Annotated in this window: 91 protein-coding genes, 3 pseudogenes and 1 riboswitch (1 of these 95 running past the window's edge); of the genes and pseudogenes, 49 read left to right on the plus strand and 45 right to left on the minus strand. The window is 72.8% G+C overall.

Features of this window, described 5'->3' with window-relative positions; genetic code table 11:
* The 4 genes and pseudogenes from ACIPAE_RS13545 to ACIPAE_RS13560 form a co-directional block, all read left to right on the plus strand.
* Nucleotides 1-132 (plus strand): annotated as a pseudogene (locus ACIPAE_RS13545) (ABC transporter ATP-binding protein); the annotation flags it as partial.
* Between the two features lie 719 nt (nt 133-851).
* Nucleotides 852-1,319, plus strand: a complete 468-nt coding sequence (locus ACIPAE_RS13550; RefSeq protein ID WP_366411000.1) for a MarR family transcriptional regulator — start codon at nt 852-854, stop codon at nt 1,317-1,319.
* Complete coding sequence (locus ACIPAE_RS13555) at nt 1,316-2,131, plus strand: NAD-dependent epimerase/dehydratase family protein (RefSeq protein WP_402445063.1); 816 nt, start codon at nt 1,316-1,318, stop codon at nt 2,129-2,131. Before ACIPAE_RS13550 ends, ACIPAE_RS13555 begins: the two co-directional genes overlap by 4 nt.
* Before the next feature lie 439 nt (nt 2,132-2,570).
* A complete protein-coding gene (locus ACIPAE_RS13560; protein WP_402445065.1) occupies nt 2,571-2,834 on the plus strand; it encodes a hypothetical protein in 264 nt (87 codons plus the stop codon).
* Between the two features lie 63 nt (nt 2,835-2,897).
* Here ACIPAE_RS13560 and ACIPAE_RS13565 read toward each other — a convergent pair whose 3' ends face one another.
* Nucleotides 2,898-3,257 (minus strand): VOC family protein, encoded by a 360-nt coding sequence (locus tag ACIPAE_RS13565; RefSeq protein ID WP_402445066.1) that lies wholly within the window; start codon nt 3,255-3,257, stop codon nt 2,898-2,900.
* A 162-nt stretch (nt 3,258-3,419) separates the two neighbouring features.
* Nucleotides 3,420-4,778 (minus strand): dicarboxylate/amino acid:cation symporter, encoded by a 1,359-nt coding sequence (locus ACIPAE_RS13570; protein WP_329369931.1) that lies wholly within the window; start codon nt 4,776-4,778, stop codon nt 3,420-3,422.
* A 637-nt stretch (nt 4,779-5,415) separates the two neighbouring features.
* On the opposite strand from ACIPAE_RS13570, the gene ACIPAE_RS13575 reads away from it, so the two are divergent.
* The 4 genes from ACIPAE_RS13575 to ACIPAE_RS13590 all read left to right on the plus strand — a co-directional run bounded on the left by ACIPAE_RS13575 (nt 5,416) and on the right by ACIPAE_RS13590 (nt 9,451).
* Complete coding sequence (locus tag ACIPAE_RS13575) at nt 5,416-6,339, plus strand: hypothetical protein (protein ID WP_329369933.1); 924 nt, start codon at nt 5,416-5,418, stop codon at nt 6,337-6,339.
* Nucleotides 6,336-7,163 (plus strand): collagen-like protein, encoded by an 828-nt coding sequence (locus ACIPAE_RS13580; protein ID WP_402445069.1) that lies wholly within the window; start codon nt 6,336-6,338, stop codon nt 7,161-7,163. The genes ACIPAE_RS13575 and ACIPAE_RS13580 overlap by 4 nt, the downstream gene beginning before the upstream one ends.
* 136 nt (nt 7,164-7,299) lie before the next feature.
* A complete protein-coding gene (locus ACIPAE_RS13585; protein WP_402445071.1) occupies nt 7,300-7,929 on the plus strand; it encodes an AAA family ATPase in 630 nt (209 codons plus the stop codon).
* A 124-nt stretch (nt 7,930-8,053) separates the two neighbouring features.
* Entirely contained in the window at nt 8,054-9,451 is a 1,398-nt protein-coding gene (locus ACIPAE_RS13590) for an RICIN domain-containing protein (RefSeq protein WP_402445073.1), read from the plus strand.
* 63 nt (nt 9,452-9,514) lie between these two features.
* Here the strand turns inward: ACIPAE_RS13590 and ACIPAE_RS13595 are convergent, their stop codons facing one another.
* The 16 genes from ACIPAE_RS13595 to ACIPAE_RS13670 form a co-directional block, all read right to left on the minus strand.
* Entirely contained in the window at nt 9,515-11,464 is a 1,950-nt protein-coding gene (locus tag ACIPAE_RS13595; RefSeq protein WP_402445075.1) for a hypothetical protein, read from the minus strand.
* Nucleotides 11,465-11,660: 196 nt separating this feature from the next.
* Nucleotides 11,661-12,938 (minus strand): lactonase family protein, encoded by a 1,278-nt coding sequence (locus tag ACIPAE_RS13600; protein WP_402445077.1) that lies wholly within the window; start codon nt 12,936-12,938, stop codon nt 11,661-11,663.
* A 276-nt stretch (nt 12,939-13,214) separates the two neighbouring features.
* The gene (locus ACIPAE_RS13605; protein WP_329369944.1) at nt 13,215-14,075 is read right to left on the minus strand and encodes an ABC transporter permease; all 861 of its coding nucleotides are present in this window, start codon (nt 14,073-14,075) and stop codon (nt 13,215-13,217) included.
* Between the two features lie 41 nt (nt 14,076-14,116).
* A complete protein-coding gene (locus ACIPAE_RS13610; protein ID WP_329369946.1) occupies nt 14,117-15,241 on the minus strand; it encodes an ABC transporter substrate-binding protein in 1,125 nt (374 codons plus the stop codon).
* An 11-nt stretch (nt 15,242-15,252) separates the two neighbouring features.
* Nucleotides 15,253-16,836: a carboxylesterase family protein gene (locus ACIPAE_RS13615; RefSeq protein ID WP_329369948.1), complete on the minus strand. Its 1,584-nt coding sequence runs from the start codon at nt 16,834-16,836 to the stop codon at nt 15,253-15,255.
* A gap of 143 nt (nt 16,837-16,979) precedes the next feature.
* Entirely contained in the window at nt 16,980-17,651 is a 672-nt protein-coding gene (locus tag ACIPAE_RS13620) for a GntR family transcriptional regulator (RefSeq protein WP_329369950.1), read from the minus strand.
* Between the two features lie 90 nt (nt 17,652-17,741).
* On the minus strand, nt 17,742-18,602 hold the full coding sequence (locus tag ACIPAE_RS13625) for an amidohydrolase family protein (protein WP_366411011.1): 861 nt from the start codon (nt 18,600-18,602) through the stop codon (nt 17,742-17,744).
* Nucleotides 18,603-18,716: 114 nt separating this feature from the next.
* Entirely contained in the window at nt 18,717-19,733 is a 1,017-nt protein-coding gene (locus ACIPAE_RS13630) for an ABC transporter substrate-binding protein (RefSeq protein ID WP_402445080.1), read from the minus strand.
* A 78-nt stretch (nt 19,734-19,811) separates the two neighbouring features.
* The gene (locus ACIPAE_RS13635) at nt 19,812-20,678 is read right to left on the minus strand and encodes a hypothetical protein (protein WP_366411013.1); all 867 of its coding nucleotides are present in this window, start codon (nt 20,676-20,678) and stop codon (nt 19,812-19,814) included.
* A 17-nt stretch (nt 20,679-20,695) separates the two neighbouring features.
* Nucleotides 20,696-21,868, minus strand: coding sequence for a DUF3500 domain-containing protein (locus ACIPAE_RS13640; RefSeq protein WP_329369958.1), 1,173 nt, complete (start codon nt 21,866-21,868; stop codon nt 20,696-20,698).
* The gene (locus tag ACIPAE_RS13645; protein ID WP_402445082.1) at nt 21,865-22,854 is read right to left on the minus strand and encodes a hypothetical protein; all 990 of its coding nucleotides are present in this window, start codon (nt 22,852-22,854) and stop codon (nt 21,865-21,867) included. The genes ACIPAE_RS13640 and ACIPAE_RS13645 overlap by 4 nt, the downstream gene beginning before the upstream one ends.
* On the minus strand, nt 22,854-24,506 hold the full coding sequence (locus ACIPAE_RS13650; RefSeq protein ID WP_402445084.1) for a thiamine pyrophosphate-binding protein: 1,653 nt from the start codon (nt 24,504-24,506) through the stop codon (nt 22,854-22,856). Before ACIPAE_RS13650 ends, ACIPAE_RS13645 begins: the two co-directional genes overlap by 1 nt.
* Nucleotides 24,503-25,582, minus strand: a complete 1,080-nt coding sequence (locus ACIPAE_RS13655) for an amidohydrolase family protein (protein WP_329369963.1) — start codon at nt 25,580-25,582, stop codon at nt 24,503-24,505. Before ACIPAE_RS13655 ends, ACIPAE_RS13650 begins: the two co-directional genes overlap by 4 nt.
* A gap of 210 nt (nt 25,583-25,792) precedes the next feature.
* Nucleotides 25,793-26,653, minus strand: coding sequence for an aldolase/citrate lyase family protein (locus ACIPAE_RS13660; protein WP_329369965.1), 861 nt, complete (start codon nt 26,651-26,653; stop codon nt 25,793-25,795).
* Nucleotides 26,631-27,404 carry an SRPBCC domain-containing protein gene (locus ACIPAE_RS13665; RefSeq protein ID WP_402445087.1) on the minus strand — a complete coding sequence of 258 codons (774 nt, stop codon included), beginning with the start codon at nt 27,402-27,404 and terminating at the stop codon, nt 26,631-26,633. The genes ACIPAE_RS13660 and ACIPAE_RS13665 overlap by 23 nt, the downstream gene beginning before the upstream one ends.
* Before the next feature lie 9 nt (nt 27,405-27,413).
* On the minus strand, nt 27,414-28,217 hold the full coding sequence (locus ACIPAE_RS13670; RefSeq protein ID WP_329369969.1) for an ABC transporter ATP-binding protein: 804 nt from the start codon (nt 28,215-28,217) through the stop codon (nt 27,414-27,416).
* A gap of 332 nt (nt 28,218-28,549) precedes the next feature.
* On the opposite strand from ACIPAE_RS13670, the gene ACIPAE_RS13675 reads away from it, so the two are divergent.
* The 8 genes from ACIPAE_RS13675 to ACIPAE_RS13710 all read left to right on the plus strand — a co-directional run bounded on the left by ACIPAE_RS13675 (nt 28,550) and on the right by ACIPAE_RS13710 (nt 40,170).
* Entirely contained in the window at nt 28,550-29,203 is a 654-nt protein-coding gene (locus ACIPAE_RS13675) for a GNAT family N-acetyltransferase (RefSeq protein WP_402445089.1), read from the plus strand.
* Nucleotides 29,188-29,321, plus strand: a riboswitch (cobalamin riboswitch). It overlaps the preceding gene by 16 nt.
* A gap of 98 nt (nt 29,322-29,419) precedes the next feature.
* Nucleotides 29,420-33,109 carry a prenyltransferase/squalene oxidase repeat-containing protein gene (locus ACIPAE_RS13680; protein ID WP_402445090.1) on the plus strand — a complete coding sequence of 1,230 codons (3,690 nt, stop codon included), beginning with the start codon at nt 29,420-29,422 and terminating at the stop codon, nt 33,107-33,109.
* Nucleotides 33,110-33,183: 74 nt separating this feature from the next.
* Entirely contained in the window at nt 33,184-34,239 is a 1,056-nt protein-coding gene (locus ACIPAE_RS13685) for a hypothetical protein (RefSeq protein WP_402445480.1), read from the plus strand.
* A 107-nt stretch (nt 34,240-34,346) separates the two neighbouring features.
* Nucleotides 34,347-35,591, plus strand: a complete 1,245-nt coding sequence (locus ACIPAE_RS13690) for a CbiQ family ECF transporter T component (RefSeq protein ID WP_402445482.1) — start codon at nt 34,347-34,349, stop codon at nt 35,589-35,591.
* A complete protein-coding gene (locus tag ACIPAE_RS13695) occupies nt 35,588-37,354 on the plus strand; it encodes an ABC transporter ATP-binding protein (RefSeq protein WP_402445092.1) in 1,767 nt (588 codons plus the stop codon). The genes ACIPAE_RS13690 and ACIPAE_RS13695 overlap by 4 nt, the downstream gene beginning before the upstream one ends.
* A 92-nt stretch (nt 37,355-37,446) precedes the next feature.
* Nucleotides 37,447-38,238, plus strand: a complete 792-nt coding sequence (locus tag ACIPAE_RS13700) for an ECF transporter S component (RefSeq protein ID WP_366411077.1) — start codon at nt 37,447-37,449, stop codon at nt 38,236-38,238.
* A gap of 99 nt (nt 38,239-38,337) precedes the next feature.
* Complete coding sequence (locus ACIPAE_RS13705) at nt 38,338-39,387, plus strand: HD domain-containing protein (RefSeq protein WP_402445094.1); 1,050 nt, start codon at nt 38,338-38,340, stop codon at nt 39,385-39,387.
* A 123-nt stretch (nt 39,388-39,510) separates the two neighbouring features.
* On the plus strand, nt 39,511-40,170 hold the full coding sequence (locus ACIPAE_RS13710) for an MSMEG_1061 family FMN-dependent PPOX-type flavoprotein (RefSeq protein WP_402445096.1): 660 nt from the start codon (nt 39,511-39,513) through the stop codon (nt 40,168-40,170).
* Between the two features lie 97 nt (nt 40,171-40,267).
* Here ACIPAE_RS13710 and ACIPAE_RS13715 read toward each other — a convergent pair whose 3' ends face one another.
* Nucleotides 40,268-40,693: a helix-turn-helix domain-containing protein gene (locus ACIPAE_RS13715; RefSeq protein ID WP_329369980.1), complete on the minus strand. Its 426-nt coding sequence runs from the start codon at nt 40,691-40,693 to the stop codon at nt 40,268-40,270.
* A 75-nt stretch (nt 40,694-40,768) separates the two neighbouring features.
* On the opposite strand from ACIPAE_RS13715, the gene ACIPAE_RS13720 reads away from it, so the two are divergent.
* The 5 genes from ACIPAE_RS13720 (at nt 40,769) to ACIPAE_RS13740 (ending at nt 48,476) form a co-directional block, all read left to right on the plus strand.
* Nucleotides 40,769-41,689, plus strand: coding sequence for an NADP-dependent oxidoreductase (locus tag ACIPAE_RS13720; protein ID WP_402445098.1), 921 nt, complete (start codon nt 40,769-40,771; stop codon nt 41,687-41,689).
* Nucleotides 41,690-41,958: 269 nt separating this feature from the next.
* On the plus strand, nt 41,959-42,999 hold the full coding sequence (locus ACIPAE_RS13725; protein WP_402445099.1) for a serine hydrolase domain-containing protein: 1,041 nt from the start codon (nt 41,959-41,961) through the stop codon (nt 42,997-42,999).
* Between the two features lie 496 nt (nt 43,000-43,495).
* A complete protein-coding gene (locus tag ACIPAE_RS13730) occupies nt 43,496-44,320 on the plus strand; it encodes an LLM class F420-dependent oxidoreductase (RefSeq protein WP_402445100.1) in 825 nt (274 codons plus the stop codon).
* Entirely contained in the window at nt 44,320-44,751 is a 432-nt protein-coding gene (locus ACIPAE_RS13735; protein ID WP_366411025.1) for a TIGR03668 family PPOX class F420-dependent oxidoreductase, read from the plus strand. Before ACIPAE_RS13730 ends, ACIPAE_RS13735 begins: the two co-directional genes overlap by 1 nt.
* A gap of 527 nt (nt 44,752-45,278) precedes the next feature.
* Nucleotides 45,279-48,476 (plus strand): family 78 glycoside hydrolase catalytic domain, encoded by a 3,198-nt coding sequence (locus ACIPAE_RS13740; protein ID WP_402445103.1) that lies wholly within the window; start codon nt 45,279-45,281, stop codon nt 48,474-48,476.
* A gap of 47 nt (nt 48,477-48,523) precedes the next feature.
* Here the strand turns inward: ACIPAE_RS13740 and ACIPAE_RS13745 are convergent, their stop codons facing one another.
* Complete coding sequence (locus ACIPAE_RS13745; RefSeq protein WP_329369990.1) at nt 48,524-48,697, minus strand: hypothetical protein; 174 nt, start codon at nt 48,695-48,697, stop codon at nt 48,524-48,526.
* 680 nt (nt 48,698-49,377) lie between these two features.
* On the opposite strand from ACIPAE_RS13745, the gene ACIPAE_RS13750 reads away from it, so the two are divergent.
* Together ACIPAE_RS13750 and ACIPAE_RS13755 are read left to right on the plus strand one after the other, a co-directional pair.
* Complete coding sequence (locus tag ACIPAE_RS13750; RefSeq protein WP_402445105.1) at nt 49,378-50,472, plus strand: hypothetical protein; 1,095 nt, start codon at nt 49,378-49,380, stop codon at nt 50,470-50,472.
* Nucleotides 50,469-51,080: a hypothetical protein gene (locus ACIPAE_RS13755; protein ID WP_402445106.1), complete on the plus strand. Its 612-nt coding sequence runs from the start codon at nt 50,469-50,471 to the stop codon at nt 51,078-51,080. Before ACIPAE_RS13750 ends, ACIPAE_RS13755 begins: the two co-directional genes overlap by 4 nt.
* Nucleotides 51,081-51,451: 371 nt before the next feature.
* Here ACIPAE_RS13755 and ACIPAE_RS13760 read toward each other — a convergent pair whose 3' ends face one another.
* On the minus strand, nt 51,452-53,887 hold the full coding sequence (locus ACIPAE_RS13760) for a tetratricopeptide repeat protein (RefSeq protein WP_402445108.1): 2,436 nt from the start codon (nt 53,885-53,887) through the stop codon (nt 51,452-51,454).
* A 221-nt stretch (nt 53,888-54,108) separates the two neighbouring features.
* Here ACIPAE_RS13760 and ACIPAE_RS13765 point away from each other — a divergent pair, with 221 nt between their 5' ends.
* On the plus strand, nt 54,109-57,228 hold the full coding sequence (locus ACIPAE_RS13765) for an AfsR/SARP family transcriptional regulator (RefSeq protein ID WP_402445110.1): 3,120 nt from the start codon (nt 54,109-54,111) through the stop codon (nt 57,226-57,228).
* Between the two features lie 53 nt (nt 57,229-57,281).
* Here the strand turns inward: ACIPAE_RS13765 and ACIPAE_RS13770 are convergent, their stop codons facing one another.
* The 5 genes from ACIPAE_RS13770 to ACIPAE_RS13790 all read right to left on the minus strand — a co-directional run bounded on the left by ACIPAE_RS13770 (nt 57,282) and on the right by ACIPAE_RS13790 (nt 66,239).
* On the minus strand, nt 57,282-58,787 hold the full coding sequence (locus ACIPAE_RS13770) for an ABC1 kinase family protein (protein WP_402445112.1): 1,506 nt from the start codon (nt 58,785-58,787) through the stop codon (nt 57,282-57,284).
* Nucleotides 58,788-58,991: 204 nt separating this feature from the next.
* Nucleotides 58,992-59,627, minus strand: coding sequence for a hypothetical protein (locus ACIPAE_RS13775; RefSeq protein ID WP_402445113.1), 636 nt, complete (start codon nt 59,625-59,627; stop codon nt 58,992-58,994).
* A gap of 117 nt (nt 59,628-59,744) precedes the next feature.
* The gene (gene fabG / locus ACIPAE_RS13780) at nt 59,745-60,509 is read right to left on the minus strand and encodes a 3-oxoacyl-ACP reductase FabG (RefSeq protein WP_329370004.1); all 765 of its coding nucleotides are present in this window, start codon (nt 60,507-60,509) and stop codon (nt 59,745-59,747) included.
* Nucleotides 60,499-61,932, minus strand: coding sequence for a coproporphyrinogen-III oxidase family protein (locus tag ACIPAE_RS13785; RefSeq protein WP_402445115.1), 1,434 nt, complete (start codon nt 61,930-61,932; stop codon nt 60,499-60,501). Before ACIPAE_RS13785 ends, fabG begins: the two co-directional genes overlap by 11 nt.
* A gap of 83 nt (nt 61,933-62,015) precedes the next feature.
* Nucleotides 62,016-66,239 (minus strand): type I polyketide synthase, encoded by a 4,224-nt coding sequence (locus tag ACIPAE_RS13790; RefSeq protein WP_402445117.1) that lies wholly within the window; start codon nt 66,237-66,239, stop codon nt 62,016-62,018.
* A 730-nt stretch (nt 66,240-66,969) separates the two neighbouring features.
* On the opposite strand from ACIPAE_RS13790, the gene ACIPAE_RS13795 reads away from it, so the two are divergent.
* The 4 genes and pseudogenes from ACIPAE_RS13795 (at nt 66,970) to ACIPAE_RS13810 (ending at nt 71,428) form a co-directional block, all read left to right on the plus strand.
* On the plus strand, nt 66,970-68,505 hold the full coding sequence (locus ACIPAE_RS13795; RefSeq protein WP_402445119.1) for a pyridoxal phosphate-dependent decarboxylase family protein: 1,536 nt from the start codon (nt 66,970-66,972) through the stop codon (nt 68,503-68,505).
* Nucleotides 68,502-69,164: a hypothetical protein gene (locus tag ACIPAE_RS13800; protein ID WP_402445121.1), complete on the plus strand. Its 663-nt coding sequence runs from the start codon at nt 68,502-68,504 to the stop codon at nt 69,162-69,164. Before ACIPAE_RS13795 ends, ACIPAE_RS13800 begins: the two co-directional genes overlap by 4 nt.
* A 404-nt stretch (nt 69,165-69,568) precedes the next feature.
* Nucleotides 69,569-70,840 (plus strand): annotated as a pseudogene (locus tag ACIPAE_RS13805) (glycoside hydrolase family 71/99-like protein); the annotation flags it as partial.
* A gap of 75 nt (nt 70,841-70,915) precedes the next feature.
* Nucleotides 70,916-71,428: a GNAT family N-acetyltransferase gene (locus ACIPAE_RS13810; protein WP_329370012.1), complete on the plus strand. Its 513-nt coding sequence runs from the start codon at nt 70,916-70,918 to the stop codon at nt 71,426-71,428.
* Between the two features lie 135 nt (nt 71,429-71,563).
* On the opposite strand, the gene ACIPAE_RS13815 is transcribed toward ACIPAE_RS13810, so the two are convergent.
* Entirely contained in the window at nt 71,564-72,580 is a 1,017-nt protein-coding gene (locus ACIPAE_RS13815) for a Gfo/Idh/MocA family oxidoreductase (RefSeq protein ID WP_366411037.1), read from the minus strand.
* Nucleotides 72,581-72,687: 107 nt separating this feature from the next.
* Here ACIPAE_RS13815 and ACIPAE_RS13820 point away from each other — a divergent pair, with 107 nt between their 5' ends.
* From ACIPAE_RS13820 to ACIPAE_RS13830, 3 genes are read left to right on the plus strand one after another with little or no spacing between them, the layout of a single operon-like run.
* Complete coding sequence (locus ACIPAE_RS13820) at nt 72,688-74,040, plus strand: multidrug effflux MFS transporter (protein WP_402445123.1); 1,353 nt, start codon at nt 72,688-72,690, stop codon at nt 74,038-74,040.
* 17 nt (nt 74,041-74,057) lie between these two features.
* Nucleotides 74,058-74,252, plus strand: coding sequence for a hypothetical protein (locus ACIPAE_RS13825; protein WP_328463400.1), 195 nt, complete (start codon nt 74,058-74,060; stop codon nt 74,250-74,252).
* Nucleotides 74,218-75,474, plus strand: coding sequence for a serine hydrolase domain-containing protein (locus tag ACIPAE_RS13830; RefSeq protein WP_402445126.1), 1,257 nt, complete (start codon nt 74,218-74,220; stop codon nt 75,472-75,474). The genes ACIPAE_RS13825 and ACIPAE_RS13830 overlap by 35 nt, the downstream gene beginning before the upstream one ends.
* A 60-nt stretch (nt 75,475-75,534) precedes the next feature.
* Here ACIPAE_RS13830 and ACIPAE_RS13835 read toward each other — a convergent pair whose 3' ends face one another.
* Nucleotides 75,535-76,206, minus strand: coding sequence for a TetR/AcrR family transcriptional regulator (locus ACIPAE_RS13835; protein WP_402445128.1), 672 nt, complete (start codon nt 76,204-76,206; stop codon nt 75,535-75,537).
* A gap of 91 nt (nt 76,207-76,297) precedes the next feature.
* Here ACIPAE_RS13835 and ACIPAE_RS13840 point away from each other — a divergent pair, with 91 nt between their 5' ends.
* Both ACIPAE_RS13840 and ACIPAE_RS13845 read left to right on the plus strand, forming a co-directional pair.
* Nucleotides 76,298-77,245 (plus strand): aldo/keto reductase, encoded by a 948-nt coding sequence (locus ACIPAE_RS13840; protein ID WP_402445130.1) that lies wholly within the window; start codon nt 76,298-76,300, stop codon nt 77,243-77,245.
* A 152-nt stretch (nt 77,246-77,397) separates the two neighbouring features.
* A complete protein-coding gene (locus ACIPAE_RS13845; RefSeq protein WP_329370024.1) occupies nt 77,398-78,129 on the plus strand; it encodes a CDP-alcohol phosphatidyltransferase family protein in 732 nt (243 codons plus the stop codon).
* Here ACIPAE_RS13845 and ACIPAE_RS13850 read toward each other — a convergent pair.
* Entirely contained in the window at nt 78,101-78,607 is a 507-nt protein-coding gene (locus ACIPAE_RS13850; protein ID WP_329370026.1) for an adenylyltransferase/cytidyltransferase family protein, read from the minus strand. The two genes, ACIPAE_RS13845 and ACIPAE_RS13850, sit on opposite strands and share 29 nt — an antisense overlap.
* 225 nt (nt 78,608-78,832) lie before the next feature.
* Between ACIPAE_RS13850 and ACIPAE_RS13855 the strand changes: the two are divergent.
* The 3 genes and pseudogenes from ACIPAE_RS13855 to ACIPAE_RS13865 all read left to right on the plus strand — a co-directional run.
* A pseudogene (locus tag ACIPAE_RS13855) lies at nt 78,833-80,026 on the plus strand (glycosyltransferase); the annotation flags it as partial.
* 763 nt (nt 80,027-80,789) lie between these two features.
* Entirely contained in the window at nt 80,790-82,484 is a 1,695-nt protein-coding gene (locus ACIPAE_RS13860) for a lipopolysaccharide biosynthesis protein (protein WP_402445132.1), read from the plus strand.
* A 311-nt stretch (nt 82,485-82,795) separates the two neighbouring features.
* Nucleotides 82,796-84,070: a hypothetical protein gene (locus ACIPAE_RS13865; RefSeq protein ID WP_402445484.1), complete on the plus strand. Its 1,275-nt coding sequence runs from the start codon at nt 82,796-82,798 to the stop codon at nt 84,068-84,070.
* A 16-nt stretch (nt 84,071-84,086) separates the two neighbouring features.
* Here the strand turns inward: ACIPAE_RS13865 and ACIPAE_RS13870 are convergent, their stop codons facing one another.
* Entirely contained in the window at nt 84,087-86,273 is a 2,187-nt protein-coding gene (locus ACIPAE_RS13870) for an MMPL family transporter (RefSeq protein ID WP_402445134.1), read from the minus strand.
* 127 nt (nt 86,274-86,400) lie between these two features.
* On the opposite strand from ACIPAE_RS13870, the gene ACIPAE_RS13875 reads away from it, so the two are divergent.
* On the plus strand, nt 86,401-86,991 hold the full coding sequence (locus ACIPAE_RS13875) for a TetR/AcrR family transcriptional regulator (RefSeq protein ID WP_366411045.1): 591 nt from the start codon (nt 86,401-86,403) through the stop codon (nt 86,989-86,991).
* Between the two features lie 18 nt (nt 86,992-87,009).
* Here ACIPAE_RS13875 and ACIPAE_RS13880 read toward each other — a convergent pair whose 3' ends face one another.
* The 6 genes from ACIPAE_RS13880 to ACIPAE_RS13905 all read right to left on the minus strand — a co-directional run bounded on the left by ACIPAE_RS13880 (nt 87,010) and on the right by ACIPAE_RS13905 (nt 95,690).
* Nucleotides 87,010-88,503, minus strand: coding sequence for a hypothetical protein (locus ACIPAE_RS13880; RefSeq protein WP_402445137.1), 1,494 nt, complete (start codon nt 88,501-88,503; stop codon nt 87,010-87,012).
* Between the two features lie 177 nt (nt 88,504-88,680).
* Complete coding sequence (locus tag ACIPAE_RS13885; RefSeq protein WP_402445139.1) at nt 88,681-89,163, minus strand: VOC family protein; 483 nt, start codon at nt 89,161-89,163, stop codon at nt 88,681-88,683.
* A 151-nt stretch (nt 89,164-89,314) separates the two neighbouring features.
* Nucleotides 89,315-92,593, minus strand: coding sequence for a glycosyltransferase (locus ACIPAE_RS13890; RefSeq protein WP_402445140.1), 3,279 nt, complete (start codon nt 92,591-92,593; stop codon nt 89,315-89,317).
* 94 nt (nt 92,594-92,687) lie between these two features.
* Nucleotides 92,688-93,830: an RNA polymerase sigma factor gene (locus ACIPAE_RS13895; protein WP_402445486.1), complete on the minus strand. Its 1,143-nt coding sequence runs from the start codon at nt 93,828-93,830 to the stop codon at nt 92,688-92,690.
* A gap of 8 nt (nt 93,831-93,838) precedes the next feature.
* Nucleotides 93,839-94,246, minus strand: a complete 408-nt coding sequence (locus ACIPAE_RS13900; RefSeq protein ID WP_328463373.1) for a YciI family protein — start codon at nt 94,244-94,246, stop codon at nt 93,839-93,841.
* A gap of 118 nt (nt 94,247-94,364) precedes the next feature.
* Nucleotides 94,365-95,690, minus strand: a complete 1,326-nt coding sequence (locus ACIPAE_RS13905; protein ID WP_402445143.1) for an alpha/beta hydrolase — start codon at nt 95,688-95,690, stop codon at nt 94,365-94,367.
* 243 nt (nt 95,691-95,933) lie between these two features.
* Here ACIPAE_RS13905 and ACIPAE_RS13910 point away from each other — a divergent pair, with 243 nt between their 5' ends.
* The 4 genes from ACIPAE_RS13910 to ACIPAE_RS13925 all read left to right on the plus strand — a co-directional run bounded on the left by ACIPAE_RS13910 (nt 95,934) and on the right by ACIPAE_RS13925 (nt 98,984).
* Nucleotides 95,934-97,088, plus strand: a complete 1,155-nt coding sequence (locus tag ACIPAE_RS13910) for a glycosyltransferase (protein ID WP_329370041.1) — start codon at nt 95,934-95,936, stop codon at nt 97,086-97,088.
* Nucleotides 97,089-97,213: 125 nt separating this feature from the next.
* Nucleotides 97,214-98,359, plus strand: a complete 1,146-nt coding sequence (locus tag ACIPAE_RS13915) for a DUF4185 domain-containing protein (RefSeq protein WP_402445145.1) — start codon at nt 97,214-97,216, stop codon at nt 98,357-98,359.
* A gap of 99 nt (nt 98,360-98,458) precedes the next feature.
* Entirely contained in the window at nt 98,459-98,638 is a 180-nt protein-coding gene (locus tag ACIPAE_RS13920; protein ID WP_328463365.1) for a CopG family transcriptional regulator, read from the plus strand.
* A gap of 1 nt (nt 98,639) precedes the next feature.
* Nucleotides 98,640-98,984 (plus strand): VOC family protein, encoded by a 345-nt coding sequence (locus ACIPAE_RS13925; protein WP_402445148.1) that lies wholly within the window; start codon nt 98,640-98,642, stop codon nt 98,982-98,984.
* Between the two features lie 367 nt (nt 98,985-99,351).
* Here ACIPAE_RS13925 and ACIPAE_RS13930 read toward each other — a convergent pair whose 3' ends face one another.
* Complete coding sequence (locus ACIPAE_RS13930; RefSeq protein ID WP_402445150.1) at nt 99,352-99,906, minus strand: GNAT family N-acetyltransferase; 555 nt, start codon at nt 99,904-99,906, stop codon at nt 99,352-99,354.
* Nucleotides 99,907-100,121: 215 nt separating this feature from the next.
* On the opposite strand from ACIPAE_RS13930, the gene ACIPAE_RS13935 reads away from it, so the two are divergent.
* On the plus strand, nt 100,122-100,889 hold the full coding sequence (locus ACIPAE_RS13935) for a DUF899 family protein (RefSeq protein WP_329370049.1): 768 nt from the start codon (nt 100,122-100,124) through the stop codon (nt 100,887-100,889).
* A 162-nt stretch (nt 100,890-101,051) separates the two neighbouring features.
* On the opposite strand, the gene ACIPAE_RS13940 is transcribed toward ACIPAE_RS13935, so the two are convergent.
* The 4 genes from ACIPAE_RS13940 to amcB form a co-directional block, all read right to left on the minus strand.
* Nucleotides 101,052-102,182, minus strand: coding sequence for a nucleic acid/nucleotide deaminase domain-containing protein (locus ACIPAE_RS13940; protein WP_402445152.1), 1,131 nt, complete (start codon nt 102,180-102,182; stop codon nt 101,052-101,054).
* 138 nt (nt 102,183-102,320) lie between these two features.
* A complete protein-coding gene (locus tag ACIPAE_RS13945; RefSeq protein WP_402445153.1) occupies nt 102,321-103,007 on the minus strand; it encodes a pentapeptide repeat-containing protein in 687 nt (228 codons plus the stop codon).
* Nucleotides 103,008-103,087: 80 nt separating this feature from the next.
* Nucleotides 103,088-103,279 (minus strand): multiple cyclophane-containing RiPP AmcA, encoded by a 192-nt coding sequence (gene amcA / locus ACIPAE_RS13950; protein WP_402445155.1) that lies wholly within the window; start codon nt 103,277-103,279, stop codon nt 103,088-103,090.
* Complete coding sequence (gene amcB, locus ACIPAE_RS13955; protein WP_402445157.1) at nt 103,276-104,427, minus strand: cyclophane-forming radical SAM peptide maturase AmcB; 1,152 nt, start codon at nt 104,425-104,427, stop codon at nt 103,276-103,278. The genes amcA and amcB overlap by 4 nt, the downstream gene beginning before the upstream one ends.
* A gap of 203 nt (nt 104,428-104,630) precedes the next feature.
* Here amcB and ACIPAE_RS13960 point away from each other — a divergent pair, with 203 nt between their 5' ends.
* A complete protein-coding gene (locus tag ACIPAE_RS13960) occupies nt 104,631-105,161 on the plus strand; it encodes an NUDIX domain-containing protein (RefSeq protein WP_366411053.1) in 531 nt (176 codons plus the stop codon).
* An 8-nt stretch (nt 105,162-105,169) separates the two neighbouring features.
* On the opposite strand, the gene ACIPAE_RS13965 is transcribed toward ACIPAE_RS13960, so the two are convergent.
* Entirely contained in the window at nt 105,170-106,294 is a 1,125-nt protein-coding gene (locus ACIPAE_RS13965) for a hypothetical protein (protein WP_402445159.1), read from the minus strand.
* 573 nt (nt 106,295-106,867) lie between these two features.
* Here ACIPAE_RS13965 and ACIPAE_RS13970 point away from each other — a divergent pair.
* From ACIPAE_RS13970 to ACIPAE_RS13995, 6 genes are all read left to right on the plus strand, one after another.
* Nucleotides 106,868-107,314 carry a MarR family transcriptional regulator gene (locus ACIPAE_RS13970; protein ID WP_329370060.1) on the plus strand — a complete coding sequence of 149 codons (447 nt, stop codon included), beginning with the start codon at nt 106,868-106,870 and terminating at the stop codon, nt 107,312-107,314.
* Nucleotides 107,307-108,722, plus strand: coding sequence for an MFS transporter (locus ACIPAE_RS13975; RefSeq protein ID WP_329370062.1), 1,416 nt, complete (start codon nt 107,307-107,309; stop codon nt 108,720-108,722). Before ACIPAE_RS13970 ends, ACIPAE_RS13975 begins: the two co-directional genes overlap by 8 nt.
* An 11-nt stretch (nt 108,723-108,733) precedes the next feature.
* A complete protein-coding gene (locus ACIPAE_RS13980; RefSeq protein WP_329374349.1) occupies nt 108,734-109,282 on the plus strand; it encodes a cysteine hydrolase in 549 nt (182 codons plus the stop codon).
* 25 nt (nt 109,283-109,307) lie between these two features.
* Nucleotides 109,308-109,622, plus strand: coding sequence for an alpha-L-rhamnosidase C-terminal domain-containing protein (locus tag ACIPAE_RS13985; RefSeq protein ID WP_402445161.1), 315 nt, complete (start codon nt 109,308-109,310; stop codon nt 109,620-109,622).
* Between the two features lie 157 nt (nt 109,623-109,779).
* The gene (locus ACIPAE_RS13990; protein ID WP_402445163.1) at nt 109,780-111,819 is read left to right on the plus strand and encodes a LamG-like jellyroll fold domain-containing protein; all 2,040 of its coding nucleotides are present in this window, start codon (nt 109,780-109,782) and stop codon (nt 111,817-111,819) included.
* Nucleotides 111,820-112,107: 288 nt separating this feature from the next.
* Nucleotides 112,108-112,881: a glycosyltransferase family A protein gene (locus ACIPAE_RS13995; protein ID WP_366411057.1), complete on the plus strand. Its 774-nt coding sequence runs from the start codon at nt 112,108-112,110 to the stop codon at nt 112,879-112,881.
* Between the two features lie 18 nt (nt 112,882-112,899).
* Here the strand turns inward: ACIPAE_RS13995 and ACIPAE_RS14000 are convergent, their stop codons facing one another.
* From ACIPAE_RS14000 to ACIPAE_RS14010, 3 genes are all read right to left on the minus strand, one after another.
* Nucleotides 112,900-113,781 (minus strand): NAD(P)H-binding protein, encoded by an 882-nt coding sequence (locus ACIPAE_RS14000; protein WP_329370068.1) that lies wholly within the window; start codon nt 113,779-113,781, stop codon nt 112,900-112,902.
* Between the two features lie 100 nt (nt 113,782-113,881).
* Nucleotides 113,882-114,706: a glycosyltransferase family 2 protein gene (locus tag ACIPAE_RS14005; protein ID WP_329370070.1), complete on the minus strand. Its 825-nt coding sequence runs from the start codon at nt 114,704-114,706 to the stop codon at nt 113,882-113,884.
* Nucleotides 114,703-115,343 carry the 3' portion of a hypothetical protein gene (locus tag ACIPAE_RS14010; protein ID WP_402445165.1) on the minus strand. 139 nt of this gene lie beyond the right edge of the window, so 641 of the gene's 780 nt are visible here — the last part of the coding sequence; the start codon falls outside the window, past its right edge; its stop codon occupies nt 114,703-114,705. Before ACIPAE_RS14010 ends, ACIPAE_RS14005 begins: the two co-directional genes overlap by 4 nt.

Here is a 115,343-nt window from a genome sequence, read left to right on the forward strand (position 1 = left end):
CTGGTCAGTCACAGCAACGCGTCGATCCGGGACACCTGTGAGCGGGTGATCTGGTTGGAGCACGGGGTGATGCTGATGGACGGTCCGACCGAGGATGTGCTGACCGCCTACGAGGCCAAGACCGGCAAGTAGCGCCGCAACGCCGACGGGCCCACCCTCCCCCTGTCGGGAGAGCGGGCCCGCCGCCGCGTTCCGCGAAGATCCGCCGCCGCGGCTGCTAGGAGCTGTCCGGCTGATCATGTGCCTGGCTCACGCCTGGCTCGTCGGTCCAAGCATGGGGCGGGTTCAGCGTGGTGATCTGTCGGATGTCGAGTGGGAACGGCTGCGGCCGTTCCTGCCGGTGAGCAACGGTCGCTGCGGGCGGTGGCGGGTCGCGGCCGGCGCCCGCAAGGAGCCGCCACCCGCACAGCCCACCCCAAAGGGGGCGGAGCGACAGAACGCCAGGCCGAATCTGCGTGGCTGCGCCTCGTCGACCGGCTGGTGGAGGTGGTGCGGGAGGTGAGGGGCCGGGCCGCTCGCGGGGCGGCTTCACCAGCACGGTCCACCTGAGCGCCGACGGGCGTTGCCGCCCGCTGTCCCTGGTCATCACCGCAGGCCAGCGGGGGGATGGCCCCGAGTTCAAGCCGGTCCTGCCGCGAGTACCTGCGACATCGCGGCATCCCGCACACGATCGCGGAGAAGGTGGACAGCCGGGCCGGCCGTCTGCGCGAAGGCTCACGCGGCGGGTGGCCGACCGGCCGGCTTCGACGAGGACCGCCACAAGAAGCGCAACACGTCGAACGGGCACTGCTGGCACGCCGTCCGCCTCGTTCCGCTTGACATGTTGCTAGGCCCCTAACATTATTGGTTAGGTGCCTAGCAAAAATGAGCCTGATCAGCATGAATCAGCAGGCGCGTGGGCGAAGCGGTACCACCAGGCCAGCCAAGCGGTTCTGGAATCGATCCTGCGTCCCTACGGACTCGGACCGACCCAGTGGTACGTGCTCTACCAACTGGCTCACGATGGTCCGACCAGGCAGCGCGACCTCGTACGGGCGCTCCGTATAGAGCGCGCCACGATGACCGGCGTCGTTGCCGCCCTGGTCCGTAAAGGGCTCGTGGAACAGGTACCCGACCCCGTGGACCTGCGGCAGAAGACGCTGCGCCTCACCGAAGCGGGGGGCCAACTGTGGACACGGCTGCCCGACCCCATCGCCCGCATCCGCGCCGTCGCCTTCGACGGCGTGAGCGAGGAGGAGCAGGCGCAGGTCGCCCGCACTCTGCGTGCGGCCGCCGAACGACTCGCACACCATCTGAAGGAAGAGACACCCCTTTCATGACGATCCTCGTCACCGGTGCCACCGGATTGGTCGGCACCCGCCTCCTGCCCCGCCTCGTCGACGCCGGCGTCGACTGCCGCGCCCTCGTCCGTCCCGGCAAGTCCGCCCCCGACGGCGTCGCCCCTGTTGAGGGCGACATCCTCGACCCCGGCTCGCTCGATGGCGCGCTCGACGGCGTCACCGACGTCGTGCACCTGGCCGCCCTGTTCCGCACCCAGGACACGGACGCCATCCACCGCACCAACGTCGAGGGCACGCGCAACCTCATCGCAGCCACCAAGGCACAGGCTCCGCAAGCGCGCTTCACCATGGCCAGCACCGGCCTCGTCTACGGCTCCGGCCTGAACCGGCCCGCTCGCGAGGACGACCCCGCCACCGCCGACCTCCCCTACCCGGCCAGCAAGATCCTCGCCGAGGCCGACCTCAAGGCCAGCGGCCTCAACTGGAGCATCCTGCGTTTCGGCTTCGTCTACGGAGACAAGGACGGCCACCTCGAATCCGCCCCTGGCCTGATGGCCAACTGGAAGTGGCACCCCGCCCAGTCCCTCAGCCTCATCCACCACCGTGACATCGCCACCGCCGTCAAGCTCGCCCTCACCGGCGCGATCGACGGACACACCGTCAACGTCGTGGACGAGGCCCCCACCAGCATCTACGAAATCGCTCAGATCGTCGGTGCCCCCTACGAACCCTCCGCCGAACCGCTCAACGATCCCTGGATGGGCCGCGCCGACGGCACCCTCCTGCGCACCCTCGGCTTCACCGCCACCGTCCCCACCGTCTACCAGGCACAACGCCACGGCCTGCTGTGAGGAGACCAGTGTGCGGCCGTGGGCCCTGCCCAATGCCTCCCGCGCACGGCTCCACGATCTTCCATGCCAGTGCAACGGCCGTTGCGCGAGCCATCACCGTCACAGGTGGTACCCGTTCCGGAAGAGGGCCAGCCGAGAAGTCCGCATGATCGGCCGGACAGTTCCCAGACGGCAGGCCGCGCCGGCGACGGCTACTTGCGGGCGGTGATGCGCCCGGCGAGGTCGCGGACAGCGGAGGTGTCAGGGATGCCGGGAAGGCGGGCGGCGATGTTGGTCATGCCGTCGTTGATGCGAACGGACTGGACGCCGTCCCACAGGTGAGGAATTCATCCCAGGTGGCCAGGGTGGTTTCGGTATTGCCGCGCCTGAGCTGGACCTGCCGCAGGTCGGCGAGCACGATCGCCCGCGTCCTCTTGCGATCGAGGCCAAGGCCGAGTACTTGCTCGATGTATGGCAGCCATTCGACCGGGAGCAGCCGACCGGTTTCCCATCGGTAGACCTGCTGGCGGTCGAGGAAGCCGGCTTTTCCCCAGCGGGCTTCGGAAAGGCCGGCCGCGAGCTGCGCCCGGCCGAGGTCTTGGACCTGTATCTGGATGCGACGACCGCATGCGGGGGTGCGTGGACGTCCGGCGCACTACGGGCTGCCCTGCGTGCCTATGCGGCCGCCACCGGCCTGGAGAACCTGCACGGCCTGGACCGCTGACCGGCGGCGCCCGGCACCCTCGGAGGGCACCGGCACCGGCACCGGCACCGGGCGCCGCCGTGGTCACGCGCCGTCGAGGCCGACGACCGTGCCGAACGGATCGACGACCTGCGCGATACGCCGGCCGGGCTCGACGACCAGCGGACCGCGGTGGTGGGTGCAGCCGGCTTCGAGGAGCCGCGCCCGGGTCTCCCCGACGTCGGTCACCTGCCAGTAGACGACGGGGCTGCCACCGCGCGGGTTGCGTTCGTCGTCCGCTGGGTGGAATCCCAGCTCGACGCCGGCCACCTCGACCCAGGCGTAGACGGCGCCGCTGTCGGCGATGTCGAGCTTGACCGGGGCGTCGAGGACTTCACCCCACCAGCGGGCCGACGCCTCGGGGTCTTCCGCGAAGACCATCACGGTACGTACGCCTGCGAACACCGGTCACCTCCGAGCAGGTGCCATCCTACGAGCCACGGATGCTGCCTTGGACCGGATCACCGGCCCACGGTTGTCCAGAGGTGAACCGGGCCCGGAACATCCAGCGGCTCCTGGATCGGGCCCGGCCCGTCGACGTCGACCTGCCGTCGGACGAGGCGTGACCTAGACGGCCGCGGTGAGTTCGCGGTCCAGGGGCTGGTCCTGGTCCTGGTCGTGGCGGATGTCGTCGACCGGGGACGCGGTGGCCGAGTCGAACGCCTCGCGGTCGAGGATGCCCTCCTGCGCGGCGACGATGATCGGCGCCACGATCTGGCCCGCCACGTTCGTGGCGGTGCGCATCATGTCCAGGATCGGGTCGATCGCCAGCAGCAGGCCCACGCCTTCCAGCGGCAGGCCGAGCGTGGAGAGGGTCAGCGTCAGCATGATGGTCGCGCCGGTGAGGCCGGCCGTCGCCGCGGAGCCGACCACCGAGACGAACGCGATCAGCACGTAGTCCTGCACGCCGAGGTGCACGTCGAAGATCTGCGCCACGAAGATCGACGCGATCGCCGGGTAGATCGACGCGCAGCCGTCCATCTTGGTGGTCGAGCCGAACGGCACCGCGAAGGAGGTGTACGTCTTCGGCACGCCGAGCCGCTCCGCCGACTTCTGCGTCACCGGCAGGGTGCCCACCGAGGAGCGGGACACGAACGCCAGCTGGATCGCGGGCCAGGCGCCCTTGAAGAACTGCAGCGGGTTGACCTTGGCGACCGTCGCGAGCAGCAGCGGGTAGACGCCGAACAGGACCAGCGCGCAGCCCACGTACACGTCGGCGGTGAACGTCGCGTACTTGCCGATCAGGTCCCAGCCGTAGGAGGCGATGGCGTAGCCGATCAGGCCGACGGTGCCCAGGGGCGCGAGCCGGATGACCCACCACAGGGCGGTCTGCAGCAGTTCGAGGACGACCTCGCTCAGGGTCAGGACGGGCTTGGCCCGCTCGCCGACCTTCAGCACCGCGATGCCGGCGATCACCGCCATGAACACGATCTGCAGGACGTTCAGCTCGGTGAAGGGCGTGATGACGTCGGTCGGGATGATGCCGGTGAGGAAGTCGATCCAGGAGCCCGAGTGCTGCGGCAGCTTGCCGTCCTTGGCGGTGAGGCCGGTGCCGGAGCCGGGGTTGGTGATCAGGCCGATCGCGATGCCGATGGCGACCGCGATCAGCGACATGATCATGAACCAGAGCAGCGTCCTGGCGGCCAGCCGGGCCGCGTTGTTGACCTTGCGCAGGTTGGTGATCGACACCAGGATCGCGAAGAAGACCAGCGGTCCCACCGCGAGCTTCAGCAGCTGGATGAAGAGGCTGCCGATCTTGTCGAGCGTGGTGGTGAGCCAGCTGATGTCCTGGCCGCGGGCGAGCCAGCCGAGCAGGGCCCCGAGGACGAGGCCGGTGACTATCTGGGCCCAGAACGGGACCTTGGGCAGGGAACGGCTGCGGGGTCCGGCCGGACCGGTGCTGCCGGCGGCGGTGTTCGCGGACACGAACGCACTCCTGACATGGCGTGGGGATGGGGACGGAAGGGGCCGGCCGCCACGCGCGCGGGAGCGGGTGCCCGCCGGACCGCGGGCCGGCGCGCACGGGTGCGGCCGGGGCGGGGGAGGGCGAGGGGATGCGCTGCTGCGCGGGTGTGGCGCCGGGGAGGTTCAGGTGGTGCGGCGACAGACCGCGGACATGCAGCGGCAGAGATCGACGTGCAGACGCGACACGAGCGGAGTGCTCATGCCATGTTCAGGGTGCACGGATATCTTCACGCCCGACAGTTAACACGGTGGCTTTGGGACATTCAAAGCAGTTCTTGGGGTCCGCTTGACGGTACGCGGCAACGCCCTTACGCCTCGCGGTAGTTGGGTACGAGGGCGGCCGGGTGCTGTGAGCTGGATCACGCCAGGGCGCCGGCGGCGGGCGTCGCGGGCGGAACGGGTGGCGCGGGCGTCGCGGGCGTCGCGGGCGGCGTTGCGGCGGGCGGCGACGGGCATCGGCGCGGGCCGACCGTGGCGACATCGGAGTTACCCAGGGTAATCACGGCTGCCGCCGGGTGGCGGCGAGCGCCGCAGCATAGCGCCGGCGGCCCCGCCCGCAACCTCTGCGAGGTGCGGGTTGTCGTGCTGTACTGGCCAGATGAAGCGCAAGCTCAGGCAGGCCTTCACCGCGCACGGAGGACGGGCCGCCGGTACCGCGGACGCCCCCGCCGGGGGCGCCGCCGCCGACGCGCTGGTCGAACAGATGCGCCGCAGGGTCCGGCTCATGATCGAGATCACCGCGCGGGCGGGCGAGTACCGCAGGGGCCTGGTGAAGGCGGCCGGCCGGCTCAGCCCCGAGGAGGCGGTGATCCTCGACGACCTGGAGCAGCACGGCCTCCAGGTGCCGCAACTGCGCGACGTGCTGCGCGGCGGCCACGTGCTGGTCGACGACCCGGAACTGTACGAGAAGTGGCGGGCCGGCAAGGGCAACCACGCGCGGCTGTCCAGCCACCACCGCGACATCGACAAGAAGGTCTACCCCGACTTCGGGATGCGCGGCCACGTCGTCCGGGAGAAGCTGCACGGCCGTACCGTGAACGGCACCTGGGTGCAGCTGGAGAAGACCCCGGCCGCGTTCGGCGGCAGCAAGAAGCCCAGCCTGGACGACCTGCGGCACCTGATGGACTACGTCCAGTACCGCTTCACGGGCAGCAACGTCGGCCCCTGGGGCCTGTCGCGGATGACCGAGCGGCACCCGATGTACCTCTCGCCGGTGGTGGCCGTGCCCACCACGCTCACCCCGCCGGTCGCGCGGACGCTCACGCGGACCCTGCGCAGGATCGAGCAGAGCGACGACGTCACCGCCGTGTCGAAGGAGCTGGCGGCCCACTTCCCGCCGCCGGACCGGCCGGACCTCAGCGGCGAGCTGGGCCAGGCGCTGACCGGCCGGGGCGGGCGCGGGCTGTTCGGCAACTCCGAGGTGTGGGTCACCCAGGCGCCGTCGCGGGACGCGGCCCGGGTGCTCCGCGAGACGCACGAGCCGCCCGCGCGGAGCACGTGGCGGACAGGAGGGCCCTCATGAGCGACGACCGCGACGACCTCCCGCCCACCGGCCCCCCGAACCCGGCCGGGGAACCGGACCCGGCCGGCGACCCGGGCGCCCCCGGCGACCCGAGCGCCCCGGCCTCGCCCGGACCCGGCGAGGCGTCCGTCCCGTCCGGCCTGGTGTCGGCCGTGGTGAGCCTGGTGAACACCGGGCCGGTGCTGCTCGGTGCGTACACGATCGCCGAACTGACCGCCGTGGACGCGGTCGTGGACTTCCTGGAGGCCCGGCCCTCGGACGACGAACTGGCCGAGGCCGTCCGCTCCCTGGCCGCGCGCGAACTGCTGCTGGCAGGTGACGGCGAGCGGGTCCAGGTCCGCGGGGACCTGGGCATCGCGGTGGCGTTCCAGCAGCGGGCCCGCCGGGTGCTCGACGCCCGTACGACCGGCACCGTCGTGGGGGAGCCGTGGCGCATCCTGCTGCTCCCGCAGCCCGAGCGGATCTGCCTGATGGTGCGGATCGACGCGCTCGGCGTGCACCAGATCGGGCTCTACAAGCTCGAAGAGGCGGTGCGCATCCTCGTGGACTGGCTGCCCCGCGGGCAGTCGGCCGAGCCCGATCCGGACCTCGGCGCCGACGACCTGCTCGCCGGGGCGGAGCGGGCCGCGCTGCTCACGCTCGTGGAGTACACCGCCGAGGGGTCCGCCGAGATCGCGGGCGCCAGCACCGACCTGGTGCTCGCCCGCAAGGGCGGCCGGCTGCACCTCCTGACCCGGGACCCGGCGCACGACGACAAGCTGGAGCCGAAGCCGGTGTCGGGCAAGGACGAGATCCGCGACCGCCTCGTCAGCCTGCTGACCTGAGCGGACCCCGCCACCCGAGCGGACCCCACCCGATCCGGCCCGCCCGATCCGAGCCGGCCCGGCCCGTTTCGGCCCGCCCGCCCCGTCTGCTATCCCTGAGCGGGTGCCCACACCTCCCACACCTCCCACGCCTCCCGTGCCCGCGCCGCCCCCTGCCCCCGCGCCGCCTCCCGCCGCCCTCCCGACGCTGATCGTCGTCAGCGGTCCGCCCGGAGCCGGCAAGACCACGCTCGCGCACGCGATCGCCCGCGCGGTGGGGTGCCCGGCCGTCTGCCGCGACGAGATCAAGGAAGGCATGGTGCACGCCACCCCCGGTCATGTGCCCGGCCCGGCGGACGAGTTGAACACGCGCACGCTGCCGGCGTTCTTCGGCGTGCTCGAACTGCTGCTGCGGGCCGGGGTGACGACCGTCGCGGAGGCGGCGTACCAGGACCGTCTGTGGCGGCCCGGCCTGACGCCGCTGCTGACGACGGCCGACGTCCGCGTGGTCCACTGCACGGTCCGCGCGGACGTGGCGCTGGAGCGCACCCGCCTGCGGCTCGCGGCGAATCCGGTACGGCGCGCCCACGAGAGCGGCCCGCCGCAGGACCCGGCGGCGCACGCGGTCCGGCACGACGCGTTCGACCGGGTCGCCCTGGACGTGCCCTGGATCGAGGTGGACACCACGGACGGATACGCGCCCGGGCTCGACGAGATCGTGGCCTTCGCGGGCGGCCTGCGCCGGTCGGGTTCCGGGGAGCCTTCCACCCCGCGTTCCCCCACGTGACAAGGCCGGTGGAGCCGGAGGGAGTTGCCGGGCGGACGGAAGGGCAACGTCTTCGCCCCCGCGACTGCGGATTACTGCCCATGGGGCCGCTGACGAGGGGGCCGGCTGATCCTAGGGTGGACAAGTGAGCCTTTGGACCTCTTTGGAACCCGCGTCGGCGACCGTCGATCCCGGCGGGAGCACCACCGTACGACTGCGGGTGCGCAACACCGGCGACGTGGTGGACGAGTACCGTTTCGAGCCCGTCGGGAGCATCGCCCCCTGGGTCCAGGTGGAACCGCAGGTGCTGCGGCTCTACCCGGGCACCACGGACTCGATCCTGCTGACCTTCACGCCGCCGCGCACCCCGGACGCCACGGCGGGCCCGAACCCGTACGCGATCCGGGTCGTCCCCACCGAGAGCCCCGAGGCCACCACGGTTCCCGAAGGCAACCTCACCATCACGCCGTTCACCGAGGTCCGCGCCGAGATCGTGCCGCCGACCGTGAAGGGCCGCTTCCGCGGCAGGCCCAAACTCGCGGTCGACAACATCGGCAACACCAAGCTCACCGCCTCGATCAGGGGCACCGACAACGGCGACCAGCTCGCGTACGACATCCACCCGGCCAACGTCCAGATCGAGCCGGGGCGGGCGGTGTTCGTGAAGGCGACGCTCAGGCCGCGGCAGATGATCTGGTTCGGCTCCAGCCAGCAACGCCCGTACACGCTGGACGTGTCGCGGTCCGGGGCGACGCCGCTCAGCGTCGACGGGAGGTACGTGCAGCGCGGCTTCCTGCCGCGCTGGATCGCCGCCGCCTTCTGCGCGCTGCTCGGTCTCGCGGTCGCCTTCACGATGATCTGGCTGACCCACAAGCCCGCGGTCGGCTCGCTCGCGACGGCGAAGGTCAACCCGGCCGGCTTCGCCACGCTGACCCCCTCGCCGCCGGCGCCCACCACCCCGGTCACCACGCCGCCCACCTCCCAGGCCCCGACGACCAGCCCGCCCGCGGGCGGCGGCGGGGGCGGCGGCGCCCCGGCCAAGAAGAAGCCGAAGAGTCCGGTGCCGGCCACCAGGGTGCTGCTGCGGAACACCACCACCAACAAATGCGCCGACATCCCCGGCGCCGACAACGGCCAGTCCGGCGGCCCGGTCAACGAGTTCACCTGCATCGGCGACGACACGGACAACCAGCTGTGGGACCTGGAGGTGCGGTACCCCTCGCTCGGTCCCGGCGGCACCCAGCTGTTCCAGATCCGCAACGACAAGGACCGGCTCTGCATGGACCTGCCGAACCTCGGTGCGGAGCCGATCACCACCCCCATCTCCGAGTACGCCTGCAACGGCACCACCGCCGACAACCAGCTGTGGTGGATCGACAAGCAGCCCGACGGCGCGTACTGGATTCGCAACTACGCCAGCGACAACAAGTGCCTTGACGTGTCCGGCGACAGCACCGGCGGCGACAACACCAAGCTGACCCTCTTCAACTGCACCGACACCGACGACCAGGAGTGGCAGGTCGTGCACCCGAACACGGACTGATCCGCGTCCGGCGACCGGCCCGCTCCTGGCCGCCGGTTCACCGGTTCGTTCGCCGGTCCCGGGTCAGCCGCGGCAGGCCGGGCGGTGCGCGTGGCCGCCGCCGGTGAGAACCGCCTGCGGGAGGTAGAGCGGCATCGAGTCCTCCCACTGGCTGTCGGTCAGCATCGTCTTGCCGGAGCCGTCGGCGTTCATGACCATGACCATGCCGTACGGCTGGAAGGTGTTGTCGTACAGCGCGGCCTCCTCCCGGAAGCCGTACATCCCGGTGTTGTAGAGGATGCGTCCGTCGGCGTTCCAGACCGCGTGGCCGTCGTTGGCGCCGCTGCTGGTGAGGACTTTCAGGCCGGTGCCGTCGGGCTTGACGGTGCAGACGTCGAAGTTGGTCGGCGCGGTCTTGCGGGTGAACAGGATGAGGCTGCCGTCGGGGGACCAGTCGGGCAGGTTGTCGGACCCGGTGGTGAGGACAGTGGTCGTCATGGTGGTGAGGTCCAGGACGCGCAGGCCGTTCTGCGCGCCCCACACCCGGTAGACGAGTCTGGTCCCGTCGGCCGAGTAGCTCGGGAAGCCGGAGTTGGTGGAGTTGTCGGTGAGGGCTTCCGCGCCCGTGCCGTCGCTGCGGACCCGCCAGATCGCGGCCGTCATGACGGCGCGCTCCTGGAACCAGCCGCCCAGGCCGAACGCGATCCACCCGCCGTCCGGTGACCAGGTCGGCCGGAACGCGCCGGCCAGACCCTCGGCGACCAGCGTCTGGTCCAGGCCCGAGGTGGTGGTGTCGAAGACCACCTTCTGGTCGCTGCCGTCCGGGTTCATGGTGACGACGTCGGACATGGCCGCGCCGAGCTGCTTCTGGGTGATCGCCAGCCTGCCCTGGAGCGACAGGGCCGGGAAGACGTCGCAGAAGCGGTAGTCCCAGTCCGCGTCCCAGCTGTAGAGGGCTGCGTCGAGCGGCCGGACGGTGAAGTCCTGCTTCTCGTAGACCACCGACTTGCCGTCCGGCGACCAGCACGGCGAACGCACCCCGGCGCGGGTGAGATCGGGGATCGAGCCGTTGACGTAGACCAGGCCCTCGTCCGCGCCGTTCTTGAGCAGGTAGCCGATCTCGGTGTTGGTGACGTACTGCGGCGAGACCTTCAGGTTGGCGCCGGAGGTGTGCTCGACGCGGTCGGTGCCGGTGGCGAAGTCGACCGAGACGATCTGCGACTCGGCGATCCCGATGTCCTCCGGGCGGTGGGCGTCCCAGGTGTTCTGCACGGTCATCTCGTAGTAGACGATCCGCTGCCCGTCCGGGGACCACTTGGGCGAGCCCAGGCAGTATCCCGGCTTGGTCGCGAGCTGCCGGAAGCCGGTGCCGTCGGGCTTGATGACGTAGATGCTCAGTTCCTGGGTGTGCTCCCAGCCGTTGCCGTTGTCGTGGCCCGTCCACTGCGTGTTGCGGTCGCTGGAGAACGCGATCCACTGGCCGTCGGGCGACCAGACCGGGCGGAAGTGCCCGTCGGGGCTGCTGGGGTCACCGGCCAGCGCGGCGGTTCCGCTGAGGTTGGTGAGCGCGCCGGTCTTGGTGTCCATCAGCCAGATCTGCGACAGGTGGTCCGCGGAGCGGGTGGACGAGAAGGCCAGGGTGCGCTTGTCCGGCGACAGGGTGGCGCTGTCGTACACCGCCGGACCGCCGATCACCGAGGTGACGCCGACGCCCTGGCCCGAGCCGTTGAGGCTCGCCGAGTAGATGTTCGCGTTGCCGTCCCCGGACCGCTCCGAGGTGAAGTGGATCGTCTTGCCGTCGGGCGAGTAGTTGGCGTGCCGGTCGAACGCCGCGTCGGTGGCCGACAGCAGCCGGCGCTCGTTGGAGCCGTCGGCGTTCGCGATGTACAGGGTCGACTTCGACGGCGCGATGCGGTTCATCAGCATCACGCCCTTCTTGCCGTCGGCGGCGGCGGCCACGGCGAAGGAGGGGGTGGGCAGCAGTGCGGCGCCGGCGGTGGCCGCGCCGGCCACCAGGAACGCTCGGCGCCCCATACCCGTCTTTCCAGATCCCATCTGAGTCCCAGCTCTCATCGATTGAACGATCGGATGGTGGACGTTGACCCTCGGCGGGCGAGGGCAGGTGGTGCGATCGGTGTGCATCCGTGCATCCGTGCATCCGTGCATCCGTGCGTCCGTGCGTCCGTGCGATCCGTGTGTCCGCGCGATCCGCACGCGAGGTGCGGACAGGTCAGCGGCGGAAGAACGTGACGGAGTCCGGGTTGGGCACCGCGAGGGACATGCCGGTGTCCGTGAGCTTCCCGGAGCGCCGGTCGACGCCGAACACGTTGACGGTGTTGCTCGCCTCGTTGGCGACCAGCAGCCACCGCCCGCTCGGGTGGAGGGTGAAGCCCCAGGGCGTGGTGCCCCCGCAGGGGACGCTCTGGAGGGTGCTGAGCAGGTCGGTGCGCGGGTCGACCGCGAAGACCGTCAGGGAGTTCTCGCCCCGGTTGCCGGCGTAGACGAAGCGGCCGTCGCCGCTGATCGCCAGGTCCGAGGCGCTCTTGGTGCCGGTGACGTCGGGTCCGTCCAGCGCGAGCGTCTGACGGTGCGTCAATTCGCCTTGGTGCGGGTCCCATCGGAGGGTCTGGAGGTCCGAGCTGAGCTCGCTCAGCAGGTAGACGGTGCGGCCGTCGGGGTGGAAGGCGACCCGGCGCGGGCCGGAGCCGGGCGCCGTCGGGTAGGCGTACGGGCCGGCCGGGCCGCCGGCGGACAGGGTGCGGGTCGCCCGGTCGAAGCGGTAGACGAAGACGCGGTCGGCGCCGAAGTCCGCGACCAGGGCGAACCTGCCGCTCGGATCGACCTCCGCGTGGTGCGGGTGCGGGCCTGCCTGCCGCGGGTTGGGGCCGGAGCCGGTGTCCTGTGCGAGCGAGGCGGGCGGGGCCAGCTCGCCGGTCCGGGAGATCGGCACGGCGGCGGTGAAGCCGTCCTCGAAGTTCGTGGCCAGCAGGGTGTTCGACGGCTGGTCGATGCCGATGTACGACACCCCGCCGCCGTTCAGGCCGGTGCCGCCGGTGGACAGCTCCCCGGTCTTCGCCAGGGCGCCGGTCGCCGGGTCGATCCGGAAGGTGTCGACGACCCCGCCGACCGCCATCGTGGCGACGTACAGGAGAGGCAGCGTCGGGTGCGTGACCGCCCAGTCGGCGTTCGCCTCGCCCACCGGCCCGATCGGCGTCAGGTCGCCGCGGTCGGGGTCGAACCAGGCCCCGTGGATCTGGGTGCCCTTCCAGGTGTTGATGTACACGAGTTCCCGCGCGGTGCTCCTCGGTGCCGCCGTGCGCCTGGCCGGTGCCGCGGCGGTGGCGGGCGCGGCGCCGAGCAGCGGTACGGCCGCGGCGGCGGTGGCCGCCATCGAGCCCAGGAGGAGCCGGCGGGAAGGGTGCGGGGCGCCTCCGGCGGAAGCGCCGCGGGAGCCGCTGACCGGTGCGTCCGGGGGGCGCCCGGTCGGAGTGGGTCTGGAATCAGGCATGGCGAGAGTGCTCCTTCGCATCTCGGAGGGACGAGGCGGCGATCCACGCCGCGGGGTGAGGAGGGGCGGGGAGGGGCGGGGAGGGGTGGGGGGAGCGGAAGCGGGCGGGCCGGGGCGACGGACGCGGTCCGGACGGGGGAGTGCGGGGCGTGCGGGGAGTGCGGAGCGTGCGGGGCGGCGTCCCGGGCGTCGGCCGCGGTGCGCGGGGGTGGTGCGCGTGGGCCGGAAGGCGTGGGCCGGAAAGGCGTGCTGCCGGGGTACGGAGCGGGGCGGCGCCTACGGACGCGGGCCCGACGGGCGGCGGGTGGCCAGGCCGAGCCGCTTGAGGGCGTACTTGTCGAGCTGGGTCAGGATGCCGTTGAGGATCAGCGTGATCGCCATCAGGACGATCAGCCCGGCGAACTCGGTCGCCGCGTCCAGGTTCATCGCGGAGGTGAACAGCTCGTGGCCGACGCCTTCGGAGGAGGCGATGAACTCCCCGCCGATGACCCCGAGGATGGCCAGCGGACCGCCGGTCTTGAGCGCGGCGAAGAAGGGCGCGGCCAGCGTGGGGACGGTGACGTAGCTGAGCACGTGGTGCTTGCGGCCGCCCATCACCTGGATGATCTCCACGAGTTCGCGTTCGCGCAGCCGCAGGCCCAGGTAGAGGTTGTAGAAGACCACGAAGGCCACTCCGGTGGCGGCGATGTAGATCTTCGACCAGGAACCGATCCCGAAGAACAGCACGAACAGCGGGGCCAGCGCGATCTTGGGGACGCCGTTGACCGCCGCGACCAGGGGCTCCATCACCCGCCCGGCGAGCGGGAAGGAGCCCAGCACCAGGCCCATCACGGTGCCGATCGCCACTCCGATGCCGAAGCCGACCACCACCTCGAACGAGGTCGTCTTGATGTCGGTCCACCCCTGCGCCGAGCCGAGCAGGTGGTGCAGGGCCGTCCACACGTCGGTCGGTTTGCTCACCGCGTACTCCGGGATCACCGGGCCGCTCATCACCTGCCACAGGACCAGGCAGAGCGCGATCACGGCGAGGCGCAGCACCACCACCAGGGCGGTGCCCCGCCACCGGCTGCCGTGCTTCGCGGGGGCCGCCGGGACCTTGGCCTCGGTCTTCTTCACGATGTTGTCGGTTGCCGTCATCACCGTCTGCTCCTTCCTCTCTCAGCAGGTGCCGGGTCGGGTCACTTGAGGTACTTGTTGGTCCAGTCGTCGGAGCTGACCTGGGCCTGCTTGGTCAGCGCTCCCAGCGAGTTGATGAACGCCAGGGTCTTGGTCCACTCCCCGTCCGTCATCTCGCCGCTCTTCGGCCACTCGACCTGCGGCAGGGCGGTCTTGATCACGGCCGCCGGCACGCCGGGCAGGGCCTTCTGCGCCACGGTCTGCACCGTGGCCGAGTCGAGGTGGGCGTTCATGTACGCCGTCGCCTGCTGCACCGCGGTGGCGACCTTCCCGGCGATGTCGGCGTGCTGGGAGAGGTAGCTGTTGCGGCCGACCACGAACTGGCCGTAGCCGGCCTGCGCGGAGGACCAGGCCGGCACCTTGATCGAGTCGGCCACCACGACGCCGTCGCCGGAGTCCTGGATCTCCAGCGGGGACGGCTGGGAGGTGACGAACCAGTCGATCTGGTTGCTCTTCAAGGCGGCCTTGTCGGCGGCCGGGCTGGGCAGCGACACCCACTTCACCTTGCCGGCGTCGACGCCGTACGCCTTGAGGTAGACGCTCGCCTCGCCCTTGGTGTTGGCCGAACTGGAGCCGCCGGTGGAGCCGTCCAGGGCCTTGGCGACCTGGGCGGCGGGGGTGTCGGCGGTCAGGCCGTGCGCCTTGGCGAACTTGGTGCTGACGATCAGGCCGAGCGGGTTGCCGCCGCCGTCCGCGGCGATCGCGGTCTCCGGGATCTTCTTGCCGACGGCGGACAGGAAGTCGGTGGGGCTGTCGTTGAGGAACTGCACGGAGCCCGACTCCAGCGCGGAGGCGCCGGTGGACGCGGTCAGCGTCACGTACTTGACCTTGATGCCCTGCTTGCTGAAGTAGCCGTTGGCCTCCGCGAGCTTGATCGGCACGTCGAAGATGTTGCCGGCGATGCCGATGGTGACGGTGGTGGTGCCGTCGGCGTTCTTGGAGGTGCCGCCGCCTCCGCACGCGGTCAGCGCCACGCAGCCGAGCGCTATCGCGGTCACCGCCGCGAACGTCCGGGTCCCGGGGGCGTGTGGTCTGCCGCCGCGCCCGCCGGACGTGCCGGCCGGTGTGGCCGGGGCGCCGGTGCCGGCCGCAGCGGTCGCGCCGTCGTGCTGGTCGAGGTGTGCCATGAGATCTCCTGTCACCATGCCTGTCGGGTCTGGAAGTAGCGCTTCCAGAAGTCGAGCCGGACCTGGTCGGCCACCGGGATCGGCCCGAAGCGGCCGCCGATCTCCATCACGGTCGGCGAGCCGGCCGCGTACACCGGCCAGTGCGGCAGGCCGGGGCCGTTGGGATCGCCGGTGGCGGCGAAGTTGGCCCAGTACGCGGAGACCGTCGCCGAGACGGCTCGGTCCTCGTCGGTCCAGGGGGCGGCGCCGGGGTCGAGGTTGCCGAAGACGAACTCGATCTCGGCGCCGTGCGAGGCGCGCCGGGGCGACTGCCCCTGCGCGGGGGAGGGGTGCGTCCAGAAGTACGTGTACGCGGGGCGGGTGGCGTGTTCGGTCCACTGGGTGCCCCACAGGTACGTGGAGACGCGGGAGTTGTCGCGTACCGCGGCGTTGGCGGCGCGCGCGGCCTCGTCGTCGGTGCCGGCCGGGTACAGCCGCAGGAACTCCTCGGCGAGCGGGCCGAACTTCCGCCCGGCGTGGGCGAGATACCCGTCGAGCGTGACGTGCACCGGCGGCGCGCCCGGCCGTACCGCCGCCGTCCCCCGCGCCCGGTGCTCGGCGAACGTGGACTCGGGGACCGCCCCGCCCTCGTCCAGGTTGTTCCCGGCCAGGTAGCAGACGTCGTTCTGCCGGCCCTTGGCGTAAGTGTCCTCGTAGCCGTACGGGAGCACCCACCCGTCGAGCACCGGGCGGAACAGCGGCGGCTTGGCCGGGCCGGCGGTGTCGACGCCGCGGTCGAAGGCCGGCCGCCCGTCGATCAGCTTCTGCCAGGGCAGCGCGCGCAGTTCGGCCGGCGACCGCGCGCCGTGCTCCCGGGCGAAGCGGACGCCGTCCTGCTCGGCGTCGGCCAGCACGCGGTAGGAGGTGGCCAGGTAGCCCAGTTCGGGGTCCCGGGAGTAGCGGGCGTGGCTCTGCGCGATGGCCCGGTGGAACAGCCCCTCGGCGAGCGGCGACATGGCCAGGAAGTTCACCGACCCGGCGCCCGCCGACTGGCCGGCGACCGTGACCCGGTCCGGGTCCCCGCCGAAGCCGGCGATGTTGGCACGCACCCAGCGCAGCACCGCGATGCTGTCGAGCAGCCCGTAGTTGCCGGAGGCGCCGTGCCCGGACTCCTCGCTCAGTTCGGGGGTGGCCAGGAAACCGAAGGCGCCCAGCCGGTAGTTGAAGGTCACCACGACCAGGCCGAGCCGGGCCAGGGCCTCACCGTCGAAGCGGGCGTTCGCCCCGGTGCCGCCCCGGAAGCCGCCGCCGTAGATCCAGACCAGCACCGGCCGCGGGGTGCCGGTGGCGGCCATGCCCTGCGTCCAGACGTTGAGGTGGAGGCAGTCCTCGCTCATGGGCAGTTCGACGCCGGCGGTGGCCGCGTCGTGCGGCGCCTGCGGGCACATCGGGCCGAAGCGGCCGGCCCTGCGCACGCCGGACCACGGGGCCGGCGGCTGGGGCGGTCGCCAGCGCAGGTCGCCGACCGGAGGCGCGGCGTAGGGGATACCGCGGAAGACGGTGACCGTGCGGTCTCGCCCCGATATGCCTTCTACCAGGCCCGATTCGGTTGCCACTGGATGCTGCATGGAGTCACTTCCGGTCGGTGGAGCCGACGATTCATCCGTTGCTTCGCCGGTGGGGCGCGGTGCGCGGGCCCGGCGGATGGCGGACGGCGGGCGGCGGACGAGGGGGTGCGGGGCGCACGGTGGCGGGCCCGCTATCCGAGGACCAGCGCGTGCCGGGCGCTGGCGACGTGGTGCCGCATCGCGGCGGTGGCCGCCTCGGGGTTGCGGGTGACGATGGCGAGCAGGATGGCCTGGTGTTCGTCGAACGACCCCGACCGCGGGTGGTGCGCGGAGATGTTCCGGTACTGGCGCATCACCAGCGGGTACAGCAGGGTGTCGTACGCCCGGGCCAGCGTCGTCTGGTGGGCGGCCGCCTTCACCTGCTGGTGGAATCGGCGGTTGCCCTGCGAATACGCCGCCTGGTCGTCGCGCGACTGCGCGTCGGCCATTTCCTCCAGCGTGCGGCGCAATTCGCGGATCTCGTCCTCCGTGGCCCGTTCCGCCGCCTTGCCGGCCAGCGCGGATTCGAGGGTCTCGCGCGCTTCCAGAATGTCCTTCGCCTCTTCCGGCGAGAAGCTCCTGGTGCGCACGCCGCGATTGACCTCGCTGGTGACGTAGCCCTCCTGCGTCAGCCGGACCAGGACCGAGCGCATGGTGCTGCGCGAGACGTTGAACATCCTGGTCAGGTCGGCTTCGGTGAGCCGGGTGTTCGGCTCGATGCTGCCCGACAGCAGGAGCGAGCGCAGTTCGTCGTACGCCTGGCTGTAGCGGGTGCCGGACGTCCTGGTCTCGCCGGTGGTGCCGTCGTTGTTGCTCTGGTCCATCGTGATCGCCTACGTGTCCTAGAAGGGAATGCGCAGCCCGTACCCGGTTCGGCGTTCGGCACGGCGGCGGGACGCGCCCCCGTGCCGCGGCTAGTTCCGGGCCGCGCCGAGTCCGGGGTAAAGGCGCCGTGCGGTGCCGGCGAAGATATTCTGCTGTGCCGGCTCGGGCAGTCCGGTCAGGACGTTCCGCGCGAGTGCGAGGAGTTCCGGCAGCGACTGCTCGGCGGCGGGGCAGTTCGATCCCCAGGCGATCCGTTCCGCGCCGAACGCGGCGAGTACCGGATCGAGAAAGTCGGCCGCCTCCTTTCCGGCGTCCCGCAGCCGTTCGAGGTTGCGGTGCGTGAGTTTCAGGAACAGGCCCGGGTTCGCGGCGAGTTCGGCCACCTCCTGGCCGGCCCGCGCGGGCGACGCGGCGATGTCGGGGTATCCCATGTGGTCCAGGAGCACCCGGACACCGGGGAACCGCTCCAGCACCTCGACCAGTTGCCGGGTGGCCGGCCCCAGCCGCATCTGGAGGCAGACGGTGATGCCGGCCTCCTCGGCGGTCCGCCAGAAGTCGTGGGTCTCCGGCGCCGCGAACCACTCGCCCTGCGTGGGCACGGTGCTGCCGCTGGTGAACAGCCGCACCCCGGCGAGGCCGTTGTCGCCGACCAGGTCCAGCAGCCGCGCGCCGGAGCCGGGCCGCAGCGGGTCGAAGGTGCCCACGGCGACGAACCGCTCCGGCCGGCGCCGGCGGCTGTCCAGCACGTAGGAGTTGTCGTACCCGTAGGCGGTGGTGGCCTGCACCAGGACGGCCTGGCCGATGCCCGCCTCGTCCATGCGGGCGGCCATGCCGTCCGCGGTGACCGGCCGGGACGCGGCCCATTCCGACTGCTTCCCGCCGATCGGCGCCCGCGGATAGCGCGCCAGGTCCTCGGAGATGATGTGGCAGTGTGTGTCGACGACGTCCACGGTGTTCCCTCGCTCCTTGTGCTGCGTGTCTGTCCTGCGTGAACCGCGCGTGCGGTGACGGCTGGTGGGCGGTGCGGGCGCCCGGCGGGTGCGGGCGCCCGGGTGGTCAGGCGGTCAGGCGTCCGGGTGGTCGCCCTCGGCGAACAGCCGTCGCGGGTCGGCGGGGAAGCCCGCGTCGAGCAGGCCCTGGTCGCGGGAGTAGCGGACGGCCGCGGCCAGGCTCGCCTCGTTGGCGCCGATGCCGTACGGCACCGGGTCGCCGCCGATCTGGCGCGCCTGCCGGGCGAAGCGCGGAAGTTCGGTCCACTCCGGGTCCGCGGCGACCTGCCGCCGCTTGCTGTCGGCCAGCGCCGCGTACAGCGCCGTCGGCAGGTCCGGGTCGCGGGCCACCAGTTCGGAGCGGAGCGCGACCACCGAGTGCAGCGGGTAGATCCCCGTGCGCAGGTACCAGTCGGCACCGAGCACGTCGGCGTCGGCGAAGAGCGGGTACGGGCCGTCGTCGCCGGCGTCGTCACCGTTGCCGGTGGCGGCGGTGGGGGTGGGGGTGGCTTCGGCCGCGGCCGTCCAGCCGGCCTTGGGCGCGCCGGCCCTTCCGGTGCCGGCGTTGCCGGTGAACGCGGCGTCGATCTCCCCGGCGCGCAGCAGCTCGCCCAGCGAGCGCCCGTCGGTGACCCGTTCGACGTTCGCCGGGGCCCGCCCCTCGATGTGGTCGTCGTCGTCCACCACCCAGGTGATCTTCTCCACGTCCACGCCGTACTCGTCGCGGAGCACCCCGCGCACCCACACGCCGGTGCTCACCGTGTAGGCGCGCACCCCGACCCGGCGCCCCTCCAGGTCCTTCGGGACGCGGATGCCGGAGCCGGCGGCGCACTGGATGTCGCCGTGGTGGAAGCGGCGGTTGAGGAAGACCGGCACCGCGGTGAGCGGCACCCCTTCCTGGAGCGCCATCAGGTAGGAGACCGGGGCGAGTTCGCACACGTCGAACTCCAGGTCCCTGATCATCCGCCGGTAGGCGCCGATGATCGGCCTGACCCGCACCTCCTCGATGTCGTAGCCGTCCACCGCCGCGCTGCCGTCGAGCAGTGCCTGCACGTGCGGGTATGCGCCGAGTGCGACCGTGAGCTTGCCCATGCGTGTCCTCGTCCTGTCTTGTTCGGGTGCTTGCGGATGCCGTGCCGGGTGCGGTCCCGGTGCCGGGGGCACGGCGGGTCAGCCGCCCAGCCGCGCCGGCGGTACCCCGAGGGCCGCGCACGACCGGGCCACCAGCTCGTCGAAGTCCACCGCGCGCGGCAGCACGTCCTGCTCCAGCGCGTAGGCCGCGACCTGCGCGACCGGGCCGCGCAGCGCGTCGAAGCCCACCGGGTCGGACCCGCCCTCGTCCTTGGCGGCCATCTCGCGGATCGCGTCGTACATCGCGCAGATCGCCGCGGAGTTCTCGCGGGCGGCGGCCTCGGACACGCCGATCACGTGGTTGACGGGGGTGAAGCCCTTGCGCGCCGACCACTGAGCGGCGGCGTCGAGCGCGTCCGGGACGGCGGTGCGGATGCGGTCGTCGGCCGGGAGCTCGTTGCCCATGATCCCGTAGTCGAGGCGGCCGTCGAGGAAGTCCGCCTGCAGCTTGGCCCCTTCCGGCGCGCGCCGCACCCACGACGGGTCCTGGTAGGAGTCGACGTGTCCGTCCTCGTACACCGTCCAGTCCACCGTGCGCAGGTCCACGCCGTACTGCTCGGTGAGGAAGCCGCGCAGCCACACCCCGGTGGTCTGGCTCCAGGAGCGGACGCCGACGCTGCGGCCCGCCAGGTCCCGCACCGACAGGTTGCCCATGGTGACCAGGGTCTGGTGCTGAGCGCGCACCAGCGTGGTCACCGGCAGCAGCACCACCGGCCGGTCGTAGGCGGCGGCCTGGAGCAGCGTCACCACCGCGAGCTCGCACACGTCCACGGCCGCGTCGTTCACGAAGCCGCGCGACGCCTTGTGCACCGGCCGCACGTCGAGGCGTTCCACCTCGGTGCCCGCCGTCCGGGCGGCCTCCAGCGCCGCCGCCGCGAGGTCGTCGCGGCCCACAACCAACTTCATCTGGGACTCCTCCTGCTTCATGCCTCGGGTGCCGGGTCCGCGGTCGCCGGCCGGTGGTGCCGCTCGTGGTGCCGGCGCAGCAGATCGGCGCCGTAGTCGTTGCCGTTCGGGGTGCGGACCACGGTGTGGATGTGCCGCCGCGTCGGCACGTCGTTGGCGAACATCACGCCGGCCTGGTGCTCGAACTCGACGAGGATCACCGGGCTGTGCACGCGGTAGTAGAAGGCGCTGTCCGGGCCGCCGTCGCCGATCCAGGCGAAGTACGTGTCCTGCCGGTGCGCGAGTACCTCGTCCATCCGTGCCGCGGCGTGGCCGGCGCCGGCCCGGCCGGTGTACAGGCCGAGCAACTCGGTGGCCAGCGCGTACTGGTGGCCGGTCAGCTCGGTGAACGGCATGCCCTGGTAGGCGAGTTCGTAGTTGTCCCGGAAGGCGCCCACGAACAGGTCGGGCGGCAGCTCGTCGGCGATCACCGCCCGGGCGCGCTGCCGCCCGGTCAGGCCGTCGAACAGTTCCTGCCCGACCGCCTCCTCGCGCCGGAAGACGTGCGTGCCGGCGTACTTCCCCGAGGTGGCGTGCACCGGCTCCGCGCCGAGGAACGTCGGGGTGAGCACCATCTGGTCGCCGACGAAGGCGCAGTTGACGTTGACGTGGTGCCCGTCGAGCTGCCAGCCCCACGGGCCGCTTCCGGGGTCGCCGTAGACGGTGAACCAGTACAGCCACTCGTTGAGCAGGTGCTCCTCGCCGCGCAGCTCGCCGACCGTCAGGTTCAGGTGCATCAGGTCGAGGACCTGCGCGAAGCCCGCGTCACTCAGGCTGGCGCGGACGATCTCCAGGGCCGACTGCCTGGTCCGGTCGTCGAGTTCCTCCAGGCACAGCCCGTGCCGCAGGAAGTACCGGGCGCCGTTGGCCCAGTGCCGCCACGTCACGTCGTCCATCGGCAGCCGCCCGTCGGCCAGTTCGCGCGGTGCCAGCGCGGCCAGGTACCGCGCGGCTGCGCCGAGCACACCGCTGACGTCCACGCCGGTGGTCCGGAGCGGGAACAGGCCGGGGCGTATGCCGGACGGGTCGGCGACGCCGCGGAACGGCTCGTCCGCCGCGCGCCGGCGCCACTCGACCTTCTCCAGCAGTTCTGGGGTCCATACGTCGGGGCGCCGGGTGGGGGCGTCCCCGCGGACACGCAGTTCGCTCACGGCCGGCTCACCTCCGCGTCCCGCTCGTCGGGCGTCCCGGGCGTCTCGGCAGTCCTGGCAGCCCTGGCAGTCCCGGTACTCCCGGGCGCCGGTGCGGCGCCGAGGTGCGCGGTGTGCGCGGCGATCCGCTCGACGTCGATCGGGGACCGTACGACCCGCTGTTCCAGGGCGTAGCGGGCGCCGATCCCGACGGCCGCGACCAGTTCCGGGCGCCAGCCGGCCGCGACCACCCGGCCGGCCGGAGAGCCGTCGCGCTCGCCCGCGGTGGTCGCGATCGCGGCGGCCAGCGCTTCGACCAGCGCGGCGACCGCCTGCGGCGCGGACTCCAGCACCTCGTCGCGCACCACGACCATGTGGTTCACCGGCACGGTGCCGTGCCGGTCGATCCACGCCTGCGCGGCGGCCCGGGCGTCCGGGAGGACCGGGACGAGTTCGAAGCCCTGGGTGCCGATGGCGCGCGGGCCGAGCACCGCCGAGCCCACCTCGCCGTCGCGCAGCAGGTCGGCGACCTTCGCGGCCCGGGACCGCCGGACGTTGTCCGGCTCGCGGTACCGCGCGACGTGCGGCTCCTCGGTGGTGACCCAGGTGACGTCCGAGGGCTGCACGCCGTAGTCCTCGCGCAGCACCCCGCGCACCCACAGGCCGGTGGTCTGGCTGTAGGAGCGCACCCCGACCCGGCTGCCCGCGAGCTGCCGCGGGGAGAGCGCCGGCCCGTCCGGCAGCCGGGTGAGCGACTGGTGGTGGGTGCCGCCGATCATCGCCACCGGCAGCAGCGTGATCGGCACGCCGGCCTCCCTGGCCTGGAAGTACGTCGCCAGCGCCATCTCGCAGACGTCGTACTCCAGGCCCCGCACCATCCGGGCGAAGGCCGAGTACAGCGGGGACGCCTGCGCCCAGTGGCACTCCACACCGGGCACCGGGATCGTGCCGTCCTTCAACGGCCGGGTGTGCGGGTAGTCCCCCAGCAGGACCGAGAGCGCGGTCATCACACGTCCTCGCCGTACTGGAGCCGCCGGTAGGGCACGCTCAGCACGTTCCGGGTGATCCGCACGTCGACCACGGTCGGGCGCGGGTCACGGACGAACTCCGCGAGCGCGGCGCGCAGTTCACCGGTGCTGCGGACGGTGGCGCCGGCCCCGCCGAGCGCGATCGCGACCGGGCCGAGGTCGGGGTTGGGGATCACCGCGAGCTGCGGGTCCAGGCCCTTGGCCTTCGCCTTGTGGAACTCCGCGCCCAGCCCCTCGTCGTTCATCACCACCACCAGCACCGGCAGGCCGTAACGGCAGGCGGTCTCGAACTCCGCCAGGTGCATCAGGAAGCTGGCGTCCCCCTCCACCACGAACGTCGGCCGGCCGCCGTTCGCCACGACGGCGCCGATGGTCAGCAGCGGGGCCTGGCCGATCGCGCCGAACATGCCGTAGTTCGACAGCACGTCGCGGGAGCGCTGGAAGAGCATCGTGCCGAAGTCGGTCTGGTGGCCGCTGCCGAGCACCAGCCCGATCTCGCCCGGGAGTTCGGCGTCCAGCACGCGGATGGCCTCGCGCGGGTCGAGCCGGCCCGGCTCGGCCTCGTAGCCGGACGGGGCCTTCAGCGGCTCGGTCAGCCGGCGCCGCACGTCGTCGGTGTGGAAGCCCTCCGGCTGCGCCGGGTGCTGCTCCAGGGCCCGGTTCAGCTCGGCGAGCGCGGTGCGCGCGTCGGCCCGTACGTAGCACTCCGCGGCCCGGCCGTTGCCCATCACCACGTGCGGCGCGTTGTCGATCTGCACGTAGGTGGCGTCGGGGAAGAGCAGGCCGTGTTCGGTGGTGTAGTGGTTCAGGCTGGCGCCGACCGCGATCACGCAGTCGGCCTCCTGGAGCAACTCCATCGCGGCCTTGCTGCCGTACAGCCCGGAGATCCCGACGTGGAACTCGGTGGCGTCGCACAGCCAGTTCTTCGCCTGGAGCGTGGTGGCCAGCAGCGCGCCGGTCCGCCGCTGGAGCCGCAGCACCTCCTCACCGGCGTCCGAGGAGCGCGCTCCACGGCCCGCGATGATCACCACCCGCTTGGCCGCCCGCACCAGCGCCGATGCCTGTTCGATCCTGGCCGGGTCGGGCAACAGCCGCGCGGTGTCGATGAGTTCGGTGGAGGGGATGTACGGCCCCGCCTCCTCGTACTCCTTGACCTGCACATCGACGGGGGCGCTGAGCATCACCGGCCGGGACTCGGTCCTGGCCTGGTAGAAGGCCTGCTGCACGGCCTCCTCGGCGAGGTCGGGCCGGGAGACGTGGACGAAGCCGCACTCGATGGCGGCGGCGAACCGGCGCTGGTCGAGGTACTGCACCGCTGACTCGTCGCCCACCGGGGTCTCGCCGCAGAAGGCGACCAGCGGGGTGTGCGCGCGGGCGGCCACGATCATCGAGGTGGCGAGCTGGGCGGTGCCGGGGCCGCTGGTGGTGGTGACCACCCCTGGCCGGCCGGCGGTGCGCGCCCAGCCGTCGGCCATGCCCAGGCCCGAGCCCTCGTGGCGCACCTCGTACAGGTTCACCCCGCGCTCGTGCAGGGCGTTCATCCAGTGCATGTTGGCGTCGCCCATCATGCCGAAGACATCGGTCGCGCCTTCTTTGACGAACGCCTCGGCGAGCGCCTCGTAGACCTTCACTTGCCGTTCTCCTTCGCGGTCGTGGCGTGGTCCGCCGTGGTGGCGTGGGAGGAGAGCACGCCTTCCAGCCGTCCGAACACCCGCAGCGCGTTGCCGCCGTACACCGCCCGCCGGTCGGAGTCGGCCAACGTGTCGATGGAGTCCAGGAGGTGCTTCGTGTCGTCGAACCGGTGCCCGGTCTCGGGGTCCACCCCGCGGACGGCGCCGATCATCTCCGAGGCGAAGAGGATGTTCTCCGCGGGGACGACGTCCACCAGCAGCTGCATGCCGCGCTGGTGGTACACGCAGGTGTCGAAGAAGACGTTCCGCAGCACCGCCTCCTCCAGCGGCGGCCGCCCCTGGTCCTGCATGAACCCGCGGTAGCGGCCCCAGTGGTAGGGGACGGCGCCGCCGCCGTGCGGCAGGATGAACTTCAGCGTCGGGAAGTCGGTGAACAGGTCCGACTGGCACAGCTGCATGAAGGCAGCGGTGTCGCCGTTGAGGTAGTGCGCGCAGGTGCCCTGGAGCGCGGGGTTGCGCGACATCGCGACATGGACCATCGCGGGGACGTCCAGCTCCGCCATCGTCTCGTAGAGCGGGTAGTAGACCTTGTCGGTCAGCGGCGGCGCCTGCCAGTAGCCGTCCGACGGGTCCGGGTTGAGCAGGCAGCCGACGAAGCCCAGCTCCTCGACGCAGCGCCGCAGTTCGGTGGCGCTGCGGCGGACCGACGACGCCAGCGGCTCGCCCGGGGACTGCGGGAGCTGGCACACCCCGACGAACCGGCCGGGGAAGAGCCCGCACACCCGGGCGATCAGGTCGTTGCTGACGTGCGACCAGGCCAGGCTGGTCTGCTCGTCGCCGTAGTGGTGCGCCATCTTGCCCGCGCCGGGGGAGAAGAGGGCGACGTCGACGCCGCGCTCCCGCTGGAGTCTGAGCTGTCCCTGCTCGATGGCGGTGGTGATCTCGTCGTCGCTGATGCGGAGTTCGGCGGGCGACAGCCGCGCGCCCGATTCCTCGAACGCCTGGATCTGCCGTTCACGCCACTTCCCCAGTGCGGCCGGGGCCGTGGTGAAGTGACCGTGACAGTCGATGAGCATGGAAGTCTCCGAGATTCGCGTGGTGCGTGGCGCGCGGCGGGCCGGTGGATGGTGGGCGCCGCGGGCATGGAGGGCCGGCGGTGGGAGGTTTTCGGGCGCGCGAGGGCGCGGGAGGGCGGGGAAGGGCGGGGAAGGGGCGTGAAAACGTGGGGGCGCGGGAAGGCGGGACGGCTTGGGAGGGTGGAAGGTGCCGGAAGGTACCGGGAGCCGTCAGTCGCGTCCGGTCAGCGTCCGGCCGAGTTCCAGGCCGGGGTAGGTCCGTACCGGCATGGACATCAGGAACCGGTAGCCGTCCTCCAGCACCTGCTTGACGTTGTCGGCGGTGACGTGGGGGTGGCCGACGGGGACGCCGCGGGCGGCGCAGATGTCGAGGACGCGGCGCTTGCACTCCCGCATCAGCGGGTGGTCGTACTGGCGCGGGATGCCGAGTTCCTGGCTCATGTCGCCCTCGCCGATGATGATCAGCCCGATGCCCGGCACCTGGTCGAGGATGTCCGGCAGGTTGTCGATGGCGAGCTGGTCCTCGATCATGAGGGCCACCAGGATCTCGCCGTCCGGGTCCAGCGGCCAGACGTCGGCCTTCGCGTAGTACTCCGCGTTGGAGATGCCCCAGTAGCGGGCCGCGGCGGCCGGGCTGTCGCCGCGCAGGCCGGCGGGTTCGTGGCGGGGGCGGTCGGGCAGCCGCGGGTAGCGGCAGGCGGCGACCGCGTTGTACGCCTCCTCGACCGTGGAGATGTGCGGCCACACGATGCCGTACGCGCCCAGGTCGAGCGCCTGCTTGGCCTGCCACTGCCCCTTCTCGGCGCCGTTGACCGGTATCCGGACCAGCGGGGTGAGCGCGGGGGCCACGCTGTCGGCGCCGAAGATCTGCCGCCGGTTCAGCAGGTACTGGAGGGTGTCGCGCAGCGCCGGCACGTCCCAGGGCTTGTGCTCGGTCTCGAAGACCAGGGCGTCGTAGCCGGTGGTGCCGAACTCCAGGGCGGCGGACGGGTCGGCCGCGGCGAAGGACGCGAAGACGTGCTGTCCCGCTTCGAGGGCGCCGATCACCTTATTGAGCCGGGGCGTTGCCACTGCCGACCTCCTCGGTCTGCGTCGTCTGCGGTGCGTGTGCGGTGTGCGGGAGAGAAGCGGGCGGGGCGGCTCGGTCCGGGGCCGTAGGGGTCGCGGGTGCCGGTGCCGCCGGGCTCCGCCGCCGGCCCAGGACGCGGGCGAGCCAGGCGAGGCAGCGGCGCAGCGGGCCGGTACGGGGCGGGGCGGCGGCCGGTGCGGGCACGGGGGCGGGTACGGGCGGGGCGGCGCCGGCTGCCGCCCGCTCGGCGGACGGCCCGGATGCCGCGGCGCCGACCGGCACGGACACCTGGCCGGCGGCCGGCTCGGCGCACTTCGCGACCAGCTTCGCCGAGAAGTCCTTGGTCATCCTGGAGATCACGACCCCGGCGCCCGACTCGACCAGCGACGCGAGCTTGCCGGTGAGGGTCACCTCGCCGTTCATCAGCACCCGCGCGCTGCCGGCCGCGGCGCCGTCGACCACGCGGAAGGTGGCGTCACCGCGGAAGCGGGTGGCCCCCTGCCCGTCGCCGCCGCGGGCGGTGAGCCGGCCCTCGGACTCGGGCTCGTCCAGCTCCAGCCGGATGCGGGCGGCGAACCTCACCCGGATCGCGCCGAACTTCACCACCAGGGCACCGTCGAACGACCCGTCGTCGTGGGCGGCGCCCAACTCGGCGCCACTGATGCAGGACACGACGTCCGAGGGGCTCGACACGACCTCCCAGACCCGGCCGCGCGGGCTCGGGACGTCGATCTCTTCCTTGATCGTTATCACTGCGGTTCCTTACGCGGAGGCGTCGGACAGGTCGATCTCCGACTTGAACAGGCTCCACAGGTCGTTGTAGAGCTCGGAGAACTCGTGCGACTCGACCAGCGACCCGATGGATCGGGGCCGGGGGAAGGGGACTTCGAGGGTGCGGTGCACCGTCCCGGGCCCCTTGGACATCACGATCACCTCGTCGGCGAGGTAGATCGCCTCGTTGAGGTCGTGGGTGACGAAGACGAGCGTGCCCTCCTGCTCCTCCCACAGATTGAGCAGGTCCTGCTGGAGCTTGAGCCGGGTGATGGCGTCCAGCGGGCCGAACGGCTCGTCCATCAGCACGATGGACGGGTCGTAGATCAGCGCGCGGGCGATGGCGACGCGTTTCTGCATGCCGCCGGAGAGCTCGCGCGGGTAGTGGTCCTCGAACCCGGTGAGGCCGACCACCTTGATCCAGTGCGCGATCCGCTCGTCGCGCTCCGCCTTGGGGACCCTGCGGAACTTCAGCGCCAGGCCGATGTTGGCCTTCACGCTGAGCCAGGGCAGCAGGTTGGCCTTCTGGGTCACGTACGCGGCTTCGGAGTTGACCCCGGTGACGGGTTCGCCGTTGAAGTGGACCTCGCCCCTGGTCGGGCGGAGCAGGCCGGCGGCCAGGTTGAGGATCGTGCTCTTGCCGCACCCGCTCGGTCCGATCACGGCGACGAACTTGCGCCGCGCGACCCTGAACGAGACGTCCTCGATGGCCGGTTGGTGTCCCCCGGGGAATTCCAGGGTGACGTGGTCGAAGCGGAGTGCCTCCGCGCTGTGGTCCCGCTGGTTGGTCGACAACTCTGTCTCCTTGACCGGCTCGGGTGAGGCGATCCGGCACTCGCGTGTACACGTTCGAGTGGCCTTGCCGATGGGTCTCGATGGATTTCGACGACTGCGGCTGCGGCTGCGGCTCAGCTCGTCTCCGCGTGGCGCCCGACGCGTGGGGTTCCTCGCGTCGAGCGATGGATTGTCCAACAACTTGCGAGTGACCGTAACACCGCCGAATCAAGCCCACAAGAACTCTGCACGAAAATCGCGCAGTGAGCCGATGGGCGCCGTGAGTCACATCCAAGATTGTTGGACAAGGTGGCTATCTGGCCGCTCTCGGGGGCATCGACAAGCTCCGCTGCGTGAGCGTCGAGGTCGGGGTCGAAGTCGACGTCGTACGGTCCGCGAGCCCGGAGGTGGTGGCGGCGTTCGGCCGCCTGCTGCCGCAACTGTCCTCATCCCTACGGCCGTTGGACCGCGAGACGGTCGAGCGGATCGTGGGCTGCGAGACCGGCACGGTGCTGGTCGCCCGGTCCGGCGGCGAGATCGTCGGCACCCTGACCCTGGTGCTGCTGCCGCTCGCCTCCGGCCCGCGCGGGCGGGTGGAGGACGTCGTGGTGGACGGCGCGGCGCGCGGCCAGGGGGTCGCGGCGCCGCTGACCGGGCACGCGCTGCGGCTCGCGCGGGAGGCCGGCGCGCGCAGTGTCGACCTCACCTCGCGCCCGGAACGCGCCGCCGCGAACCGGCTCTACGAGCGGCTCGGGTTCGCGGCGAGGCGTCGACGGTGCACCGGTTCGCGGTCGGGGAGCAGGAGCAGCGGGCACCGGCGGGCGAGTGCCGTCGCGGGGCAACCGCGCGCGGCGTGCTCGGCTCGCGCGGATTGCTCGGCGTGCTCGGCTCGTCCGGCGTGCTCGGCTCGCGTGGCGGTGGAGGGGGCCGGCGGCAGCGGCCGCGGGGGAGTGGTGAAGGCAACGGTCCGTCACGTTGACGGGACGCGCCGCCGCGTGGTGCCATGAAACGCATTTCCGATTCAGCAGCCAGGGGAAGCCGGTCGAAACCCGGCGCTGACCCGCAACCGTAGGCCCACCGCGAGGCGGGCGAGCCGGACCACCTGCGCTGAACAGCAAGTCACGCTCGCCGTCGAGGACTACGGCACGGACGACAGGCCGGTTCGTGTGCCGGCTTTCCCTCCGTGGCCCGCGCTCCGCGCCGGCCGGACCGGGGGGCCACCCGTGCTCGTTCTCGCCAGGCGTCGCCGTCACAGACGGCCGCGCACCGCCGTGCTGCTCACCGCGGCCGCGCTGACCTTCGGCTCGGTCGCGGCCGGCCTGGTGTCGGCCGCCGCGCCCGCGCACGCCGACCCGATCGGCGCCTGCACGCCGACCAAGGGCGCGGTCGTCGCGGTGGACTTCGCGCACTGGGGCGGCCCGGTCGTCCGCGGCTGCGACGCGAACCCGACCACCGGCATGAACCTGCTGCACGACGCCGGGTTCACCACCACCGGCACCGTGCACGACGGCCCCGGCTTCGTCTGCCGGATCGGCGACGCGGACTACGACGGCGGCACCGAGTACCCGACGACGGCCGACGAGCCGTGCGTGCTCACCCCGCCGGCCGACGCCTACTGGTCGTTCTGGATCGCGCCGGCCGGGCAGCACACCTGGACCTACAGCCCGCTGGGCGCGCTGAGCGACCACCCGGCGGACGGCGAGGTCGAGGCGTGGGTCTTCGGCCCGACCGACACCGGCGGTACCACCGGCGGCCCGTCCTTCACCCCCGACTCCGTACGGGCCCAGGACACCTCGGCCACCACCCCGCCGGCCACGCCCCCGGCCACGCCGCCGACGTCGCCGGCCGGCCCCCCGGCCGCGGCCGACGCGGACCTGGCCGGTGCGGCGAAGTGGCTGACCGGGCGGCTCACCGACGGCGACCACGTGTACGACAGCGACAGGGACACCACCGACCTCGGCGCCACCGACTCCACCGCCGTGGCACTGGCCGCGGCCGGCGGGTCCGAGGCCACCGTCCGCAGGATCGACGCGTACCTGACCGCGCACCTCGCCGACTACCTCTTCCCCGACCCGACGGTCCCGGTGCCGAGCGTGGCCGCCACCGCGAACCTGGCGCTGCTCACCGAGATCCTCGGCGCCGACCCCGCCAAGGTCGGCGGCCGCGACCTGCTGGCCGACCTCACCGACCACGTCTGCACGGCCGCGGGCAGCCAGGGCAACTGCACCGCCGCCGGCGACTTCCACGGCGTCGGCTCGCCGGACACCCAGGCGCTGGCGCTGCTCGCCCTGGAGCGCGGCGGCGTCACCCCGCCGCCCGCCGCGGTCTCCCGGCTCACCGGCATGCAGTGCGCCGACGGCGGCTTCTCCGCCTCGATGCTCGGCGCGAGCGAGCGCTGCTCCTCCGACCCGGCGATCACCGCCGACGCGGTCATCGCGCTCAAGCAACTCCCGGGTACCGCGGATGTGTTGAGCAAGGCCGGCGACTACCTGACCGGGCGGCAGGCCGCGGACGGCGGCTTCGTGCCGTACGGCGCCGCGTCCGCGGACACCGCCACCACCGCGGCCGCCGCGCAGGCACTGCGCCTGCTCGGCGACACCGACCAGGCGGTGAGGGCCCGCGACTGGGCGGTCGCCCGCCAGTCCGACGGCGGCGGATTCACCGCGGACACCTCCGGCGGCGCCCCCGACGTCCACGCCACCACCCCGGCGCTGCTCGCCGCCACCGGCACCGACCTCTCCACGCTGACGTTCGGCGCGCGGCACACCACGCCGCCCACCTCCCCGCCGGCGACCGCGCCCACCACGCCGTCGGACACCTCCCCGCCCTCGCAGTCCCCGACCGCGGTCGGCCCGGACCTGGCCAAGGGGGTCGCCTACCTGGTCAACGGCGACAACCTGGTCGACGGCCACTCCTACGAGTCCTCGCCCGGCTTCGCCGACTTCGGCATGACCATCGACGGCCTGTTCGCCCTGGCCGCGACCGGCGGCGCCGACGACACCCTGGCGTCGATCTCGGACTTCCTCCAGCACGGCAAGGACTCCGGCGGTCGCGGTATCGACGCGTGGACGCTGATCGGCACCTCCTACGCCCAGGGCGGCTCGCTCGCCAAGGAGGCGGTGGCGGCCGAGGTGCTCGGCGCCGACCCCCGCGCCTTCGGCGGCCACGACCTGATCGCCGCGCTCGACGCCACCGTCTGCGCGAAGGCCGACGCCTCGGGCGGCTGCGCGGCCAAGGACGACTACGCCTACGCGACCTCGGTGTTCTCCCAGTCCCTCGGCGTCGTCGCGCAGATCCGGGCCGGCGAGGCCGACCGGGCGGCCGGGCCGATCGCCTACCTGGAGAGCCTCCAGGACGCCGACGGCGCCTGGCCGAGCCTGATCCCGTCCGGCGGCGACCAGGACGCGGACAGCACCGCGATGGCGATGATGGCGCTGGACCTGGTGCCCGGCGACGCGGCGGCGCGGGCCGTCGCGAAGGGCGGCGCGTGGTTGGCGGCCAAGCAGCTGGCGAACGGCGGGTTCCACGGCGCGGCCGGCGACTCCGTCAACTCCGCGGCCCTCGCGATCCAGGGGCTCAGCCTGGACGGCGCAGGCGGCGGCACGTACACCGGGCAGATCGCCAAGGCCCGCGCGTTCCTGGCCGCCGAGCAGAACCCGGACGGCGGCTTCCGGGTCGCCTCCGACGCCGCCCAGACCACGTCCGACCTGCGCGCGTCCACGCAGGCGCTCGGCGGGGCGGTCGGCACCTCCTTCGGCACGCTGCTGCGGGACCTGCGCGACCAGAAGGCGGCCGTGGCCGGTGCCGGCTACCTCGTCAAGCAACTCGACGGCGGCGACCACCTGGCCAACGACTACGGCCCGGACTACGGCCTCACCGCCGACCTCTCGCTCGCGCTCGCCTCGACCGGCGGCCAGGACGAGGCGCTGACCAAGACGACGGGTTACCTCGCCGGGCATGTCGCGCAGTACGCCGACCCGGACGGCACGTCCGACTACCCCGGCCCGTACAGCGGTTCGGCGGCCAAGCTGGCGCTGGTCGCCGAGGTGATGGGGCAGGACCCGCACCACTTCGGCGGGTTCGACCTGCTCACCACGCTGACCGGCCACGTCTGCACCGCGGCCACCGACGACGGCGCGTGCACCGCGCCGGGTGACTTCTCCCAGGCGTACTCCACGGTCTCGCAGGCCCTCGGCGTGCTCGCGCTGGCCCGCGGCGGCGTCACCGTACCGCCCGCCGCGGTCGACCGGCTGCTCCAACTCCATTGCAAGGACGGCGGGTTCTCCTCCACGCTGATCGCGGCCGGCGCCGGCTGCACGTCCGACACGGACACCACCGGGTACGCCGTGCAGGCGCTCACGCTGGTGCCGGGGCACGCCGACGCGGTCGCCGCCGCGCGGGCGTACCTCGTCAAGGCGCAGCAGAGCAGCGGCGGTTACCAGGGCGCGGCCGGCGTCAGCACCAACTCCACCGCGCTGGCGGTGCAGGGCCTGCTCGCCACCGACCGGCTCCGCCCCGAACCCGCCCGCAGCGGGCAGGAGTTCCTGGTGTCGGCGCAGAACACCGACGGCGGCGTCCGGATCACCGCCGACGCGGGCGACTCCGACGTCCGCTCCAGCACGCAGGCCGTGCCGGCCCTCGCCGGCACCCCGCTGACCACGCTCACCCACGCGCTCGGCCCGATCACGGCGGTCGGCGGCGGTGACGACGGCGGTGCGTCCGGCGGCTCGTCGGGCGGCTCGTCGGGCGGTTCCGACTCCGGCTCGGGCTCCGGCGGCTCCTCCGGCGGCACGCTCGCGGCGACCGGTACGGCGGTGCTCTCGCTGGCCGCCGCTGCCGCGATCCTGCTGGCCGCCGGCGCCGCGATGACGGCCCTGCGCCGCAGGTCGGCCGACGAGGGGAGGCACCAGTGAGGAAGTTCTCCAGCCGAACGCGCCGGGCGGCGGCGCCCGGCTCGGGCCGCGGCGTACGGGAGCGGTTCGTCCGCGTGGGGGCCGCGCTCGCGGTGCTGTGCGCGGCCGCGCTGACCGGGCTCGGCCCCGGGGCTGGCAGCGCGGCGGCGAGCCCGCTGCCGATGAGCACGTGCACGACGACCTCCGGCGTGGTGCTCGCGGTGGACTTCAGCCACTGGGGCGGCCCGCTGCTGCGCTCGTGCGGCACCACGCCCACCACCGGCTACGCCCTGCTCAACCAGGGCGGTTGGCAGACCACGGGCACCCAGCACGACGGCCCGGCCTTCATCTGCCGGATCGGCTACGCCGGTTACCAGGGCGGCAAGCAGTACCCCACCAGCAAGGACGATGCGTGCGTGCTGACGCCGCCGGCCACCGCGTACTGGTCGTACTGGCACGCCGACCCGGGCCAGAACAGCTGGTCCTACAGCCAGTTGGGCTCGATGAGCTACCACCCCAAGCCCGGCAGCGTCGATCTGTGGATCTTCGGCGCGACGAACACCGCGGGCACCCAGGGGCGGCCGACGTTCTCCCCGGACAGCGTGCGGGCGCACAACACCGCGCCCGGGGGCGGGAGTTCGACCGGCGGCGGGGGTTCGACCTCCGGCGGCGGGAGTTCGACCTCCGGTGGCGGCGCGGGGAAGCCGCCCGCGACGCACTCGCCGCCCGCGTCCGGAGGGCATCCGGCGGCGGGAGGCACGAAGGGCGGGACCGGCGGCAAGGCCAGTCCCTCGCCCCATCCGTCGGGCACCGGCCCGACCCCCACGGCGAGCCCGAGCTGCCCGGCCACCGATACGCCCACGCCCACGCTCACGCGCACCGCGACGCCGACGCGCACGGCCACGCCGAGCCCGACCCGTACGCCGGCCCCCGCGGCCACCCCGAGTTGCCCGCCTTCCGCCACTCCCAGCGCGGACGCGGGAGCGGGCACCCGGTCGTCCTCCGCTCCGCCGGTGGTGGATGCCTCGCCGACGGCCGCCGTCCACCACTCCTCGGGCTCGTTCGTTCCCATCGCGGTGACGTCCGTGCTGGTGGCCGGGATCGGTGGCGCGACCGTCGTCCAGGTGCGGCGCCGCCGTCGGACGGAGTAGTCGTGACCCGCAGCGTGGTGCGTCCCGGCGCCGAGGGGCCGCCGACCGAACCGGCGCACCCGGCGAAGCCGGCTCAACCGGCTCGACCGGCCGGTTCCGGGCGGCGGTTGCCGCGCACCCTGCACCCGATCGCCTGGTGGATCTGGGGCATCGGCCTGGCCACCGCGGTCAGCCGCACCACCAACCCACTGCTGCTCGGCCTGGTGCTGGTCGTGCTCGGCTACGTCGTCACCGAGCGCCGTACCGACGCGCCCTGGGCGAAGGGCTTCAAGTACTACCTGTGGCTCGCCCTGACGGTGATCGTGATCCGGGTGGCGTTCCGCTGCGTCTTCGCCTCCGGCATCACCCCCGCCGACCACATCATGTTCTCGCTGCCGCACATCCCGACTCCCCACTGGTACGCGGGAATCCAGCTCGGCGGCCCGGTCTCGCTGGAGGCCACCCTGTCCGCGGCCGTCGACGGGCTGCGGCTGGCCTGCCTGCTGTGCTGCATCGGCGCCGCCAACACCCTCGCCAACCCCAAGCGCGCGCTGCGCGTGCTGCCCGGCGCGCTGTACGAACTCGGCGTCGCCGTCACGGTGTCGATGAGCGTCGCGCCCCAACTCGTCGAGAGCGTGCAGCGGGTGGCCCGCGCCCGCCGGCTGCGCGCGGACCGGGCCAGGGGGCTGCGCGCGCTGCGCAGCATCGTCATCCCGGTGCTGGAGGACGCGCTGGAGCGGTCGCTGTACCTGGCCGCCGCGATGGACTCGCGCGGCTACGGCCGGGCCGGCAACGCCACCCGCGCCTCCCGCCGGGCGACCGGCGCGCTGATGCTGGTGGGCATGCTCGGCCTGTGCACCGGCGTCTACGGGCTGCTCGACGGCACCACTCCGCGCGCGCTCGGCCTGCCCGCGATGCTGGCCGGCTCGCTGCTGTGCTGCGCCGGGCTCGCGCTCGGCGGTCGCCGGGTACGCCGCACCAGCTACCGGCCCGACCCGTGGCGCGCCGCGGAGTGGGTGGTGGCCGGCTTCGGCTGCGCCACCGCCGCCGTGCTGTTCCTCACCGTCGGGTACAGCGCGAGCGACCTCAACCCGTCGCTGTATCCGCTGCGTTGGCCGTCGCTGCCGCTGCTGCCCGCCGCCGCGGTGCTGCTCGCGGGGGTCGCCGCCTTCGCCGCGCCGCCGCCCGCGCGCACTCCCGGCCGGGCGACGGCCACCTCCCAGCAGGCGGGCCGGAAGGCCGGGAAGTCCGGCAGGACCGGGACATCCGGCAGGACCGGCAAGGCCGGGACATCCGCGGCGCCTGGGAACTCCGCGCCCGCGCCCACCTCCGCCCAGGACACCGACGACAACCACCGCGAGGCCCTGCTGTGATCCGTTTCGACCAGGTCAGCGTCCGCTACGACGGAACCGCCGCGCCCGTGCTGCGGGCGGTGGACCTGCGGATCGAGGAGGGCGAACTGTGCCTGGTGGTGGGCCGCACCGGCGCCGGCAAGTCCACGCTGCTCGGCACGATCAACGGCCTCGTGCCGCACTTCACCGGCGGCACCCTGGCCGGGCGGGTCACCGTCGACGGCCGCGACACCGCGCACCACCCGCCACGTGAACTCGCCGACGTCGTCGGCGTGGTCGGCCAGGACCCCTCGGCCGGTTTCGTCACCGACACCGTGGAGGAGGAACTCGCCTACGCCATGGAGCAGTTGGCGATTCCCGCGGACGTGATGCGCAAGCGGGTGGAGGAGACCCTCGACCTGCTCGGCCTGGCCGACCTGCGGCACCGCGCGCTCAGCGAACTCTCCGGCGGCCAGCAGCAGCGGGTCGCGATCGGCTCCGTGCTCACCGCCCACCCCCGCGTCCTCGTCCTGGACGAGCCCACCTCCGCGCTCGACCCGACCGCCGCCGAGGACGTGCTCGCCGCCGTCACCCGCCTCGTGCACGACCTCGGGGTGACCGTGGTGCTGGCCGAGCACCGGCTGGAACGCGTCGTGCAGTACGCCGACCGCGTCATCCACCTCACCGGCGACGGCACCGTCACCGACGGCCCGCCCGGCACCGTATTCCGCACGTCCACGGTGGCGCCCCCGGTGGTGGACCTGGGCCGCCTCGCACGGTGGGACCCGCTGCCGCTGTCCGTACGTGACGCCCGCCGCGCCGCCGCGCCGCTGCGCGAACGGCTCACACCGCTTCCGGTGCCGCCGCCGCGCCCAACGGCGCCCGAGGCGGGGGCCGTTGACCGCGCCGCCGCGGAGCCGGCCGCCGCCGAGCCCGTCGCCGCCGAGCCGGCCGTACCGGTGCTCAGCGCCAAGGGCGTCGTGGTCCGCTACGGCGAGGTGATCGCCGTCCGCGAGGTGGACCTCGACCTGCGGGCCGGACAGGTCACCGCGCTGATGGGCCGCAACGGCTCCGGCAAGTCCTCGCTGATGTGGGCGCTGCACGGCGCGGGCCCGCGCCAGGCCGGCACCGTACGGGTCGGGGGCGGGCAGGAGGCAGCCCCCGTCGGCCCCGAACAGCCCCCGCAGCGCGGCTGGTTCGGCCGGCGCCGGGCGCGTACCGCCGAACGGCGCGGCCCGATCGGCCTCGTCCCGCAGACCCCCACCGACCTGCTCTACCTGGAGACCGTCGGCGCCGAACTCGCCCAGGCCGACCGGGAGTCCGACACCGCGGGCGCGCCCGCGGCCCGGGCGATCCTCGACCGGCTCGCGCCCGGCATCGCCGACGACACCCACCCCCGCGACCTGTCCGAGGGCCAGAAACTCTCCCTGGTGCTGGCCATCCAGCTCACCACCGCGCCCACGGTCGTCCTGCTCGACGAGCCGACCCGCGGGCTCGACTACCAGGCGAAGCGGGCCCTCATCCAGATCGTCGACACGCTCTCCGCCGAGGGCCGCAGCGTCGTGATCGCCACCCACGACGTCGAGTTCGTCGCCTCCAGCGCCGACCGGGTGATCGTCATGGCCGAGGGCGAGATCGTCGCCGACGGCCCGACGGCGGAGATCATCGTCGCCTCGCCCGCGTTCGCCCCGCAGACCGCCAAGATCCTCGCGCCGCTGCCGTACCTCACCGTCCCCCAGGTCGCCGCCGCGCTCGACGGCCTCGGCGACCTGGACGACCTCGGCACGGCGAAGGCTTCCCGATGAGCGCGCCCGCCGCCCGGCCCGCGGACGACCACGCGGCCGCGGGGAACCGTACGACCGGGGAGCGCCGCACCAGCGCGGTGCGGCTGCACGCCATGGCCACCGTGACCGTGGTGCTCGCCGCGTTCATCGGGGCGGTCGCCTTCTTCTGGCCGTTCGTCGTCGCGCCCGGCCGGTTCGGCGCCTCCTACGCGCCGCCGCTGATCTTCGGGGTGCTGCTCGTCCTGGTGCTCGCCGTCGTCTTCGCGGAGATCGCCGACGGCGGCATCGACGCGAAGGCGCTGGCCATGCTCGGGGTGCTCTCCGCGGTCAACGCGGCCCTGCGCCCGCTCGGCGCCGGAACCGCGGGCGTGGAGACCGTCTTCTTCGTCCTGGTGCTGGCCGGCCGCGTCTTCGGCCCCGGCTTCGGCTTCACCCTCGGCTGCACCTCGCTGTTCGCCTCCGCCCTCCTCACCGGCGGCGTCGGCCCCTGGATGCCGTACCAGATGTTCGGCTGCGCCTTCGTCGGCATGCTCGCCGGCCTCCTCCCGCGCGCCCGCGGCAAACGGGAAGTGCTGATGCTGGCGGTCTACGGCTCCGCGTCCGGCTACCTCTTCGGCTTCCTGCTCAACCTCTCCTTCTGGCCCTTCTCGCTCGACCCCGGCAGTTCCCTCGCCTACCTGCCCGGCCTGCCCTTCACCGAGCAGTGGCACCGCTACCTCGCCTTCGACGCGGCCACCTCCCTCGGCTGGGACACCGGCCGCGCCGTCACCAACTTCGTCTGCGTCCTCGTCGCCGGCCCGGCCGTCCTCACCACGTTCCGCCGCGCGGCCCGCCGCGCCAACTTCACCCCCGCGATCCACTTCACGGACCCGCTCCCGCCGCCGGCCCCGACCCCGCCGCAGTGACGCGTCGGCGACGCGCGGACGGCGTCCGCGGGTCCGGGTATCCCCGTATCCGCCCATAGGTTCCTCCGTCCCACCGCCCGTCCGGCCTAAAGTGACCGGGTGGACAGCCGGAAGGATCAGAGCGCGTCGCAGGGCGCCGGGGCCGAGAGGGCCCGGCCCGTCCCGACCAACGTCGTGGGCCTGGCCGCGGAGTTCACCGACCCGCTCTGGCGAGTACCCGTGCGCCTGACCCCCGTGGAAGTCGACCTGCTGCGTACCGAGCCGCTCCGGCGCCTGCACTTCGTCGCACACGCGGGGGCCTCGACGATCAGCACCTTGCAGTCGTACTCCCGGCTGGAGCACACCCTCGGTGTCCTCGCGCTGGTCGCGCACTTCCGTCCGCGGGACGAACTCCTGCGGGTCGCCGCGCTGTTGCACGACATCGGCCACCTGCCGTTGAGCCACACCTTCGAAGGCGTCCGCGGCCTCGACCACCACGCCATCGGCTTGCGGTTGCTGCGGACCGACCCGATCCGTGGCGTGCTGGAGCAGTACGCGATCCGTGCCGAGGACGTCGCCGTCGCGCTCGGCGGGCAGCCCGCCTCGCCCCTCACCAACCGCTCCGGGCTGCTGAACCTCGACCATCTCGACTCCTACGTGCGCAGCGGACGCGCGGCCGGACGTCTCGATGCCGATCCCGCCGTGCTGCTGGGCCGGCTCGTCCTCAAGGACGCCGCGGTGTCGGCGGACCGCGAGAGCGCCGCGTCACTGGTCGGCCTGGTCTGCGCGGAGGCCCGGCTGCATACCTCGTGGGACAACGTGGGTCCGGTCGCGGTGGTCCGGCGGCTGGCAGGCCGGCTGCTCGACCACACCACCCTCACCCCCGACCGGCTGGCCCGGATGACCGATCCGCAGCTGTGGTCCGCGTTCGACGCCTGCGCCGCCACGCGCGCGGAGAGCGCCATGATCCGGTACGAGCCGCACCGGTTGCGGGTGACGGTCGGGCATGCCCGCGGGGATGGTTGCGGCGGGGACTTCTCGCTGCGCAAGATCTACCGTTCCGCGCCGCTGGTGGAAGGGCAGCCGATCGAGGTGTCCGCGCCCGCGCTGGCCGCCGAGTTGGACGCGCTGGGTTCGCTGGCCACCGACTTCCATGTCCGGTGGAGCTGAGTGCCCGCTCGCGGTGCCGTCCCCACGTCTCCGCGTCCCCGCGTCTGCACGACTCCACGTCTGCCACGACTCCACGTGCATCGGCCAAGTGCGGGCGCGGGGCGGCCGGTTAGGGTCGATGGCATGACGACGTCCCTTGCCGGCAGCGCCTTCGACTCACTCCGTCTCGACGCCGTGCGCGACCAGGACGCGCTACGTCGGATCTACCAGCCGCCCAGCGACGCGGCCGTGCGCAAGCAGATGAACGAACTCACCGAGCAGACACGCCGGTTGATCGGCTGCTCCTCGCTGGTCCTGGTCGCCAGCGCGGACGCCGACGGCAACTGCGACGTCTCCCCGCGCGGCGGCCCCGCCGGGTTCGTCGCCGTCCTGGACGCACGGACGGTGGCGATACCCGACGCGACCGGCAACAAGCGGCTGGACACCCTGCAGAACGTCATCGCCACCGGCCGGGCCGGGCTGCTGTTCATCATCCCGGGGCGCACCACGACGCTCAGGGTGAACGGCCGGGCCTGCGTCTCCACCCGCCCGGAACTGCTCTCCCAACTGACCGCCGTCGGCAAGCCGCCGGCCAGCGCGCTGGTGCTGGGGATCGAGGAGGTCTACCCGCACTGCCCCAAGTCGCTCATGCGCAGCGCGGCCTGGAAGCCGGAGGAGTGGCTGCCGGCCGACGCCCAGCCGGCCTCGGCCGAGGTGACGCTGGCCCAACTGCGCAGGCCGGAACTGACGATCGCCGACATCGAGCAGGCGGAGGCGGACTCGCTGAAGTACCGCTACGAGTAACGCCCGGACCCGCGCGAGCCGCCCACCTCACGGGTCGCTCTGATTCCGGTGGCCCTGACTCCGGATGCCGTGATTCCCGGGGACCCGAGCCCGCGGCTCACGGACCGGGTACGGGCGGCGCCGCTGCCACGCCCTGGTCGTAGTCCGTGCGGGCGCTCTGGACCTCCTCGATATGGCACTCGGCCCATGCCTTGATCGCGGTCATCACCGGGAGCAGGCTGCGGCCGAGCGGGGTGAGCCCGTAGTCCACCCGGACCGGCACCGACGGGGTCACCGTACGGGTGAGCAGGCCGTCGCGTTCCAGCGTCCGCAGCGTCTGGGTGAGCATCTTCTGGCTGACCCCGGCGATGATCCGGTTCAGGTCGCTGTACCGCCGCGGCCCGTCGGCCAGCGCGTTCAGCACCAGGCTCACCCACTTGTCGCTGATCCGGTCCAGCAGTTGGCGGGCCGGGCAGGTGGCGAGGTAGGCGTCGTAGGCAGCGCGCTCGTCGGCGCGGCGCTGGGCGGCGGTGCGGGTGGCCATGGCACTCCCGGGTCGGGTAGGCACTCCGAAGTGCGTACTTCCCGATGGAGAGTAACACTCCCTAGGTTCGTGGTCATGAGAGCTGTGATCGTTCGTTCCTTCGGCGGCCCGGAAGTCCTTGAGGTGGCGGAGGTGGCCGTGCCGGAACCGGGTGCCGGCCAGGTCCGGATTCGGGTCGCCGCCGCGGCAGTCAACCCGGTGGACCTCCAGACCCGTTCCGGCGCGCTCGCGGCGGGCGGCCTGCTCCCGGAGCGGGCGGTCATCGGCCTCGGCTGGGATGTCGCCGGCACCGTCGACGCGCTCGGGCCCGAGGTTGTCGGCTTCCGACCCGGCGACGCGGTGATCGGGTTGTCCGACCGGCTGGCGCTGCCGCTCAAGACGCAGGCCGAGTACGTGGTGCTGGACGCGGACGCGGTCGCCGCGGTGCCGGCGGGCACCGACCTGGTGGCTGCCGCGACCCTGCCGCTGGGCGGGCTCACCGCTGCTCAGGCGCTCGACATCGCTCGCGTCGAGCCCGGCGACACGCTGCTGGTCACCGGAGCGGCCGGGTCGGTGGGCGGCTACACGGTGCGGCTCGCCGCGCTGGCCGGCGTGCGGGTGGTCGCGGTCGCGGGCGGCGGCGACGAGGAGTTGGTGCGCGGTCTCGGCGCGGAGTTCTTCGTGCCGCGCACCGCGGATCTGCCCCCCGCGGTACGCGACTTGGTACCGGGCGGTGTGCACGCCGCGGTCGACGCGGCGTCCGTGGGCATGCCGGTGCTGGACGCGGTGCGCGGCGGGGGCTCGCTGGTCGGTGTGCTGGGCAACGCGCCGACGCCGCTGCGCGGCATCCGGGTGGGCAACGTCTGGATTCGCGCGGACGGCTCCCGCCTCGCCGAGTTGGCCGCCGCAGGGCTGCGTCCCCGGGTCGCCGACGTCCTGCCACTGGACGAAGTCGCCGAGGCGCACCGCAGGTTGGCGGCGGGCGGCCTGCGCGGTCGCCTGGTGCTGGTGCCGTGAACGGATGTCGTGGGCCGATGAGGTGAGCTGATGTCGTGGGCTGACGCGGTGAGCCGACGCGGTGGGCCGACGTGGTGAGCCGCTGCCGTGCGTCGACGTGGTGGGCTGACGTGGTGAGCCGGGACGTCCGCGGAAGCCGCCCCGTACCGGGGAGTTGCCCCGTACCCTCGGGCCCCAGTTCGTCGGGGGCCTTCCCCGGACATGTTCGCCGATGTTCGCCGCCCGCGTAGGGGCTGCGTCTCCCGCACCGGCCCGTGGATGATGCGACGATGACTCAATTTAACGCGGTCGAGGGAGCGTTGGCCGAGGTCGTGTCGCAGGGGCGTTGCCTCGGTGCCGCACTGCGCGTGCTGCATGACGGCGAGGAGGTCCTGGACCTCGCTGTCGGTGACGCCACTTCGACTCAGGCGATGGCGGCGGACACTGTCGTGCCGTGGTTCTCGGCATCGAAGCTGGCGGCGACCGTGGCCGTTGCCCGCGCCTGGGAACTGGGCCTGCTGCACCCGAACGATCGCGTCGTACAGCACCTTCCGGAGTTCGCCGGACCTGGCAAGGATGACATTCGCATCGAGCATCTCCTGACCCACACTGCGCCGTTGCGGGCCGTCGACCGTGAGACCGGCCGACGGTTCGCCGACGGCAGGCATGCCCTGCTGGAGTTGGTGCTGCGCGGTGACGCCGACCCCGATTGGACGCCTGGCACCCGAGCGGCCTACCTCGGCCACGCCGGGTATCTGCTCCTCGACGAGATCGTACGACGGGGCAGCGGGCGACCGTTCGCGGACTTCCTGCACCAACAGGTCGCTGCGCCCCTGCGGTTGACCTCTCGACTGGGGGCTCCTCCCGGCGCCGACGTCGTCGACGTGCCGTGGTTCGGCCCGGCCGAACTGGCCTCCCGCGTCGCGCGTTTCGACGTCAGCATGGGGTATCCCAGCGCCTGCGTGGCGGGCCCGTTCGGTGATGCCGCGGAGATCTGCGAGATGGTACGGCAGGTTGGTACACGGCACGGCCGACGTGTCCTCTCGCCCGAGACCTGTGCCGCCTTGGTCACCGATCAGCGACCGCCAACGCTGATCGACGAGTCCGCCGGGTGCGCCCGGCGCTGGGGACTGGGCATGGTCCTCGCCGCTGAGAACTTCGGACCTGCCTCGCCTGCGTCCTTTGGCGCGTTGGGAGGAACGGCGTGCCTGGTCTTCGCAGATCCTGAAGCCGGCCTCACCGTCTCCCTGTATTTCAACGGGAACACCGGTGCCGCCGACAGACTCAGCCGTGACCGGCGTGTCATCGACGCGCTCTACCGCGACCTCTGACAACGCGGACGCCGTAGGCCATGAGTGCCGATGCGCAGACGGCGTCCAACGGACGGCCACCCCCCTGCGCGGCGCCCTCGAACCGCTCGGCTTCCCCGACGCCGCACCTTCGCCTGCGCCCACGGCACGTACAGCGGCCACCTCGTCGACGACCCCGACGACCTCCAGCCGGCAGCGGGTCGGTACGACTCCACGCGGCCACCTGCCGGATCAGCCCGTAGGCCAACGCCACGAGCCCGCTGATCGACAGCAGCACGCCGGCGGGGTCCAGTGGCCGCCGGGTGGGGCTCCGTCAATGCCGACGGCACGCACGTGCTCGCCGATGGTCCACTCCGGCGTCGACCTGCCCGCCGGTACGGCGCCCCCGGTGCGGCCCCACCGTCGCGGCCCCCTCCGGGACGTCGGCGTCGTGATCCACGGCCTCCGGGTGATATTCCTGTACGGGGAGTGCCGGAGCGTAGCGCTCCGCGCGAAAGAGCGATGAGGAGCCAGCTGTATGAAGTTCGGGATCTCCACGTTCATCACCGACCGCAGCATCCGCCCCGCGCCCCTGGGGCGGGCCCTGGAGGAGCGGGGGTTCGACTCGCTGTTCATCGCCGAGCACAGCCACATCCCGGCGGACCGCCGCTCGGCCTACCCCGGCGGCGGCGAACTGCCCGAGATCTACTACCGCACCCTGGACCCGTTCGTGGCGCTGGCCGCGCTCGCGACCGTCACCGAGCGGCTGCTGGTGGGCACGGGCATCGCGCTCGTCGCCCAGCGCGACCCGATCCACACGGCGAAGGAGGTGGCCTCGCTCGACCTGATCTCCGGGGGCCGGGTCGTCTTCGGCATCGGGGTCGGCTGGAACCGCGAGGAGATGGCGAACCACGGCACCGACCCCGCCGTCCGGGGCCGGCTCGCCAACGAGCGGCTGCGCGCGATGATCGAGCTGTGGACGAAGGAACAAGCCGAGTTCCACGGCGAGTTCGTCGACTTCGACCCCGTCTACGCGTGGCCGAAGCCGGTCCAGCAGCCGCACCCGCCGATCTACGTCGGCGGCGGCCAGGGCGCCTTCCCCCGGGTCGTCGAACTCGGTGACGCCTGGCTCGCCAACAGCCTGCCGCCGAAGGTGCTGAAGGAGCGGATCGAGGAACTGCGCGCCCTGGCCGGCCGCGACGTCCCGGTCACGGTCTACGCGGCGCCCGTTGAGCCCGAGACGATCGAGGCGTACGCGGAACTCGGCGTCGAGCGGGTGCAGTTCTACCTGCCGTCCGACCCCGAACCGGCCGCCCTCGCGCATCTCGACCGCTGCGCCGAGTTGGCGGGCCGCTTCAGCTGATGCCCGCGCTGAGCGGAACCGAGGCACGCGAACGGTTCGCGGCGTCCCCGATCGCCCGGCTGGCGACCGTGGACGCCGCCGGCCGCCCGCACCTGGTCCCGGCGGTCTTCGCGGTGGCCGGGGACCGGCTGGCCATGGCGGTGGACCACAAGCCCAAGCGTTCGCCCCGGCTCAAACGACTCGCCAACATCCGTGCCAATGCGGCGGTTTCGCTGCTCGTCGACGGCTACCACGAGGACTGGGACCGGCTGTGGTGGGCCCGCGCGGACGGGCGGGCGCGGGTGCTGCCCCCCGCCGCGCGGTCCGCCGAAGCGGCGCGCCTGACCGCCCTGCTCGTGGCCAGGTACCCGCGCCACTACGCGGATCGGCCGCCGTCCGGCGAGGTCGTGGAGGTCGTCGTCACCACGTGGACCGGCTGGCGCGCGACCTGATCCGCCGCGCCCGCGCGGCCTGATCGTACGGTCGGTCCGGCGCGACCGGATCGTACGAGTCCGCGGCGCCCGATCGTACGGGGCCGGCGCGACCCGAACGTACGGTCCCGCGGCGCCCGATCGTACGGTCCCGCGCGGATCGGTCCCGCGTGCCCCGGCACCCGGTCGTACGGTCGGCGCGGCGCGACCCCGCGCCTGCACGCCCCCGTCCGTACGGTCCCGCGCGCCCCGATCCCCACGCGCCCGTGGCACCCCGCACCACCGGTTCCCCCCATAGGGCCGCCGACGGACCGCCCGCGCTTCCTCTGTACGCGCCGAACCGCCTGATGTAACGTCGCCGACGTACATGAGGCTTGAATCGATTCAAGCAATCGTTTCTCCTCGCCGCCCGCCCCGGAGGTGCCGCAGTGTCGCCGTCAACGCAGAAGCCGGAAACGGCTTCGGCCGCGGTCCCGACCGGGGCCCGGGGCCGTACCCGGGGGAGCCGGGCCGGGGCCGGCCGGGGCCGGGGGAGAAGCCGCGGCGCCGTGGCCGCGCTGCTCTGCGCCGTACTGGCGCTGTTCCTGCCGGCCGCGGGCGCCCACGCGGCGTCGCCACGGCTGAAGGTGACGGACCTTCAGGCGGACTACACGGCACACCCGTTGGGCATCGACGACGCCCACCCCAGCCTGAGCTGGCAGTTGGGCTCGCCGGTCAACGGCGCGCGGCAGACGGCGTACCGGATTCTCGTGGCGAGCACGCAGGACCGGCTCACGCCGGGGCGCGCCGACGTGTGGGACAGCGGGAAGGTCGGCTCGGCCGCGTCCGTGGGCGTGCCGTACGGCGGTCCCGCGCTGCGCTCCTCGCAGCGCTACTTCTGGACGGTCCAGGTGTGGGACGGCCAGGGCGCCGGGTCCGGCTGGGCGCCGTCCACCTGGTGGGAGACCGGGCTGCTGCACGCGGCCGACTGGCAGGGCGCGCAGTGGATCAGCCCGGACACCGCCGGGCAGGGCAACTGGTCGGACTTCGACCTGGACGTGGACCTCACCATTCGCAAGGGCGCGGCGAGCGTGCTCTTCCGCGCGCAGGACGCGAGCAACCTGCTGATGTGGCAGATCAACTCCGAGGTCGACCCGGGCAAGGTCATGCTGCGCCCGCACGCCGAAGTGGGCGGCTCCTTCAGCCACATCGTGCCCGACGTCGACGTCAGCCAGGTGATCACGCAGCAGAACGTGGGCGACAAGCACCACTTGAGGATCGAGGCGGACGGCCCGACGATCAGCACCTGGATCGACGGCACCCTGGTGAACACCCTCACCGACCACACCTTCACCCAGGGCACGATCGGCTTCCGCGTCGGCGACTCGACCGAGGACTCGCTCTACGGCGCGCTCGCCGTCCACGGCCTCGACGGCAACTCCCTCTTCTCCGACGACTTCGCCGCCGACCCCGACCCGTCCTTCCCGCAAGCACAGGTCGACAACGGCCAGTTGGAGCCCACCTCCGGCATCGAGTTGCTCGACACCAGCCCCGCCGCCCCCATGCTGCGCCACGACTTCACGCTCGGCGGCAAGAAGATCGCCAGTGCCCGCGCCTACGTGGACGGCCTGGGCCTGTACGAACTCCACGTCAACGGCCACAAGATCGGCGACGACGTCCTCAGCCCCGCCGACACCCCGTACGACCAGCGGGACCTGTACCAGACCTATGACGTGACCTCCCAACTGCGCTCCGGCGCCAACGCGGTCGGGATCTGGCTCGGCAACGGCTACGGGCCGCGGTTCAGCCCGTACGGCTTCCGGTGGCTGGGCCCGAAGCAGGCGACGATGCTGCTGGAGGTCACCTACACCGACGGCACCCGCCAGGCGGTCACCACCGGCTCCGGCTGGACCTGGTCGAACGGCCCGATCACCGCAGACGACATGTACGGCGGCGAGACCTACGACGCGCGCCAGGCCCAACCGGGCTGGGACAGCCCCGGGTTCGCCACCTCGGACCAGCACCCGGTGACGGCGGTCGCCGCGCCCGGCGGCAGCCTCGTCGCCGACGACGTCCCGCCGGTGCGGGTCACGCGGACGCTGCGCCCGGTGCGCGTGACGCAGCCCCAGCCCGGCGTCTACGTCTACGACCTGGGCCAGGACATCGCGGGCTGGGAGCAGTTGCGGGTGAAGGGCCCGGCCGGCGCCACCGTGCGGATGCGCACCGCCGAGGAGGTCGGCGCCGACGGCATGCTCGACACCAGGACCAACCGCAGCGCCGCCGCCACCGACCGCTACACGCTGGCCGGCACCGGCCGCACCGAGACGTACGAACCCCGCTTCACCTACCACGGGTTCCGCTATATCGAGGTCACCGGCTACCCGGGCACGCCCACCCTCGACTCGATCTCGGGACGGGTCGTGCACGCGGACGTGGCGTCCACCGCCACCTTCGACTCCTCCGACCCGACGCTCGATCGGATCTGGCAGAACAACCAGCGCACCATCCTCAACAACTCGATGAGCCTGCCCACCGACAACCCGGTCCGCGACGAACGCACGCCCCCGGGCATGGACGTGCAGGCGTACCACGACGCCTCCACCAGCGAGTTCGCGATGGACCGCTTCTACGCGAGCTACCTGCGCGACATGCCGCCGGGCACCGCGCTGCCCAACGACGCGGGCAACGCGCAGAACCCGGACATGGGTGGCGACCAGATCTCGCTGGCCTGGACGCTCTACCAGCAGTACGGCGACAAGGCCACGCTCGCCGCGATGTACCCGGCGATGAAGGCGTTCGTCGACAAGAACGCGACCGACGTCCCCGGGCACATCTGGCCGGCCGACCACGGCTTCGGCGACTGGTGCCCGCCGGTCTACGGCCCGGGCGTCAACGGCGGCCTCGGCAGCCCGGGTGTCGGCTCCTGCACCAGCGAGGTCTCACTGGTCAACACCGCGCTGTCCTACCTCCAGGCGTCCGACACCGCGCTGGCCGCCCAGGCGCTCGGCGACACCGCCGGCGCCGCGCACTTCACCGGCCTCGCCTCGGACATCAAGGACGCGTTCAACGCGGCGTTCCTCAACTCCGCACACGACGGCTACGCCGACGACCGGCAGACCACCAGCATCCTGCCGCTCGCCTTCGGCATGGTCCCCGCGGCCGACCTCACCGCCGTCGGCGACCAGCTCGTCCACACCATCACCGTCACCAACCAGGGCCACCTCGACACCGGCATCTTCGGCACCCGCTACCTGATGGACGCGCTCACCGCCATCGGCCGCACCGACCTCGCGACCAGCGTCCTGGACCAGAAGTCGTACCCCGGCTTCGGGTACGAGATCGCCCAGGGGGCCACCACCGACTGGGAGGAGTGGACCTACGACTCCAGCATGGAGTCCCACGACCACGCGATGTTCAGCGGCATCAACGCCTCCTTCACCTCCGTGCTCGGCGGGATCAGCGCGACGAGCGCGGGCTACGGCACCCTCGCGGTCGCACCCCAGGTGCCCACCGGCCTCACCCACGTCTCCGCCTCGGTGCAGACCGTCCGCGGCCCGGTCACCTCGACCTGGACCCGTACCGCCCGCTCCTACGTACTCGACGTCACGATCCCCGCGAACGCCACCGCCACGGTCACCGTCCCCCTCCTCGGCTCCCCCGCCCCCCACCTCCACTCCACCCCCGGCGCCCACCTGTCGCGCCTCACCCCCACCACGGCCCGGTACGCCGTCACCTCGGGCCACTGGCACTTCACGCTCACGCGGTGACAAGGATGGCGGGTGAGGGCGCCGTGCCCTCACCCGCCGGAGTCGAACTACGCCTGGTTCGTGCCGACGAGGTACGACATGCAGACGCTCGGTGATATCGCCTTCGCCATCGCGGGCGGGGTCGCGGCTTCCGCGGTGGTGGAGAGAAACCCCACGGAGAGCACGCCGGCGAGAATGGCGGAAACGGCCAGAAGACGCGGCGAGAAGACAGGCTTGTTCACGGACGTGGTTCTCCAAAGAGCTTCATCTGAGTTGACGCGTGGATTTCAAGGCAGCGCAATCGAGCGCAAGCCACGGTGATCGCACGCTGCTTGCAGAGGAGGCGGCTTCCGGGCGGGGCAAGCTTGGCCAGGCATGCCCATGGGGGCGCCGGTCCGTCGGCTCCAGCTGATGCGTGGGGAGCTTAGCCTAAGGATCACCTGGCGCCTAACGCCCTTGGCCCATGAGGCAGTTGGCGCAAGGGGCGCGATAGGATGCGGACCTGCTGACGGCGGCTCCGGCACCCCTCGGCCCGGACAACCACTGGCCAGCGGTTCCGGGGCCCTCGGGCGCCCCGCAGGACCGCGCGGGCCGGGTGGGGTGGGGGTCCCGCACCCGGGCGTCAAGGCCGCTGCAAGCTCCCTGCAAGGAATCCTCCGAACCCCTCGGGTAATTCCCCGACACGGCCCGATCAGGTGCGCCGAAACCGTCGGCGCGGGTGGGGTCGAGTCGCCCGGATCACGGGGTCCGGGCAGGCGGAGGGGGAGTTTCTATGCACGCCGAAATCGGCCCGGAAAGGCCGATGGATTGGGAACGCGAGCAGTGGATGACGGTTCGCGGCTGCAAGAAAGTACTGGTGATCGCGACGACGCTGACGTACGCTCAGCGGCTTTCGGACATCATCCCGATGTTCGATTCCGATATGAGGGTGCAGCTTTTCTTCACCGTGGCGCCGCACGCCTTCAGCGAGGGCGTGACGCGGTTCCTGCGCCGGCTCGGCGCCCCGGTGATCCCGTGGGAGCAGGCGGTGCGGGGCGAGTTCGACCTGGCGCTCGCGGCGGGCTGGGAGCACATCGACCAGGTCCGCGCGCCGCTCGTGCTCTTATCGCACGGCGCCGGCCAGATCAAGGTCCAGCGGGTCTGGCGCGGCCGGCCCGGCCAGGAGCGCCCGCCGGGCATGCTCAGCCGGGACAACCTCACCCGGGACGGGCGGGTGATCCCCGCCGCGGTGGCCCTGGCCCACCGCGACGACCTGGCGACGCTCGCCCGGAACTGCCCCGAGGGCGTGCCCGTGGCCACGGTGGTGGGCGACCCGGTGTACGACCGGCTCGTGGCGAGCGTGCCGCACCGGGAGGAGTACCGGGCCGCGCTCGGGCTCCGCACCGGGCAGGAACTGGTGCTGGTCTGCAGTACATGGGGCCCGGGCGCGTCCTTCTCGGCGCTGGACGAGTTACTGCCGCGCCTGCTCAGCGAGTTACCGCGCCGCCGCTACCGTGTGGCGGTGCTCACCCACCCCAACATCTGGGCGGGGCACGGCTGGCGGCAGGTGCACGCGTGGCTGGCCGACTACCGCCGCAGGGGCGTCGCGCTGGTGCCGCCGGAGGCCGACTGGCGCGCGCTGGTGGCCGCGGCGAACTGGGTCGTGGGCGACCACGGTTCGGTCACCTCCTACGCCACCGTCACACCCGCACCCATCCTGCTGGCCCGCTACCCGTACCGCCGGGTCCACCACGCCTCACCGGCCGCCGCCCTCGCCCGGATCGCCCCGGCGCTGGTGACGGCCCGCCCGCTGGAGACCCAACTGCGGTACGCGGCAGAGGAGTACCGGCGCGCGGAGTACGAGGCCGTGGCCGCCCGGCTCTCCTCCGAACCCGGCCGGTTCAACCAGCACGTCCGCGCGCTCGTCTACGGGCTGCTGGGCATCGGGCGGCCCGCCTACCCGGTGCCGCCCGAGCCGGTTCCGGCGCCCGCGCCGCTGGACCGGTGGACGGCGGACGCGAGGGGTGAGGCGGCATGACGCCGCGGCGAAGGGGTACGGCGCCGCGCCGCGCCGTCGTGGCCGTGTACCGGCGGCAGGAGGCAGGCGGTGCGAGCCGCCCCGACCGGCTGATCGTCGTGCGGGAGTCTGCGTGCCCGCGGGTCACCGTCCGGCGGTTGCCGGGTGGCGGGCGGCCCGCACCGGGCAAGGTCGTCGACGAGCACGTGAACGCGGAACTGGTGGCGGGCTCGCCGTGGACGGAGCGGGCGGACATCCTCATGCTCGGCTGCGCGCACCGACCCGATACGGCGGTGCGGGTGGCCGGCGAGATGCTGGCGCGGTTCCCCGGCTGCCTGGTGGCGGCGGTTCCCACCACCGGCGGCGGCTGCGTCGCGACGGCCCGCGACGGCCAGTGCGTGGCCGTGGCCCCGGCGGCCGGGCAGCGCCCGCCGACGGCCGACGAACTGGCCGTGGCCGTGTCGTGCCTGCACGCCGAACTCGTGCTCGGCGGTTCCTGGGCCGGCGTGAGGGCGATCTGCCTCTCGGCGCCCGCCGGGCCGCGGGCGCCGCAGGGCGGTCAGGTGCGGCTCAGGCCGCACCCGGCCCCGCCGGCGGGCGCGCCACCCGGCGACCGCCTCCCGGCGTGAACGAGGCCGCGCCGATGCGTACTTCCCGCATCGGCCGGCACCCGCAGCAGCACTGACCCGCACGTACGCAAACGACCCGCACCGGCCGGCACCCACGGCACCGATCCGCACCCACGGGCGCCGCCCCGACCGGCCGGCGCTCAACCCGACCCGCGTCGCCCCGTATTCACGGGGCGGTCTCGATCGGCGGGCGCTCAGCCTGACCCGCATCGATCCGCACCCACGGGCGCCGCCCCGATCGGCGGGCGCTCAACCCGACCCGCACCGCCCCGCACCCACGGGCGCCGCCCCGACCGGCGGGCGCTCCCACCGACCCGCACCGAACTCCATTGATCAGTAACCGCACCTACCTGCGCGAACCCGAACCCGCGTCAGGACGAGGCGTCTTCGGGCGGCGGCAGATCCCGAAGGCGCCCTTCCGCGCGCTCGGAATCGACCGGGCTGACAGCGGCGTAGATCCGCAGCGCGTCCTCGTACTGCCGCCGCGCGGCGGCCAGGTCACCGTCCTGCTCGGCGAGCCGCCCCAGCATCTCCAGGGTTCTGGCCTGCCAGTAGTCGGACCCGGTCGCCTCGAACTCGGACAGGGCGAGCCGCAGTTCCCGGTCGCCGTCCTCGCGGCGGCCGGCTCGGGACAGGGCGAACCCGAAGAGCGCACGGGCCCGGGCCGCGTCGTAGGGGTCGTGTCCCGCCGCCAACTCCCGATGGGCCCGGCCCAGGCGCTCGGCGGCGCCCTCGAAGTCGTCCTGCTCCAGGGCGAGTTCGCCCAGGCGCAGCCGGGACAGCGCGGCGCCGCGGCGGTAGCCCACTGACTCCCGCAGTTCGAGGGCCCGTTCGTACGCCGCCGCGGCGCGGTCCGGTTGTCCCGCGCCCCGGTAGGAGCTGCCGAGCCCGCTCAGGGCCTGCGCCTCGTCGCGGAGGTTGCCCTCGGCGCGGGCGAGGTCGAGGGCCTGGGAGAACCACCGGGCCGCCTCGTCGTAACGGCCGGCGCTGCGCAGCCCGATGCCTCCCGAGGTGAGCATGCGCGCCTGTCCCGCGGTGTCACCGTCCAGACGCGCCGAGTCGAGCCCGGTCTCGTGGGCGGATATCCACGAGTCGTACAGCCGCAGCCGCAGGAACATCGGCCACAGCGCGTCGGCGAGTTGCCACGCGGCGGCGTGCCACTGGTGGCGGGCCGCCAGCCGCACCGCGGGTGTGAGGGCCTCGCGGTGCGTCTCCAGCCAGGCCAGGGCCGCGCTCTCGTCGGCGAACGCCCTACCCGCCCGGGGCGGGAAGCGGTAGTCGCGCGGGAGGGTGCGGTGGCTGGGGGAGAGCAGCTCCTCGGCGGACGTGGCCATGGCCAGGCACCAGTCGACGTAGCGGCGCAGCGTGTCCTCGCGGGCCGGCGCGGTCTCCTCCGCCTCCGCGCGCTGGGCGGCGTGCAGCCGCACCAGGGAGTGGAAGTGGCACAGGCCGGCCCCCGCCGGTTCCAGCAGGTTCGCCTCGACCAGCACCTCGATCAGCCGCTCGGCCTCGGCGTCGGAGAGCCCTGCCGCGGCGGCCGCCAGCGCCGGATCGAACCGGGTGGCGGGCAGCAGGCCCAGGCAGCGGTAGAGGTGGGCGGCGTCCGCTCGCAGCGCCCGGTAGGACGCGTCCAGGACGGTCTGCACGGTGTCGGTGCCCTCCGCTCGTAGTTCGCCCAGCAGCCCCGCGCCCGCGGTCAGCGCGTCGCGCAGCGACGCCACCGGCTGGTCCGGGCGCGCGGCCAGCCTTGCTGCCGCGAGCCGTATCGCCAACGGGAGCCCGGCGCACAGCGCGACGACCTCCCGCACCGCCGTCGGCTCGCGCTCGGCGCGGGCGCGCCCGGCGCCCCGGGCGAACAACTCCTCCGCCGCCCGCGGGCCGAGCACGTCGAGCCGGCAGAACCCCGCCCCGTCCACGGCCAGGCCGGTCAGCCGGTGCCGGCTGGTGGCCAGGACGAGGCTGCCGGGCGCGCTGGGCAGCAGGGCGCGCACGTCCGCGGCGGTCAGCGCGTTGTCCACCATGACGGCGAACCGGCGGGCCGCGGTGACCGAGCGCCACAGGGCCGCGCGCTCGGCGAGGCCGGTCGGCTCGACCGTCTCGCCGAAGGCGCGCAGCAGGTACCCGAGCACCTCCGCCGCGCTCGCCGGGTCACCGGGCGAGCCGTCGCGCAGCGCCACGTAGAGCTGGCCGTCGGGGAACTCCGCCGTGCGGGAGCCGAGCCACCGGGAGACCAGCGCGGTCTTGCCGACGCCGGCCTGGCCGCTGACCACGATCACCTGGGCCACGCCCGGCTCCCGTCCGTCGCGCAGCTCGTCCAGTGCCCGCAGGTCCCGCTGCCGGTCGGTGAAGTGCGCGGGGACGGGGAGGAGTTGACGCGGGATGGGACGTTCCGGCGCGGCCGGCCGCGGCATCTGGTGGACGTGGATTCCGCCGGTGATGTCCCGCGCCTGGACGACCGGGCCGTGCACTTGCGCGTTGCCGCCCAAAGTGTTCGCGACCATGTCGACGCCCCCGCCCGCCGCGGGAAACCGCGCCATCCACTGCCGAATCCGGTCCAGCAGCGGGCCGTTGCGCGCCGCGCACGCGGCGAGAACGGCGGCGTGGCCGCGTAGAGTCGCCGACACGGCGGCGGCGCCGGTGCCGACGGGGTCCGCTTGCAGGTCGTGCCATGCCGCGGCGAGGACCGGGTCGTCCGCGGCCGCGTCGTCCACCAGTCGCGCGAGTTCCTGCCAGGCGGCCGAGCCATGCCCGGTGGTATCGGAAAACTTGGCCGATAACAGAGCCTCGGCCACACCCTCGTCCCGCATTCTTCCCCGCCCCTCGCCGACAACGGCCCCTCGCGGCCCGCGGGACGCCCGCATCGGACGTCCCGTTCCGCGGTGTCCCTTCAAGGAATACCCTGCGATGGCGGTATGGGGGCTTCTCGGTCCGGCAGGACAGCCCGTTTGAGTCGCGGTGTGCGGGTGTCCGCCGGCCCGGTCGGCGGCGGGCCGGCCCGTACAGCGGAACCGTCCGGTGGGAGACACTGATGGAGTTCCAGATACGCGTACTGGGGCCGGTGGAACTGCGTGCCGGGGAACGCTGGACCGCCCTCGGGTCGACCAAGGAACGGACCGTGCTGGCCGCCCTCGCCTGGGACGTGGGCAGCGCCGTCAGCGTGGACCGGCTCGTCGACCGGGTCTGGGACGACAACCCCCCGGCCAAACCCCGCGATGCGCTGTACGCCTACGTCTCCCGTATCCGCCGGGCGCTGCACGACGTCGCGGGACCGGCCGCTCCCGCGCTGGAGCGCCGTACCCACACCTACGTCCTCCAGGCCGACCGGGCGGCCGTCGACCTGCACCGGTACGTGGGACTGGTCGACCAGGCGCACGCGGTCGCCCGGCGCGGTGACGGACAGGAGGCGCTGCACCTGCTCCGGCAGGCCCAAGGGCTCAGGCGCGGCGAACCCCTGGCGGGCCTGCCCGGCACATGGGCGGCGGGCATCCGCGCCGCGATGGACGGGAAGGAGGTGGACGCGGCCACGCTCCAGGCGGGCGTCGCCCTGCGGCTGGGCCACTACCAGGACCTGGCCCCGCGCCTGGCGTCCCTGGCCGAGGCGCACCCGACCAACGAGACGCTGGTGGAACTGCTCGCCGTCGCGCTGTACGACACCGGCCGCGCGGTGGAGGCGGCCGACGCGCTGCACCACTTCCTGAGCCGGCTGGTGAGGGAGTTCGGCACCGCCCCCGGCGCCCGGTTACAGGCCGTGCAGCAGGGCATCCTCAGCAGGGTCCCGGTCGCCGACCTGCTGCCACCCGCGCCGGGAGCGCCGGCCGAACCTCCCCCCGCGCCGGAACCCGACCGCACCGACAACCTGCCCCACGACATCGAACTGGTCGGCCGCGCGGCCGAGATAAGCCGGTTGTCCGCCGGCATCCACACCCCGCACGGCACGGCCGCGGTGGTCTCGCTCGAAGCGGTGGACGGCATGCCGGGCGTCGGCAAGACCTCCCTCGCGGTCCAAGTCGCCCACCAGTTGAGCGACGGCTATCCCGACGGCTGCGTCTTCCTGGACCTGCGCGGCGGCGCGGAGGCCGGCGCGATGCCGGTCGCGGACGCGCTGACCGACCTGCTGCACCTGTCCGGCGTCCCGGTCGCGAGCATCCCGCAGCACGTCGACGCGCTGAGGTCGGCATGGCACACCGCGATGGCGAACCGCCGGCTGATCCTGGTCCTCGACAACGTCGCCGACGCCGACCAGGTGCGGCCGCTGCTGCCGTGGGCGTCGCCGTCGCTGGTCATCCTCACCAGCCGGCGCCGGCTCACCGAGATCCCCGGAGTGCGGCCGGTGACCCTCGACGTCATGCCGCTGCGCGACGCGGTCAGCATGTTCCGGCACCGGGTCGGGGCCGAGCGGGCGCCGACCGCCGACGCGACCGCGCAGATCGTCCGGCTGTGCGGGTTCCTGCCGCTGGCGATCGAACTCGTGGCGAGCCGCTTCCTGTCCCGCCCGGCCTGGAGCGCGGCGGAACTCGTGGACTCCCTGACCCGCGCCGGCAGCCGCGTCCCCCAGATCCGCGACGGCCGCCGCGAACTGGCCCGCGCGTTCGAGGTGTCCTACCGCCCGCTGACGCCGCTGCAGCGGATGGTCTTCCGGCGGCTGGGCACGCACCTGGGCCCCGAGGTGGGTCCGCACGCGGCCGCCGCCCTCAGCGGGCTGTCCGTCGAGGACACCGACCGCGCCCTGGAGGGCCTGCTCGGCTGCCACCTGCTCCAGGAACCCACTCCGTACCGCTACCGGTTGCACGACCTGCTGCGCGACTACGCCCAGGGCCTGGCCGCCGCCGAGGACGGGCCCGAGGAGACGCGGGCGGCCGTCGAACGGCTCGTCGACTTCTACCTGGCCATGGCGGACCTGGCCGACCGCCAGGTGTACCCGTTCCGCTGCCGTGTCGAGGTCGCCACCTCGCTGCCCGCCCCCGCGCCCTGGGGCACCCGGGGCGACCCGAGCCGCTGGCTCCTCACCGAAGGCCCCAACCTGCTGGCCGTGCTGGCCTGGTCCGGCGCGCACCGGTCGGCCCGCGACACCGCCCTCCTCGCGCACGTCCTCGCCGGCTTCCTGGACACCGAGGGATACCTGACGACCGCCGACGCCGTGCTGCGCGCGGCGGTCGCGTACTGGCGGGACACCGACGACCGGACCGGGTACGCGTGCGCGCTGCTCGACCTGGCCGCGGTGTCCATCCACCGCGGCCAGTACGACGAGGGGAGCGCCGCCGCGCGCACCGCGCTCGACGAGGCCCGGGCGGTCGCCGACCCGGAGATCGAGGCGGAGGCCCTGCACCAGCTCGGCATCGCCCTGTGGGCCGGCGGGCAGTACGCGCAGGCCGTCGACTGCCACCACGCCGCCCTCGTGCTGCGCGCGGACGGCCCCGCGCTGCAACAGGCCCGCAGCCTCAACATGCTGGGCACGCTGTTACTGGTGACGGGCGACCCCGAGCGGGCGCTGGAGGTCTTCCTCGACACGCTGGGGAAGTTCCGGGAGGTGCGCGACCGGCGCGGCGAGTGGCGCACCCTGAACAACCTCGGGGAGACCCACGCCAAGCTCGGCGACCTCGACCAGGCCGACACCGCCTACCGCCAGGCGCTCGGGCTCGCCCGCCACGTCGGCAGCCGGGTGGACTGCGCCACGCTCCAGATGAACCTGGCGGGCGCGCTGCTGACCGCCGGGAAACCGGACGAGGCCCTCGCGCTGTACCAGGAGGTGCTGCCCGTGCTGCGCAGCGTGGGCGACCGGCGGAATGAGGCCATCGCCCTGCACGGAGTCGGCCGGACCCTGCAAGCGGTCGGGCAGTTCCACGAGTCGATCGGCCACCACACGGCCGCGCTCGCCGTCGCGCGCGAGATCGGCGCGGTCCACGAGGAGGCCGAGACGCTCAGGGACCTCGGCATCGCCGAGCACCGGGTCGGCCGGCTCGCGCAGGCCGGACGGCACCTCCAGGACAGCCTCGCCATCGCCGAGCGCATCCAGGCACCCGCCGAGGAGACCGCGACGCTCACCGCGCTGGCCGACCTGCGCCGCCAGCAGGGGGCGGCCGAGGAGGCCGACGCGCTGCGCGCCCGGGTCCGCGCGCTCCAGGTGAAGCACCGGCTGCCGAGGGCGTAGGGCACGTCATCCGGCATCCAGCAGGCGGCATCCGGCAGGCGGTCAGCGGGAGTTCAGCGGGGTCCGGTACGGCGGCGGCCCAGCAGGTAGGCGGCGGCGGTGAGGGTGACGACGGTCTGGGCGGAGGGAGAGCGCCCGCCGCCGCGGGCGCGGGGCAGGCGGGTGCCGAGCATGCGGACGGTGAGGTCGCGGTTGGCTCCGTCGTTGGCGACCGCGCGCCACTGTTCGAGCGCGGCGGTGCTGCCCAGCAGCAACTCGGTCAAGTTGGCGGCCAGTTGCTGCGGGGAGGCGTACTCAGCGAGCATGTGCCGCAGGATGCCGTTGACCTCCGTCTTGAACACCTCGCCCACCACGATGCCCGGGTAGAGGTGGCGGACGGAGCCTTCGAGGTTGCCGAAGGACTTGCCGAGCAGCGAGGTGGAGGGAGCGGAGGCGATGCCGCGCCGGGACGCCTTCTCCAGTACGGAGGTGAGCGCCCCGCCGAAGTTCAGCTGGTCGAGGCTGGCGCCGGACAGCCGCGGGGTGAGGGCGGCCATGTCCGAGGCGAAGCCGGTCAGATCGGCCCACGGCGTGGCGTGGCCCATCGCGGTCCAGGCGTTCGCCAGGCTGTAGCCGTCGTTGCGGGCCATGGCCATCAGCACCAGCGCCAGGTGCATGCTGGTGCGCTTGTCGATCCGGCCGACCATGCCCCAGTCGATCAGGGTGGCCCGGCCGTCCGTGGAGACGAAGACGTTGCCGGGGTGCGGGTCGGCGTGGAAGAAGCGGTCGACGAAGTAGCCCCGGTACATGAACCGCAGCAGGTCCTTGCAGATCTCCTCGCGCCGCCGGGCCGGGATCGCGTCACGGTCGACGTGCCGGATCGATTCGCCGTCGGCGAGCGACTGCACCAGCACCCGGGGCGTGGCGTGCAGCACCTCCGGCACTCTCAAGGTGCGGTACGAGCCGATCGCGTCCCTGGCCCGGTCCATGTTCGCGGCCTCGCCGGTGAAGTCGAGTTCGGGCTCCATCGCGTCGAAGAGGCTGCCGAGCATCGCGTCGAGGTCCATCACGGCGCTGAACCGCGGCGCGGCCCGGCCGAGCAGCCGCGCGGCCCTGCGCATCAGCGCCATGTCGGCGGCCACCGAATCCCGGATGCCGGGGCGCTGGATCTTCACCACCGCGGGCCGCCCGTCCGACAGCGTCGCCCGGTGCACCTGCGCGATCGAGGCGGTGCCGAGCGGCGTGACGGTGTCGAGGTCGTCGAAGCGCAGCTTCCAGTCCGGGCCGAGGTCCTGCTCCAGCACCGGCTCCAGCAGGTAGAACGGCAGCGCCTCCACCTTGTCGTGCAGGTGCTCCAACTCGGCGGCCAGCGCCGGCCGCGCCAGATCCGGCCGGGTGGCCATCATCTGGCCCAACTTGATGTAGAACGGGCCGAGTTGCTCCAGCGCATCCCGCACCGCCACGGCCCGCCGCCGCTCGGCGTCCGGGTGCTCGCGGGTCGCCTTGCGGGTCTCGTTCACCAGCAGGGCGCCCAGCACCCCTGTCACCGTACGAAGACGGTTGCGGATGGCACCCGCCATACGGTCGCGCCTCGCCTTCCGGGTGGTGGTGGGGTTCCCCGCGCCCCTCGGCGGTCGCCGTCCTCGCGCGGAAGCGGAGGAGGCGGCAGGAGCCGTACGGGCAGGGGCGCGGGGGAGTCGCACGGGGGCAACCCGACTGGTCGGGGCCCTGTCGGGAGCCTGATCGGGCGCCCGGTGGGGGTCGGGTGGGGGTCGGGTGGGACGTCAGCCCTTACGGGCACCGGTGACCGTGGCCGCGCCCGGGAGCACGTCCAGCAACTTGGTGACCGCCTCGGTGAGTTTGGCGATCTGGCCCGGGAGCGACAGCAGGGTCTCCGCGAGGTTCGCGGTGCTGCCGGCGGCCCCGGCGATGCTGCCGAGGGCGTCCAGACCCGGCAGCCCGCCACCCGCCAGTGCGGCCAGCGGGTTGGCGGCTCCCGCGCCCCCGGCGAGTGCGGCGAGCGGGTTGGCGGCGCCTGCTCCTCCGGCGAGTGCGGCGAGCGGGTTGGCGGCTCCCGCTCCTCCGGCGAGTGCGGCGAGCGGGTTGGCGGCTCCCGCTCCTCCGCCGAGTGCGGCGAGCGGGTTCGCGGCGCCCGAGATCAGGCCGGCCAGGGCCGGGGCGGCGGGGCCGGCATCCACCAGGGCCTGCACGGTTCCCAGCGGGAGCCCGGCCAGCCCGGGCAGCTTCGCCAGGGCCGACAGATCGGCACCGCCGCTCTTCCGCTTGTTCCTGGACTTCCGGTTGCCGCGGTCGTCGTCGTCATCGTCGTCGTCCCGGTCGAGGAACTCGTCGACGGCTTTCTTGTAGTCGTCCGTGACGTCGCCGATGAGGTCTTTGAAGGTGTCGAACGTGGAGGCCATGGGTTCTCTCCTCGGAGGTGGGTCGTAGGGGCGGGGAAGTGGGAGGGGAAGGCGGGGGAAACGAGGTGCAGGGGGAGCGGGAGGCCCGGGCGGGCGGGGAAGGCCACCGGGGGCGGATCAGAGGGTGAGGCCGCCGGACATCTCGATGACCTGCCCGGTGATGTAGCGCGCCCGGTCCGACGCGAGGAAGCACACCAGCGCGGCGACGTCCTCAGCCGAGCCGAACTCCCGTGTAGGGATGAGGCTCTTGACGCGTTCGAGCTGCGGCTCGGGCATCGCGGCCGTCATGTCGGTGGCGATGAAGCCGGGCGCGACCGCGTTCACCGTCACCCCGAGACCGCCGACCTCCTTCGCCAGCGCCTTGGTGAAGCCGATCACCCCGGACTTGGAGGCGGAGTACGCGGTCTGGCCCGGCGCGCCGTGGATACCGGAGGCGGAGGTGACGTTGACGACGGTGCCGCGCCGGCGCCGTACCAGCGGCATCACCAGCGGCCGGGTCACGTTGAACATGCTGCCGAGGTTGGTCTCCACCACCTCGTCCCACTGCTCGCGGCGCATCCGGGCGAAGCTGACGTCGTGGGTGACGCCCGCGTTGTTGACGAGGACGTCCACCTCCCCGTCGAGCGCGCGCAGCGCGTCCGCGGCGAACCGGCTCGCGTCCGCGGTGTCGCCGACCCGGCCCGGCAGCGCGGTGCACTGCTGGTCGGGGTAGGCGGCGCTCATCTCGTCGGACAGTTCGGCGGCGGCAGCGGCGCTGGAGTGGTAGCCGAAGACCACGTGGGCGCCCTGCGCCAGCGCGAGCCGGACCACCGCGGCGCCGATCCCTCGCGCGCCGCCGGTGATCACGCACTTGCGCCCGCTCAGCGGCAGGTCATCGGCCACTGCCGGCCCCCTCCCCGGCCATCACGAGCTTCGCCTTCTTGTTGTCGACCTCCCGCTCGCGCAGCGCGCGGTACCGCTCCTCGGCGAGCAGCGTGGAGACCATCGGGGTGTAGAACGGGCCGTCGCCGACCAGGGTGATCTTCTCCGGGGTGATCTCGGCCAGGCCGCGCGAGGCGAGCCCGTCCCAGACGGTGGCGAACTCCTCGTACACGTCGACGCCCATCGCGGCGCGCAGCCCGGTCCGGTCCAGTTCCATGCCGAGCAGGTGCCGGAAGACGGTGGCCAGCACCCAGTCGTCGGACTCGTAGCGGAAGGCGCGTTCCACCGGCAGCCGGCCCTCGTCGACCGCGGCCTTGTACAGCGACAGGTTGCGCTGGTTGATGTACGACCAGGAGCGGCCCGGGCCGAGGGTGGCGGCGCCGAAGAACGAGATGGCCGCGTAGCCGAGGCCCACCGCGTCGGCGACGTCGTGGAGGTGGGGCCGGTAGCCCTCGCGGAAGTCCCGGCTGGTCGGGTCGCCGGGCTTGCGGAAGCTGTACGCGCCGTGCTGCTCGTAGCCCTGGTCGAGCAGGTAGTCCCGGCCGACCCGGTACATCTCCAGGTTGCTGAGGGTGCTGGGCAGTTCGTGGAAGCGGTTGAGCGCGAAGTCGGTGGGGCCGCCGACGTTCAGCTCGTAGTGGGTGATGTCGTAGACGTCCCAGGAGACGAGGGTCTTGAGGTCCTCCAGCATGGTCTCGACGGTCTGCTGCGGCCAGCCGAAGATCACGTCGACATTGGCGGCGAGGCCGAACTCCCTTGCCCAGTCCAGGCTCTGGACGACGTGCCGGGTGGTCTGCTTGCGGCCGCTGAGGCTGTTCAGCCGCTCGTTGACCTGCTGGACGCCCATGCTGATCCGGTTCATCCCGGAGTCGCGGATGGCCTGCATCTTGTCGCGGGTGAAGAGCTGCGGGATGCCTTCGAGGGTGAGGTCGGCGCCCTCGGCGATGTCCGGGAAGAGCCGGTTCACCAGCTCCATGATCTTCAGGTAGTGCGCCGGGCGGTACAGGTTGGAGGTACCGCCGCCGAAGTACGCGGAGCCGAGCCGGGCGCCGGTCAACCGGTCCCGGTACAGCTCCGCTTCCCGCTCGACGTAGCCGTAGTAGTCCTCCAGGGCGTCGTTGCCCTTGAACTCCTCGACCGGGAACAGGCAGTAGCCGCACTTCCCCGGGTCGGTCTTGATGCAGTACGGCACGCCGATGTACAGGAACAGGTCGGACGCCTGGCCGGCCTCCCGCAGCTTGCGGCGGTCCTCGCTGATCTCGTCGGCGGCGATGGTGGGTTCGGTCCAGTAGCGCGGCGACGGGAAGCCGTGCTGGATCTTGTTGACCTGGCGTTGTTCGAGGTGGCTGTCGATGTAGTCCGTGACGTACGTGGAATCCAGCATGGTCCGGCTCATTCCTCCGGGAGGTTTTCGCGGGTTCTGGGCGCTGGGGCGCGCCGGGTACGGCTGCGTACGGGCACGGGGGATCAGGCGGGCGTGGCGGCCGGTTCCAGGGCCAGCACCCGGTCGAGGAGGAAGTCCGCGAGCCCGTCGATGGTCTGGTAGTCGAGGGCTTCCATCGCCTTGTAGCGGAACTCCAACTTCTCCTGGATACGGCGCTGGAGCGCGGTGACCCGGAGGGAGTCCAGGCCGATCTCCAGCAGCGCGAGGGACGGGTCGATGCCGTCGGCGACCGAGTCCATCTCGGCGGACGCCTTGCCCAGCGTCTCCCTGACCTCCTTGGCGAGCCATGCGATCACCGTCTGTTTGCGGTCCTCGGGGCCGAGCGGTGCGAGCGCCTCCAGCAGTTCCCGGCGGTTGCGCCCCGGGCCGTTGCCGGCGCTCTCGCCGGGGTCGGGCAGGTCGTCGCCGGCCAGCGCGCCGGCGTGCCGGAACTCGACGCCTTCGAGGTCGGCGACGATCCGGCCCTCGGCGTCGGTCAGCCGCAGGTCGACCACGAAGCCGGTCCGCGCGTCGTGCGGGCGGCGCCGCACATGCGCCCAGACCTCGCCGGGCAGCGGCCCGGCCAGGGTGAGCCGGCGCAGCGCGACCGGGATGTAGCCGCCCGCCAGCAGGGAGTTGGCGGGCTCCGTGCCGCCGGTCTCCGCGCCGTCTCCCGCGGTCGGGGCGGACGCTCCCGCGGGGGTGAGGAAGAGGGCGGCGGCGAGCTGGAGCGCGCCGTCGAGCACGGTGGCGAGCCGGTACGGGTGCGGCTCGGCGGGCGCGCCGTCGGGCGCGGAGGTGATCCGGCCGAGGGCCTCCTCGCGGCCGGGGTCGGCCAGCCGCAGCTCGCGCACGGTGGCGAAGTGGAAGCCGTGTTCGAGACCGCCGTCGCGCAGCGTGCCGTAGAGCTGGGCGGGGCGCAGCTCGTGGGGTGCCTCGGCGCGCAGCGCGTCCGGCAGCCGTCCGGCCCGCTCGGAGTGCGGGGCCGGTGCGATGGTGCCGTGGCAGTGCTCGGACCAGTTGCTGCCCGAGCTGCTGCCGGTGACGGTGAAGCGGCGCTCACCGCCCGGCTCCGGCGCGGTCAGGGTGACCCGGGCGGTGGTCGGCACGCCCGGTGGGAGCACCAGCGGGCGGTTGAACTCCACGTCGCTGAGGGCGAGTCGGCCGCGACCCTGTCCGTTGGCCGCGCCACCCGCCTCGGTGAGCGCGCGGACGGCCAGGTCGAGGTAGCCGGTGGCGGGGAAGACGGTCGCGCCGTGCACCCGGTGGTCGGACCAGGGCGCGGCGGCGGTGAGGCGGTGGTCGTGGATGCTCGCTTCGGGGCGCTGCGCGGGGATCGCGGTGGCGGGCGCCGGCGCGGCGGTGGTCGCGGTGGTCGGGGTGGTCGCGGCGGCGGTCGGGGCCGGCGCGCTCACGGTCACCGGCGGGGCCGGGGCGATGGCGGCGGCCGCACCGGCGGCGTTCTCGGTCGGCGCGGACGGGTCGCCCCACCAGTAGCGGTCCTTGCGGAAGGGGTACTGCGGCGCGGCCGAGGTGCGCCGGTAGCGGTCACCGCGGTAGAGCCGGGACACGGCGAGGTCGGCGCCCGCGGTGAACAGGGCGCCGGCGGCGGTCAGTACGCGCCGTACGTCCTGCCGGTCGCGGTCGAGGGTCGGGATGACGGTCACCCCGCGGTCGGCGAACGCCTCGGCGATGTGCGAGGCCAGCGCGGCGTGCGGCCCGATCTCCACCACGAGGGTGCAGCCGGAGTCGACGGCGGTGCGCACCGCGTCGTGGCAGCGCACGGTCTCGCGGGCTTGGGTGGTCCAGTACTCCGGGCCCTCCTCGCCGGTGAGCGGGCGGCCGGTGGCACCGGAGATCACCGCGCACTCGGGTCGGTTCGGCCGCAACTCGGCCGCGTGCTTGTGCAGTTCGGGAAGCGCGGGGTCCATCAGCGGGGAGTGGAAGGCGTGCGAGGTGTGCAGCCACGCGGTGTCCACCCGGGCCTTCGCGGCGAGTTCGGCGATCTCCTCGACGGCGTCGGCCGCGCCGGAGACGACCACGCCGCGCGGTCCGTTGACCGCGGCGAGCGCGACCCGCTCCTCCCGCCCGGCGAGCCAGCCGGCGACCGTGTCCGGGTCGGCGCTGACCGCCAGCATCCTTCCCTCGCGGGGCAGTTCGGCCATCACCCGGCCGCGCTGCACGCTGAAGCGGGCCGCGTCCTCCAGCGTCAGCAGGCCGCCGACGCAGGCCGCGACCAGCTCGCCGATGCTGTGCCCGGTCACCGCGGAGGGGCGCACGCCCCAGGAGCGCAGCAGCTCGGCGAGGGCGTACTCGACGGCGAACAGCGCGGGCTGGGCGAAGCGGGTGTCGTGGATGTCGGGGGCGGCGACGCCCTCGGCCTTCTCGGCGCCCTTCGCTCCCGCGGCGCCCTTCGCTCCCGCGGCGCCCTTCGCTCCCGCGGCGCCCTTCGCTCCCGCGGCGCTCTTCGCTCCCGCGGCCGCCTTGGCTCCCTCCGCGCCCTCACCCGCGTCGCCGAACAGCACGTCGCGCAGGGGCACTTCGAGGGTGCCGTCCATCGCCGCGGCGCAGCGGTCGATCGCGTCGGCGAACGCCGGCTCCCGCTCGTACAGTTCGCGGGCCATCCCGGGGTACTGGGTGCCCTGGCCGGAGAAGACGAAGGCGACCTCGGCGGTGCCGCGCGGGTGTCCGCTGGAGACGGCGGCCGAGGCGCGGCCGGTCTGCCACTGGCGCAGGCTGTTGGCGAGCTGGCTGCCGCCGCGGCCGGTCACCGCGATCCGGTGCCGCAGCGCGGCACGTCCGGCGGCGGCGGTGAACACCGCTGCGGGAAGATCCTGTTGCTTGGTGCGAGACAGGAAGTCCGCCCAGCGACCGGCGAGTTCCTGCAGGCTGTCGGCCGACTTCGCCGAGAGCACCAGCAGTTCGTCGGTACGCGACGGCGCGGCGGCCGGCGGCTGCGGATCGGCCGGCCGGGGCCGGGGCGCCTCGCGCAGCAGCGCGTGGGCGTTGGTGCCGCTGTAGCCGAAGGAGTTGACCGCGGCCATCCGGGGGGTGTCGCGGCGCGGCCAGCTCACCGGTTCGGCGGGGATCTGCACGGGGCTGCCGGCCAGGTCGATCTTCGGGTGCAGCCGGTTCAGGTGCAGGCTCGGGTAGATCGTCTCGCGGTCCAGCGACAGTGCGGCCCTGACCACCCCGAGCAGGCCGGCGCCGGCCTCGATGTGCCCGACGTTGCTCTTGCCTGAGCTGACGTAGAGCGGCTGGTCGGCGGGGCGGGCGGCGCCGTAGGTGCGCAGGATGGCGTCCATCTCGATGGGGTCGCCGACCGGGGTACCTGTGCCGTGCGCCTCCACGTAGTCCACCTGGGTGGGCTGCACGCCGGCCCCGGTCAGCGCGGCCCGGATCACCCGCTGCTGGCTGCTGCCGTCGGGCGTGGTGAGGGTGCGGGTATGGCCGGTGTGGTTGAGCGCGGTGCCCACCACGCTGGCCAGGATCGGGTCGCCGTGCTCCTCGGCGAGCGACTGCCGCTTGAGCAGCACCGCCACGCAGCCCTCGCTGCGGACGTACCCGTCGGCGTCGGCGTCGAAGGTGCGGCACTGGCCGGCCCGGGAGAACAGGCCGAGCTTGGAGAAGGAGATGTGCACGTTGGGCACGAGGATCGCGTTGGCGCCGGCCACGATCGCGGAGTCGCACTCGCCGGTGAGGATGGACTGCCGGGCCAGGTGCAGCGCGACCAGCGAGCCGGAACAGGCGGTGTCCACGGTCAGGCACGGGCCGCGCAGGCCGAGGAAGTGCGCGACCCGGCCCGCGGAGATGCTGTCGGTGTCCATCGCCTCGTAGGCGCTGATGGTCTCCAGGCCGCCGCGGTTCTTCATCGTGGAGTAGTCGTAGGACATCAGCGCCATGAAGACGCCGGTGTTGCTGCCGGAGAGCTCGTCGGGGTTCTGCCCGGCGTTCTCCAGGGCGTGCCACACGGTCTGCAGCAGCATCCGCTGCTGCGGGTCCATGTGCACGGCCTCCACGTCGGAGATGCCGAAGAAGGCGGCGTCGAACCGGTCGATGTCGTCGACGAAGCCGCCGTGCCGGACGTAGGTGTGGCCGGGGCTGAGCGGGTCCGCGTCGTAGAGCGCATCGACGTCCCAGCGTTCCGGCGGGACCTCGCGGACGCAGTCGCGGCCCTCCTCGAAGACCGCCCGGGCCTCCTCCAGGGTGTGCACGCTTCCGGGCAGGGTGCAGCCGACGCCGACGACGGCAATGGGTTCTGTTTCCAACTGGAGTGCTCTCCTTCGAAGACGGGGAAACGGCGCGGATTTCCGGTGATCCGCGCCGCGTTGTCGACGGCCCGGCGGCCGGAGGATTCGCGCGCCCGGCGGCGTGGCGAAGCGCCCGCGACGCGATTTCTCGACAGAGGTGCCGACCGGTGCCGGCGTTGTCGCCGACGGATCGGACGGAAGTGGCTCCGCGGGTACGGGAATTCGGGCCGGCGGAGCGGAATTCGGTCGGCGGATCGACTTTGTCGGCGTCCGGTGAACGGTATTCACCCGGACCGGTAACGGAATCTGGCGGTGATCGGCACTGCTCGGCGTGGCTCGGTGGTCGAATGCGTGCTCGGAAGAACCGGTGCTGGTTCTGCTCGGAACCGACCGGATGCCACCAAGTGAAGCAGCCAACCGCACCACCTGCGCAACCCGTCGCGGCGACATCACCCGAACGGGTCCAACTGCCTGGATTCGTCCGCGGATTGGGCGCTCCCGTGACATCGGACCGGCGTTCGGGGCAATTATGCGGCACCGCATAATTGCCCCTACGGGTGCATTGTTGCGGCCCGGATATTCCCGCCGTTCCGCATACGGGCACGGTGCCGGACTCCACCGGGTTATCACCGGATCGGCACACGCTGTACCTCGTTGGAATGAATGACACTTCCCTGGTGGGCGGGTCGGAAACAGCCGCCTTACTGTTCAGGGCGCAGTACGCGAGACGGCAGAGAGGGCGTAAGACGTGAGAGGACAGCAGGCGGTGACGGCCCACCCGTTCGCCAGGCCGAGGAACCCGTCCGGCCACGAGCCCGGCCAGGAGCCCCGCGGTGTGCTCGCCGAAGTCGCCGGCTACGCGGAGACGTATCTGTCCGCCGACCGCCCGGTGCGCGCCCACGACCCCGGCCGGCTGGCCGACCTGCTCGGCGGCCCGCTGCCGATCGCCGGCCACTCCGAACAGGCCACCGTGCAGCGGCTGATCGCGGCAGGCGAGGCCGGGGCGCTGGCCTCCGGCGCGGCCCGCAGCTTCGGCTACGCGGTCGGCGGCGCGCTGCCGGTCGGCGTCGCCGCGGACTGGCTGACCAGCGTGTGGGACCAGTGCGACGTCTTCCACGACCTCAGCCCCCTGTCCGCGGTCGCCGAAGAGGTCTGCGAGCGCTGGCTGGTGGAGCTGCTCGGGCTGCCGGACGGCACCGTGATGGGGCTGACCTCCGGCTGCACCACCGCCAACCTGGTCTGCCTGGCCGCGGCCCGCGAGCACCAACTCCGGCGGGCCGGCTGGACGGTCAACGAGCAGGGCATGTCCGCCGCGCCGCCGCTGACCGTACTGGTCGGCAAGGAGACCCACATCTCGGTGCTGCGGTGCCTGCGGCTGCTGGGCCTGGGCGGCGCGATCCGCTACGTGGAGGCCGACGACGAGGGGCGGATGGCGGTGCCCCACCTGCGCGAGCTGGCCGCGGCGGCGCCCGGCGGGCTGATCGTGTGCGGCCAGGTCGGGTCGATCAACTGCGGCTCGGTCGACCCGCTGCGGGCCGTCGCCGAGGTCACCCACGCGTACGGCGGCTGGCTGCACCTCGACGGCGCGTTCGGGCTGTGGGCCGCGGCCACGCCGCGCCGCCGGCGGCTGCTGGACGGCGCCGACCTGGCCGACTCCTGGTCCTGCGACGGCCACAAGTGGCTCAACACCCCCTACGACAGCGGGCTGGCGTTCTGCGCCCGGCCCGAGCCCTTCCACCAGGCCGTCGGCATCCACGCCGACTACATCCACAGCACCGAACGCACCGGCCGCGACCCGATGAACTACCGGGTGGAGATGTCCCAGCGGGCCCGTTCGCTGACGCTGTGGGCGGTGCTGCACCACCTCGGCCGGCAGGGCATCGCGGACCTGGTCGACCGCAACTGCGCCGCCGCCTGCCGCCTCGCCGTCCGGCTCGCCGCGGAACCCGGCATCGACCTCCTGGCGCCGGTCCGGCTCAACCAGGTGCTGCTGCGGATCGGCGACGACGCGCACACCAACCGGGTGGTGGAGCGGCTCAACTCCGAGGGCACCTGCTGGGTGACGCCCACTCAGTGGAAGGGGCGCGGCGCCGTACGGCTGTCGGTGTGCAGCTGGCGCACCGACGAGGAGGCGACCGGACCCGCGGTGGCCGCCTTCCTCGCCGCCCACCGCGGCTCCGGCTCCGACGACGGCATCCCCCGTACGCCCGGCATCCCCCGCACGCCCGGCATCCCCCGTACGCCCGGCACTTCCCCCGACGAACGACAGGAGACGACACCGTGACATTCGAGTTGGAGCCGACCGAGGACGTCGACGAGGTGGCCGACATCCTCACCTCGGCGTTCCACGAGGACCCGGTGATCGGTTGGATGGTCCCGCACGAGCTGCCCGGACGGGACGCGTACGTGAAAGGGTTCATGCACGCCTGGGTCCGCTTCATGCTCGACCACGAGGGCACCGCGCTGATGTCGCCCGGCCGCGACGCCACTCTGGTCTGGGAGCCCTCCGAGCGCGAGCCCATCACTGCCGCGGACCAGGAGGCGTTCGAGGCGGCGATCACCGCGGTGACCGGTCCCGCGGCCGGCCGCTGCCGGCAGCTGATCGACCTGCTCGACGCGCACTACCCGACCGACCTGCCGCCGCACGTCCACGGCGCGCTCGCCGCGGTACGCCCCGGCAGCAGCAGCCCGGGCGCCTTCGTCCGGCTGGCCGGGGCGATGATGCTGCACCTGTACCGGAACGGGCTCGGGGTGTACTGCGAGGCGTCCTCCGAGTCCAGCTCGGCGCTGTGGCAGCGGTTCGGGTCGCTGCCGATCCGGCCGCCGATCCTGCTGCCGGGCACCGACATCGCGCTGACCCCGCTGTACATGAGCATCGAGGACATCACCCGGCACCCGGCGCTGCCGGTGCTGCTCGGCGACCATCAGCCGTTGACCGCGTGACCGCGTGACCGCGTGACCGCGTGACCGCGTGACCGCGTGACCGGGAGGCCGGGAGGCCGGGCGGGCACGGTCGGCCGTCGGACTCCGAACCCGGTCATCCGATCTTTCATCTCCGGAGGGAGCGCTCAACACCCCATGAATCCCCGTCGATTCGGGCAAAGGGCACGGAACTCCGGATCTGGTCTGGACCCTTGACGGGATGTTTGGTTCAGCAGTTGAATCCCCGGTGTTCGGGCAACCGCATTACCCAACAGTGCTCAGCGTGGCGTGAGTGGCGAGACTGCACGCCAACCCCCACCGCAAGCATGCGCAAACCTCGCGGAAACACACCGGCGAGCCGCGACACACACGGTATGTCCTGCCATGGGGCCTGAGTTCAACCACTGAACATCGGAGTCATCGACATGGGTGTGTCACGTCGTACGTTCCTCACCACCGTCGCCGGCGGTTCGGCCGCCGCGGGGATCGCGGCCGTCGGGCTGGGCGCGGGGACCGCGGGTGCGGCCACGACCGAGCCGGCGGCCGTACGGCCCGCGGCCAGCGGCGCCGGCGACGTCGTCGGCAAGATCACCGTGGGCTACCAGGGCTGGTTCGCGTGCGCCGGGGACGGCGCGCCGATCAACGGCTGGTGGCACTGGAGCCAGAACTGGGGCCAGGCGCCCTCCACGTCCAACAACGCCATCAAGGCGTGGCCGGACATGCGCGAGTACGCCAAGGGGTACCAGACCGGGTACGCGAACCTCAACGGAGGCGGGGCCGCCACCCTCTTCTCCTCCTACGACCAGCAGACCGTCGACACCCACTTCGCGTGGATGAAGACCTACGGCTGCGACGCCGCCGCCCTCCAGCGCTTCAACCCCAACAGCAGCGAGGGCCCGACCCGCGACGCGATGGCGCAGAAGGTGCGTAACTCCGCCGAGTCCAAGGGCGTCAAGTTCTACGTCATGTACGACGTCTCCGGCTGGACGAACATGCAGTCGGAGATCAAGGACGACTGGACCAACAAGATGAAGGCGCACACCGCGAGTTCGGCGTACGCCCGGCAGAACGGCAAGCCGGTGGTGTGCATCTGGGGGTTCGGCTTCAACGACGACAACCACCCGTTCAGCGCCGACGCCTGCCTGGACGTCATCAACTGGTTCAAGGGTCAGGGCTGTTACGTCATCGGCGGGGTGCCGCGCGAGTGGCGCACCGGCACCGGCGGCTCGCGGGCCGGGTACTCCGGCGTCTACCACGCGCTCAACATGATCTCGCCCTGGATGGTCGGCGCGATCGGCAACGCGGGTGACTCGGACAACGCGTACACCACCTACACGGTGCCCGACCAGGCGGACTGCAACGCGAACGGCGTCGACTACCAGCCGTGCGTGCTGCCCGGCGACGTCTCGGCGCGGCAGCGCGCGCACGGCGACTTCATGTGGCGGCAGTTCTACAACATGTGCCGGGCGGGGGTGCAGGGCATCTACATCTCGATGTTCGACGAGTACGGCGAGGGCAACCAGATCGCGAAGACCGCCGAGAACGCGTCCATGGTGCCCTCCGGGTCCGGTCTGTGGGCCCTCGACGAGGACGGCACGGCCTGCTCCTCGGACTACTACCTGCGGCTGACCGGTGACGGCGGCCGCATGCTCAAGGGCCAGATCGGCGTGACCGCGACCCGGCCCACCCCGCCGGTCGCCTGACGCCCACCGGTCTGACGCGCGGTACGCACGGTACGGCCGCTCGGCGCGGGACACCGTAGCCTCTGCGGTATGAACGACTCCGTACACGTGCGTACCGCCACTTCAGAGGACATCGAGGGCATTGTCACGTGCAGCGTGGCGCTGCTGACGGAGGACGCCGCGGTCCGCGACCCCCGGGTGGAGCCGCTGTGGACGCTGCGGCACGGCAAGGAGTCGTTCGCGGCGACCCTCGCGGACCCGTCCTGCCTGCTGCTGGTGGCCGACGACGGGGCCGGCGCCGTCGTCGGCTACCTGCTCGGGGTTCTCGCGGAGCCGGTCGGGGTGCTGCCGATCCGCAGCGCCACGCTGCGCGCGCTCTACGTCGCGCCCGAGCACCGCGGCGGCGGCACCGGCGCCCGGCTCACCGCGGACTTCTTCGGCTGGGCCCGCCGGCGCGGCGCCGTCCGCGCCGAGGTCAACGCGTACGCCGCCAACGAGGCGGGCCGCCGCTTCTACGAGCGCCAGGGCTTCACCACCCGCGCGGTCCGCCTCGACCTGGACCTCCCCCCGGCCCCCGATGCGGAGGACCGCCGCGACGGCTGAGCGTGACCCTCCCGCCGCGGAGGACCTATCTCAGGGGCACCCCCACCCAGGCGAAGCTCTGGGGGAGAACCGCGCGCGTAACCCCCCCCACCGGGAGGTGGCCCCTCAGCCGACCGGACAAGGCGGCCGGGCGGGTCAGTCCACCCCCGGGTAGCGGACGTCGATGCGCTCGCGGATGCGGTCCAGCGTCCCCATGATCGAGAGGGAGCCGTCGAGCGGGACGAGAGGCGACTCGGTCTCGCCGGCGCGCAGCGCCCTCATGACCTCCGCGGCCTCGTGCCGCATGCTCCCGCGGTCGTGGTCATCGCTGATGTCGGCCAGCCGCACCGTCTGCGGCGCGAGCCCCTCCCGATGCACGGTAAACCGATCCGCGTTGAAGAACCCGTCGGGAATCTCGATCCGCCCCCCGGTCCCGGCGATCGCCGCCGGCGCCCCGATATCCGCGGTGAACCCGCAGCTCAACGTGGCGACGGCCCCACCGTTCCAGCCGAGCACGATCCCGGTCGCCGCGTCCACCCGCTCGGGCGTCAACTGCGCCCACGCCTCGACCGTGTCGGGTTCCCCGAGGAAGAGCTGCGCGAAGGACACCGGATAGACCCCCAGATCGAGCAGCGCGCCCCCGCCCAGCTCGGGATCGCGCATCCGGTGCTCGGGCGGGAAGTCGTTGAAGAACCCGAAGTGCGCGCTGATGTGCCGCACTTCACCGATCACACCCTCCTGTACCAGCGCCAGCAGATGCAGGATCAGCGGGTTGCAGTACGTCCACATCGCTTCCATCAGGAACAGGTCGCGCTCGCGGGCGATCCCCACCAGCTCCCGCGCCTCGCGGGAGTTGATGGTGAACGCCTTCTCGCACAGCACCGCCTTCCCGGCCTCCAGGCACAGCCCGGCGGCGGCCCGGTGCGCGGAGTGCGGCGTGGCCACGTACACCACGTCCACCTCCTCGTCCGCGGCGAGTTCGGCCCAGGTGCCGTACGCGCGCGGGATGCCGTACCGCTCCGCGAACGCCTTCGCGCTCTCGGTGCTGCGCGAGCCGACCGCGACCACCTCGGCGTCCTCCGGCAGCGACAGCAGGGCCTTCGTGAAGCTGGCGGCTATCCCGCCGGTGGCCAGGATGCCCCAGCGAATCCTGCCGGTCGTGTGCTCGCTCATCGTCCGTACGCCCTCGCTCGTTGCGGACCTCACATCTCGGTCCCCGGATATTCGTGCTCCGTGCTCCCCGCAGACTGAAAGGATAGGCAACGCTTCAACGACTTCCGATGGAGAGTGCCGCCGTGCAGGACGCCGGGCCGGATACCCCCGCCCAGTTCACCGCAACCCCCGCCCCCACCCCCGCCCCTTCCCCGACCTCGACCCCGATCCCCGCTCCCCATAGCGGCGGCCCTCGCGGTCCCCGCCCGGCGCAGGCCCGCGCCGGCTTCGTCGTCACCCTCGCCCTCGGCGGCCTCACCGCGCTGCCGCCGCTGTCGATGGACATGTACCTGCCCGCGCTGCCGCGGGTCTCGCAGGCCCTGCACGCGTCGTCCGCGACCGCGCAGATCTCGGTGACCGCTTGCCTGGCCGGCATGGCGCTCGGGCAGCTCGTGGTCGGCCCGCTCAGCGACCGCTGGGGCCGGCGCGCCCCGCTGCTGACCGGCATGGTCATCTACGTGCTGGCCACCGTGGCCTGCGCGTTCGCCCCCACGGTCGCGCTGCTGATCGCCTTCCGGCTGATCCAGGGGCTGGCCGGCTCCGCGGGCATCGTGATATCCCGCGCGGTGGTCCGCGACATGTACGACGGCCTGGCGATGGCCAGGTTCTTCTCCAACCTCCAGCTCATCTCCGGGGTGGCCCCGATCATCGCCCCGGCGATCGGCGGCCAGGTCCTGCGGCTGACCGACTGGCGCGGCATCTTCGTGCTCTGCGCGGTGGTCGGCACCCTGCTCACCCTGGTGTGCTGGCGCCGCCTGCAGGAGTCGCTGCCGCCCGAGGGCCGCCACGCCGGCGGGCTGACCTCCACCTTCGGCTCGATCCGCGGGCTGGTCGCGGACCGGGTCTTCACCGGCTACGTCCTCGCGGCCAGCTTCGCCTTCGCGGCGCTGTTCACCTACGTGTCCGCGTCGTCGTTCGTCGTCCAGGACATCTACGGCGCGTCCCCGCAGACCTACGGGCTGCTCTTCGGCCTCAACTCCGTCGGCCTGGTGGCCGTCGGCCAGTTCAACGGCAAGGTGCTGATGGGCCGGGTGGAGATGAACAAGGTGCTCGGCGTCGGGCTCGCCCTGATCACGCTCGCCTCCACCGCGCTCGTGCTGCTGACCACCGGCGTCCTCGGCCGGGCCACGCTGCCCGAGATCGCGGCCGCGCTGTTCGTGCTGATGGCGTCGATGGGCCTGGTGATGCCCACCGCGAACACCAGCGCGCTGCTGCGCACCCGCCGGCACGCGGGCGCCGCCTCCGCGCTGCTCGGCACCTCCTCCTTCCTGGTGGGCGCCGTCCTGTCCCCGCTGTCGGGCGTGGCGGGCGACGGCACCGCGGTCCCGATGGCCGTCACGCAGCTCGGCTGCGTGCTGGTCGCCGTGGCCTGCTTCGTCGGGCTCTGCCTGCGCGGTCGGCGTACGGTGGAGGGACCGTAGACCCTCGGGAGGTTGCGATGTCCGACGATCCGGAGAAGACCTGGGCGTTCAAGACAGCCGACAGCTCACTGCACACGGGGTCGGAGCACTCCGTGGACCCGGAGGACCTGGTGATGGCCTCCGGCCGGGACTGCACCCCGGAACTGATCGAGCAGGCCCGCAAGGCACTGGAGGAACATGGCCCCGCCGCTGTCGAGAGGTTCCTGCCGTGAGGCCGACCTCGACACCGACGAGTTGCACCGGATCGTCCCCGAGCTGACCTCCTGGCTGGAGCCCGGCCCCGACGCCGACCGCCCGCACCCCTGGTGCGCGGGCGCCGTCGTCGTGGCCGGGCGCGGCCGCACCGTGGCGCTGCACGAGGCGGTCGGCTGGGCGGTCCGCTACGCGGCGTACGACGAGCACGCCGACCGCGGGGTGGAGCTGCCGCGCGAGCAGTGGGTGCCCGCCCGGCCCGACACCGTCTTCGACCTCGCGTCGGTCACCAAGCTGTTCACGGCCGTCGTCGCCGTCCAGCAGATCGCGCGCGGCACGCTGCGCCTGGACGCGCCGGTCGCCTCGTACGCGCCCGAGCTGACGGCCGCCGCCGCGCACGGCATCACGCTGCGGCACCTGCTCACCCACACCTCCGGGCTGCGGCCGGAACTGCCGCTCTACGACGAGCCCGACGCGGCCGCCCGCGCCGCCCGGCTCGCCGCCGAACTCCCGCTCGCACCGCCGGGCAGCGGCCGCACCTACTCCGACCTGAACCTGCTGCTGCTCCAGACCGTGCTCGAACGCGCCACCGGCCGCACCGTGGACCGGCTGATCGCCGACCACGTCACCATGCCGCTGGGGATGGCCGACACCCGCTACAACCCGCCCGCCTCCTGGCTGCCCCGGATCGCCGCCACCGAGGACCAGCGCAGGCCGTGGGGCAAGCTCGACCGGGGCATGGTGCACGGCACCGTCCACGACGAGAACGCTTACGCGATGGGCGGGGTCGCCGGGCACGCCGGGCTCTTCTCCACGGGGTGGGACCTGGCGCTGTTCTGCCGCGCGATCCTCGACGCCGCCGCGGGCACGTCGGACACGCTGCTGTCGGCCGCGGGGGTGCGGCTGCTGCTCGGCGGTGACGCCGAGGGCGACGGCTCCGACGGTGAGGGCGGCGCCGACGGTGACAGCTCCGACCGTGGCGGCTCTGACGGTGGCGGCTCTGACGGTGGCCGTGGCGCGGCGCTCGGCTTCGAGCGCGATCAGCCGTGGTTCATGGGGGAGTTGGCCGGGCGCGGCGCCATCGGGCACAGCGGGTTCACCGGAACCAGCCTGGTGCTGGACCCGGCGACCGACTCCTTCCTGGTGCTGCTCACCAACTCCGTCCACCCGGTGCGCAGTTGGCGGGACGGCAGCAGGCCGCGGGCCGAGGCGGCGACCCGGTTGGCGCGCGCGGTGCGGTAGTTCGGCGCGGGTGCTCCGCGCGGCGGTTCGGCGGCGGTTCGGCGGCGGTTCGGCGGTGGTTCAGCGTGAGGGCCCGGCCGGCCGCGGCCGCAGCGCGTCCATGACGAGCTCGATCAGGCGGTCGGCCTGCTCTGGGCTGTCCGAGGTGGCCGCGGTCATGAAGATCCCGAGGAGCATCATCGTGACGTCGTCCGCCGCGACGTCGCCGCGGATCGTGCCGTCCTCCGCGCCGCGGGCGAGGAGGGCGCCGATGGCCGCGCCGATCCGCCGGCGCGTGTCGGGGGTGGCGATCGCGCCGGAGGCCCACCCGGCGCGCAGGACCCCGGCCATGCCGCGCTTGGTGGCGACGAAGGCGGCGTAGCGCCGCATCCACGCGCGCAGCGCGTCGGCGGGCGCCAGTTCCTCCAGCAGGCGCGGGACGCTGCCGGTGACGGCGTCCAGCTCCGCCGCGTACACCGCTTCCACCAGCGCCTCGCGGGTCGGGAAGTGCCGGTAGAGGGTGCCGATGCCCACGCCCGCGGCACGGGCGATGCCTTCGAGCGCGGCGGTCTCGCCGGTGGCGGTGAAGGCGACGCGGGCGGCGTCGACGAGCTTGTCCCGGTTGCGCAGGGCGTCGGCGCGGGAGGCGCGCTTGCGTGCCGCGGGTGCGGGCCGTGGCTCGGGTGCGGACGGGGGAACGGACCCGGGTTCGGGCGCGTGCGCGGGGTCGGGTGCGGAATCGGCGCCGGACAAAGCGGAGGGACCTCCGGTAAGGCTGCTACAGTGGAAATGCGGAGGCTCCTCCGCTTACCTCATCGTCTCATGAGTGAGGACATACCCTTCCATGGCTGAAATCCCCGCCCCGCACGCGGGCGGCACCGCCGACCTCGGCGGCCTCGCCGTCTCCCGCATCGGCTTCGGCGCGATGCAGCTCGAACGCCTCCACGGCGACCGCGCCGCGGCGATCGCCCTCCTGCACCGCGCCGTGGAACTGGGCGTGAACCACGTGGACACCGCGCAGTTCTACGGCGACGGCTTCGTCAACGGGGTGATCCGCGACGCCTACCGCGACGCGACCGGCGGGTCCGGCGGGTCCGACGGCTCCGACGGCTCCGGCGTCATCGTCGTCAGCAAGGTCGGCGCCACCCCGGACACGGGCGGCCGTGTCCCGCTGCGCCTCGCCCAGCGCCCCGACGAGCTGCGCGCGAGCGTCGAGGACAACCTCAAGAGCCTCGGCCTCGACCGCATCCCGGTGGTGAACCTCCGCCGCGCGGACTCAGGCCCTGGGCTGCGCGCCGAAGGCGACCAGGTGGTCGACCTCGACGACCAGCTCGCGGTGATGACCGCGCTGCGCGACGAGGGCAAGATCGGCGCGATCGGCCTGAGCGCCGTCTCGCTCGACACCCTGCGCCGCGCGCTCCCGGCCGGCGTCGTCTGCGTCCAGAACTCCTACAGCCTGGTCGCGCGCGAGGACGAGGAGCTGCTCGCACTCTGCGTCGCCGAGAACATCGCCTGGGTGCCGTTCTTCCCGCTGGGCGGCGCGTTCCCCGGCCTGCCCAAGGTGACCGACGCCCCGGAGGTGCACGCGGCGGCCGAGGCGCTCGGTGTCACGCCCGCGCAGATCGGCCTCGCCTGGCTGCTGCACCACACCCCGAACACCGTGCTCATCCCGGGCACCGCGGACCCGGCCCACCTGGCGGCCAACGTCGCCGCGGGCGCGATCCGCCTGGACCCGGCGACACTGGCCGCACTGGACGCGGTCAAGTCCCGCACCGGCGACTTCGAACTCTGATCCCCCGTCCTGCCCGGAGCCGAAGGGGCTCGGGAGCGGCAGTGGCGCGGGTGGTGCGTCCGTTCCGCCGGCCGGCGCGGGAGTCGGGGGCTGAACGGGGCACGGGGCGGGGGCCGCTCCGGCAGGATGTGGGGGGAGCGAGGGGGGACCGTATGGGTGGGAGGCCGCTCGGATACGGCGAGGCGCTGCGCCGGCTGCGGGACGCGCAGAAGAGCGCGAAGGGCGTCTCGCTCTACTCGCGGTACGTGAACCGGCCGGTGGGGCGGGTGCTGGCGGCCGGGGCGTACCGGGCGGGGCTGAGCCCGAACCAGGTCACCCTGGTCAGTGCCGCGTGCAGCGCCTTCGGGGTGGCCGCGGTGGCGGTGGCGCGGCCGTCCTGGCCGCTCGCCGTGGCCGTGTACGCCGCCCTCGCCGTCGGCTTCGCCTTCGACTCCGCCGACGGCCAACTCGCCCGGCTGCTGGGCAAGGGCGGCCCGGCGGGGGAGTGGCTGGACCACGTGGTGGACTGCGCGAAGATCACCGCGCTGCACGCCGCCGTGCTGATCACCTTCTACCGGCACTTCCGACTGCCGGGCGACGGCTGGCTGCTGGTTCCCCTCGGCTTCCAACTCGCGGCCGTCCTGGTCTTCTTCGGCGGTCTGCTGACGGACAAGCTGAAACCGAAGGGGAGTTCGGGCCCGGCGGCCGCGCCGTCACGGCTGCGCGCGGTCGCGCTGCTGCCGGTCGACTACGGCGTGATGTGTGCGGTGTTCCTGCTGCTCGGCAGCGAACGGGCCTTCCGCTACGGCTATACCGCGCTGTTCGCGGTGCACGCGCTGTTCCTCGCGGCCTTCCTCACCAAGTGGTTCCGCGAGCTCACCGCGCTTCAGCGCCAGGCGGGTTGACCGGCGGCGCCCCGGCCGCCACCGCGCTCGCGCCGCTCCCGGCGCCGCCGGCCGGACCGGTGAGGAGGTCGAGGGCGCGGCGTAACTGGGTACTGGAGGTGTGCACCGTGTAGGGGAAGTAGACGATCTCCACGCCGACCGTCGCGAACCTCTCCTCCAGCCGCCGCCCCTTGTCGGTGCCGCGCCAGTCGTCGCCCTTGAACAGCACGTCGAAGCGCACCTGGCGCCAGGTCTCCAGCTTGTCCGGCACGGTCTCCACGAACGCGGCGTCCACGAACCGCACGCTGCGCACGATCTCCAGCCGCTCCACCAGCGGCACCACCGGGGTACGCCCCTTGGCGAGCCGGGCCATCTCGTCGGAGACCACCCCCGCCACCAGGTAGTCGCACTGGCTGCGCGCGTGCCGCAGGATGTTCAGATGGCCCACGTGGAAGAGGTCGTAGACCCCCGGCGCGTAGCCGACCCGGTGCAGCATCATTCGACCCCCAGCCGTACAACGCTCCCCAGCGCTGCCGAGTCTCAGACGATAGCCGGACGTATCGCGGTCAAAGGGGGATTCGCGGAATTCCGAACTTCAACGCTTGGCAAGCCCAGGTGTGGGGAGCGCGTGAACGACTAAGGTGTGCACTTGTCTGGATCGGGGGCACGTCCCGGGGGGAAGGAACACTTCGTGGGTTCGTCGGGTCTGCGCCGCCGGCTGCTGCTGGTCTCCACCAACTACGCGCCGGAGCACGCCGGGATAGGGCCGTACGCCACGCAGATCGCCGAGCACTGGGCGGCCGGCGGCGCGGAGGTGCACGTGCTCACCGGCATGCCGCACTACCCGGCGTGGAAGCTCGACCCCGCGTACGACGGGGTGCGGCGGGTCGAGGAGGACCGGGCCGGGGTACGGGTGCACCGGCGCGGACACGCGGTGCCCGCGCGGCAGACCGCGCTGCGCCGGGCCACGTTCGAGGTGAGCGTGCTGCGCGGCGGGCGCGACGAACCGGCCGGGATGGGGCGGCCCGACGTGGTGTTCGCGCAGATGCCGAGCCTGGCCGGCGGCGTGCTCGGGGCGCGGCTGGCCGAGCGCCACCAGGTGCCCTTCGTGCCGATCGTGCAGGACCTGATGGGCGCCGCGGCCGCGCAGAGCGGGATACGCGGCGGCGGGCCCGCCGCACTGGCCGCCGGGCTCGTCGAGAAGTACGCGCTGCGGCGGGCCGCGCTCGTCGGAGTGATCCACGAGTCGTTCACGGCGAAGGTGGCCGCGATGGGGGTGCCGCCCGAGCGGATACGGGTGGTGCCGAACTGGTCGCACGTACAGCGCCCTTCGCGGCCCCGCGCGGAGATGCGGGCCCGGCTGGGGTGGCGGCCCGGGCAGACCGTGCTGCTGCACTCCGGGAACATGGGGCTCAAGCAGGGCCTCGACGTCCTGGTCGAGACGGCGCGTTCGGCCCCCGAGACCCGGATCGTCCTGATGGGCGAGGGCAACCAGCGCGAGCACCTGCGCTCGCTCGCGGGCAGCCTGCCCAACCTGGACTTCCTCGCCCCGGCCACCGACGACGAGTTCCCCGAGGTGCTGGCCGCCGCCGACTTCCTCCTGGTCACGCAGCGGGCCTCGGTCCGCGACATGAGCCTGCCGTCCAAGCTCACCTCCTACTTCGCGGCCGGGCGCCCCGTGATCGCCTCGGTCTCCGCGGACAGCGGCACCGCCCAGGAGGTGCTGCGCTCCGGCGCCGGCGTCGTCGTCGCGCCCGAGTCCCCGCGGGAGTTGCTCGCCGCGGTCCAGGCGCTCACCCTTGACCCCACCCGCACCGCCGTCCTCGCCGCGGCCGGCCCGGTCTACGTCGACGCGCACCTCTCCCGCGATGCCGGGCTCGGCCGTATCGACGCGTTGCTCTCCGAGGCGCTGGCCGAACGCGCCCCCGCGGCAGCCGAGTCCGCCGCTCCCGCGCCGGGCCCGGTGCCTACTGCCGTGGCGGAGGCGGAAGTTGCCGAGCAGCCCGACGCGCCCGGAGTCCCGGCGGAGCCTGCGGTCGGGGCGGTCGGGGCCGGCCGGGGAGACGAGGCCGCCTCCGGGCAGCCGGTCGAGGCCGCGCCGGTCGCCGCTGACAGCGCAACGGATTCCGCCCCGCGTAAGGACGTTGGGGCCGGGAGCGGCGTTCAGGGGCGTACGGAGCCGGGTCCGGCGCCTGCCGTTCCGCCCGCGGTTCCGCCTGCTGTGGCGGAGCCGGACGGCCGGGTGGTGCCCGCGAGGCCCGCGCACGTGCCGGCGGTGCCCGACGAGGCCCCGGGCGCGGAAGGCACGCCGCCGTCGGCAGGGGCGGTCGTGCCGCCGCGGCCCGTGGCTCCGCCACCGCCGGCCGCGCCGCCTCGCCCTTCCGCCCCGCCGCGCCCCTCCGCTCCGCCCCAGGCCGGTGCGGAGCCGCCGGAGGAGGGGCCCGACCCGGAGCCGACCGGTACCGACGCCGGCCTGGCTGCGGACGTGGACGCGGACGCCGAGCCGGACCCGGACCCGGCAGCGGTCGGCGCCGACCCCGTCGCGGGATCGGGCGAGGCGGACTCCGACCCGGGCCCGGAGACGGAAACGGAAACGGGCGAGGCGAACCCCGAAGCCGTCGCCGGGAGCGAGGAGCCGGAGGTGCCCGCGGGGGCGCCCGCGGGGGAAGGCGGGGCCGGCCGTGAGCGGTGAACTGCGGGACGACGGCGAGGACGTGGACCTCGTCCGCGACCAGGTACGGCAGATCGTCCGGTACAAGGGCCTGATCGCGGCCGGCCTGGTGGTGGGCCTGGCCGGCGGCGCCTTCCTCGCCCTGGGCGGCGCGAACACGTACGCCGCGAGCAGTTCCGTGATGGTGCGGGCGGCGACCGCGGACCCGTTTGCCGCGGGCGCGACGCCCGACAAGGGCATCGACATCGGCACCGAGCGCCAGTCCGCGATGAGCACGACCGTCGCCGAGGCCGCCGCGAAGGCGGTGAAGCAGCCGGTCAAGAAGCTCCAGCACTGCCTCCAGGTGACGAACCCGCCCAACACGCTCGTCCTGCGCTTCACTTGCGCCGCCCCCGACGGCGAGGACGCGGCCGCGTGGGTCAACGCGTTCACCAAGTCCTACCTGAACGACCGGGAGTCGGCGACCAAGGCCACCATCAAGAAGATGGTGAAGGGCTACCAGGACCAGCTCGACCCGCTGGTCAAGCAGCGCAAGGACCTGCTCGACCAGATAGACGCCACCACCGACAGCCAGGTCATCGGCACCCTCGTGTCCGTGCAGACCAACCTGCTCAGCCGGATCACCGAACTCAACGGCGACATCAGCGGGTTACGGGCGCTCGACACCACCCCGGGCGTGGTGATCAAGCCCGGCGCGGTACCGGACGCGCCGACCGGCCCCGGGACGACGCTGATGCTGGGCCTCGGCGCCGCCGTCGGACTCGCGCTCGGCCTGCTCGCCGCGTGGCTGCGGCTGGTCTTCGACCCGCGACCGCGCTCCGCGGGCGAGGTCACCCGCGTGATGGACGCACCGGTGCTCGGCACCCTGCCCGGCGGGCGCGGCCGCCGCGGCCGACGCGGCCGGCAGGGCCGGCAGGGCCCGGCGGGCCCCCAACCGCTGCTCGCCGAGGGCCAGTCCACCGGCCGGCTCGCCGAGGAGTACCGGGCGATCGCGTTCCGGCTCAGCCACGACCGGCGGTTCGCCGCACGCCGCAGGCTGCTGGTGGTGGAGCCGCGCGGCAGCAGTGACACCGCGGCCGCGGTCGCCGTCAACCTCTCCGCGTCCTTCGCCGAGATGGGCAAGGAGGTGCTGCTCGTCGAGGCCGATCTGCGCACCCCGTCGCTGTCCGGGCGGCTGCGCTCGGCCGACCCCGGCCGCCCCGGCTGGGCCCGCACCCCGGGCCTGGCCGAAGGCGGTTGGCCCGCCGGGCTCCAACTGCCCGTGGACACCGGCGAGTACGGCTCCTTCGACCTCGTGCCCGGCCGCCGTGTACCCAACGTGGCCCGCGCCCTGACCTCCGGCCAGGCCGGCCGGCTCTTCGCCGAGGCCGACGACCCCGGCACCGTCGTGGTCGTCCTCGCCCCGCCCGTGCTGTCCTACGCCGACGCGCTCGCGCTCGCCGACCGGGTGGAGGGCGTGGTCGTGGTCTGCGACCCGGCCGAGGTGCGCCGCGAAGACCTGGCCCGGGTCAGGGAGTTGGTCGCGGGGGCCGGCGGCGCCGTACTCGGTGCGGTGCTGCACCGCGCCCCGGCCGCGCCCGGCCGCTCCCGGTTCCTGCCGCGCCGCCCGCGCTCGGGCCGCCGCGCCGCCGCGCCCGCCTCCGCCCGTGACGCCGCGCCCACCGAGCCCTTCCCCGCCGCCCCGGAGCGCCACCCGGTCCCTTGACCGGCCCCGCACCGCGGCCCGCCGCGGCCCCCGGGGCCGAACCCCCGCAGCGCGCTGACCCGTACGGCGCCTCCTACGGCAACGCGTCCGGCAGTCCGTACGACGCTCCCTACGACGACCTGTACGGCGATCCGCGCGAAGCCCCGTACGAAGGTCTCGCCGAGACCCCGGACCTGGTCGAAGTCCCGTACCGGCAAGCCCACTTGGCCGTCGATGCCGACTTCGGCACCGACGTCAGCACCGACAGCGGCACCGACAGCGACACGGACGCCGGCACGGACCCGGACGGGCCGCGCGGCAGGCGCCGCGGGTTGGCCGCCGTCGTCAGCTCCGTCGCCGACCAGGGCGTCGCCGCCTTCACCAACATCATCGTGCTGGTGGTCGCCGCCCGGCTCTCCACGGCGGCCGGCTTCGCGGTGTTCTCGATGGTCTACATGGTCTTCACGGTGCTGCTCGGCGTGAACGTCTCCTACGTCGGCCAGGCCCTCGTGCTGGAGCGCGGCTCGCGCCGGGTACGGGCCGCCTGCCGGTCCGCCGTGGCGTTCACCGCGACCGCGTCCGCCGTCCTCGGCTGGGGCATGGCCGCCGGGCTGCTCCTCGTCCCCGGCTCCACCGCGCGCGGGCTGGCCGTACTCGGCCTGGTGCTGCCGGTGGTGCTCACCCAGGACGGCATGCGGTACTGCTTCTCCGCGCTGCGGCTGCCGCACCTCGCGCTGGCCGCCGACACCGTACGGCTGCTGGTCGCGGTGCCCGCGCTGGCCGTGCAGCCGCACGGCGCGGGCGCGGTACGGCTGGTGGCCGTGTGGGGGGTGTCCGGGGTGCCCGCGCTGCTGGTGGGCGCCGCGCTGCTGCGGAGCCGGCTGCGGGCCGCGCCCGGCGAGGTACGGCCGCCGGTGGACATCAGGCCGTACGTCCGGCGCGGCCACCTCGGGCAGCGGTTCGTGGTCGAGTTCGGCGTCGGCAACGCCACCAGCCAGCTCGCCGTGGTCGGCCTCGGCCTGTTCGCGGCGCCGCTCGCGGTGGGCGCCCTGCGCGGCGCGACCACCCTGTTCGGGCCGATGAACGTGCTGTTCAACTCGGCCACCGCGTTCGGGCCGCCGCTGCTGAACCGCGTGCGCGGCACCACGCGCAAGGTGCGCGCCACCGCCGTGCTCGCCGTCGCGCTCGCCGCGGTCGCCACCGCGTGGACGGCCGTGCTCATGCTGCTGCCCGCCCACGCCGGCCGGGCGCTGCTCGGCGACACCTGGGCCGCGTCCTCCGGGCTGCTGCCCGCCTCCGGCAGCCAGTACGCGTGCATCGCGCTCGGCACCAGCGCCCTGCTGACCCTCCGCGTGCTGCGGCCGCGCGCGACCCTCCCCATCCAGGTGGTCTTCTCCCTCGCCTCGGTGCTCTTCATGCTCGGCGGCTACCGCCTCGACGGCGTGCTCGGCGCCGCCTGGGGCCTCGCCCTCGGCTCCGCGCTCAAGGCGATCGCGCTGTGGCTGCGCATCACCGCCGAGCGCCGCGGGCCCGGGAGGAGGGGCACTTCCGACCCCCTCCCGGGCGGGTCCGCGGCTCCGGAGGACCTGTCGGCCGGTTCTGCCTGAAGCCGGGCGGCTGCGGTCAGACGCCGGCGAGGTGCTGCTTGCTGTCGTCGAGTTTGTCGTCGAGCCGCTCGCCCTCGATGTCGGGGTCCGGCACGTAGCGGGCGAACCAGCGCGGGTGGTGCCAGGCCCTGGCGCCGAGGATCGCCATGGCGGCGGGGACCAGGGTGAGGCGGACCACGAAGGCGTCGACGAGGACTCCGACGGCGAAGCTGAAGCCGATCTCCTTGGTGGTCGGATCGGGAGCGAAGATGAACGCCACGAAGATCGACGCCATGATCAGCGCGGCCGCGCTGACCACGCGGGCGGACAGTCCGGTGCCCAGGACCGCCGCGCGGCGGGCGTCGTCGGTCCTGCTGAACTGCTCCTTGATCCGCGAGACGACGAAGACCTCGTAGTCGCTGGACAGCCCGAACATGATCGCCAGCAGGATGACGGGCAGGAAGCTGAGGGTCTGGGTCGGCTCGATGCCCAGCAGGCTCTTGCACCATCCCCACTGGAAGACGGCGACCTGGGCGCCGAACGCCGCGCCCGCCGAGAGCAGGAAGCCGAGGATGGACTTGATCGGCACGATGATGGTGCGGAAGGCGAACGTGAGCAGCACGAACGCCAGGGCGACGACGGTGACCAGGAAGGTCGGCAGGGCGTCGGCGAGTTTGGCGGACACGTCGATGTTGATGGCGGTGACACCGCCGACCAGGAGGTGGGCACCGGTGCCGGCCTCCAGGGTGGTGCGCCGGTCGCGGATGTGGTGGACGAGGTCGGTGGTGGCGGCGTCGTTGGGGCCGGTGGTCGGGATGACGTTGATCAGGGCCATGTCGTGCGTCGTGACGGCGACCGAGGACGAGGCGACGCCGGGTACCTTGCTGATCGCGGCACTGATCTGCTGGGCCTGGCCGGTGGTGGCCACGTCGTCGGCCACGACGGTCAGGGTGCCGTTGTAGCCGGGACCGAAGTGCTCGGTGGTCAGGTCGTAGGCGCGGCGGGAGGTGTCGCTGGTGGGCAGGGCGCTGCTGCCGGGCAGGCCGAGGTCCATGCTCGCCGCCGGGATGGCCAGCCCGCCCAGGGCTATGACGCCGATGGCCAGGACCGGGACGCGGCGGCGGACGACCCAGCGGGCCCAGCGGGTGCCGGCCAGCTTGTCGGGGTCGGTGGCGGCGGTGCGGGCGGCCGGCTGGGCGCGCCGCAGCAGCGGCAGGCGGCTGAAGCGGGCCGCTCCGCGCCTGCCGAGGATGCCGAAGACGGCGGGTACCAGGGTCAGGGCCACCAGCAGGGCCAGGGCGACGGTGGCGGCTGCGGCCAGGCCCATCGTGGTCAGGAAGGGGATGCCGACGACCGCGAGTCCGCACAGGGCGATGATGACGCTCAGCGCGGCGAAGACCACCGAGCTTCCCGCGGTGCCGGCCGCGCGGCCGGCGGCTTCCTCGGGGTCGCGGCCCTCCAGGAGGAAGGTGCGGTAGCGGGCCAGGATGAACACGGCGTAGTCGATGCCGCAGGACAGGCCGAGCATGGTGGCCACCGAGGTCGATGCGGCGGCGATGTCCGTGACCGCGGACAGCGCGGTGATCCCCATCATCGTGGTGACCAGTCCGAACACGGCGGTGACGATCGGCAGGCCGGCCGCGACCAGCGAGCCGAACGTCAGGCACAGGATGACCAGCGCGACTGCGATGCCGACGGCCTCGGAGCTGGCTCCGGCGGCGGCCTTGGGATAGACCGAGCCGCCGAACTCCACCTGCACTCCTGCGTCGCGGGCGGCTGAGACGGCCGGGTCCAGCTGGTCCAGGGTGCCGCTCTTCACCTCCGCGGCCTGCGCGTCGTAGGTGACGGTGCCCAGCGCGATCCGCTTGTCGGGTGAGACGGTCCTGGCCTGGAAGGGGTTGGAGGCGCTGGTGACCTGGCTGACCTTGCCGAGCGCGGTGACCGCCCGGTCGATCGCGGCCTGGTTCCCGGCGCTGGTGATGTTCCCGTCCTTGACCGCGAACACCACCTGCGTGGAGGCCCCGGAGGCGGCGGGCAGCTTCTCCTTGAGCAGGGTGAGGGTCTGCTGCGCCTCGGTACCGGGGATGGTGACCGTGTCCGTGGTCTTGCCGCCGCTCGCGCCGGCGATCACGATCGCCGCGACGACGACCGCCACCCACGCCGCCAGCGTCTTCCAGCGGTTGCGGAAGCACCAGCGTGCAAGGCGGTACAGGTAGGTGGACAAGGCGGGACTCCTTGCTCGTCTCAGGAAAGGGGGGCGCAGCGGTCGCGTCCCCCACCACCGCCTCGATTGCCACCATAGGCAAACTTATCTTGAGTGGCAAATATGCCGCCCCTGCTATAGTGCCGCCATGGCTGAAGCAGTGACGTCGCTCCGCGAACGGTCCAAGGCCAAGCGCCGGGCCGCCATCCAGCGGGCCGCGCTGCGCCTGTTCACCGAGCGCGGCTACGAGGGCGCCACCATCGCCGACATCGCCGAGGCGGCCGAAGTCGCTCCCCGGACCGTGCGGATGTACTTCCCCAACAAGATCGATATCGCGACGTCGGCCGCCGACGACATCGCCACGCACGTGACCGCGGTGTTCAAGGCGCACCCCGACCTGTCGTTCAGCGAGGCCATCGACCGGTGGATGCTCGCCGAAGCCGACACCACCGATCCGGAACTGGCGCAGCTGGTGGCCGCCATGTACGACGCCAACCCGACTCTGCAGGCCGTCTCCGGCACACACTCGGCCGCCGCCAGCCAATCCGGCGAACCCGCCCTCCTCGCGGAACTCGGCCTCGCCCCCGACGACCCCCTCCTCCCCGTCGTCACCGCCGCCATCAGCTCCGCCATCGGCGAGTACGTGACCACCGCCCTCAAGAACGGCGTCCCGCACGAGCCCCACCAGCGGTTCATGCGCTACCTGCGCAGGATGATCAGCGCCGCCCGGGACAGCTGACCTCACAGGGCAACGCGGCTAGCGCAGCGTTCGGCGGGGGTTCCTGGTGAACGTGGCGACCAGTGCCAGGCAGAGCAGGGCGATGCCGATGCGGCCCGCGGCCTGGAGGAGGGGGCCGCGCAGGAGGATGAAGGAGTAGCCCGCGGCCATCGGCACCACGACGGCCGCGAGCGTGCCCGGGCGGCTGCCCTCGGAGGTGCGGCGCGCGTAGCGGATGTCGATCCGCGAGCAGGCGTACCCGAGCAGAAGGAAACCGCCGGTCATGCCCAACGGGCCGAAGTCCAGCCATAGTTCGGCCCACAGCGGGGACGAGAGGTTGGTGTTGGTCATGCCCATCCAGCGGCCGACCAGCACCCCGGAGTCGAGCGGCTTGCCGTGCCACACCGAGCGCGGCACGAAGAAGAAGACGTCGGCGGCGAGTTGGCGCCCGTGCGTGTGCCCGGTGCCGGACTCCACGTAGGTGAGGGTGTTGGCGAACATGCCGACCTGGTCGTAGTCCTTGATGGTCAGCGGGTCGAGCACCGAGGTGGACTGCACCGGGTGGTAGCCGCCCGAGTCGTAGCGGAACCTGTCAAGGAACGGGAAGAGCAGCAGCGCCGCGACGACCCCGCCGACCAGCGCGGTGCGATAGACCGCGGGGCTGCGCGGGAACGCGGTGAACAGGATCGAGAAGACCACCGTCAGGAACCAGTAACGCGGGTTGGAGACGGGGTTGTTGACGATGACGTTGATGACGACCAGGCCGCCGAGCGCGACCAGCGCGGGCAGGTTGCGGCGGGCCCGGCGGGAGGTCGTCATCCAGCGGATCAGGATCAGCAGCGCCAGCAGCGCGGGCACCGTGCCGAACCCGCGGATGAACGCCGAGCCGACGTGGCTGTCACCGCCGGCCCCGGTCAACCCGCTGGCCTGTACGGTCTCGCTGATGTCCTGGCGGCTGGTGAAGAACACCGCGGGGCCGCCGAGTTCGACGATGCACAGCGCGCTGCCGGCGTACGCGAGGAGGATCAGCAGCCACAGCCGCTGCCGGGCCACCTGCGCCTGCGGGCGGGGCCGCCGTAACCGGTCGGGCGGCTGGAAGCGGGCCGCCAGCGCGCCCACGTCGTAGGCGACGCAGCCGACCAGGGTGAGCGAGATCGCCAGCACCGTGTCGGAACGCGTACCGACCACCGGGGTCGGCACCTGCCCGATCACCTCCTGGGCGAGCGGCGCCACCCCCATCGCCACGTAGCCGAACAGCCAGAACGCGCCCTGTACGAGGCGCCGCCGCCGGCTCAGCACCATCGCGCACAGCCGCCCGCCCGCGTAGCAGGTCAGCGCCAGTTGCAGCCAGAACCCGGTGTCGCGCAGGCCGGGGCCCGGTTGTGCCAGGACGTAGCCGGGCAGCAGCACGACGACGGAGATCACCAGGGGTACGGCCAGCGCCCGCGACAGCACGGCTCGCGACAGTACGACCCGTGGCGCGGCCCGCGGGTCCTGCGTGGCCCGCGCCTCCCGCGACACGTCGAGCGCCATGGCCCCCCTTCCCCTGCGCGAGTCTAGGCCGCGCGGGCGGGGGAGGGGGCGGGTACGCGAGGGTCGGCCCGGCACCGTTCAGGGCCCGGCACCGTTGAGGGACCCGCACCGTTCGGGGCCCCGCACCGTTCGCGGACCTGTCCCGTCCAAGTCCCGGCGCCGCGATCCCCGCCCGGGTCAGGAACCGTCGAACGCCGCCTGGAGCGCGGCGATGTCGAGCTTGCCCATCTTCATCATCGCCGCCATCGCGCGGTCGGCCTTCTCCCGGTCCTGGTCGCCGAGCAGCGCGCTCATGACGCTGGGCACGACCTGCCAGGACACCCCGAACCGGTCCTTGACCCAGCCGCACGGTCCCTCCTGGCCGCCGCCCTCGGTCAGCCGGGACCAGTAGTAGTCGACCTCGGCCTGGTCGGCGCAGGCGATCTGGAACGAGATCGCCTCGCTGAAGGTGAACTGCGGCCCGCCGTTGAGCCCCAGGAACTGCTGCCCGTTGAGCGTGAACTCCACGGTGATCACCGCGCCCGTCTCACCGGGCCCGGACTCCGTGTAGCGGGCGACCGAGCCGCGCGAGGAGTCCTTGAACACCGACAGGTAGAAGTCCGCCGCCTCTTCCGCCTGGCCGTCGAACCACAGACACGTGGTGAGCTTTCCGCTGGTCATCGCTTCCTCCGTGGTCGTACGCGGGTGGCGGGCAGCGGATGCCGCCGCGCCGTCGTCCCGCCGTCGCGTCCTTGCACCCCTTAGGACGGTCCGGCGCCCCGAAACTCATCGGCCGCGCGGAAGACGGCGCCGTGGTGCGCCGCCCGCCTCGTCAGCCCTTCCTGCCGCGGAGCCGGCGGACGAGCCCGCCCAGCGGGGTGCGGCCGCCGCTCGCCGGGCCGGCCGAGGGCGGCGCGCCGCGCCCCACGCGCAGGGACAGGTCCTCCCCGCCCTTGGTCCAGTACGGCTGTACGGTCCGCTCGCCACCCGCCGGGTGCGGCCGGGCCGCCGGGGGCGAGACCAGTTCCGGCGCCCGCCGCCCGCCGAGCCGGGCCGTCTTCGTCCAGCCGAGGGCGGCCAGCCGGACATGGAAGTCCCATGCCCCGTCGGCGAGCGGCCGTCCTGACACGACGCTCGCCGGGTCGAGGACGGCGGTGCCGGACACCGTCACGGTCTCGACGCCGACGTCCCCGCCGTCCCCACCGTTCGCACCGTTCCCGACGTCCCCACCGTCCCCGCCGGCTCCCGCGGAAACGCGTTCCACCGTGCAGTCGGTCTCCAGCGGATACCGTGCCCCGGTCTCCCGTTCCCGCAGCACCAGCGTCGCCCGCGCCCGCTCGGCGCAGGCCGCGCCCGTCAACTCCCGTTCCCCGAAAGCCTGGTGCAGCTCGGGCGACACCCCGGAGGGCGCCAACCGCTCCTGTCCCGGGACGAGTTCGACCGGCCGACCGTCGGCCGCCAGGGTCGCGGTGAACGTCACCGCCAGCGTGCCGTCCGCCCGCCAGGCGACGTCGAGCAGCGTCGGCAGGCAGGCCAACGACCTTTCCCAGCGGACGAGTTCGACCAGATCCTCGGTCCGCCCGGCGCGCACCAGCGCCAGCGTCAGCCGCTGGTGGGCCGGCAGCCCCTCGGCGGCCGTGGCGGACGCACTCTCCTCCAGGGTCCGCCTGATCTCGGCGAGCAGCGCCGCCCGCTCCGCCTCGTCCGCGTCGAGCAGCCGGGCGCCGCCGATCCGGTCCAGCACCTCCACCCGCAGCCAACGGCGGTGCAGCCGGTCGCGGGCCGCACCCGGCGCGGTGAGCGCGTCGGCCGCCGCCATCACCTCGCGCAGCCCCGCGTAGTACGCGGCCGGAGTGGTCGGCATGGCGGGCGTGGCGGGCGCCGCACCGGCCGGCTTCCGCGCGGGCGCGTAGGAGCAGCAGACGTACGACCCGAGGACGGCGGTGCGGCGGGCGCGCAGCAGCGCGGCCACGGTGAACGCCTGATCGTCGAAGGGCGCGGCGGAGGAGCCGAACCGCAGGCCGTGCCGGCGCACCATGGCGGTGTCGAAGAGCTTGTCCGTGGTGAGGCTGTCGCCCAGCGGGTCCCGGCTGAGCTTGGCGTCCGGCCGGTCGCGCGCGTACAGCTCCTGCGGGACCGGCCGCCCCTTCGCGCCCGCCAGCCGGCCCGCCACCACGTCGGCGTCGTGCTCCAGGCCGTACGCGTACAGGCGGCGCAGCGCCTCGGGGGCGAGCCGGTCGCCCGCGCGGAGGAAGAGCAGGTACGCGCCGCGGGCCTCGGCCGCCGCCGTGTCGCGCGGGTCCGCCCCGGTCCGTACGACGCGTACGCCCGCGGGCGGCGGTTCCGGGACGGCGTCGGTGGGGCGGGCCGCGACGAGGGTTTCGACGGCGCCCTCCGCCCAGTCCTGCGCGGCCACCGACGCGAGGCTCGCCGCCACCTGCCCGGCGTCGTCGCCCGCCCGCACGATGACGCTGACCCGGGGGCCGGCCGGCAGCGCGGGTTCGTGGCCCGGCTCCACCAGCAGCACGACCGCGGCAGCCGCACCGCCACCATCGGCGCCGCCGCCCCCGGGCGCCCCCGCCGCGCCCCGCGCACCGGATTCCTCGGGGGCGGCGCCGACGCGCAGCCCGCCCACCGCCGCGGTCGGCACGGCCGGCCCGCCGGCCGGCGCCGTCAGGTCCGTGGTGCGGTCCAGCCCCGGTCCCAGCACGCGGACCTGGACCTCCCAGGCCCCCGCGTCCGGCGGGCTGCCGCCGGCCGCGCGGCGCGGGTCCACTGTCGCCGTCGCCCGTATCACCGGGCGCAGCCGCTCCACCCCGTCGGCGCGCGGCGGCAGTTCCTGCCACACCACTTCCACGTCCCGCGGGAGCATCCACTTCACGGCGGTGCCCCGGTGGCGCAGCAGCACGTCCACGCGGAAGCGGGTGAGGTGGTCGGTGAGGTCCACCGGTTCCAGGCCCGGCTCCAGGCCCAGGCCCTCGGTCAGTCGTGGGTCGAGCAGGTACCTGCCGTCGCGCCGCTCCACCGTCAGCGCGGTGCCCTCGTCTCCGTAGCCGAACGACGCCTCGAACTCCAGGCGCAGCCGCTCGCGGTGGAAGGAGGCGCCGGTCAGTGTCGCGTCGGCGCGCAGGGTGTCGGCGCGGCGGGCCAGGGTGAGCAGATCGGCGGTGCGGGCGGCCCGCACCAGGTCGGCGCGTACGCGTTCCAGCCCGACGAGCCCGTCGTGGACCGCCGGCGTCAGGTAGTCGGCCGCGACCGAGCGCAGCGCCTCCACCAGCCGGTCGCGGTAGTCGCCGTCGGGGTAGGCGGGGAAGATCGGCTCGCTGAGGTACTTGACCATGTCGGCCCGCCAGAACCGGCGCAGCCACGTGTCGCGGACCGGGCCCGGCTCGGTCTCGGCGAGCAGTGCGTCGAAGATCTCGCGGAGGTTGCCGGCGTAGGAGTCCGGGTCGAGCCGGTCGGGTGTCGCGTGCCCGCCGTCCTCGCGTTCGAGGTAGTAGTAGCAGGGGTAGTCGCCGACGATCGACACGGACGCGGCGCGCAGCACCGCCGGCACCATGAACAGCAGGTCCTCGCCGACGTAGTGGCCCACCGGGAAGCGGATGCCCTGCTCGCGCAGGAAGGCCGTGCGGTACATCTTGTGCACGGTGAGGCTGTCGTGCAGCGGGGCGGTCCGGTAGGTCACCGACTCCCGGTTCCGGCTCATCAGCGCCTGCGGGGCCCCGCGCAGCCGGTGGGTGATGGTGACCTTGCCGATCACGATGTCCGAGCCGTTGCGGCGGCCCGCCGCGTACATCCGCTCCAGGGCTTCCGGGCCCAGGCTGTCGTCGTGGTCGACGAACTGGACGTACTCGCCGCGCGCCATGTCGACGGCCACGTTGCGCGGGTGTCCCGGCCAGCCGGTGTTCTCCAGCCGCACCACGCGGAAGAGCGGGTCGGCGGCGGCCAGTTCCTCCAGGCGGTCGGGGGTGGAGTCGGTCGAGCCGTCGTCGACGAACAGCACCTCGAAGTCGGCGCGTGCCATGGTCTGGCTCTTCAGTGCGGCGATGAGTGGTTCGATCAGTGCGCCCGTGTTGTAGGTGGGCACGATGACGGTGACCTGCAATGACACGCTGTTCTCCAGGAAATGGTGCAGAAACTCGTTATCGAATGACCGTCCTGTATGTGCGCTTCGGTCTCCTTTCGGCCGCGCCGGCCCGCCGGTATCAGTGGCCACCGGTGTTGAGGCGGGCGGCCTGGCGGGTGAGGTGGTTGCGTTCGGCGAGGGTGGGGGCCTTTCGGGCGGCTTCGGCGTAGAGGCGGGCCGCGGTGGAGCGGTCGCCGTCGCGTTCGTGCAGGTAGGCGGCGACGGCGGTGTGGCGGGGGAGGGAGTCGTCCAGGTCGGCGAGCGCGGCCAGGCCGGCCCGGGGGCCGTCGGCCTCGCCGACGGCGACGGCGCGGTTGAGCCGGACCACCGGGCTGTCGGTCAGCCGCACCAACTCGTCGTACCACTCGACGATCTGCACCCAGTCGGTCTCCTCCGCGACGGCCGCGTCGGCGTGCAGCGCCGCGATGGCGGCCTGGGCCTGGAACTCGCCCAGCCGGTCGCGGCCGAGGGCCGCCTGGAGGATCTGCACGCCCTCGGCGATCGCCCGGGTGTCCCACTTGCCGCGGTCCTGCTCGGCCAGCGGCACCAGGCTGCCGTCGGGCGTGGTCCGGGCCGCGCGGCGGGCGTGGTGCAGCAGCATGAGCGCGAGCAGCCCCGCCACTTCGGGGTGGTCGATCGCGGCCGAGAGCTGCCGGGTGAGCCGGATCGCCTCGGCGGCGAGGTCGACGTCGCCGGAGTAGCCCTCGTTGAAGACCAGGTAGAGGACCCGCAGCACCGTGGCCACGTCGCCGGGCCGGTCGAACCGTACGCCGGAGACGGTCCGCTTGGCCCGGCTGATCCGCTGCGCCATCGTCGGCTCCGGCACCAGGTACGCGGCGGCGATCTGCCGGGTGGTCAGCCCGCCGACGGCGCGCAGCGTGAGCGCCACCGCGGAGGACGGGGTCAGCGACGGGTGGGCGCACAGGAAGTACAGCCGGAGCGTGTCGTCCACCGCGGACGCGGGCCCGGGCGGCGGCTCCTCGTCGACGCGGTCCTCGCGCCGGCGCCGGGCGGAGTCCGCCCGGGTCGCGTCGAGGAACCGCCGCCAGGCCACCGTGACCAGCCAGCCCTTCGGGTCCCGCGGGGGATCGGCCGGCCAGACCCGGACCGCCTCGACCAGCGCGTCCTGGACGGCGTCCTCGGCCGCCGCGAAGTCCGCTCCGCGGCGGACGAGGATGCCGAGCACGCCCGGGGTGAGGCTCCGGAGCAGGGCCTCGTCCATGTCGGCGGTCACTCGGTGATGGTGGGCGGCTCGGTCAGGAACGGGCGCAGCTCCAGCCACTCGTGGATCGGCTTCCCGCCGGCGCCGGGCGCGGCCGACAGCTCCCCGGCCAGCTCGACCGCGCGCGCGTAGCTGTCGACGTCGATCACCATCCAGCCGGCGATCAGGTCCTTCGTCTCGGCGAAGGGGCCGTCGGTGACCGGCGGCCGGCCCTCGCCGTCGTACCGGACGAAGGTTCCCTCCGGGGCGAGCGCCTGGCCGTCGACGAACTCGCCGGTCTTCTCCAGCCGGGCCGCGAAGTCGTTCATGTACCCGATGTGGTCGGAGATCTCCTGCGGCGTCCACTGGTCCATGGGTACGTCGTTCACTGCGGCCGGGGCGCCGCGGTAGTGCTTGAGCAGCAGGTATTTGGCCATGGTGGTTCTCCTTGGTGCGGGGCGGCCCATTCTGGCCGCGCTCACCCCGGGGACGGAGCACGCCGCGGGTTCTCGACACGACCGCCGGAAATTCTTTTCTGGACGTCCCCAACACCGCCTACGGGCGCCGCTCGTCCCGGGTGGGCGTCACGCCGGGGGCGGGCGGGTTCTGGTCCGTCGAGTGCTTCTTGCCCCGTCCGGTGGTGGACGACAGCGGCTTCCCGCCCGCCCGCAGCTCCGTCTTCTTGTGCTTGCCCTTGCCCTTGGCCGCGTGCGACGGCACCACGTCCTGCGGGAAGATCAGCTGCTGGCTCTGCCAGGTCAGTGCCGCCGGCATCTCGCTCGTCCAGGTGCTGAAGTTGTGCACGCCGTGGTCGGGGAAGATCGACGCCGTCCGCATCGGCGGCTTCGCCATCCGCAGGAACTCCTGCGCCTTCGGGTAGATGTGCTCGTCCCCGTGCTTGCTCGCGGCGACCAGCACCGACACCTGCGGGATCGGCAGGTGCTTCAGCCGCCAGAACAGGTCGTGGGAGTCGATCCGCTTCTGCCGGGAGATCCCGCTGCCGAACAGGTTGCCGGTGGTGATGTCCTGCTTGATCACGAAGTCGGGGGAGAGCGCCGCCGCCGAGGTGAACACGTTCGGGTCGCGCATGGTGAGCTGGAGCGCGCAGGTGCCGCCGGAGGAGTAGCCGAGCGCGCCCCAGGCGGTGGCGCTGTGGCCCACCCGGTAGGTGGCCCGGAGCGCGTCCGGCAGGTCCTTCGCCAGGAACGTCTCCGTCTGCGGCCCGCCGGGCACGTTGACGCACTCGGTGTCGCGCGGCGGCGCGATCGTCGGCCGGATCTCCACGATGATCGTCGGCTGCATCTTGCCCTGCTTCATCAGCTGCTGGGAGATCTGCCAGACCCGCAGCCCCTGCGCGAGGTTGTAGATGCTGCCCGGGTAGCCGCTCATCGCCAGGATGACCGGGAAGCGCTGGCGGGCGTACGCCTTCTGGAAGTACTGCGGCGGCAGGTAGACGAACGCCGGGTCGATCACGCCGGTGCGCCGCCCGATCACCCGTACCGACTCGACCCGGCCGTTCGCCGAGGCCGGCGCGCTCGGGATGCCGCTGACGCCCTTGAGCAGCGAGGTGTCACCGGGCTCGATCAGGGGGGTCCGGCTGACCACGGAGGTACCGGAGGCGTTCGGGCTGAGCGCGACCGGGGCGGTCTTGCCGGTGCCGAACAGGTCGCTCCACGAGCCGTAGAACTGGTAGTCGGCGTTGACGGCCGCGAGCAGCGCGGTGATCGTCACGAGCTGGGTCACGCCGATCACGGCGAACCGGGCCGTGACCCACGCCCACCCGGTGCGTGCGAGGCGCGGCCACGTCCACACCGTGAGCACCACGCACGCGGCGGCCAGCCCGGCCAGTACGTACGCCGTCGTCCAACTGGTGAGGTTCATGTCGCTCCCCCTTCTCTTTCCGTTTCCACAGTGCTAGAGGGCTGAGGGGGCCGGTGCGTTCCGTGCGAAGAGTGTGACGATGTCCCAACCGTCCCCGAGCGCCCCCCGATCACCGGGATGCCCTACCCCGGACGGCCCCCGCGGCTAGGCTGTCCGGACGGTGCCCGGGGGCGCCCAACGGTGCCGGGGGCGGCGCGCGGGCGCCGTACCAGGGGAAGCAGCACAGGGGGAGGCGTCACGTACGTGAGAGTCCTGCATGTGGTCACCCTGCACACGCCCACCAACGACTTCGGCGGTCCGACCAGGGTCGCGCTGAACCTGTCGCGGGGGCTGCGGGCCAAGGGCGTCGACGCCCGGATCGCCACGCTCGGCGACGGCTTCACCGGCCCGCTGCCGACCGAACTCGAAGGCGTGCCGTCCTTCGTCCACCAGGCCCGGCACCTCCTGCCCGCGTTCGAGGTGAGCGGGATCACCTCGCCGGGGCTGCTGGCGAAGGCGCGCCGGATGGTCAAGGGCGCGGACGTGGTGCACGTCCACCTGATGCGGGACCTGATCACGCTGCCGTTCGCGCTGATCGCCCTGGAGGCCGGGGTGCCGCTGGTGGTCCAGACGCACGGCATGATCGACCCCACCGAGAAGGTCTTCGCCAAGGCCGTCGACCTGCTCGGCATGAAACGGGTGCTGCGCCGGGCCGACGCGATCCTGCACCTCACCGCCATGGAGCGCGACGGCGTCCAGGCGGTCGTCCCCGACACCCCGCTGACCACCTTCCACCGCCTGGTCAACGGCGTCGTCCGGCAGGACCGCCGCCCGCCGCGCACCGGCGACCGCCCGCCGACGGTCCTCTACCTCGCGCGCGTGCAGAAGCGGAAACGGCCCGAGGACTTCGTCGCCGCGATGCCCGCGGTGCTCGCCATCCACCCCGACGCCCGCTTCGTGCTGGCCGGACCCGACACCGGCGCGCTCACCGAACCGCTGCGCGCCCTCGCCGCCGAACTCGGCGTCGGGCACGCCCTGGAGACCCCCGGCCCGCTCGGCCACGACGACGTGCTGCGCCGCCTGCGCGACGCCGACGTCTACGTCCTGCCGTCCGTGGTCGAGCCGTTCGCCGTCTCCCTGCTCGAGGCGATGTCCGTCGGCGTGCCCGTCGTCGCCGCCGCGACCGGCGGGCTCTCCCCGGACATCGAGGCGGCCGGCGCCGGCGTCATCACCCCCAGCCGCCCCGACGCCGACAACGGCCCCCTCGTCGCCGCCGCCATCCTCGAACTCCTCGAACCCGACGCCAACGCCCGCGCGTCCCGCGCGGCCTGGCAACTCGTCGAGGAGCGCTTCTCCCTCGACGCCGTCGTCGACGACCTCCTCACCGTCTACGCCCGCGTCGGCGCCCGGCAGCCGTAGCGCGGGACCCGCCGTTTCGCCGCGGCCGCCGTCCGTCCCCCTCTACCGTTCGACCAGAAGACGTGTGCGCCGGGGCGGGCTGCGCCGGCGGGCACCGGGAGCCGACACGGTTGGAGGACCGCCCCATGCCCCACACAGGACGACCGAGCCGCCGATCCGTTCTCAAAGCCGGTACGGGGTTCGCCCTGGCCGGCGCCGGTGCGCTGAGCGCCGGTCTGTACGGTGCGGCTCCGGCCGCCGCGGCTCAGGCCGGCACCCCGCTGTGCGACCAGCCCGGCGACTCCGCGAGCGCGGTGGGCCTGGGCTCCGGGGACCTCGGCATTCCGTACCACCGCGAGCACGACGGCAGTTGGGGCTACGTCTTCGGCGACTCGTGGGCGGGAACGCAGCAGGCGGACGGCACCTACCTCGGCTCACCGGTGATGCTGAACCAGGCGGGCTTCGACCCCTCCGGCGCGACGCCGATCTCGTTCACCTGGGCCGAACCGGGCGGCAGGGCAGCCCAGTTGTTCGACTACACCCACAACGCGGACAACGGGTACGGCACCGAGGTCAGCCGAATCCCCAACGACTGCATCGAGTTCGGCGGCCGCACGTACATCCAGTACACCTCCGTGGCCACCTGGGGCCCGCCCGCCGGGTACGACGGCTCGCTGATGTCCGGTGTCGCCTACTCCGACGACTACGGCGCGACCTGGACCGACTTCCCCTACCACTGGGACGGTGACGTGCGGGGTGTCAACCAGTCGATGTACGGCATGTGGTCGTTCGCGGGAATCGACCCCGACGGCTGGCTCTACATCTTCTCCAAGCGCTGGAACGGCACCCACAACAACACCGCCGACGGCGGGGCGATCCAGCTCTTCCGCATCCAGCCGGGCGACTTCCACAACGGCGACTTCGGCGCCCAGCAGAACTGGGCCTACCTCGACGGCTCCTGGCAGTGGACCACCTCCGCGCCGCCGTCGGTCATCCTGTCCGGCAACAACACCGGCGAGTTCTCCGTGAAGCTCATCAACGGCACCTACTGCATGAGCTACTTCGACGTGGTGCTGGGGGCGATCTGCACCCGGACCGCGCCCCGCCCGGACGCGGTGTGGAGCACCCCCGTCCCCCAGATCACCGCGCTGACCGTCCCCAACCTGTACGGCGGCTACATCCACCCGGGCAGCCCCGCCGCGACGTCCCTCACCCTCGTCGTGTCGCAGTGGAACGGCACGGTGGGCCAGGCGCCTTACTGGGTACGCCAGTTCGACGGCATCAACGCGTAGGGGGAGCGCGGGGCCGTTCTGCGCCTCTTGGAGTGATGGCGTGATGGCGTGATGGAGCGATGCTAGCTTGCTAGTGGGCTAGGGTGCTAGCATCGCCCTGTGAGTGGCGAAGAGGTCAAGCAGTTCAACGTGTACCTGCCGGTCGGGCTGATCAAGCAGGTCAAGTACCACGCCATCGAGTCGGGCTCGTCCCTCTCCGCGCTGGTCGCGGACGCGCTGCGTGCCTACCTCGACGACACCGACGGGCAGCAGCGGAAGACGTCCGAGAAGGAGAGCTGACATGACGACCGAGGGCATCGAGGCCGTGTTCCTGACGACCCACAACTGGGGCAGGACGGCGAAGTTCTTCCAGGCGCTGGGCTATGAGCTGGAGTTCTCGACCGACCACGACTCCGGTCAGCTCCGCAACGGCGACGGTCCCTACGTCTTCGTCGCCGAGGTCCCCGAGGACCGTGAGCCCGAGACGCGGATCGTGCTGAAGGTGCCGGACGCGGACGCCTTCCGGGCCGATCCCGCTGTCGAGGTGGTCTCGCCGTTCGAGGAGACCCACTTCGGGACCAGGGAGATGACCGTCCGGGACCCCGACGGCCGGCTGTGGAGCCTCCAGGCTCCCGCCAAGAGCTGACGGCGACGAGAAGCCCGGGGCGCCGGGCCGTATCGGGGCGCCGGGCCGTATCGGGGTGCCGGGCAGCTCCGGGGTGCGGACCGCCCTCTGGCGGGCGTCGCACGTGCGGGTCGACGCGCCGCCCCACGGGATCGAGGACGGGATCGGCCCGCGGCTGGCGGCCACCCTGCGCCGGCTCGCCGGGCTCGCCTCCCGGCTCGATGTTCGCGATGACGTTCATTCAGCGGTCGGACCGGCGGACTCCGCCCGTCGAGCGGCGAGGACCTGCTGGTGGTCACCGCCTGGCGTCGAGGGCGCGGGCCGGGTCCGTCTTTCGGGGTCGGGTCCGTTCGTCGGGGCGGGGCCAGGGCCAGGGTCGGGGTCGGGGTCAGCTCATGCCGCTCGGGCGGTCCAGGCGCCAGATCGCGAAGGTCCCGCTGCCGGCGGCGGCCGTGGGCGGCGTGCCCTGCTCGTGGCGGAGTTCGGTGAAGCCCAGCCGGCGCGGCACCGCGGCGCTCGCGGTGTTGGCGACGTCGTGCTCGATCTCCAGGTACTCCACCTCCGGCAGCGTGAACATCTCGGCGACCAGGGCCGCCGTCGCCCTCGTCGCGATGCCGCGGCCGGTGGCGGCGGGGTGCAGCCAGTACCCCAGGCGCCGGCCCCGAGGGTCGGCGTACCGGTAGGACTGGCACATGCCGAGGAGCGCGCCGCCGTCCGCCTCGATCGCGTAGTTGTACACGTCGCCGCTCGCCCAGTTCGTCCCGGCCTTCGCGAGGAAGTCCCGGGTGGCGGCCTCGCCGTGGCGGGCGACCCACGGCTCCCAGGGCAGCAGGTGCTCCACGGATTCCTCGATCAAGGTGAACGCCGAGGCGTAGTCGCTCTGCCCCTGCCAGCGTCGCAGGACGAAGTCCCCGCACTCGATGATCTGCCTCGGTCGTGCCATGCCGACCATGATCGTTCGTGGGACGGCCCACCGCAACGGACCGGGCGGGCGGGCCCCTCCCGTGGCCGCGGCCGCGGTAAAGCCGTTCCTGGTGCCGCTTCTGCCGCCACCGCGATGAGTTTCGCCCGGCGCGCGAGTCCCTTCTGGTGACCGCCGGCGCACGCCGACGCATGCCGTACGGCGCCGCCCGGCACCGGACACCCCTGGAGGACACCATGACGACCTCGCCCGACGACCCGACCCGCCCGCCCATCGTGGACATGGACACCTGGCAGACCGCCCGCGACGCGCTGCTGGTCCGCGAGAAGGCCCACACCCGCGAGGGCGACGCGATCGCCGCGGCCCGCCGCCGGCTGCCGATGGTGGAGTTCGACGGGACCGTCAAGGTCGTCGGTCCCGACGGCCCGGTCCCCTTCCTCGACCTGTTCCAGGGCCGCGACGAGCTGCTGGTCTACAAGCACATGTGGTGGGACGGCGCGCCGCACCAGGGCCAGTGCGAGGGCTGCACCGTCTCCGCCTGGCACCTGAAGGACGCCGTCTATCTGAACGCCCGCGGTGTCTCGTTCGCCATCCTGACGCCGGGCCGGTGGGACGAGGTGGCCCCCTTCGTCGAGTTCATGGGCTACACCCAGCCCTGGTACTCGGTGCGCGACGTGGCCGAACCGATCGGCGGGGCGATGGGCCACCTCACCGCCTATCTGCGCGACGGCGACCGCACGTTCCTCACCTACTCCACGACCGGCCGCGGCACCGAGGCCGCGAGCGGGTCCTTCGACCTGCTCGACATGACCCCCTACGGCCGCGGCGAGGCGTGGCAGGACAACCCGGAGGGCCGGCCCGAGGGCCATGGGCCCTGCTGGTACTGGCGCACGGATGTCGACGGGAACGCCACCTGGGGCCCGACCGGCCGCCCCACCCCGCAGTGGACCCGGCCCGGCGCGACCCCCGAGGAGAGCCTCGGCCGAGAGGGGCAACACCACTGACGGGCGCGCGCTGTCCGGGAGGGAGCGGTGCGGCCGGTCCGGCTCACCGCTCCCAGGACGACGCTCGTATCCGCACCGGGCCGTGACGTGCCGTGCCGCGTGTTGCTGTGCCGCGTGTTGCCGGGCCGGGGCCGTACCGGGTCGTGACGTGCCGTCAGGCGTTCACGCTTCGTCCTCCGAGGAGTCGGACAGGTAGGGCTCGTCGCCGCGGTGCGGAGGGTTCAGCCGGTGGGTGCTGCCCTTCTCGGTGATGCCGAGGAGGACGTCGTCCTCGACCTGGTGGCCGCTGCTCTCCACCTTCTGCTTCATCGCGGCCTTCGCCTCCGCGTTGTCGACCATCCACGCCGGCATCCTCCAGTTCGGGAAGAAGCCGCCGTGGCTGCCCGACGTCACGATCCGGTACCCGAGCGCGTTGGCGATGTGGGTGTTGAAGACGGCGTGCGCCCAGTGGCAGGCGATGCAGTCCCGCTTCCGGCCGCCGATGGGCCAGTCCTGAAGCTCCCCGGGGCGCGGGTTCGGCCGCTCCCGCATGGACCTGGCGACCGCGTCCAGCAGCGCCATCTCGCCGTGGACCTTCGCTTGCTTGGGTCCGGGGGCCTTCACGGTGTTGTGCCACGTCAGGCTCTCGGGGTCCGCCACGGCCTTCTTGATGGCGTCGAGATGCGCGTGCGCCGTCGCGTCGCCGGTTTCGGCGTGCCGCTTGCCGTATCCGCCGCTGAGCAGGGCCGCGAGCTTCTTCTCGTCGTGACCGCCCGGGCCTGCCAGCGCCTCCGTCAGGCGGCCCAGCGCGGCATCCCGTTTCCCTTGGGACATGCCGGTGTTGCCCGCGATGTGCACCTTCCCGTCGATGACGGTCAGCGCCAGGTGGGGGGTTCCGGCCCGGCCCAGGGGCAGGCCCCCGTCGTCCGCGTAGTGCGCCCCCATCATGACCCGGGCCACCCGGTTGAGCATGCGGGTGGGGACGTCCAGCTCCGAGTGGACCTCCTGCCCGGCCGCCAGGTCGAGGTCCGGCGCCGTCACCTGTCCCGGGCTCGGCCGCTTCTGCCGTTCCCCGGTGGCCGGCCCGGCAGCCCGCTGCACCGCGGCCCCGCCCGCCCGCCCGCCGTACCGGTCCTGCTGGTCCGTGCCCTCCGCCCAGGGGTGCCCGGCCTCGCGCAGCATCTGCACGACGGCGGCGTTGCCGGCGGCGGGTTGCAGGGCGAGCAGCGCATGCCGCGGCCGCCGCGTCCCGCCCGCGGGTGAGCGGGTGACGCCCCGGCGTTCTTCGGTCGCCATGTCGGCGTGGTCGCGCATGCGTGATCCCCTCGTGAAGCACCTCCCCTCCTTACTAGGCGTACGACGCCACGCCGTCCAGGTATGCAGGGGCAGAAGCCGATGGCTGTACGGGCAGGCCTTCCCGGCGCGACCCCGCCGTACGGGGAGCCGCGCCTGCTACACGTCGTCCAGGTCCTCTCCGAAGGTGACGTCCAACTCACCGGCGAGCGCGTCGGCCAGCTGAGGCATCTGCACGCGGTCGATGATCACCCGTTTGAGCGCCGAGACGCCGCGCACCGCGGAGAGGTCGTTGCCCCGTAGGTCCAGGCCGCGGTAGGTGCCGTCGCCGAACTCGGTCAGCCGCAGATCGCAGTCGTCGAACAGGGCGGCGCGCAGATCGCTCCCGATGAACGCGGCCTCGCGGAGCGAGCACCCGGAGAAGATCACGGGACCCAGGGCACGTACGCGGGCGAAGGTGGCGTAGTCGAGCTTGCACTTCTCGAAGAGGACGTTGTCGAGGGCCAGCCCCTCCAGGGCTGCGCCCATCAGCCGGCACTCTCGGAAGACGATCCGGGAGAGCTTGCTGCCGGTCCAGCTCAGGGCCGGCAGTTCGCAGCAGCTGAACTCGACCGAGTCCGCCCTCACCGCGTCCAGTCGCGTGCGCTCGGCAGTGCACCCGCTCACGCGCCCCTCCACCAACTGCGCACCGGCCAGATCGAGTTCGCGCACCTTCGCGTCGGCGTAGCGGAACCCGGTGACCCGCCCGTGCATGTCTTCCAGCGACGTCACGTCGGACAGGGCGAGTCCGGGCTCGTCCAGCGACGGGAGAGCGACCTTCGTGCGGCGGATCGTACGGGTGTCCATCACGCTGCCTTCCCCTGAGAAGCCGTACTCGTGCCGTCGACGGCGGCCCACCCGGCAGCGAATCCGCCGGCAACGGCAGGTCAGCTCCTCTTGCTCCAGTTGTCCCAGGTGGGCCTGTTGTCGAAGGGCGCTGGGCTCTTCGCCCAGTTGTCCCAGGTGGGTCGGTTGTCCCACGATGCCTCCACGATCGCGGGTGCGGAGACCTCATGACCGGAGATCAGGTCCATCACGGCGGACGTGTCGGACGCGGCCAGTCGTTCCAGGAGGGTCATGCTGCATCTTCCTCCGCTGCGAGGACGGACAGGGCCGTGACCAGCGCCTGCCGGGAGACCCGGCAGTAGTTGGTCGCGGTGGTTGCGAGGCTGCCGTTCTCGAAATACCGGTTGGCAGCTTGAGCGCCTCGGCAGAAGTCGAAGAATTCGCAGCCGGATCGGCAGCGGTCCAGGCCGGTGAGGAACTCCTGGACGTAGTGCAGCCGGTGTGCGCCGCGGAGGATCTCGGTCAGCGGCTGTTCCAGGATGTTGCCGGCCAGGAAGCCGCCGTAAGCGGGGTCGGGAGTGTCTCCGAGTTCCGGAGAGAGCAGCACCACGTCTCCCGCGGCGGACACGGTCGGGATGGGGTCGAGCCGGCGACGGTCCCACTCGGCGTGCTGTCCGGCGCGTATCAACCGGAGGTATTCGGAGAGCCTTTCGAGCTCCCGTACTTTCAGCCGGCCGCCGTGATGCCGCGTCCAGATGAGGGTGCGACGCCAGAACTCTTCGGCCTGTTGCGGGGTGGGTGAACGTCGCTCGGCGTTGACGCCCTCGATCTCCTCGAAGTTGACGCCCGCCGATTCACACCCCAGGCCCGCCAGGAACTCCAGTAGTTCCTCCGTCGTCGCTGTGTTCTCGGCGCCGACCACCGAGATCACGGAGAACGGGACGCATCGCTCGCGCAGCCGGTTGATGCCTCGAAGGATGCGGTCGAAAGCCGGCCGTCCGCGGAGGTCGACACGCCCGGTGTTCGCCGCGGCCGGGCCGTCGATGCTCACCCCCACCCGAATGTCGTGGGCACTGATCAGATCACACCATGTGTCGGTGACCAGGGTGGCGTTGGTCTGCACGTAGTGGCGGATACGGCCGGCACGGCGCATGTCCTCGAAGGGACTGAGCAGCGTGGTGAACGTCTTCGGCCCCACGGCCAGCGGTTCGCCGCCATGCCAGACGATCCCCAGGGGCGGGCCGCCGGAGGCCAGCGGTGCGACCGACTCCGCCAGGGTCCGGGCGACCTCCGGGGTCATCGTGCGGTGGAGCTTGCGGAAGGGCAGGTAGCAGTACGCGCAGTCGAGGTTGCACCAGGTGGTGGGCTGAACCACCACGGTCTGCGGGGCTGCGAACCACTGGTTGTAGCGGGAACGCCAGACGGATGTGTCGGTACGCATCGCGGTCCTTCCCCTGCGGTGACGGAGACCTCGCCCTGTCCCGAGGCACATCGGGACGGGCAGGGTTCAAGCATCCGGCGGTCCATGACGTCGACCCGGTGACATCGCGATGTCACCGACCATGACGTGTCATCGGCCATCGCTGACAGCGTGCCCAAGCCGGTTGCCTGACAGATGAGTTCGGCCGGATGGGGTGGGCTATCGTGGCGAACGTGCCTCGCTCGATTCTGATCCAGGACGGCCAGACGATCCGCGACACCGGATTCGTCTACATCTGCTCGGGCTATCTCGTCGAGCACGGCAAGGTGCTGCTCGTCCACCACAATCGATTCGACAAGTGGGTTCCGCCCGGTGGCCACATCGAGCCCGGCGAGTCATTCGCCGGAACGGCGGTACGCGAGTTCAAAGAGGAGACCGGTCTTCTCGTGGAGGCCATCTCCAGCCAGCCGGCGATCCATGCCGCCGACGCCAACGCCACTCCAGAGCCGGTGCCGTTCTACGCGGACATCGAGCGCGAGGGCTTCGCCGCTCCCGCCCTTGTCCAGTTCTTCTTCGTGCGCCGTCAAGCCGGATCGGATGAGCAGGTCGTGGAGGCGCAACTCGACGAAGTGCACAGTGCGGCCTGGTTCGGCCTGGACGACATCGACATGTTGCGGACGTTCGATCAGGTGCGCTCTCTGGCTCGTTTCGCGCTGCTGAACCACCCGGACGCCGCCGGACGCACGCGACCGTAGGGGCGTGGCTACCGTCCGGCGAGCCGGTATCCCCTTCCGATCCCGTCCGCGGACGTTGCCGCGCACAAACGTATCGGGGTGTCGCCGAACGCTGTGGACACCGCCTGATTGAGGCGCTGGACGTACTTGGGCACCGAGGACGGGGCGACGAACAGGGCCTCGGCGATCCGGTGGGTCGGAAGACCTCCGGCGGGCCCGTCGTGCAGGACCTTCACCAGGTCGAAGAGACGCTGGGAGAGCTCGCACCGCACCGGTGACTCGCGGTCGGGTACGCCGAGGACGATCGTGCCTCCGGCGCCCAGCACGACACTCGTGATCCGAATCTCCGCGGTGATGACCTTGTCGCTGCCGCCGGGGGCGTCCAGTCCGATACGAGCCAGACGGTCGATGGCGGCCCGGTAGGCACAGACCGTGCTGTACACGGCGCGGACGGTGGCACGCCTGCCGGAAGCCCCTGGTTCGTTCCACATCCCGGCCTCGGCGTCCCACAACTCGTCCATCAACCGCCACGCCCTGGACAACCGGGGATCACGCGGATTCGAGCCGGCTCGGACGACGGCCTCCGCCCCCAACGCGTATGCCATGTGTTCCCACGCGGTGCCCTGGACGTCCTTGTCGTCCTCGACGAAGGTCTCCCAGCGGTGGTGATTGCGCAGGAGCCACTGCCGGGCCTCGGTGACCACCTCCGGCAGTCTCCTGAGTCGGACCTCCCCGTGCACCCCGCCGGACTCCTGCGGCTCGTCCGGGTAGGTGGGCGTGTTGTCCGCACCGGTGCCGGAGCAGACGGAGGAGAGCGCCAGTAGGCACAGCGCGGTCTTGCTCGGGCTCGGTTCGGTGTCCACGTAGGTGCGCCAGCCCCATGCGCCGCTCGGGCGGCGGTGGTAGAGCAGGCCGTGTACGCCGTGCGAGATCATCGACTCGGTCCGCTTCAGCAACGAGGTGGTGTCCACTCCGGGAGCGACCGGGAGGCCGGGGCCGAACTCGTGAAGGGTGTCCCGAAGACGGGCGAGGGCACGAAGGGCGAGTGCGGTCTGGTGCAGTGAGGTGTCGTCGAGGCCGAGCACTTCCGGCCAGCCGTGATCGACCCGGTGATCCTCAAGCCAGTCCGCGCACCAGGACACCGCCTCGGCCACGCCGTCATGGTGAAAGAACCGTGGATGAGCCAACAGACCGGTCAGGCCGAAGGCGACAAAGCGGGTGTGCTCACCCCGGCCGCCCTTCTGACGAGGCCGACAGTGTTCCGGGACCGCGGTGGTCAGGAATCCGAGTGCTTGACGGACCGGTTGGCCGGCCACCCCGACGGCTCGGAGTACCTGCAACACCTCGCTGGTGTTGACGATCGAGGACACGGATGTGAGCGTCAGCCCCCACCCTCCGTCGTAGCCCTGGCTGTGCAGCAGGGTCCGCGCGGCTTGCCCGGCTTTCGTGTCGAACGATCCGAAGCCCTCGCGCGCCTTCTTCACGACCGACCTCCGCTGCCGCACACGGATCTTCCGGACATGACGTACCCAACTCCCTTTCCACAGAAGCCGCTTCGCACAGGAGTGGCTGAGTTGTGACCGGTGGGCACGAGGGGGCGTCGTCCTGTCCGTCCGACCCGAACGGATCTCCGCCGGGCGCCCCGTTTCGTCGCGGTCGCTCATATATCCAGTTTACCTGCGCAGGTAAACTGGACAACCTGGGCTGATGATCCTACGGTGGGACCCATGAACGGAGATCACGCACCCTCGTCCTCGGCCGTTCGCGCCTCGCAGGAGGTGCGCGCGGTCATCGGGCGGCTGCGGCGCCGTATCCGGGCGGCCTCGGGCGCCGACGGCGTCAGCTTCACCCAGCTGTCGGTGCTCGCCCGGCTCATCGACAACGACGGGCTCACCACGAGTGACCTCGCCGCGATCGAGGGCATGCGGCACCAGTCGATGGCGACCGTCGTCGCCGGACTGGCCGACCAGGGCATGGTGGAGCGCCGCCGCGACCCCGGCGACGGCCGCCGGCTGCTGATCGCGCTCACCGCGGAGGGACGCCGGCAGGCGGAGGGGGACCGGCAGGCGCGCGGCGAGTGGCTCGCCGCCGAACTGGAGGAGAAGTGCACCGAGGAGGAGCGGCAGACCGTGATCGCGGCGATGTCCGTACTGGAGCGGCTCGTCCATGACTGACCAGACCACCGCCGCCGCTCCGGGCGACACCGCGAAGGAGGGCTTCGACCGCCGGCTCATCCCCCCGATGATGCTGGGGTCGGTGCTGAACCCGATCAACTCGACCATCGTCGCGGTCGCCCTCGTGCCCATCGGCAAGGCGTTCGGGGCGCCGCCGTCGCAGACCGCCTGGCTGGTCTCGGCGCTCTACCTGGCCACCGCCCTGGGGCAGCCGATCGTCGGGCGGCTGATCGACCTGTTCGGCCCGCGCCGGCTGTTCCTGCTGAGCACCAGCCTGGTCGGCGTCGCCGGTGTCGTCGGCACGCTCGCCCCCGACCTCGGGGTGCTGATCGGCGCGCGGGTCGTGCTCGGGTTCGGCACCTGCGCGGGCTACCCCGCCGCCATGGCGCTGCTGCGCAGCGAGGCCAAGCGGACCGGGCACGACAGCCCCGCGGGCGTGCTGACCATGCTGGCGGTCGCCAACCAGACCATCGCCGTGATCGGCCCGCTGCTGGGCGGCGCGCTGATCGGTCTGGGCGGCTGGCGCGCGACCTTCGCGCTCAACATCCCGCTGGCCGTGGTCGCGGTCGCCCTCGGCGCGCTGCGGCTGCCCAAGGAGCCGAGCACCCGCACGGTGGACCGCGGCGAGCTGGCCGCGATGATCGACCTGCCGGGCATGGGCCTGTTCGCGGCCATGCTCTTCTCGCTGCTGATGTTCCTGATGAACCTGCACGCCGCCAACTGGTACCTGCCGGTGATCACCGTCGCCGCCGGAGCCGCCTTCGCGTCAAGGGAGTTGCGCGCGCCGACACCCTTCATCGACCTGCGGGTGCTCGGCGGCAACGCGCCGCTGCTGGGCACCTACGGCAGGGCGCTGGTCGCCTACGTCGTGTCGTACGCCTTCCTCTACGGGTTCACGCAGTGGACGGAGGAGAGCTACGGCCTGTCGCCCTTCCACGCCGGGCTGGTGCAGATACCGATGTTCCTGGTGGGGATAGCCGTGTCCGTCACCGTCGGGCGGCGCAACGGGGTGTTCGCCAAGCTGATGCTCGGTGCCGCCGGGCAGATCGCCGCGTGCGCGCTGATGCTGGGCCTGACCGCGGCGAGCCCGGTGTGGATGCTGCTGCTGATCGCGGTGGTCTTCGGGGTGCCGCAGGGCTCCAACAGCCTGGCGCTGCAGAACTCCGTGTACTTCCAGGCCGATCCGCAGCGCACCGGGTCCTCGGCGGGCCTGCTGCGGACCTTCGGGTACCTGGGCTCGATGGTCGCGTCGTCCGCGACCGCGGCGTCCTTCGGGCAGCGCGCGAGCACCGGCGGGATGCACCACCTGGCGTGGCTCATGCTCGGCGCCGGGGTGCTGTACCTGCTCATCACCGTCTTCGACCGAAGCCTGCGACGCCTCTCGGTCGACCCTTCCGACCCGTCATGAAAGGCACCACCGTGTCCCGTACCGCCCTGCTCGCCATGGACCTTCAGGTCGCCACCGCCCGCATCGCTCCCGACGGCTACCTGCCGCGCGTCGTCAGGACGTTGGAGACCGCCCGCGCCGCCGGGGTGCTCGTCGTCCACGTCGCCCTGCGACTGCGGCCCGGCCACGTGGACGTGCACCCCCGCAACAAGCTCTTCGGCGCCCTGCCGGCCGACCGGTTCACCCCCGACGACCCCGCTGTCGCCATCCACCCGGACATCGCCCCGCGCGGCGACGAGATCGTGGTCCACAAGAACCGCATCAGCGCTTTCGCCGGCAACGACCTCCGGCAGATCCTCGACGCGCAGGACGTCGACCACCTCGTCCTGATCGGCATCGCCACCAGCGGCATCGTGCTGTCCACCGCCCTCCAGGCGATCGACCTGGACTACCAGGTCACCGTCCTCTCCGACGCCTGCGCCGACTCCGACCCCGAGCTCCACGACGTTCTGCTCACCAAGCTCCTCAACCGCCGCGGCGACGTCCTCACCACGGAGGAGTGGGCAGCCACCCTGGCGTGACGCCCGAGGGCGCGCCGGCCGCGGAATGCCCGACCCGGCGCACCCCGGCTACGCGCGCTTCTGCATCCGGCCGCAGCCCGGCGGCGGGCCGACCCACGCCGAGGCGACCCCGCGCTCGCCGCACGGCACGATCGGCAGCAGCTGGCGCGACGCCGGGAAGGGCCTGGTCATGCAGGTCACGGTGCCCCGCGGCAGCACCGCGACGATCTACGTCCCCGCCACCTCGGCGCACCAGGTCACGGCCTCGGCGGGACCCGTCCCGCCCAGTGGGCCGACGGCCACGCCGCTTGCACGGTGGCAGCAGGCCACTACACCTTCCGGGTCCGCGGCCGAGCGGTAGCGGGTCCGCGACCGGGCCGTGGCACCGCGTGACCAGGCCGCCCCGGGCGGGCCCGCTGTTGGGGGAGTGTTCGGCCGATGGCTGCCGCAGGGCCGTCCTGCGGTGCGGGAACGATCTCTAGCGTGACGCCGTTCGAATCCTCACCTTTGGAGTAGAGATGCACGGCTCACCCGACGACGCGCCCGGGGCGCACGAGACGAACGACGGCCAGGACGGCCACGGCGAGGGGTGTTCCTGCCCGCGCACCGCGGACCTGGACGGCACGGGTCTCGCCGCGTCGAGCCGCCGCACCTTCCTGCGCGGTGCCGGTGTGATCAGCGCGGGCGCGGCCGCGGCGGGACTGCTCGGCGCGGCGCCCGCGTACGCCGCCGGCGAGGCGAAGGGCGCCGCGAAGGGCGGCGGCAAGGACGACGACCCCTACGGCCGGACGTCGATGACGCCCGCGCCGCGCGGCAAGTGGAGCCCGGACCCGGACGACCCGCGGTTCACCGTCGTGGTGATGCCCGACACCCAGTACATGTTCGACCAGGACCGCATCCACCCGGTGCCGGTCGAGGCGTCGTTCCGCTACGTCCTGGACCCGGCCGGCCGCGCGGGCGGCAACGACGAGAACATCGTCTTCCTGGCGCACCTCGGCGACGTCACCCAGAACGGCCTGACCGAGGAGTACGCCGCGGCCACCAAGGTCTTCGACCTGCTGGACCGGGCCGGGGCGTCGTACGGCGTGCTCGCCGGCAACCACGACGTCTCCGACACCGACCAGCGCGGCTCCACCCCGTACCTGAAGACCTTCAGCCCGGCGCGGGCCAAGCGGACGCCCAGCTACCACTCCTCCAGCCCCGACGGCTACAACACCTGCCACATCTTCAAGGCCGGCGGCCGGTCCTGGATGCTGCTCTCGCTGGACTGGCGGCTGTCGGAGCAGGGCTTCGCCTGGGCGAACTCGGTCATCAAGGCGAACCCGAAGATCCCGGTGATCGTGACCACCCACGAGATCGTCAACGCCGACGACAGCAGCGAGGCGTCGCTGTCCGAGTACGGGCAGCAGCTGTGGGACGGCCTGATCAAGGACAACGACCAGATCTTCCTGACCCTCAACGGCCACTTCTGGCCGCCCGGCAGCACCGTGCTGAAGAACAGTGCCGGCAACGACGTGCACCTGCACATCACCAACTACCAGGACCGGTACTACGGCGGCGCGGGCATGATCCGCTCCTACCGCTTTGACCTGAACCGCGGGGTGATCGACGTCGCGACCTTCTCGCCGTGGATTCGCGAGCTCGCGGCCAAGGGCGAGCTGAACGAACTGGCCGCGAAGGAGATCGAACTGACCTCGCCGGTCGACTACTTCTCCGTCGCGATCGACTTCGAGCAGCGGTTCGCGGGCTTCGCGCCGGTGCCGTCGCGCGCCGCCCGCCCGGCGCGGCGGATGCTGGTGCCCGGCACGCTGGCGTACTGGCGCTTCGACGAGGGCGGCAAGGCCGGCAAGGACGTGGCCGCCGGGACCGTGGTCAAGGACCAGGCGGGACACGGCAACGACCTGGAGCTGCGGAGCGTTCCGGGCACCGCCGCACACGCGCTGACCTGGACCGGGGACCACCACCCCGACCAGCCCGGCCACGGCAGCCTGGTCTTCGCCGGGCAGGGCAACCCGGTCACCGGGGCGTACTTCCGGACCGTCGACGGCGCGCCGATCAACGCCCGGACCTTCGCCCGCGGCTACACCTTCGAGATGTTCTTCAAGGTGCCCGCCGACTGGGACGGCGGCCGCAACGGCTGGTCGTCGATGCTCAGCCGCAGCGGCAGCGCCGGGAAGGCGGGCAAGAACGGTCCCGCGGCGACCGCCGAGGAGCCGGTGCTGACGCTCAGCCTCTCCAGCGGGATCGAACTCCAGTGGAACGTCTACCCGCTCAACCAGACCGGCGCGGCCACCAACTGGAGCCACCTGCTCCAGCAGGAGGAGTGGTGGCACGTCGCGGTCGTCAACGACGGGCGGATCACCAAGCTCTACGTCAACGGGTGCGAGGAGGGACGCAACCCCAACAGCACCAACATCGGTCTCACCTCCCTCGACCTGCCCTTCCTGCTGGGCGGTTACGAGTGGGACGGCGCGATCAACCAGGTCTTCCACGGCTCGATCGGCGATGTGCGCATCGTGGACCGTGCGCTGCCGCCGAGCAGCTTCATGAACGCCTGAGCCTCGACGCCTGAGCCTCGACGCCCGAGCCTCAGCGCCCGAGCCTCGATGCCCGGCCCTCCCCGCGGACGGCCACTCCGGCGGCGGCGCGGACGAACCCGCCCCGCCGCCGGAGCGGCGCCTGCCCCCGGCGGCAGCCCCCGCACCTGCCCCCGGCGGCAGCCCCCGCACCTGCCCCCGGCGGCAGCCCCATACGGCTCTGACCAGCGACAACGCCATGCAGGGCTGCTCCTGGTCGATCGCAGTGCTTGAATGGACCGTCGTTCCGGCTGAGCAAGGAGAAACGCTGTGCCTCTGGTGTCTGTCGTGATGCCCGTGTACAACTCGGCTGCCACGCTCGGCGCGGCCGTCCGGTCGGTGCTCACGCAGACCCACACCGATCTGGAGCTACTGGCCACCGACGACCAGTCGTCCGACGACTCCATGGACCTGCTGAGGGAGTTCGCCCGGCAGGACGAGCGCGTGCGGCCGCAGACGGCACCCGAGCGGGGCGGCGCCGGCCGGGCCCGCAACCTCGCCATGGAGCGGGCCCGGGGGGACTACATCGCCTTCCTCGACAGCGACGACATGTGGCTGCCGGAGAAGACGGAGCGGCAGCTCGCCTTCGCGGCGGCCGGTAGCGCGCCGCTGACGTTCACCTCGTACTTCAAGATGGACGCCGACCACGACGGCGAGAGCGTCGACTTCGTCCCGAACGGACGCGTCGTCCGCGCGCGGGAGCACGTGGACTACCGCGCGATGCTGATCCAGGACCACATCGGTGCCCTCACCGCCATGTACGACCGCAACGTGCTGGGCACGAGGCTGATGCCGGAGATGCGCAAGCGGCAGGACTACGCCCTGTGGCTGTCGATCATGCGCGACGGCGCCGACGCCCGGGGCCTGGCCGAGCCGCTTGCCGTGTACCGGGCCCACCAGGCGGGTTCGCTGTCGTCCAACAAGCTGTCGCTCGTCCCGTACAACTGGGAGCTGTACCGCGAGCACGAAGGACTGTCGGTCCCGCGGGCGACGCGGGCGCTGACCGGCGCGGTGTGGCAGTCGCTGCGCAACTCGCGGATCTGATCCTTTCCGGTCGGGGAGCTAGCTCGCCTCGACCGCGGGCTTGAGGACGTCCCGCATCCACTGGCGGTAGGTCGTGGGTGCGGTGTTCTCCGGGGTGCGGGCGACCGCGTGGTCCAGGCCGCGCTCCTTGGCGATGTCCATGTCGATCAGGCTCTGGGCCATCGCCTCGGAGAAGCCGTAGCCGACGAACTGCTTCCGGTCCTGGTCGCGGTCGCCCCGCTCGTAGCGGACCGGGGTGCCGAGCACCTCGGAGGCGAGGGCGGCGACCTCGTCGAAGGTCAGGTCGTCGGGGCCGAGGAGGTCGAGGGTGTCCTGCCCGGTCCAGCCGCGGTCCCGCAGCAGGCGGGCGGCGCGGTCGGCGATGTCGCGGGTGGCGGTGAAGGGCAGCTTGAGGTCGCCGGGGATCGTGCCGGCGATCACCCCGCGCTGCCTGATCAGGTCCACCTGCCGGGTCAGGTTGTCCATGAAGGTCGGCATGGCCAGCGCCCGGAAGTGCACGCCGGTGCTGCGGATCAGGTCCTCCATGGCCAGCGACCCGGAGACGTGGCCCGCGTAGAGCTGCGTGCCGCGGCCGAGCGCCGAGACGGTGACGACGCGCTGCACGCCGTGCCGCACGACCGCGTCGGCGAAGGGGATGCTGAAGGTGACGTAGGCGTCGTAGACGCTCGGGGCGCGCACGTCCGCCGGGACCAGCCAGAACACGGTGTCCGCCCCGTCCAGCGCGCGGTCCACCACGTCCCGCTCCCGGTGCGACCCGGTCACCACCTCCACCCGGCCCCGAATCCCGGCCGGCAGCCGGTCCGGGTCGCGTACCACGACCCGGACGTCCTCGCCGTGCTCCAGCAGGTCCGCCAGGACCCGGCTGCCGATGTGCCCCGTCGGTGCGGTGACAACGATCATGATGCGGCCTCCTGCTCGCTCGAAGTAAACTCTACCGTACCGTTTACTTCGACGCCGGGCAAGATCGGCGGCCCGCTCGGCGCCGCGACGGGAGATCCGCTCAACCCCGCTGGTTCTCCCGCGCCTTGAGGCCGATCTGCCAGCGGTAGAAGCTCATCGCCAGCGCGTAGTCCAGGCCGGCGCGGCCGTCGAGGAAGCCGCGCCGGTAGACGTAGGCGTAGGCGAAGGAGACCAGCGGTTTGAACGGCGCCTGGTGGAAGAGCTGCCCCTGGCGGGACTTGACCTTGCGGATGGCCTCCTTCACCGAGGGGTTGAGTTCGAGCCACGCCTCCCAGTCGGAGTAGCGGTTGTGCCGGTCGAACCAGGTGCGCACCGGGTCGAGGTCCTCGTGCTCGATCGGGGCGCGCAACCGGGCCGCGGACGGCGCGACCGGCTGGTAGTGGCCCTCCTGCTCGCCCATCCCGGGGGCGTCGAGGTCGCCGAGTTCCGGGAAGTGGCAGCGGGTGCGGTCCAGCAGGACCCGCTTGACGATGGTGTGGCCGTGCCGCAGCCGCCGCCCGGCGAACCAGTAGCCCAGCGGGATGTCGAACGCGGCGACCGACGGCGGTCCGGCCGCGAACACGGTCCGCAGCTCGCCCAGCAGCTCGGGGCTGGGCGTCTCGTCGCCGTCGAGGAAGAGCAGCCACGGGATCTCGGTGCGCACCCGGTCCAGGCACCACTGCTTCTTCTTCGGATACCGGCCGTCCCAGGTGTAGTCGACCACCTGCGCGCCCAGCCGCGCCGCGATCTTGCAGGTGTCGTCGGTGCTGTGCGAGTCCACCACGACCACCGCCTCGACGTGGTCGATGACCGAGGAGACCGTACGGGCGATGTTCTCCGCCTCGTTCTTGGTGGGGATGACCACGACCAGCGGGAGCTTGTTCACGAGGTCCCTCCGGAGGGGGCGGGGGATGCGGTGGCGGAGCGGGCCGGTGCGGCGAGCGGGGGCAGCCAGGCGTAGCAGCCGCTGGAGGTGACCGTCTCCGCCGTGGCCGGCACCGTCAGCACGGCCTTCGCCGCGGTGCCGGTCGAACCCGAGGCGAGGGTCTTGCCGTCGGCGCCGGTCACCCGCCAGGTGCAACTGGGGGAGACGGCCGGCGCCTGGTAGCGGCCGGGGGCGACGGACCTGCCGGCGACCGGTGCGGCGGCGACGGCGAAGCTGCCGTCGGCGAAGCCGCGCGCGGCCGCGTCGAGGACGTAGCGCTGGTCGGGGCACAGGGTGCGCACCGCCGCGGTGGCACCGGACCTGCTGATGTCGCCGGTGACGATGGCGCTGGCGGAGGCGGCCGGGTCGATCGCGGAGGTACGGGTCAGCCGTTCGCACACCTCCTGGCCGCCTTCGAGCACGGCGACCGGGTCGTCGCCCTTGGGCACCCGCCCGGACAGGTACTTCTTGTCCTTCGTGCTGAAGGAGCCGCCGCCGGGCGGGGTGAGCTGGTCGTCGGGCACCTTGGGGCCGTCGGCGGCGGAGCCGGGCGCCTGCGAGGAGTCGCTGGTGCTCGAACCGCCGCTCGCGGCCGGGC

This window comes from Streptomyces sp. NPDC087270 (genome assembly GCF_044744625.1).
Classification (GTDB): Bacteria; Actinomycetota; Actinomycetes; order Streptomycetales; family Streptomycetaceae; genus Actinacidiphila.

What these genes read in the sequence shown, in the direction of transcription:
- ACIPAE_RS13555 (WP_402445063.1), top strand. Translation starts at nt 1,316, where the DNA reads ATGACGATCCTCGTCACCGGTGCCACCGGATTGGTCGGCACCCGCCTC.
- ACIPAE_RS13575 (WP_329369933.1), top strand. Translation starts at nt 5,416, where the DNA reads ATGAAGCGCAAGCTCAGGCAGGCCTTCACCGCGCACGGAGGACGGGCC.
- ACIPAE_RS13580 (WP_402445069.1), top strand. Translation starts at nt 6,336, where the DNA reads ATGAGCGACGACCGCGACGACCTCCCGCCCACCGGCCCCCCGAACCCG.
- ACIPAE_RS13595 (WP_402445075.1), bottom strand. Translation starts at nt 11,464, where the DNA reads ATGGGGCGCCGAGCGTTCCTGGTGGCCGGCGCGGCCACCGCCGGCGCC.
- ACIPAE_RS13600 (WP_402445077.1), bottom strand. Translation starts at nt 12,938, where the DNA reads ATGCCTGATTCCAGACCCACTCCGACCGGGCGCCCCCCGGACGCACCG.
- ACIPAE_RS13605 (WP_329369944.1), bottom strand. Translation starts at nt 14,075, where the DNA reads ATGACGGCAACCGACAACATCGTGAAGAAGACCGAGGCCAAGGTCCCG.
- ACIPAE_RS13610 (WP_329369946.1), bottom strand. Translation starts at nt 15,241, where the DNA reads ATGGCACACCTCGACCAGCACGACGGCGCGACCGCTGCGGCCGGCACC.
- ACIPAE_RS13620 (WP_329369950.1), bottom strand. Translation starts at nt 17,651, where the DNA reads ATGGACCAGAGCAACAACGACGGCACCACCGGCGAGACCAGGACGTCC.
- ACIPAE_RS13630 (WP_402445080.1), bottom strand. Translation starts at nt 19,733, where the DNA reads ATGGGCAAGCTCACGGTCGCACTCGGCGCATACCCGCACGTGCAGGCA.
- ACIPAE_RS13635 (WP_366411013.1), bottom strand. Translation starts at nt 20,678, where the DNA reads ATGAAGTTGGTTGTGGGCCGCGACGACCTCGCGGCGGCGGCGCTGGAG.
- ACIPAE_RS13645 (WP_402445082.1), bottom strand. Translation starts at nt 22,854, where the DNA reads ATGACCGCGCTCTCGGTCCTGCTGGGGGACTACCCGCACACCCGGCCG.
- ACIPAE_RS13655 (WP_329369963.1), bottom strand. Translation starts at nt 25,582, where the DNA reads ATGCTCATCGACTGTCACGGTCACTTCACCACGGCCCCGGCCGCACTG.
- ACIPAE_RS13700 (WP_366411077.1), top strand. Translation starts at nt 37,447, where the DNA reads ATGGCCACCGTGACCGTGGTGCTCGCCGCGTTCATCGGGGCGGTCGCC.
- ACIPAE_RS13710 (WP_402445096.1), top strand. Translation starts at nt 39,511, where the DNA reads ATGACGACGTCCCTTGCCGGCAGCGCCTTCGACTCACTCCGTCTCGAC.
- ACIPAE_RS13715 (WP_329369980.1), bottom strand. Translation starts at nt 40,693, where the DNA reads ATGGCCACCCGCACCGCCGCCCAGCGCCGCGCCGACGAGCGCGCTGCC.
- ACIPAE_RS13720 (WP_402445098.1), top strand. Translation starts at nt 40,769, where the DNA reads ATGAGAGCTGTGATCGTTCGTTCCTTCGGCGGCCCGGAAGTCCTTGAG.
- ACIPAE_RS13725 (WP_402445099.1), top strand. Translation starts at nt 41,959, where the DNA reads ATGACTCAATTTAACGCGGTCGAGGGAGCGTTGGCCGAGGTCGTGTCG.
- ACIPAE_RS13730 (WP_402445100.1), top strand. Translation starts at nt 43,496, where the DNA reads ATGAAGTTCGGGATCTCCACGTTCATCACCGACCGCAGCATCCGCCCC.
- ACIPAE_RS13735 (WP_366411025.1), top strand. Translation starts at nt 44,320, where the DNA reads ATGCCCGCGCTGAGCGGAACCGAGGCACGCGAACGGTTCGCGGCGTCC.
- ACIPAE_RS13750 (WP_402445105.1), top strand. Translation starts at nt 49,378, where the DNA reads ATGAGGGTGCAGCTTTTCTTCACCGTGGCGCCGCACGCCTTCAGCGAG.
- ACIPAE_RS13755 (WP_402445106.1), top strand. Translation starts at nt 50,469, where the DNA reads ATGACGCCGCGGCGAAGGGGTACGGCGCCGCGCCGCGCCGTCGTGGCC.
- ACIPAE_RS13760 (WP_402445108.1), bottom strand. Translation starts at nt 53,887, where the DNA reads ATGCGGGACGAGGGTGTGGCCGAGGCTCTGTTATCGGCCAAGTTTTCC.
- ACIPAE_RS13765 (WP_402445110.1), top strand. Translation starts at nt 54,109, where the DNA reads ATGGAGTTCCAGATACGCGTACTGGGGCCGGTGGAACTGCGTGCCGGG.
- ACIPAE_RS13770 (WP_402445112.1), bottom strand. Translation starts at nt 58,787, where the DNA reads ATGGCGGGTGCCATCCGCAACCGTCTTCGTACGGTGACAGGGGTGCTG.
- ACIPAE_RS13775 (WP_402445113.1), bottom strand. Translation starts at nt 59,627, where the DNA reads ATGGCCTCCACGTTCGACACCTTCAAAGACCTCATCGGCGACGTCACG.
- ACIPAE_RS13785 (WP_402445115.1), bottom strand. Translation starts at nt 61,932, where the DNA reads ATGCTGGATTCCACGTACGTCACGGACTACATCGACAGCCACCTCGAA.
- ACIPAE_RS13810 (WP_329370012.1), top strand. Translation starts at nt 70,916, where the DNA reads ATGAACGACTCCGTACACGTGCGTACCGCCACTTCAGAGGACATCGAG.
- ACIPAE_RS13815 (WP_366411037.1), bottom strand. Translation starts at nt 72,580, where the DNA reads ATGAGCGAGCACACGACCGGCAGGATTCGCTGGGGCATCCTGGCCACC.
- ACIPAE_RS13820 (WP_402445123.1), top strand. Translation starts at nt 72,688, where the DNA reads ATGGAGAGTGCCGCCGTGCAGGACGCCGGGCCGGATACCCCCGCCCAG.
- ACIPAE_RS13825 (WP_328463400.1), top strand. Translation starts at nt 74,058, where the DNA reads ATGTCCGACGATCCGGAGAAGACCTGGGCGTTCAAGACAGCCGACAGC.
- ACIPAE_RS13830 (WP_402445126.1), top strand. Translation starts at nt 74,218, where the DNA reads ATGGCCCCGCCGCTGTCGAGAGGTTCCTGCCGTGAGGCCGACCTCGAC.
- ACIPAE_RS13840 (WP_402445130.1), top strand. Translation starts at nt 76,298, where the DNA reads ATGGCTGAAATCCCCGCCCCGCACGCGGGCGGCACCGCCGACCTCGGC.
- ACIPAE_RS13845 (WP_329370024.1), top strand. Translation starts at nt 77,398, where the DNA reads ATGGGTGGGAGGCCGCTCGGATACGGCGAGGCGCTGCGCCGGCTGCGG.
- ACIPAE_RS13850 (WP_329370026.1), bottom strand. Translation starts at nt 78,607, where the DNA reads ATGATGCTGCACCGGGTCGGCTACGCGCCGGGGGTCTACGACCTCTTC.
- ACIPAE_RS13875 (WP_366411045.1), top strand. Translation starts at nt 86,401, where the DNA reads ATGGCTGAAGCAGTGACGTCGCTCCGCGAACGGTCCAAGGCCAAGCGC.
- ACIPAE_RS13880 (WP_402445137.1), bottom strand. Translation starts at nt 88,503, where the DNA reads ATGGCGCTCGACGTGTCGCGGGAGGCGCGGGCCACGCAGGACCCGCGG.
- ACIPAE_RS13885 (WP_402445139.1), bottom strand. Translation starts at nt 89,163, where the DNA reads ATGACCAGCGGAAAGCTCACCACGTGTCTGTGGTTCGACGGCCAGGCG.
- ACIPAE_RS13895 (WP_402445486.1), bottom strand. Translation starts at nt 93,830, where the DNA reads ATGGACGAGGCCCTGCTCCGGAGCCTCACCCCGGGCGTGCTCGGCATC.
- ACIPAE_RS13900 (WP_328463373.1), bottom strand. Translation starts at nt 94,246, where the DNA reads ATGGCCAAATACCTGCTGCTCAAGCACTACCGCGGCGCCCCGGCCGCA.
- ACIPAE_RS13905 (WP_402445143.1), bottom strand. Translation starts at nt 95,690, where the DNA reads ATGAACCTCACCAGTTGGACGACGGCGTACGTACTGGCCGGGCTGGCC.
- ACIPAE_RS13915 (WP_402445145.1), top strand. Translation starts at nt 97,214, where the DNA reads ATGCCCCACACAGGACGACCGAGCCGCCGATCCGTTCTCAAAGCCGGT.
- ACIPAE_RS13925 (WP_402445148.1), top strand. Translation starts at nt 98,640, where the DNA reads ATGACGACCGAGGGCATCGAGGCCGTGTTCCTGACGACCCACAACTGG.
- ACIPAE_RS13930 (WP_402445150.1), bottom strand. Translation starts at nt 99,906, where the DNA reads ATGGCACGACCGAGGCAGATCATCGAGTGCGGGGACTTCGTCCTGCGA.
- ACIPAE_RS13935 (WP_329370049.1), top strand. Translation starts at nt 100,122, where the DNA reads ATGACGACCTCGCCCGACGACCCGACCCGCCCGCCCATCGTGGACATG.
- ACIPAE_RS13940 (WP_402445152.1), bottom strand. Translation starts at nt 102,182, where the DNA reads ATGCGCGACCACGCCGACATGGCGACCGAAGAACGCCGGGGCGTCACC.
- ACIPAE_RS13945 (WP_402445153.1), bottom strand. Translation starts at nt 103,007, where the DNA reads ATGGACACCCGTACGATCCGCCGCACGAAGGTCGCTCTCCCGTCGCTG.
- amcA (WP_402445155.1), bottom strand. Translation starts at nt 103,279, where the DNA reads ATGACCCTCCTGGAACGACTGGCCGCGTCCGACACGTCCGCCGTGATG.
- amcB (WP_402445157.1), bottom strand. Translation starts at nt 104,427, where the DNA reads ATGCGTACCGACACATCCGTCTGGCGTTCCCGCTACAACCAGTGGTTC.
- ACIPAE_RS13970 (WP_329370060.1), top strand. Translation starts at nt 106,868, where the DNA reads ATGAACGGAGATCACGCACCCTCGTCCTCGGCCGTTCGCGCCTCGCAG.
- ACIPAE_RS13975 (WP_329370062.1), top strand. Translation starts at nt 107,307, where the DNA reads ATGACTGACCAGACCACCGCCGCCGCTCCGGGCGACACCGCGAAGGAG.
- ACIPAE_RS13985 (WP_402445161.1), top strand. Translation starts at nt 109,308, where the DNA reads ATGCCCGACCCGGCGCACCCCGGCTACGCGCGCTTCTGCATCCGGCCG.
- ACIPAE_RS13990 (WP_402445163.1), top strand. Translation starts at nt 109,780, where the DNA reads ATGCACGGCTCACCCGACGACGCGCCCGGGGCGCACGAGACGAACGAC.
- ACIPAE_RS14000 (WP_329370068.1), bottom strand. Translation starts at nt 113,781, where the DNA reads ATGATCGTTGTCACCGCACCGACGGGGCACATCGGCAGCCGGGTCCTG.